The organism is Hymenobacter cavernae, from assembly GCF_014641455.1.
GTDB classification, from domain to species: domain Bacteria; phylum Bacteroidota; class Bacteroidia; order Cytophagales; family Hymenobacteraceae; genus Hymenobacter; species Hymenobacter cavernae.
Map to the genome: position 1 here is coordinate 415,712 of NZ_BMHT01000005.1, position 114,314 is coordinate 530,025.

General features: G+C 54.6%; 105 protein-coding genes (1 of these 105 cut by a window edge). 52 read left to right on the plus strand and 53 right to left on the minus strand.

Going from position 1 to position 114,314, the window contains the following annotated elements; all coding sequences use genetic code 11:
• The first annotated feature begins 253 nt into the window (after window positions 1-253).
• Window positions 254-556, plus strand: coding sequence for a DUF2695 domain-containing protein (locus IEX74_RS15315; protein WP_188814886.1), 303 nt, complete (start codon window positions 254-256; stop codon window positions 554-556).
• Between the two features lie 20 nt (window positions 557-576).
• On the opposite strand, the gene IEX74_RS15320 is transcribed toward IEX74_RS15315, so the two are convergent.
• From IEX74_RS15320 to IEX74_RS15365, 10 genes are all read right to left on the minus strand, one after another.
• On the minus strand, window positions 577-2,037 hold the full coding sequence (locus IEX74_RS15320) for a hypothetical protein (RefSeq protein WP_188814887.1): 1,461 nt from the start codon (window positions 2,035-2,037) through the stop codon (window positions 577-579).
• Between the two features lie 280 nt (window positions 2,038-2,317).
• Window positions 2,318-3,862, minus strand: coding sequence for a hypothetical protein (locus tag IEX74_RS15325; RefSeq protein WP_188814888.1), 1,545 nt, complete (start codon window positions 3,860-3,862; stop codon window positions 2,318-2,320).
• A 51-nt stretch (window positions 3,863-3,913) separates the two neighbouring features.
• Window positions 3,914-4,321, minus strand: a complete 408-nt coding sequence (locus IEX74_RS15330; protein ID WP_188814889.1) for a hypothetical protein — start codon at window positions 4,319-4,321, stop codon at window positions 3,914-3,916.
• Between the two features lie 108 nt (window positions 4,322-4,429).
• Window positions 4,430-7,897, minus strand: coding sequence for a hypothetical protein (locus tag IEX74_RS15335; protein ID WP_188814890.1), 3,468 nt, complete (start codon window positions 7,895-7,897; stop codon window positions 4,430-4,432).
• Window positions 7,898-8,071: 174 nt separating this feature from the next.
• Window positions 8,072-8,500 carry an IS200/IS605 family transposase gene (tnpA, locus tag IEX74_RS15340; protein WP_188814891.1) on the minus strand — a complete coding sequence of 143 codons (429 nt, stop codon included), beginning with the start codon at window positions 8,498-8,500 and terminating at the stop codon, window positions 8,072-8,074.
• 111 nt (window positions 8,501-8,611) lie between these two features.
• Window positions 8,612-10,060: a hypothetical protein gene (locus IEX74_RS15345; RefSeq protein ID WP_086594405.1), complete on the minus strand. Its 1,449-nt coding sequence runs from the start codon at window positions 10,058-10,060 to the stop codon at window positions 8,612-8,614.
• 24 nt (window positions 10,061-10,084) lie between these two features.
• Entirely contained in the window at window positions 10,085-10,540 is a 456-nt protein-coding gene (locus IEX74_RS15350; protein WP_188814892.1) for a hypothetical protein, read from the minus strand.
• A 12-nt stretch (window positions 10,541-10,552) separates the two neighbouring features.
• Window positions 10,553-10,945 (minus strand): hypothetical protein, encoded by a 393-nt coding sequence (locus IEX74_RS15355; RefSeq protein ID WP_188814893.1) that lies wholly within the window; start codon window positions 10,943-10,945, stop codon window positions 10,553-10,555.
• A 97-nt stretch (window positions 10,946-11,042) separates the two neighbouring features.
• Entirely contained in the window at window positions 11,043-12,425 is a 1,383-nt protein-coding gene (locus IEX74_RS15360) for a hypothetical protein (RefSeq protein ID WP_188814894.1), read from the minus strand.
• Window positions 12,426-12,669: 244 nt separating this feature from the next.
• Window positions 12,670-13,671 (minus strand): sugar phosphate nucleotidyltransferase, encoded by a 1,002-nt coding sequence (locus tag IEX74_RS15365; protein WP_188814895.1) that lies wholly within the window; start codon window positions 13,669-13,671, stop codon window positions 12,670-12,672.
• Between the two features lie 187 nt (window positions 13,672-13,858).
• Between IEX74_RS15365 and IEX74_RS15370 the strand changes: the two genes are divergently transcribed.
• From IEX74_RS15370 to IEX74_RS15380, 3 genes are all read left to right on the plus strand, one after another.
• Entirely contained in the window at window positions 13,859-14,437 is a 579-nt protein-coding gene (locus IEX74_RS15370) for a LemA family protein (protein ID WP_188814896.1), read from the plus strand.
• 89 nt (window positions 14,438-14,526) lie between these two features.
• Window positions 14,527-14,982 carry a TPM domain-containing protein gene (locus IEX74_RS15375; protein WP_188814897.1) on the plus strand — a complete coding sequence of 152 codons (456 nt, stop codon included), beginning with the start codon at window positions 14,527-14,529 and terminating at the stop codon, window positions 14,980-14,982.
• Window positions 14,979-15,827, plus strand: coding sequence for a TPM domain-containing protein (locus tag IEX74_RS15380; RefSeq protein WP_188814898.1), 849 nt, complete (start codon window positions 14,979-14,981; stop codon window positions 15,825-15,827). Before IEX74_RS15375 ends, IEX74_RS15380 begins: the two co-directional genes overlap by 4 nt.
• 241 nt (window positions 15,828-16,068) lie before the next feature.
• On the opposite strand, the gene IEX74_RS15385 is transcribed toward IEX74_RS15380, so the two are convergent.
• On the minus strand, window positions 16,069-16,797 hold the full coding sequence (locus IEX74_RS15385; protein WP_188814899.1) for a DUF72 domain-containing protein: 729 nt from the start codon (window positions 16,795-16,797) through the stop codon (window positions 16,069-16,071).
• Window positions 16,798-16,823: 26 nt separating this feature from the next.
• Window positions 16,824-18,281 carry a hypothetical protein gene (locus tag IEX74_RS15390; RefSeq protein WP_188814900.1) on the minus strand — a complete coding sequence of 486 codons (1,458 nt, stop codon included), beginning with the start codon at window positions 18,279-18,281 and terminating at the stop codon, window positions 16,824-16,826.
• Window positions 18,282-18,579: 298 nt separating this feature from the next.
• Between IEX74_RS15390 and IEX74_RS15395 the strand changes: the two genes are divergently transcribed.
• Window positions 18,580-20,715, plus strand: coding sequence for a prolyl oligopeptidase family serine peptidase (locus tag IEX74_RS15395; RefSeq protein WP_188814901.1), 2,136 nt, complete (start codon window positions 18,580-18,582; stop codon window positions 20,713-20,715).
• A 55-nt stretch (window positions 20,716-20,770) separates the two neighbouring features.
• Here IEX74_RS15395 and IEX74_RS15400 read toward each other — a convergent pair whose 3' ends face one another.
• On the minus strand, window positions 20,771-21,454 hold the full coding sequence (locus tag IEX74_RS15400) for a porin family protein (protein WP_188814902.1): 684 nt from the start codon (window positions 21,452-21,454) through the stop codon (window positions 20,771-20,773).
• Between the two features lie 227 nt (window positions 21,455-21,681).
• On the opposite strand from IEX74_RS15400, the gene IEX74_RS15405 reads away from it, so the two are divergent.
• From IEX74_RS15405 to IEX74_RS15420, 4 genes are all read left to right on the plus strand, one after another.
• Window positions 21,682-22,224 (plus strand): ImmA/IrrE family metallo-endopeptidase, encoded by a 543-nt coding sequence (locus IEX74_RS15405; RefSeq protein ID WP_188814903.1) that lies wholly within the window; start codon window positions 21,682-21,684, stop codon window positions 22,222-22,224.
• Between the two features lie 3 nt (window positions 22,225-22,227).
• Window positions 22,228-22,638, plus strand: a complete 411-nt coding sequence (locus IEX74_RS15410; protein WP_188814904.1) for a hypothetical protein — start codon at window positions 22,228-22,230, stop codon at window positions 22,636-22,638.
• Window positions 22,639-22,917: 279 nt separating this feature from the next.
• Window positions 22,918-23,364: a hypothetical protein gene (locus IEX74_RS15415; RefSeq protein WP_188814905.1), complete on the plus strand. Its 447-nt coding sequence runs from the start codon at window positions 22,918-22,920 to the stop codon at window positions 23,362-23,364.
• Window positions 23,365-23,587: 223 nt separating this feature from the next.
• Window positions 23,588-25,093 (plus strand): DUF4394 domain-containing protein, encoded by a 1,506-nt coding sequence (locus tag IEX74_RS15420; protein WP_188814906.1) that lies wholly within the window; start codon window positions 23,588-23,590, stop codon window positions 25,091-25,093.
• Between the two features lie 114 nt (window positions 25,094-25,207).
• Here IEX74_RS15420 and IEX74_RS15425 read toward each other — a convergent pair whose 3' ends face one another.
• A complete protein-coding gene (locus tag IEX74_RS15425; RefSeq protein WP_188814907.1) occupies window positions 25,208-25,471 on the minus strand; it encodes a barstar family protein in 264 nt (87 codons plus the stop codon).
• 184 nt (window positions 25,472-25,655) lie between these two features.
• Here IEX74_RS15425 and IEX74_RS15430 point away from each other — a divergent pair, with 184 nt between their 5' ends.
• From IEX74_RS15430 to clpB, 3 genes are all read left to right on the plus strand, one after another.
• Window positions 25,656-26,378: an NADPH-dependent F420 reductase gene (locus IEX74_RS15430; protein WP_188814908.1), complete on the plus strand. Its 723-nt coding sequence runs from the start codon at window positions 25,656-25,658 to the stop codon at window positions 26,376-26,378.
• Between the two features lie 508 nt (window positions 26,379-26,886).
• Window positions 26,887-27,846 (plus strand): YEATS-associated helix-containing protein, encoded by a 960-nt coding sequence (locus IEX74_RS15435; protein ID WP_188814909.1) that lies wholly within the window; start codon window positions 26,887-26,889, stop codon window positions 27,844-27,846.
• A 158-nt stretch (window positions 27,847-28,004) separates the two neighbouring features.
• Window positions 28,005-30,620 carry an ATP-dependent chaperone ClpB gene (gene clpB / locus IEX74_RS15440; protein ID WP_188814910.1) on the plus strand — a complete coding sequence of 872 codons (2,616 nt, stop codon included), beginning with the start codon at window positions 28,005-28,007 and terminating at the stop codon, window positions 30,618-30,620.
• A 66-nt stretch (window positions 30,621-30,686) separates the two neighbouring features.
• On the opposite strand, the gene IEX74_RS15445 is transcribed toward clpB, so the two are convergent.
• Together IEX74_RS15445 and IEX74_RS15450 are read right to left on the minus strand one after the other, a co-directional pair.
• The gene (locus IEX74_RS15445; protein ID WP_188814911.1) at window positions 30,687-31,088 is read right to left on the minus strand and encodes a putative toxin-antitoxin system toxin component, PIN family; all 402 of its coding nucleotides are present in this window, start codon (window positions 31,086-31,088) and stop codon (window positions 30,687-30,689) included.
• Window positions 31,088-31,501: a DUF8507 family protein gene (locus tag IEX74_RS15450; protein ID WP_188814912.1), complete on the minus strand. Its 414-nt coding sequence runs from the start codon at window positions 31,499-31,501 to the stop codon at window positions 31,088-31,090. Before IEX74_RS15450 ends, IEX74_RS15445 begins: the two co-directional genes overlap by 1 nt.
• Between IEX74_RS15450 and IEX74_RS15455 the strand changes: the two genes are divergently transcribed.
• Entirely contained in the window at window positions 31,488-31,628 is a 141-nt protein-coding gene (locus IEX74_RS15455) for a hypothetical protein (protein WP_188814913.1), read from the plus strand. The two genes, IEX74_RS15450 and IEX74_RS15455, sit on opposite strands and share 14 nt — an antisense overlap.
• A gap of 59 nt (window positions 31,629-31,687) precedes the next feature.
• On the opposite strand, the gene IEX74_RS15460 is transcribed toward IEX74_RS15455, so the two are convergent.
• Entirely contained in the window at window positions 31,688-32,092 is a 405-nt protein-coding gene (locus IEX74_RS15460; protein WP_188814914.1) for a hypothetical protein, read from the minus strand.
• 391 nt (window positions 32,093-32,483) lie between these two features.
• On the opposite strand from IEX74_RS15460, the gene IEX74_RS15465 reads away from it, so the two are divergent.
• On the plus strand, window positions 32,484-33,488 hold the full coding sequence (locus IEX74_RS15465; protein WP_188814915.1) for a hypothetical protein: 1,005 nt from the start codon (window positions 32,484-32,486) through the stop codon (window positions 33,486-33,488).
• 241 nt (window positions 33,489-33,729) lie between these two features.
• The gene (locus IEX74_RS15470) at window positions 33,730-36,339 is read left to right on the plus strand and encodes a pectinesterase family protein (RefSeq protein WP_188814916.1); all 2,610 of its coding nucleotides are present in this window, start codon (window positions 33,730-33,732) and stop codon (window positions 36,337-36,339) included.
• 69 nt (window positions 36,340-36,408) lie between these two features.
• Here IEX74_RS15470 and IEX74_RS15475 read toward each other — a convergent pair whose 3' ends face one another.
• Complete coding sequence (locus tag IEX74_RS15475; RefSeq protein WP_188814917.1) at window positions 36,409-36,996, minus strand: hypothetical protein; 588 nt, start codon at window positions 36,994-36,996, stop codon at window positions 36,409-36,411.
• A gap of 169 nt (window positions 36,997-37,165) precedes the next feature.
• On the opposite strand from IEX74_RS15475, the gene IEX74_RS15480 reads away from it, so the two are divergent.
• The 5 genes from IEX74_RS15480 (at window position 37,166) to IEX74_RS15500 (ending at window position 41,922) form a co-directional block, all read left to right on the plus strand.
• Entirely contained in the window at window positions 37,166-37,762 is a 597-nt protein-coding gene (locus IEX74_RS15480) for a HupE/UreJ family protein (RefSeq protein WP_188814918.1), read from the plus strand.
• 125 nt (window positions 37,763-37,887) lie between these two features.
• Entirely contained in the window at window positions 37,888-40,251 is a 2,364-nt protein-coding gene (locus tag IEX74_RS15485; RefSeq protein WP_188814919.1) for a M1 family metallopeptidase, read from the plus strand.
• 141 nt (window positions 40,252-40,392) lie between these two features.
• Window positions 40,393-40,827, plus strand: a complete 435-nt coding sequence (locus IEX74_RS15490; RefSeq protein WP_188814920.1) for a hypothetical protein — start codon at window positions 40,393-40,395, stop codon at window positions 40,825-40,827.
• 208 nt (window positions 40,828-41,035) lie between these two features.
• Window positions 41,036-41,521, plus strand: a complete 486-nt coding sequence (locus IEX74_RS15495; RefSeq protein ID WP_188814921.1) for a hypothetical protein — start codon at window positions 41,036-41,038, stop codon at window positions 41,519-41,521.
• A gap of 26 nt (window positions 41,522-41,547) precedes the next feature.
• Window positions 41,548-41,922: a PH domain-containing protein gene (locus IEX74_RS15500; RefSeq protein ID WP_188814922.1), complete on the plus strand. Its 375-nt coding sequence runs from the start codon at window positions 41,548-41,550 to the stop codon at window positions 41,920-41,922.
• Between the two features lie 65 nt (window positions 41,923-41,987).
• Here IEX74_RS15500 and IEX74_RS15505 read toward each other — a convergent pair whose 3' ends face one another.
• The gene (locus IEX74_RS15505; protein WP_188814923.1) at window positions 41,988-43,370 is read right to left on the minus strand and encodes an NAD(P)/FAD-dependent oxidoreductase; all 1,383 of its coding nucleotides are present in this window, start codon (window positions 43,368-43,370) and stop codon (window positions 41,988-41,990) included.
• 189 nt (window positions 43,371-43,559) lie between these two features.
• Entirely contained in the window at window positions 43,560-44,249 is a 690-nt protein-coding gene (locus IEX74_RS15510; RefSeq protein ID WP_188814924.1) for a carboxypeptidase-like regulatory domain-containing protein, read from the minus strand.
• Between the two features lie 108 nt (window positions 44,250-44,357).
• Here IEX74_RS15510 and IEX74_RS15515 point away from each other — a divergent pair, with 108 nt between their 5' ends.
• The 5 genes from IEX74_RS15515 to pruA all read left to right on the plus strand — a co-directional run bounded on the left by IEX74_RS15515 (window position 44,358) and on the right by pruA (window position 48,037).
• Complete coding sequence (locus IEX74_RS15515) at window positions 44,358-44,753, plus strand: metalloregulator ArsR/SmtB family transcription factor (protein WP_188814925.1); 396 nt, start codon at window positions 44,358-44,360, stop codon at window positions 44,751-44,753.
• A complete protein-coding gene (locus IEX74_RS15520) occupies window positions 44,750-45,064 on the plus strand; it encodes a (2Fe-2S) ferredoxin domain-containing protein (protein ID WP_188814926.1) in 315 nt (104 codons plus the stop codon). Before IEX74_RS15515 ends, IEX74_RS15520 begins: the two co-directional genes overlap by 4 nt.
• A 147-nt stretch (window positions 45,065-45,211) precedes the next feature.
• Window positions 45,212-45,907 (plus strand): YjjG family noncanonical pyrimidine nucleotidase, encoded by a 696-nt coding sequence (locus IEX74_RS15525; protein ID WP_188814927.1) that lies wholly within the window; start codon window positions 45,212-45,214, stop codon window positions 45,905-45,907.
• A 7-nt stretch (window positions 45,908-45,914) separates the two neighbouring features.
• Window positions 45,915-46,274, plus strand: a complete 360-nt coding sequence (locus tag IEX74_RS15530; RefSeq protein WP_188814928.1) for a hypothetical protein — start codon at window positions 45,915-45,917, stop codon at window positions 46,272-46,274.
• A gap of 92 nt (window positions 46,275-46,366) precedes the next feature.
• On the plus strand, window positions 46,367-48,037 hold the full coding sequence (gene pruA, locus IEX74_RS15535) for an L-glutamate gamma-semialdehyde dehydrogenase (protein ID WP_188814929.1): 1,671 nt from the start codon (window positions 46,367-46,369) through the stop codon (window positions 48,035-48,037).
• Between the two features lie 120 nt (window positions 48,038-48,157).
• On the opposite strand, the gene IEX74_RS15540 is transcribed toward pruA, so the two are convergent.
• Window positions 48,158-48,751 carry a Uma2 family endonuclease gene (locus IEX74_RS15540; protein ID WP_188814930.1) on the minus strand — a complete coding sequence of 198 codons (594 nt, stop codon included), beginning with the start codon at window positions 48,749-48,751 and terminating at the stop codon, window positions 48,158-48,160.
• Between the two features lie 129 nt (window positions 48,752-48,880).
• On the opposite strand from IEX74_RS15540, the gene IEX74_RS15545 reads away from it, so the two are divergent.
• From IEX74_RS15545 to IEX74_RS15590, 10 genes are all read left to right on the plus strand, one after another.
• The gene (locus tag IEX74_RS15545; RefSeq protein ID WP_188814931.1) at window positions 48,881-49,279 is read left to right on the plus strand and encodes an NADH-quinone oxidoreductase subunit A; all 399 of its coding nucleotides are present in this window, start codon (window positions 48,881-48,883) and stop codon (window positions 49,277-49,279) included.
• Window positions 49,280-49,354: 75 nt separating this feature from the next.
• Complete coding sequence (locus IEX74_RS15550; RefSeq protein ID WP_229755318.1) at window positions 49,355-49,912, plus strand: NADH-quinone oxidoreductase subunit B; 558 nt, start codon at window positions 49,355-49,357, stop codon at window positions 49,910-49,912.
• Between the two features lie 93 nt (window positions 49,913-50,005).
• Window positions 50,006-50,572, plus strand: coding sequence for an NADH-quinone oxidoreductase subunit C (locus IEX74_RS15555; protein WP_188814932.1), 567 nt, complete (start codon window positions 50,006-50,008; stop codon window positions 50,570-50,572).
• A 115-nt stretch (window positions 50,573-50,687) separates the two neighbouring features.
• Window positions 50,688-51,950 carry an NADH dehydrogenase (quinone) subunit D gene (gene nuoD / locus IEX74_RS15560; RefSeq protein WP_188814933.1) on the plus strand — a complete coding sequence of 421 codons (1,263 nt, stop codon included), beginning with the start codon at window positions 50,688-50,690 and terminating at the stop codon, window positions 51,948-51,950.
• A 21-nt stretch (window positions 51,951-51,971) separates the two neighbouring features.
• Window positions 51,972-52,547, plus strand: coding sequence for an NADH-quinone oxidoreductase subunit NuoE family protein (locus IEX74_RS15565; RefSeq protein WP_188814934.1), 576 nt, complete (start codon window positions 51,972-51,974; stop codon window positions 52,545-52,547).
• A 30-nt stretch (window positions 52,548-52,577) separates the two neighbouring features.
• On the plus strand, window positions 52,578-53,918 hold the full coding sequence (gene nuoF / locus IEX74_RS15570; RefSeq protein ID WP_188814935.1) for an NADH-quinone oxidoreductase subunit NuoF: 1,341 nt from the start codon (window positions 52,578-52,580) through the stop codon (window positions 53,916-53,918).
• Window positions 53,919-54,051: 133 nt separating this feature from the next.
• Window positions 54,052-55,059 (plus strand): NADH-quinone oxidoreductase subunit G, encoded by a 1,008-nt coding sequence (locus tag IEX74_RS15575; protein WP_188814936.1) that lies wholly within the window; start codon window positions 54,052-54,054, stop codon window positions 55,057-55,059.
• Between the two features lie 3 nt (window positions 55,060-55,062).
• Window positions 55,063-56,136 carry an NADH-quinone oxidoreductase subunit NuoH gene (nuoH, locus tag IEX74_RS15580; protein ID WP_188814937.1) on the plus strand — a complete coding sequence of 358 codons (1,074 nt, stop codon included), beginning with the start codon at window positions 55,063-55,065 and terminating at the stop codon, window positions 56,134-56,136.
• A gap of 67 nt (window positions 56,137-56,203) precedes the next feature.
• Complete coding sequence (locus IEX74_RS15585; RefSeq protein WP_188814938.1) at window positions 56,204-56,779, plus strand: NuoI/complex I 23 kDa subunit family protein; 576 nt, start codon at window positions 56,204-56,206, stop codon at window positions 56,777-56,779.
• A gap of 103 nt (window positions 56,780-56,882) precedes the next feature.
• Window positions 56,883-57,395, plus strand: a complete 513-nt coding sequence (locus IEX74_RS15590; protein ID WP_188814939.1) for an NADH-quinone oxidoreductase subunit J family protein — start codon at window positions 56,883-56,885, stop codon at window positions 57,393-57,395.
• Window positions 57,396-57,489: 94 nt separating this feature from the next.
• On the opposite strand, the gene IEX74_RS15595 is transcribed toward IEX74_RS15590, so the two are convergent.
• The 3 genes from IEX74_RS15595 to IEX74_RS15605 form a co-directional block, all read right to left on the minus strand.
• Window positions 57,490-57,864 (minus strand): hypothetical protein, encoded by a 375-nt coding sequence (locus IEX74_RS15595; RefSeq protein ID WP_188814940.1) that lies wholly within the window; start codon window positions 57,862-57,864, stop codon window positions 57,490-57,492.
• A 19-nt stretch (window positions 57,865-57,883) separates the two neighbouring features.
• Window positions 57,884-58,486 (minus strand): RNA polymerase sigma factor, encoded by a 603-nt coding sequence (locus IEX74_RS15600; RefSeq protein WP_229755319.1) that lies wholly within the window; start codon window positions 58,484-58,486, stop codon window positions 57,884-57,886.
• 152 nt (window positions 58,487-58,638) lie between these two features.
• The gene (locus IEX74_RS15605; protein WP_188814941.1) at window positions 58,639-59,466 is read right to left on the minus strand and encodes a hypothetical protein; all 828 of its coding nucleotides are present in this window, start codon (window positions 59,464-59,466) and stop codon (window positions 58,639-58,641) included.
• A gap of 472 nt (window positions 59,467-59,938) precedes the next feature.
• On the opposite strand from IEX74_RS15605, the gene nuoK reads away from it, so the two are divergent.
• From nuoK to IEX74_RS15630, 5 genes are all read left to right on the plus strand, one after another.
• A complete protein-coding gene (gene nuoK / locus IEX74_RS15610) occupies window positions 59,939-60,271 on the plus strand; it encodes an NADH-quinone oxidoreductase subunit NuoK (RefSeq protein ID WP_188814942.1) in 333 nt (110 codons plus the stop codon).
• A gap of 130 nt (window positions 60,272-60,401) precedes the next feature.
• Complete coding sequence (nuoL, locus tag IEX74_RS15615; RefSeq protein ID WP_188814943.1) at window positions 60,402-62,351, plus strand: NADH-quinone oxidoreductase subunit L; 1,950 nt, start codon at window positions 60,402-60,404, stop codon at window positions 62,349-62,351.
• A gap of 14 nt (window positions 62,352-62,365) precedes the next feature.
• Window positions 62,366-62,617: a superinfection immunity protein gene (locus IEX74_RS23515; protein ID WP_188814944.1), complete on the plus strand. Its 252-nt coding sequence runs from the start codon at window positions 62,366-62,368 to the stop codon at window positions 62,615-62,617.
• A complete protein-coding gene (locus IEX74_RS15625; RefSeq protein ID WP_188814945.1) occupies window positions 62,617-64,074 on the plus strand; it encodes a complex I subunit 4 family protein in 1,458 nt (485 codons plus the stop codon). Before IEX74_RS23515 ends, IEX74_RS15625 begins: the two co-directional genes overlap by 1 nt.
• A gap of 117 nt (window positions 64,075-64,191) precedes the next feature.
• Entirely contained in the window at window positions 64,192-65,589 is a 1,398-nt protein-coding gene (locus tag IEX74_RS15630) for an NADH-quinone oxidoreductase subunit N (RefSeq protein WP_188814946.1), read from the plus strand.
• 311 nt (window positions 65,590-65,900) lie between these two features.
• On the opposite strand, the gene IEX74_RS15635 is transcribed toward IEX74_RS15630, so the two are convergent.
• From IEX74_RS15635 to aspS, 7 genes are all read right to left on the minus strand, one after another.
• Window positions 65,901-67,184: an OmpA family protein gene (locus IEX74_RS15635; protein WP_188814947.1), complete on the minus strand. Its 1,284-nt coding sequence runs from the start codon at window positions 67,182-67,184 to the stop codon at window positions 65,901-65,903.
• Window positions 67,185-67,384: 200 nt separating this feature from the next.
• Window positions 67,385-68,644, minus strand: a complete 1,260-nt coding sequence (locus IEX74_RS15640) for an OmpA family protein (RefSeq protein WP_188814948.1) — start codon at window positions 68,642-68,644, stop codon at window positions 67,385-67,387.
• A 275-nt stretch (window positions 68,645-68,919) separates the two neighbouring features.
• The gene (locus IEX74_RS15645) at window positions 68,920-69,714 is read right to left on the minus strand and encodes a 3'-5' exonuclease (protein WP_188814949.1); all 795 of its coding nucleotides are present in this window, start codon (window positions 69,712-69,714) and stop codon (window positions 68,920-68,922) included.
• A gap of 415 nt (window positions 69,715-70,129) precedes the next feature.
• The gene (locus IEX74_RS15650; RefSeq protein ID WP_188814950.1) at window positions 70,130-70,786 is read right to left on the minus strand and encodes a response regulator; all 657 of its coding nucleotides are present in this window, start codon (window positions 70,784-70,786) and stop codon (window positions 70,130-70,132) included.
• Window positions 70,787-70,996: 210 nt separating this feature from the next.
• Complete coding sequence (locus IEX74_RS15655) at window positions 70,997-74,092, minus strand: sensor histidine kinase (RefSeq protein WP_188814951.1); 3,096 nt, start codon at window positions 74,090-74,092, stop codon at window positions 70,997-70,999.
• A 191-nt stretch (window positions 74,093-74,283) separates the two neighbouring features.
• A complete protein-coding gene (locus IEX74_RS15660) occupies window positions 74,284-74,628 on the minus strand; it encodes a hypothetical protein (protein ID WP_188814952.1) in 345 nt (114 codons plus the stop codon).
• A gap of 136 nt (window positions 74,629-74,764) precedes the next feature.
• Window positions 74,765-76,531, minus strand: a complete 1,767-nt coding sequence (gene aspS, locus IEX74_RS15665; protein ID WP_188814953.1) for an aspartate--tRNA ligase — start codon at window positions 76,529-76,531, stop codon at window positions 74,765-74,767.
• Between the two features lie 292 nt (window positions 76,532-76,823).
• Here aspS and IEX74_RS15670 point away from each other — a divergent pair, with 292 nt between their 5' ends.
• The 6 genes from IEX74_RS15670 to IEX74_RS15695 all read left to right on the plus strand — a co-directional run bounded on the left by IEX74_RS15670 (window position 76,824) and on the right by IEX74_RS15695 (window position 82,207).
• Window positions 76,824-77,291: a T9SS type A sorting domain-containing protein gene (locus IEX74_RS15670; protein ID WP_188814954.1), complete on the plus strand. Its 468-nt coding sequence runs from the start codon at window positions 76,824-76,826 to the stop codon at window positions 77,289-77,291.
• Window positions 77,292-77,486: 195 nt separating this feature from the next.
• Window positions 77,487-78,053: a hypothetical protein gene (locus tag IEX74_RS15675; RefSeq protein WP_188814955.1), complete on the plus strand. Its 567-nt coding sequence runs from the start codon at window positions 77,487-77,489 to the stop codon at window positions 78,051-78,053.
• Between the two features lie 77 nt (window positions 78,054-78,130).
• Window positions 78,131-78,577, plus strand: a complete 447-nt coding sequence (locus IEX74_RS15680) for a nucleoside deaminase (protein ID WP_188814956.1) — start codon at window positions 78,131-78,133, stop codon at window positions 78,575-78,577.
• A gap of 171 nt (window positions 78,578-78,748) precedes the next feature.
• Entirely contained in the window at window positions 78,749-79,351 is a 603-nt protein-coding gene (locus tag IEX74_RS15685) for a superoxide dismutase (RefSeq protein WP_188814957.1), read from the plus strand.
• Between the two features lie 397 nt (window positions 79,352-79,748).
• Window positions 79,749-81,032: a nucleoside permease gene (locus IEX74_RS15690; RefSeq protein WP_188814958.1), complete on the plus strand. Its 1,284-nt coding sequence runs from the start codon at window positions 79,749-79,751 to the stop codon at window positions 81,030-81,032.
• A 77-nt stretch (window positions 81,033-81,109) separates the two neighbouring features.
• On the plus strand, window positions 81,110-82,207 hold the full coding sequence (locus tag IEX74_RS15695; RefSeq protein ID WP_188814959.1) for an ATP-binding protein: 1,098 nt from the start codon (window positions 81,110-81,112) through the stop codon (window positions 82,205-82,207).
• Between the two features lie 114 nt (window positions 82,208-82,321).
• Here IEX74_RS15695 and IEX74_RS15700 read toward each other — a convergent pair whose 3' ends face one another.
• A complete protein-coding gene (locus IEX74_RS15700) occupies window positions 82,322-82,741 on the minus strand; it encodes a nucleoside-diphosphate kinase (protein ID WP_188814960.1) in 420 nt (139 codons plus the stop codon).
• 255 nt (window positions 82,742-82,996) lie between these two features.
• Between IEX74_RS15700 and IEX74_RS15705 the strand changes: the two genes are divergently transcribed.
• Genes IEX74_RS15705 through IEX74_RS15720 form a run of 4 tightly spaced genes read left to right on the plus strand, consistent with a single transcriptional unit; the run spans window position 82,997 to window position 86,153 of the window.
• On the plus strand, window positions 82,997-84,040 hold the full coding sequence (locus tag IEX74_RS15705; protein WP_188814961.1) for a DHH family phosphoesterase: 1,044 nt from the start codon (window positions 82,997-82,999) through the stop codon (window positions 84,038-84,040).
• A 37-nt stretch (window positions 84,041-84,077) separates the two neighbouring features.
• Window positions 84,078-85,040, plus strand: a complete 963-nt coding sequence (locus IEX74_RS15710) for an FKBP-type peptidyl-prolyl cis-trans isomerase (RefSeq protein WP_188814962.1) — start codon at window positions 84,078-84,080, stop codon at window positions 85,038-85,040.
• A 59-nt stretch (window positions 85,041-85,099) separates the two neighbouring features.
• Window positions 85,100-85,663, plus strand: coding sequence for an FKBP-type peptidyl-prolyl cis-trans isomerase (locus IEX74_RS15715; protein ID WP_188814963.1), 564 nt, complete (start codon window positions 85,100-85,102; stop codon window positions 85,661-85,663).
• A 40-nt stretch (window positions 85,664-85,703) separates the two neighbouring features.
• The gene (locus IEX74_RS15720; protein ID WP_188814964.1) at window positions 85,704-86,153 is read left to right on the plus strand and encodes an FKBP-type peptidyl-prolyl cis-trans isomerase; all 450 of its coding nucleotides are present in this window, start codon (window positions 85,704-85,706) and stop codon (window positions 86,151-86,153) included.
• 71 nt (window positions 86,154-86,224) lie between these two features.
• Here the strand turns inward: IEX74_RS15720 and recO are convergent, their stop codons facing one another.
• From recO to IEX74_RS15740, 4 genes are all read right to left on the minus strand, one after another.
• Complete coding sequence (recO, locus tag IEX74_RS15725; protein WP_188814965.1) at window positions 86,225-86,944, minus strand: DNA repair protein RecO; 720 nt, start codon at window positions 86,942-86,944, stop codon at window positions 86,225-86,227.
• Window positions 86,945-87,047: 103 nt separating this feature from the next.
• Entirely contained in the window at window positions 87,048-89,408 is a 2,361-nt protein-coding gene (porZ, locus tag IEX74_RS15730; protein ID WP_188814966.1) for a type IX secretion system anionic LPS delivery protein PorZ, read from the minus strand.
• 52 nt (window positions 89,409-89,460) lie between these two features.
• Window positions 89,461-90,084, minus strand: a complete 624-nt coding sequence (locus IEX74_RS15735; RefSeq protein WP_188814967.1) for a thymidine kinase — start codon at window positions 90,082-90,084, stop codon at window positions 89,461-89,463.
• Window positions 90,085-90,259: 175 nt separating this feature from the next.
• Window positions 90,260-90,586: a 2Fe-2S iron-sulfur cluster-binding protein gene (locus IEX74_RS15740; protein ID WP_188814968.1), complete on the minus strand. Its 327-nt coding sequence runs from the start codon at window positions 90,584-90,586 to the stop codon at window positions 90,260-90,262.
• 35 nt (window positions 90,587-90,621) lie between these two features.
• On the opposite strand from IEX74_RS15740, the gene IEX74_RS15745 reads away from it, so the two are divergent.
• Window positions 90,622-91,833 (plus strand): DUF8457 domain-containing protein, encoded by a 1,212-nt coding sequence (locus IEX74_RS15745; RefSeq protein ID WP_188814969.1) that lies wholly within the window; start codon window positions 90,622-90,624, stop codon window positions 91,831-91,833.
• Window positions 91,834-91,845: 12 nt separating this feature from the next.
• Window positions 91,846-92,907 (plus strand): hypothetical protein, encoded by a 1,062-nt coding sequence (locus IEX74_RS15750; protein WP_188814970.1) that lies wholly within the window; start codon window positions 91,846-91,848, stop codon window positions 92,905-92,907.
• Between the two features lie 57 nt (window positions 92,908-92,964).
• Here IEX74_RS15750 and rodA read toward each other — a convergent pair whose 3' ends face one another.
• From rodA to IEX74_RS15835, 17 genes are all read right to left on the minus strand, one after another.
• Window positions 92,965-94,257, minus strand: coding sequence for a rod shape-determining protein RodA (gene rodA, locus IEX74_RS15755; RefSeq protein ID WP_188814971.1), 1,293 nt, complete (start codon window positions 94,255-94,257; stop codon window positions 92,965-92,967).
• Window positions 94,258-94,324: 67 nt separating this feature from the next.
• Entirely contained in the window at window positions 94,325-96,157 is a 1,833-nt protein-coding gene (mrdA, locus tag IEX74_RS15760; protein WP_188814972.1) for a penicillin-binding protein 2, read from the minus strand.
• A 105-nt stretch (window positions 96,158-96,262) separates the two neighbouring features.
• Window positions 96,263-96,790 carry a hypothetical protein gene (locus IEX74_RS15765; RefSeq protein WP_188814973.1) on the minus strand — a complete coding sequence of 176 codons (528 nt, stop codon included), beginning with the start codon at window positions 96,788-96,790 and terminating at the stop codon, window positions 96,263-96,265.
• Window positions 96,787-97,692: a rod shape-determining protein MreC gene (gene mreC, locus IEX74_RS15770; RefSeq protein ID WP_188814974.1), complete on the minus strand. Its 906-nt coding sequence runs from the start codon at window positions 97,690-97,692 to the stop codon at window positions 96,787-96,789. The genes IEX74_RS15765 and mreC overlap by 4 nt, the downstream gene beginning before the upstream one ends.
• A 94-nt stretch (window positions 97,693-97,786) precedes the next feature.
• Window positions 97,787-98,812 (minus strand): rod shape-determining protein, encoded by a 1,026-nt coding sequence (locus IEX74_RS15775; protein WP_188814975.1) that lies wholly within the window; start codon window positions 98,810-98,812, stop codon window positions 97,787-97,789.
• A 304-nt stretch (window positions 98,813-99,116) separates the two neighbouring features.
• On the minus strand, window positions 99,117-100,361 hold the full coding sequence (locus IEX74_RS15780) for a WcaI family glycosyltransferase (RefSeq protein WP_188814976.1): 1,245 nt from the start codon (window positions 100,359-100,361) through the stop codon (window positions 99,117-99,119).
• Window positions 100,362-100,479: 118 nt separating this feature from the next.
• Complete coding sequence (locus IEX74_RS15785) at window positions 100,480-101,028, minus strand: WcaF family extracellular polysaccharide biosynthesis acetyltransferase (RefSeq protein WP_188814977.1); 549 nt, start codon at window positions 101,026-101,028, stop codon at window positions 100,480-100,482.
• 14 nt (window positions 101,029-101,042) lie between these two features.
• Entirely contained in the window at window positions 101,043-101,486 is a 444-nt protein-coding gene (locus tag IEX74_RS15790; protein WP_188814978.1) for a VanZ family protein, read from the minus strand.
• Window positions 101,487-101,580: 94 nt separating this feature from the next.
• Window positions 101,581-102,765: a glycosyltransferase gene (locus tag IEX74_RS15795; RefSeq protein WP_229755320.1), complete on the minus strand. Its 1,185-nt coding sequence runs from the start codon at window positions 102,763-102,765 to the stop codon at window positions 101,581-101,583.
• A 213-nt stretch (window positions 102,766-102,978) separates the two neighbouring features.
• The gene (locus IEX74_RS15800) at window positions 102,979-103,962 is read right to left on the minus strand and encodes a glycosyltransferase family 2 protein (RefSeq protein WP_188814980.1); all 984 of its coding nucleotides are present in this window, start codon (window positions 103,960-103,962) and stop codon (window positions 102,979-102,981) included.
• A gap of 198 nt (window positions 103,963-104,160) precedes the next feature.
• Complete coding sequence (locus IEX74_RS15805) at window positions 104,161-105,348, minus strand: glycosyltransferase (protein ID WP_188814981.1); 1,188 nt, start codon at window positions 105,346-105,348, stop codon at window positions 104,161-104,163.
• A 38-nt stretch (window positions 105,349-105,386) separates the two neighbouring features.
• Window positions 105,387-106,427 carry a CgeB family protein gene (locus tag IEX74_RS15810; RefSeq protein WP_188814982.1) on the minus strand — a complete coding sequence of 347 codons (1,041 nt, stop codon included), beginning with the start codon at window positions 106,425-106,427 and terminating at the stop codon, window positions 105,387-105,389.
• A gap of 134 nt (window positions 106,428-106,561) precedes the next feature.
• Entirely contained in the window at window positions 106,562-108,259 is a 1,698-nt protein-coding gene (locus IEX74_RS15815; RefSeq protein WP_229755321.1) for a hypothetical protein, read from the minus strand.
• Window positions 108,260-108,376: 117 nt separating this feature from the next.
• Window positions 108,377-109,870 carry an MATE family efflux transporter gene (locus tag IEX74_RS15820; protein ID WP_188814984.1) on the minus strand — a complete coding sequence of 498 codons (1,494 nt, stop codon included), beginning with the start codon at window positions 109,868-109,870 and terminating at the stop codon, window positions 108,377-108,379.
• Window positions 109,871-110,207: 337 nt separating this feature from the next.
• Complete coding sequence (locus IEX74_RS15825; RefSeq protein WP_188814985.1) at window positions 110,208-112,559, minus strand: GumC family protein; 2,352 nt, start codon at window positions 112,557-112,559, stop codon at window positions 110,208-110,210.
• A gap of 5 nt (window positions 112,560-112,564) precedes the next feature.
• Window positions 112,565-113,374, minus strand: a complete 810-nt coding sequence (locus IEX74_RS15830; RefSeq protein ID WP_188814986.1) for a polysaccharide biosynthesis/export family protein — start codon at window positions 113,372-113,374, stop codon at window positions 112,565-112,567.
• Between the two features lie 729 nt (window positions 113,375-114,103).
• Window positions 114,104-114,314, minus strand: the 3' end of a protein-coding gene (locus IEX74_RS15835) for an exopolysaccharide biosynthesis polyprenyl glycosylphosphotransferase (protein ID WP_308421127.1). The gene runs 473 nt beyond the window's last position; the window shows 211 of its 684 coding nt (coding positions 474-684); its start codon lies beyond the right edge, outside the window; the stop codon is at window positions 114,104-114,106.

Sequence of the window (114,314 nt, forward strand, 5' to 3'; positions counted from 1 at the left end):
TCAAAACCCTGAACGATCATCCTCTATCATCAATATCAGTCCCCAAGCCATCAACATAGGTACCATAACTATTATTAGAAACAGAGTAAATCGAAGCAGCAGAAGCAACCAGCTCTGCTGTTGCGGCCTAACAAGCAGAAAGAAATAGCCTAATGATACAGCTGCGCTGTAGAGCAATGCCCATCCACCAAAAAAGAGAATATTTGAGGTAAACATTTCAAAATATTTATTCGCAACATTATCGACTTTGTATATGTCCGCCAAAGACGAAAAACAGAAACGTAAAGCCCTCCTAAATTCATTCAAGCAGCAACAGCGTGACGAAAAGCTAGCCGGCTTGCCTTTACCTTTAACAGAGTTGAAAGCTTTGTTCGATTACCTGGACGAGGAACTTAGTGAAACGGACTGCGGTGACACGCTTCGACTGACAAAACAGTTTCTACAGGAGCGCAATCTGCCAGTAGCAACCGTCACAGAATGGCTCGGTAATCATGGCGGTTATTGTGACTGCGAGGTTTTAGCAAATGTTGAAGAGAAGTTTGAGGACATTCTGTAGCGCGGACTACAGAGTCCGCGCTACTGTGGCTTCACGCCGCCAAACACGCTGTCCATCGCGCGCTGCAATCGGTTCTTGGCAGTGGCTTTCACCAGTATCTTGTTCAAATCACCTAGCTCCGTCAACACCTTGGCCTGAATCTGAGAGTCGAGTTCGATCTTGCGGAGTAACTCGCGCTGGGTGGCTGTCACGTCGCGAGCAAGGGCTTGCTGGCTCGCTTCCACGTTTTTGAGCGGGTCGAGCTGGCGCATAATGCGCTCGAACACGTTGTCGTTGTTGAGTTTTTGGAAGTACTGACCCCACTTCTCGTAGGCTTGCTGGGCGTCGCGCTCATGGAATTGCAGGCGCTTCTGCATGAGGTCAGTGAGCGAGAGGCTAGCTTGGTCGAAGTACTGCTCGGTGCGGGAACGGAGCGCATCCATTTCCTTCTGGTGGCGCTGGAAGAAGTCGAGCTGGTGCTGAATGATGTTATCGTTTTTGCCGATGTACTGACCTAGGTCGTTGATGCCTTTTTCAAAGCCACGCAGTCGGTCCAAGATGCTGTTCACGCTTTGTGCCGAGTGGTAGCCCGCTTCCAGCATCTGATTCAGCTTCTGCTGATATCCCGTGAACTGCCCAAATAGATCAGCCGACTCACGCACCTTCTCAAACACCGCGATATTGGCCTTTGCCATCTGGTCGTAGCCGATCTTATCTAATGCTTCTAGAAAGCGACTTTGCACCCGAATGTTGTCGGTGAGCTTGTCCATGATGGGCTCAAACAGCGTCACTTTACCCACAAAATCCTGGTTGAACGCATCCAGTACCGACTTCAGATTGCTCAGGCTGCCGGCCATGTCGCTGTGCAGAATGGGCAGCAACCTAGCTTGCAGGAAGGTGTAGTAACTGTTTTGCAGCACATCGAGCTGTTGGCGGGCACTACGCAGCAGACCGTTACCGAGCAGCGTGAGCAGCAGCCCCACGAAGCTGCCCGTCATGGCAATGAGCACGCCGGTGAGGAAGGGCGTCAAGGCGTTATCGTCGGAGACGCCGTTGCGGGCGATTCCTACCAGACCTAGGATCACACCCAAGAACGTGCCGAGCAGACCCAGGTAGAGCGGCGTAGCTACGTCGGCCTGCGCTTCGTTGGCTACTACTTGGCTCTGGCGCTCGGCAATGTCTTTCAGGATGTTGAAGTCGGCCGCGGCGCCTTTGTTGTGGCGCAGGTAGGCATTGGTGTCTAGTAGAATGTCTTGGAAGTCTTTCGACGTGGCATCGGCCCGGATGATGTCGGCGGGGAAAGCATCGGCGGGCGCATCGGCGGCGTAGTCGGGCATGTCGAGCCCAGCCGGCGTCACGAGCCGCCGCTCCACGCGCAGTTGTTCTTTGGGCGGGTAAAGCTGCGCTAGTCGCTGCGAGCGGGCACGAGTTTGCAGAAACGTGCGAATCTGCAAGCCCACTACCACTACTACAACTAAAACTTCAAGGATGATTTCGAACATAGAACTGCTGACTGAATAGCTAAAGCTACAGCTAAAAGTTAGGCCCAAAGCTAAAAAGCTAGCTCCCCTCCTTCTTTCAAAGAGGGGCTAAGGGTGGTTCAGCTAGAGCTAGCAAGCTACATACTAAAAAAGCTCCCCTCCTTTTTTCAAGGAGGGGCTAGAGGTGGTCCTTTGTCGTTGAACAAAGACTAGCGCTAGTTTTCTAGTACTAATTGGACCACCCCCAGCCCCTCCTTGAAAAAAGGAGAGGAGCTTTTTGTTATAACTCTAATTTTCTTGGTTACTCGAAATGAATCAGTGCCTTTGACTCAATCTGCCATACGCCACCGACTTTCCGTAGCGTGCCTTCCTCGTCGGTCACGATGCGTGATACGGGGCCAGTGGGCTGCTCGTAGCGGCACGCTTCACGCAACGAGTATTGGGCACTTTGAATAGCATAAGCGTGCACTGCCGGATCGGGATTCACCTGGAAGATGCCTACTTCGGGGAACTGCGTGTCGAGGATGATTTCGTAGATGCTGTCGTGCTGTGGCTCTTCCGACAAGTCGTAGATGTTGAAACCACCATTCACGGGCACCTTCACGTAGCGCGTGTACGCCGTGGCAAGCGCATCGTCTGGCTCCTCTGTTACCTGATTTTCAGAAACAGGAAATTGCACGGGCGGTACCAAGCTGTCGAACTCTTCGATTGGCGCTGAAGCTGGCGAGCCGGCTGGTATCACCGTTGGTATGGGCGAAGTCTCCGACATGGAAGGCGGCGCCTCGTAGGTAACGGGGGCCGGAGTAGGAGCTGGAGGCGCCGCCGTAACGGGTGGTGCTGGTGGGGTCGGCGCCGGCGCGGGAGGAGTTGCTGCTACCGGAGCAGGAGCTGGTGCCACAGGAACTGGCGCAACAGGTTTCGGGCTAGGTGCCGCGGCGACTGGTGCCGGAGCGGGTACCGGCGTTACGGGCTGTGGTGCTGCAACCGGCGCCGGAGCAGATTGCTTCCGCAACTCTTCCGCTACGCGTTGCTGTACTAGTTTCTCCACTTCACGCTGTAGCTCGGGCGTTAGTTTAGTAACGCTAGCTGGGCTACCTGCTGCAAAGTCATTGGTATTGCCACGCACACCTTTTGTTTCCCTGCCGTAGCGGTCAACTTTCTCCACCAGCTTGCCGATCTGGCCGCGCAGAAGCGCATACAGCACCAAGCTCAACAACGACAGAATAAGCGCCAACGGACTGAAAAATTTACTCATGAAGCTCTCCCCCGACGAGCGGGTGGTAGAGGTGTCGCCAATGGTAGCCGGTCCCGCATCAGGCGACGCCGCCGCCGTGGCTTCGTCCGTAGATGTGGTTGTATCAGTAAGCTCAGCACTGGCTGCATCATTGGCGCCGATATCACCGGGCGGCGTGCCATTTTCGACGTAGCCCCGAAGCGACGTATTCAAGGCCTCCACCGCTTGCATCCGGGCAGGGCTGGCTTTGCGAGCCGGCGATGCTTTCAGACGGTTGATAATCTCTGTTACGAGCTTTTCGCTCCGCGCTTGGTCAGTACCTAGGCCTTTGTACATCGTGCCGCGGCCTTCCAAAGGTTGGTAGAGCAAGCTGTACACCTTCTGACTGTCGGGCTTGATGCTGGTTTCAAACTGCTTCAGCGTTCCGCCGCAATTAAGCTTGCTTTTAAGGTTTGGTCGGTGGTTGTCGTTGTACACGAATTTCACCGTGGCGCACCAAATCTGCACCTTTTGCTCGTCGAGCGTGGGCTTACCTAGGGGCGTTTGGGCGTGGGCAGCGGCAGTTAGAAGCAGACCAAGGAATAAGGAAGTTGCGCGGCGGAGAGAGGTCATGAGTTAGGGCAATAATTAAAAATTAGAGCTGAACGAGTGTCAAATCGATGGCTACAACAGGAGAACGTGTTGTTCTATACCATCCCATTCTTCACCGCAAAACTCCCATCCAGTTTCATACTCTTGTAGAGAGTACTTCTGAATAAAATGAGGTGAAAGTACCATCGGCTTATGTAGATAGCAGCCCATCATACGGTCGTAAGAATTATAGAACTCTTTCTCAGCTTTAAGGATGGTGACATGAATTATGTGAGGCAGAACATCAGAACAAACAAGCGTTCTGATTAGGTCTCTTCGGCTTGTTAGTGAAATGATTACCTCGAATTGATCAATCGTAGCCGATGAAATCATTTTCTTTATTGCCTTCAAAATTTCTTCTTCGGTAGAGTACAACACGACAGAAGCATCATCTGGCATCAAGCGAAGCACATCAATAAAGAAGTTGACGTTTCTGTTCATCCAGCATCATCGTTGACTGAGTCGTCCCAGGATTGAAACCCTGGGCTACGGAGCGGACCTTATTTCACCGCCGAATAGCACAAAGTTTCAACCCTGGGAAGGCTAGGCCTACGCCTGCAATTCCCGGCTCAGGTTATACAACGCCTGCTTCAGCGGGTAGAAGAACAGCGTTTCCGGTAGCGTCTCGTCGTTGCTGAGTTGGCGCTGAAGCTGGTGCAGACCTAGGCTCAGGCTGTCTTCGATTTCGCGGAGCAGAATGTCGCGCACCCGTTGGCGGTCTACGTCGACGCCTACTTCGCGCAGGAGCGGCGCTACTTCGTCGCCTTCCAGCACGAGAGTCAGAAAGTTGCGCACGTTGTCGAGTACCTGCTGCTTGAGGTCCGCGTCTACCTGCTGCAACTTAAGGCGGACTGCCCCGATTTCCGCCGATTGCGCCGTGCCGGTGAGCTTCACGTGCTTGATCTGGTCGTAATCAGAAGTCGATGATTTTTCCTCGAACAGCACGCCGCCGTTGGTGGTAGCTTCCTTGGGGTTATCAGCCAGAATGACGCGGAAGTTTTGTGGCGGCTCGGTGCCCGTTACGACTTTGAAGACGGCTTTCGTGATCTTCTCAATGGCTACCAAGCTGCTGCCACCGGCCAACAAACGCAAGTACAAGCTGCCTTTGCCCGAGAAGCACAGATAGCGCGGCGTCTTCAGACCTAGCTGCTGCACGAGCTGGGCCGTGTGGTAGATGATGGACGTGTAGTGCAGGTAGAACAGCACCCGCAACTGTCGGCCCTTCCCTAGGGTCAGGCTCTGGGAGAAGCGTAGCGCGTCGTCGTACTTAAAGAGCAAGCTGGTCACGTCGGCCGAGCCGAAGTCCGCGTTTTTCAGGGCGGCGCTCAGGTAGCCTTTGTACTCCTGGTTTTGCTCGCTGCTGGGTAGCGCGTCGGCGTGGTTGACCCCTAGGCGCAGGAGGCCGTTTTGCTTGGGCGCGCCTTGCACGCGAGCGTAGCCGTCGCCCCACAGGTCGTCGCCGGCGAAGCGGAAGGACGAGCTAAAGGCCGGTTTTTGCTCCGCGAAGATGAGCAAGTCGGTCGTACCACCACCGATGTCGATGTTGATAACGTTCTCGTCGCGGTTGGGTACCACTTGGTTCGTGGCCGTGAGGTAATAGTACGGCGCCACCGATTCAGTGAGGCACACCGTGTTTTGGCGCGTCTTGAACACTTGTTGGAAAGCCTCGTCCCACACCTGCTGAAACTGGTTGCGCAGGAAGCCATCGAAGCTCAACGGGGCAAACCACACCACGCGGGTGTCTTCCAGAATGCCACCATGCAACGCCGCTTTGTGCTTGAGCAACAACAGGATTTCGCGGAAGAACGCTTCAATGCGGCTCACGCCCTGCGGATCTAGCTCCGCCGACCATTTCAGGTTCGTTACGAAGCGGTTCTGGGGCAGCTCAGCCAGTGTTTCGGTGTTGATACTGAAGCCAATGTTGATGTTGCTCAGCACCTTGGCTGGCTCGTTGGCAAACGACAGTGTTTCGCAAACCGCCGTCCGAATCGGGAATTCATACACCGAGCCACCGTCGCCGACGAAGCTAGGTACGAACTCGCGGTTTTGCAGCGTTGCCACCGAATCCCACATCTGACCAGCGCCCGTGCGGTAGCGTTGCGCTGCCGACAAGCCCATATCGGCCACCGGCGCGTGCAGCCATTCCACTTGCACATCGGCCTCACCAATGGTGAGCGGACGCGGGTGGGCCGAGGGACCATCCGCGTAAGCAATGTGCGTGTTGGTGGTGCCGAAGTCGACGGCGAAGGTGAAGCGCCGCGTGCCACGGTCGAGTTCGCGCCAGCGTGGCACTAAGAGGCCGCGCGCCGGCTCGCCACCAATGCTAGCGGGCGGACACGTCAGCTCGGCCACGTCGAAGTGCGTGCCGGTGATTTCGTAGTAGGTACTGCCCGCGGTAGCCATGCTCTTCTGCGTGCGCTCGTGGCGAACGGCACGGCGGGCTGCGCCTTGCTCGGTGAGTCGTTCGCCGCCCACGAAGAACGTGAGGTCGTAGCGGCGGCTGAGCATGGTGGGTGAGTTATCGGCGTCCACCAGCATCACTTTGTACAAGTCGTTGTACTGGGGCTGGTGGCGCACTTTGTAGAACGGGAACACACCTAGGTCCACGTTCGCGCGCACGATGCGACCTTTCTCCAAAATTTCGCGGCCTTGCGCGTCCTTCGGGTTCTGCGGATTGTGGTAGTAGCTACGTTCAAACGAGATAAAGCGACCCGCTTGCACCGGCACCCGCAACGTCACGCGCACGTGGTTCAGGTCGATGGTGAAGTGCAGCAGCTCGGCTAGCTCGTTCTCGGTGAAGTAGTCGAAGAACGCCTGGCGCAGCGGCAGCAGGTACGGGAACCTAGCTCGCCCCTGCCCATCGGCGCCGTACTGAAACGACACTTTGCCAGTGTGGAAGCGCTGGGTGTTCAGGTCGTACGGCAGTTCCACCAGCGAATCTTCCAGGAAGTCGCCGACGGTAAGGTACGGGTACTTGAAGCCTTTGCCGGGCAGCACGCGGTTTTCTAGGGCTAGCTCATCGTGGTACGGCACGGGCGTGCGGTCGTCCCAGGGTTGGCCGTTGAGGTAGTTGGCGCCTTGCATAGTCAGGTTCGGGCGCAACACCAATGGGCGCGGCCGGCCACTTTCGTTGGCGCGGGTCGGCTGAATGAACAGGTCGGAGCTAGTCACGGCCGACTGGTCGGCGCGGCCGGGCAGCGGCACACTTTTCACGCTAGCTAGGTTGCCCTGAATGTCGGGCAGCGCGGGGTAACGGGCGGCGAACTGCTGAGCCGTCCGGTCGCCCTGCATCTGGAGCTGATTGATCTTGCTCCGATCTAAGCCGGCGAAAACACTGCCGGCGAAGTCGCGGCGCTGCAAGGCTGGGTAAGCCAGGAACAATTCGTACACAAACTCGCGGAACTGCGGGTCGCGGTCTTCGAGCAGCACGGTTTGATTGTCGAAGTAATGGCCGCGCGCTTGAGGACGCTCTAGGTCCAGCGGCTTCACTTCTGGGCCGGTGAAGAGCAGCGTGAGCGGCGAGGTGCCGCCGAGCAACCTAGGTCCGCCCGGCAGCTCCGGCGACTCGTAGTACACGAGGTACATATCGGAGAAATCGCGGAACCGCTCGTCTTGCAAGAACAACTGCAAGGTTTCGCCGAGCAGACGCGTGCCTTCCTGCTGCCGCATCTTGCGAATTTCCGTTTCCGCATTCCAGCGCCGCAGCGTGATTTTGCGCCCCGCCTGCGAATACAGGTGGTAGTTATACAGCAACTCAAACAAATCCCAGAAGTGCGTCACCAGCTCGTGGTACACCGACCCCGGATTGCGCTGCCCTTCCCGCGCCAGGAAATCGAAGGCGGTTTCGAAAAGGTGCATCCGCGCAAACGGCGTTGGGATGGACACGGCTACGTTCTTGGCCTTGCCCCCCGCCGGGTCGGTCACGGTGTTGATTTCGGTGCTGGTAACGGGCGCGGTTTTCTGCCAGCCTTGCACCTGCTGGGAACCGTTGTTATGTAAGCGAAGGACTTTGGGCATAGGCTTCCCAGGGTTGAAACCCTGGGCTAGTTAGCGGTTATGTTCTGGGATTATTCTCACATCCATTCCCAGGGTTGCAACCCTGGGCTACGTAGCGAGATGCTTTTTACGCTGAATAGCCCAGGGTTTCAACTCTGGGACAACTCGGGCATTTAGGATGCTTGAATCGGCCGATCATAGCACTCGGGCCATTTTCTCCAGCATCTCCATTTCTTGCCAATAATCTTGTTCTTGATGATGCTTTTCTTGGTTGCGGATGTAGTTACGTACGCGTTGCACATGTGATGGACTCACCGAAAAAGCCCCGTAGCCATTCTGCCAGGCAAAAACATAGTCGGTTAGCTGCTGCTCATTCACCCAATGAGCACTTTTTCCTTTTAGCTGCTGCATAACTAGATCAAGTCGATCTGTAGTGCGCAACGACAAAAGGCAATGCACATGATCGTAAACGCCATTTAGAAAATCCAATCGAATGTTTCCCGCTTCCGCAATATCCCGAATCTGACTAAACAGCGCAGGTTTCAATTCTGCCGTAAGCCACGGTTGTCGGTTCTTAGTGGCCCATGTAACATGTACCCATAAGGCCTGAAAAACGTGACTCATGTCTGTTCTTGAGTATTATTCGAGCACCCAGGGTTGAAACCCTGGGCTAGTTAGCGTCAAGCAGGACCCGCTACATAGCCCAGGGTTTCAACCCTGGGACGCATGGAGGTGCTACACCACTTTTACCTTCTCCTCAAACGCCTTATCCGTCACGTCATAGAACAGCTCGATGAGCTTCTTGAAGTTGTCGGGTTCGGCAATAGTCTTCTCGGTTTTGTTGAGCGAGTCGAGGAAGTAGTTGTGGTTGATGCCTTTGTTGAAGAAGTCGGTCCACTTCTTTTCCACGGGTTTGCCGGCAATCATGGCGTTGAAGTCATCGGTGGCTAGGTCGAAGGGACGGAAGGCCCGGCGGTTTTGACCTAGCTCTTTCAGCCACTCATCCACGCCAAACTCGGGGCTGTGCAGGATATTTTGCAGCTCCCGGAAAATGGGCTCGTTGCGCAGGGCGTAGTCGAGCTTCAGGTTGTCGTGGTACGGCGCCTTGTCGGTGGCGAGGAACTGGCGGTGGTAGCGCGTGAAGTAGAGCAGCTGCGTGAGGTGCTTGGCCATCAACTCGCGCGACTCGTCGGGCAGGTGGTTGAACTGCACTTCGGGCGCGTCGGTGGCGAGTCCGTACTCGTGGAAGTGCGGTCCGCCGGTACGCAGCTCAGCCGCCGAGTACTTCATGAAGTCTACGATGCTGAGCGCGGCTAGCAGCTCGATAAGGTGAGCTTTGTTGCGCTGCTGGGTGCCGCCAGGCTGGTTTTCGTAGGGCGTATCCGGCGTGTCGGCTAGGTAGTACAAGGCATTCAGACCTTGCAAGTTGTGCTCGTAATAGCTGAGCGCCGCCTTGGTTTTAGTGAGGAAGCTGTTGGAATCAATAACCGAGTTGTCCTCCGATTGCAGCGCGAAGTACGGCATCACCGTCACGGCGCCGGTGGGTGCGTCGCGCAGGTAGCGGGCGTTGCTCAGGCGCGTGTTGGTGTCCTTCAGGTTCTTGAGCATGAGCGGGAAGCCCGCCGCACCCGTCCCGCCGAAGATGCTCGACACGAAAAACACCCGGTCACCTTCCTGGAAGTTATCGGCGAAAAAGCGGATTTCGGGAGACTCCACGAGCTTGTTCAGCACGATACTGCCCACGTTGGGCGAGCCCCGGAAACCAATCGTAAGGGGGCTTTCGAGGTTGTCTTGCGTGAACAGCAAATCCACTAGCCCCTTAGAGTCAACCGACAGACCATCGTAGCTGAGGTATTGGCGGAAGCTTTGGTTGATGCCGCCAAAGTCGAAGATGAACGTGTCTTTCACCGAGCCATTCACGTCCTGGCTGATGCCGCTGAGCGTGCTGATGTCGGTTTTGAAGAAGCCTTCTTCGCGCGGACCTAGCTTTTTGTAAATCTGCTGGTAGCTCTGCAACAGCGCTACCGTGCGGTTCATGTCGCCGTTGTGAGCGTCGGGGTCAATGATGATGGGCACCACCCGGTCGCAGTTAGGAAGCTCGACGCCGGCCGCCAACAACATCGTGAGCGAGCGAATAACGCGGGAACCTGTGCCGCCGATACCGAATAAAAAGAGTTTAGCCATTGTTTAGGGCTTTTTGATTTACACTCACTCTATGAGTGAGTCATCGTCTTCAAAATTGTATATGGCGTTTTGTAAAACCATATAAATGTCTTCAAAATGGCGTGCCTGTTTAAGTAACCTAATCAGATGATTTTTCTCAATAAATTGAGTCAGCACATCATCGTCGGCTTTAATACAGCGCAGGACCCATTCTTTGAGTTCAGCAAGCTCATATTCTCCTACTTGATACCATGTACTCTCTACCGGAACTTTACCCCAATAGAAATAGGATAGTAGCTTTTGCCACTTGCCGAAGCTACGCTTCAACTTGAGCTTCCGTCTGACCTTTTTACCAGAGGCATCGAAATACAACGCTGGATTTCGTTGTGACTCATAGTAGCCATACAAATTGCAGTAGTTCAATTCCTGATTACCCTCTACTAAATAGCAGTAAGGTTCTTCCTCCTCATGTAAGCAAAGCAGAGGAAAAGCAGGATCCATATCTTCTTCGACTTAAAAAGGCGTGGTGCTCGCGTTAGTCGAGCCTTTGCGCAGAATGACGGAAAACAGGAAATAGAACAAGAGGCCATACACCGCGTTCAGCGTAGCCAGCCAATAGATGTAGCTGTGGTCGGTTACTTGCTGAGCTTTGGCCTGCCACACCACCACGATGAACGCAATCAGGGCGTTCAGCACCAAGAACAGGGTCCAATGGCGCAGCTTATTGAAAGTAGCCACGCCCATCGCACGGTTGATGAGGTAGTAGAAAATGATGACCAGCGCCAGCGAGATACCTAGGTTGAGCAGACCGATGTTGGGGAATACAATCTGGCGGTACACGGGCGTATCAGCGGGCGGCTGGGGTGTGCCAATGAGTTCGTAGAGGAAGCGGAAGAAGCTTTGCATAGAAGGAAGGGAAACGCCAACGTTTAGTTGGTGGAGCAATACACGAGTTGCGTTGGAATAGGGATACTGCGAAGAAGGTGCCAGCTAAAAGCTAGCTTTAGTCAGCGGGTTGCAACGTGAGCGGGATCTGAAAGATAGGCGCTTGGTCTTGCTCATCCGTCGTGACGGCCGCTACGCCGTCGATTAGGCTGCTTAGGGCAAAGGTTTTGGCGCCGACTTGGTTGATGTTGCTGTCATTCTTAGTTGTCCACTGAGTTATCCACATCGGGCGCTTGTCTTGGAGGATAACTTGCAGGGGTCGGGCCGCTTTGCCCATCTTGGTAACGCGAATTTTGACAAAATGCGTGTATTGCGCCTCGGGTCCGCTGCTGGCGCGGGTCTGATCGGTAGCGCCAAACACGCTCACGATCTTCGCATCGGTGTCTTGCCCAGTTAGTTGCAAGTTCGCTTTCAGGTGACCTAGGTCTTGGTACAAAGCGGGCAGCGCTTGCAGATTCATCCCGAGCACGAACTCTACGGGCTGTTGCGCGGATACTTCGCTCACGGCTACGGTATGATAAGTAGCACCGGCGGCGCGCTTGCTGGCGTCTTTCTCGCCGTAGTACCACGCGCCTTGGTTCTGGAACTTGTTCAGCAGGGAAGAAGGCGCCGCCGAGTACTTCACGCCGAAGTGCGCCTGTTCGCCCGGCGCCTTTTTTAACAACGCAGCATCAAAGCGCCGCACGGCATCGGCCGGGCCGATTACCCACACATAATAAGGTATGTCGGTGTCGCAGCAGCGGTTGATGCGCTTGGCGGCCGTTTTCATGGCCGGGTAAAAAGCCCCTTTGAAATCCGACGTGTGCCCGTAAACTGACACCGCTAGGTCGGAGCGACCGGCAGCGTTCAGGGCGTCGGTGATGTCAGTTTTGATGTAGGGCACGGCACCCGCGTTGCGCGGGGCGTAGATGAAGTCCGAAATCAGCACGTTTACGGCATTCGGCTGATAATAATGACTCACCAGCGTATCTAGGATGGCCGGGATGCTGGTGCTGCTGGCCGGTTCCCGAATGCCCTCGCGCACAGTAGTTTCTAGCTGTTGGTACGAGTCACGGTACGGCTTCTCCTTGATGCGGTAGAACGTTTTGCGCTGAACGCTGGCGCTCCGGTTCACATCGGAAAGAAACTGCGCCACGTGCTGCTGAAAGCGGGTGTTCTGGGCATCAGCGCCGGTTTTAGGCATGAAGCCTTCCATTGAGCCCGATACTTCCAGGAAGACGTTCACTTGCTTTAGCGAGCCCGTTGCGGCCGTAGTAGAGCTAGGGTCGGCCTCCGGTGAGGGAGCAGCGGCGGGCGCTTTATCTGGGGAAGCCTCAGTAGTTTCGGCGGCTTTGTTGTTGCCCGCGTCGGATTTGAGGTCGTCACGGGAATAGCAGCCGGGAAGTAACAAAACTGCCGCCAATAGCCCTGGCAGCAGTCGAGAGAAGGGAGTGCGTTGCATCGAACCAATGTAAAGGATGGCAGCCGAAGCCGCAACCTTACCTACTGCCAGGATGCCCAGCAGGTTGTGTAGGAACGATATAGTGTAAAGAATATTTTATAGTGAGCTAGGTTTAAACACATAATCAATACGCAGAACGTCATGCTGAGCTTGTCAAAGCATCTCGCGCGCAATGGTATATGATTACTACTGCACGCGAGATGCTTCGACAAGCTCAGCATGACGTTCCGTATGTTTTTACAACCTAGCTATAATCAATCTCGGTATTGTCGCCGATGTTCAGGCTGTGGTTCAGGCCCCGGAACGACGCATCAGAGCCCACAATACAGTCGTGGAGCACAGCTTGGCGCAGCTCGCTGTAGGAACCGATGATGGAGTTGGTCAGAATCGTATTCTCCACAATGGTCCGGTCGCCAATGGCTACGTTGGGACCGATGATGGAGCAGGAAATCTGGCAGTTCTTGCCAATACTGACGGGCGGAATAATAATAGTGTTCGGAAACTCGGGTAGCGCCTCCGTACTCATGAACTCCGGCCGACTCAGCAGGCGGGCGTTGGCTTCGAGCAGCGTGTCTTTGCGGCCGCAGTCAAACCAGTTGTCCACCGTGATGGTGGTCATCTCCTCCCCTTCCTGAATCAGCGTCATCAGGGCATCAGTCAGCTGAAACTCGCCGTGCGTGCGGTGCTCCTCGGCAATCAAGCGACCCAGAGCGTCGGCCAGCTGCGCGGGGTGCGCGATTTTGTACAGCCCCACCATCGCATAGTTCGACTTCGGAATTTTCGGTTTCTCCATCACTTTCGTGACGCGCCCGCCGGGTGCCGTTTCCACCAGGCCAAAGAGCGTAGGGGTTTTCACTTCCTTCACGCCCAGCACCGTGCCCGGCATTTGCAGCACGGCATCTAGGTCAACATCCACGATGGTGTCGCCGAGCAGAATCAGGATGCCTTCCGACTCGTGCTGGAACTCCTCGCGGGCAATCCAGAGGGCGTGGCCGATGCCTTCGCGCGGCTCCTGCACCACGAAGGTGGACTGGATTTGCGGATAATTTCGCCGCACGTAGCGCTCGATCTTTTCGCCCAGATAGCCGATAATGAAGACAAATTCTTGAATACCAGCGCCGATAAGGCGGTCGATGATGTGACCCAGGATGGTATTCCCAGCTACAGGTACCAGCGACTTAGGCTGAGTATGCGTATGCGGACGTAGGCGGGAGCCGATGCCGGCAACGGGGATGACAGCTTTCATGAACAAAAGGCGTGGCGTAAGCACGCAAAATAGTGAATCGGCAGCGGAGCACCGGACCTCAGCACAACCGCCAACGCCTTAATTCGTACTTTTCAGCGCACCGGTGCCTGTCGACGCTAACCAAGTCGGCCGGCCCTAGGTTTCGATTGTCTTTCTCTCTCTTCCACTTTTTATTTTTTTTCTCTCTATGAAACGTTTTGCTCTGTACTTCTTTGGCTTAGTAATCTTGCTCACGCAATCATCGTGCGGCTACAATGGTATGGTTGAGCGCGACCAGGCCGTGAAATCGCAGTGGGCGAAGGTGCAAAGCAGCTACCAGCGTCGCAACGACCTCATTCCGAACTTGGTAAATACCGTGAAGGGCGCTGCGAACTTTGAAAAAAGCACCCTGACCGACGTTATTAATGCCCGCGCCAAAGCCACAAGCGTGCAGCTTTCGGGTGACGACCTGACGCCCGAAAACATCAAACGCTTCCAGGAGGCTCAAAGCCAGGTTAGCTCGGGCCTAGGTCGCTTGTTGGCTGTCTCAGAAAATTATCCTGATCTGAAAGCTAACGCCAACTTTCAGGAGCTGCAAGCACAGATTGAGGGCACCGAAAATCGTATTAACGTGGAGCGCAACAAGTTCAACGATGTGACGAACGACTACAACGGCTACGTGAAGTCGTTCCCCAACAACATCTTCGCGGGCATGTTCGGCTTCAAGGAGAAACCTTACTTCGAGGCCGATGCCAGCGCTCAGAAAGCTCCTACCGTTCAGTTCTAATTTGGTTTTTGGTTTTTGGTCATCAAACGAACTTATCAAAAAACTAAAAACTAAAAACAAACAACCAAAAACCAATCAGGCTCCCACCCATGAAAAGCCCTCTGACGCCGGAACAAGAGGCTGCACTTGTGGCCGCTATCCGGCAGGCCGAAATCACGACCTCCGGCGAAATCCGGGTTCACCTGGAAGACACCTGCCCCACACCCGAGCCGCTCGACCGCGCCGCCCAGGTATTTGCCGAGCTAGGTATGCACCGCACCGCCCAGCGCAACGGCGTTCTTTTTTACTTAGCCTGGAAAACGCGTCAGTTTGCCGTCATCGGCGACTCTGCCATCAATTCCGCCGTACCCGATGATTTTTGGGAAGTCACGAAGGAAACCGTGCTCGACCACTTCCGGCTCCACGACTATGTCACGGGGTTGGAAAAAGGCATCCGGATGGTAGGTGAGCAGCTTCGGCGCTACTTCCCCTACGATGCGGCCACTGACCGCAACGAACTCGACGACTCCATCTCGTTTGGCGACTCCACGCCGCCGCACGCATGAGCATTCTCTCCCCTTTTCCTCTTCTGCTAAAAAGTCGTTGGCCCGGCGCCTTGCTCGGGCTGTTGCTGCTCCTCACGAGCTTGCTTCAGCCCGCCGTGGCGCAGGATGTGCCGCCACGCCCATCGCCACCGCGCCTCGTCAATGATCTGGCGGGCATGCTCCGGCCCGATGAAGCGGACGCGCTGGAGCGCAAGCTTGTTGCCTACAACGACTCCACGTCCTCGCAGATTTCTGTTGTGACGGTGCCTACGCTCGGCGACTACGAAATTGCCGACTATGCTCAGAAGCTCTACGAAAGCTGGGGCATTGGCCAGAAAGGCGAAAACAACGGCATTCTCATCCTAGTCGCCAAGCAGGAGCACTCGGCCCGCATCCAGACTGGCTACGGCCTGGAAGGCGCCGTGCCTGATGCGTTGGCGAAGCGGATTATTTCCAACACCATTGTGCCCGCCTTCCGCGAGCAGCGCTACTACGACGGCCTCAACACGGCCACCGACGAGCTGATTGCCCTGGCGAAAGGCGAGGGCTACAAAGCCGACCCAAGAACGGCGCAGTCCAACAACGGCGATTCCAGCGGCTCCGGCTGGACGTTCTGGTTGATTATCGGCGCGCTGGTGCTCTTTCTGCTGCTGCGCTCACGCGGCGGCGGGGGCGGCGGCGGGGGCTTTGGTCGACGCAGCCGCGGCTTCGGTGGTGGCTTTATCCCGCCCATTATCTTCGGCGACTTCAGCGGCGGCCGCGGCGTATTTGGCGGCGGTGGCGGCTTCGGTGGGGGTGGCGGCGGTGGCTTTGGCGGCTTCGGCGGCGGCAGCTCCGGCGGCGGCGGCGCCAGCGGCAACTGGTAAGCTAGGTTTCGCAAACGCTGTTTTAAATGAAGAAGGGCACTAGTGATGGTGCCCTTCTTCATTTAAAACAGCGTTTGCGAAACCTAGGTCGCAGACCACTGAAAGCCGGTGAAGTCCGTAATAGTCGTATGCTCCAAAACTCCGATAAGCCTGAACTTCCGGCCTGGGTATTCCTGGCCCTTCGATTCGCTGGTGTTGCGCTGGTAGCCGCCGTTTTCTGGTTTGTAACCAAGTGCGGCCGTTAGCGCAGCAGCGCCTGCATTTCACGCGCATTCTCGACGCCAGCGCCGCCAATACCATTGTTGAAGTACAGGTAAACCTCTTTCACCTGCGGCGCGGCCTTAATTTCGGCGGCCACGCGCTGTAAAAACTCGGGGCTGTAGGGCGTGGTGTACAGCTCCGGTACGCCGTGGAAGCGGTAATAAAGCACGTCGGTGTTGACCACTACCTCATCCGGAAGCGGTTGCGGATGGCTCTGCCCAACGAAGGCGATGTGGTGACGGGCTAGCTCGCGAAACACCTCGCCATCCCACCAGCTTGGGTGGCGAAATTCTATCACATTATTAAAGGCCGGATCGAGGCTGTCGAGGATACGTTGGAGCAGCTCATCGGTGTAGGCGGCTTTGGGCGGCAGCTGAAACAGCACCGGACCTAGCTTTTCGCCTAAGCCTTCCTGTACGGTGGCGTAGAAGTCGGCTAGGATTGGCTGGGCTTCGGCGTTGAACTTCTTGTAGTGCGTGACCTGGCGCGGCGCTTTCACGGCAAAGCGGTAATCGGCCGGACTCTTGGCGTACCAGTCCTCAAACACCTTCAGCTCCGGCATACGGTAGAAGGTCACGTTTATCTCCAAGGTATTGAAGTGCTGCGTGTAGTACTCAAACCACTTGCGCGGCGGCAAGCCTTCCGGATACAGCACGCCTTTCCAGTCGCGGTAAGAAAAGCCAGAGCAACCGATGTAGTAGGTGGGCATAAGTAAGCTAGGCAGTGGCGCTGCTATCAATTAGCGGCCTGTTGGTAGTATGTTTTTTTCTCGCTGGTCACGTTCCAGTAGTGCAGCAGCTCCGCGTTTGTGTCCGAATCGGCAGGGTTCGTCGTTTTCGTCCACGACATAACGGTACAATCGTCTGCTAGCCGCACCGTTTTCTCCGGCGATTCGGCCAGCTGCGCCAGCATCTGTCGTTCGCAGGCGTTGTTATCGCTCACGATCGGCTTATCCGACAACATAAAAATGACCAGGAATAACCCAAGGCCTATCAAGTAGCGCGTGCGCAGCTGCCCCGCCAGATGCCTCGCCAGGTGAAAACTGGAAATACCGTAGAAGTAGATCAGAGCCAGCACAACAGGCATGATAACATCGCGGCGCAGAATGTACGGCCGGTAATCACGGTAGCCCCCGAGCGGCAGCAGCAGAATATAAACCAGGGCAAACCAACCAATCCATTTCAGAATAGTCAGGAGCTTCCCGCCTTCCTCTGTCGCAGGCTGCCGCTTGATGATGTACGCGTTCAGCAGCACTATCGCCAGCAGCAAGGGCAACCCTAGCTTTTGCTTGAGCTGCTGATAGATGCCCATCGGTATCCGGCTGTAGCGCTCCAGCAACGACACACTGTTGCCCTCCATATTTTCGGCGTTGTTCCGCCCGATATACAGTGAATACAGGCATAGCAGCGTAAGCAGCCCGAAACACAGCAGCATAGGCCAAGGCACGCTGCTTACTGCACCTAGCAAGCGTTGCTTGAGCGCCGTGCCGGCAGTCGCCTTGAAGTAGCGCCGACCAGTCAGCCAGAGCGCAGCCGGGCAAACCAGTACCACTACGCCCGGCACCACGGGCCCACCGAGCGCCAGCCCCACGGCCAGCAACAGCAGCAGGACTACACCCACGACGGAAAGTCTCACGCGCGTTTCGGAGAAAGCGGCTTGATAAAATGGCAGCAAAAACACCAGCAACAGTCCGATTGGCAAGGCATAAAATACTGTGTACGTGATTGATTTGTCGATAATACCCATCTGATTGTTGAAGCCCGCCGTCTGGAAGAGCGGCACCACCAACGCCACCGCCAGCACGAAGCGCTTATTCAGGATTCGGCTGCTACCGCTGATATATGCTCCTAGCAAATAGATAAGGAGTACCTGCACGGCTAGCTTCAGCCATGCGCAAGCTTGGTAAATGCTGTCAATGGGGCTATGCCAGCGTTGCAGCAGCAAGGGCACCGTCTTGAAATACTCAGAGAGCAGCTTGTGCGCAAAAAATCGGTTTGGTGCGGCATACACTTCGTTTTTGAGTAGGACATGCAACCCCAAAGGGTCGGTCAGCACCTGTTGGTACCAAGGTGCCGGCAGAATAATCGCCGCCATGTCGCCATCGAGGGCTACGTGCGAATGCTGCCAAAAAGAGTAGCTACTATCCAGTAGTACCAAGAGCAGCAGCACTATAGACCAATTATGCTTGAACATATCCTGAATAAAGCTAGGCGTGGGCGTAAGGCAACGTGGAACGCTCAACTGCTAAGCGCTGCTGCGGTCATCCGGCACTGTTGCCGGGTTTTCCGCCGTCAAGTTATCCAGCGCTTACCAGCCAGCCTAGCTTTTTACCCGCCCAGACACCAATTACAAGCACTGCCGGGGCTTCCTGCGTCTGTTCTCTACCAGTTATTTACTTAGCTTAGCTGCCTATGCTTTCGAAGCCTGCTTTGTGCAACTTCCCTCCCGCATTCTCAGACTTTACCCATAGCCACCACTTCCTACAAAAAGCATGAAAAGACGCTTTATCGCGCTTGCTGCGCTGGCGCTCAGCAGCCAGGCGTACGCTCAGTACACCCAAACGGCCATCAAAACGCTGCCTTATCCGCAAGCCAAGAAGGTTGACACCGTCAACACGTACTTCGGCACGAAGGTACCCGACCCCTACCGCTGGCTCGAAAACGACCAATCGGCCGACACGAAAGCCTGGGTGCAGGCCGAGAACAAGGTGACGCAGAGCTACCTAGGTCAGATTCCGTACCGCGAGAACATCCGCAAGCGCTTGGAAACGCTGTGGAACTACGAGAAGTATGGGGCACCTTTTAAGGAAGGCAAGTACACGTATTTCACTAAGAACACGGGCTTGCAGAGCCAGTCGGCGGTGTACCGGCAGGTTGGCAACGGTGCGCCCGAGCTGTTCCTCGACCCGAACACTTTCTCGAAAGACGGCACCACGTCGCTGGCAGGCATGGATTTCACTAAGGATGGCAGCCTGGCCGCATACCTGATTTCGGAAGGCGGCTCGGACTGGCGCAAGGTTATCGTGCTGAAAGCCGCCGACAAAGCCATGGTAGGCGACACGCTGAAAGACGTGAAGTTCTCGGGCATCGCCTGGAAGGGCAACGACGGCTTCTACTACAGCAGCTACGACAAGCCCAAAGTGGGCAGCCAACTGGCCGGCATGACCCAGCACCACAAGCTGTATTACCACAAGCTAGGTACGCCGCAAAGCACTGACCAGCTGGTTTTTGGCGGCGAGAAAACGCCGCGCCGCTACGTGCGCGCTTACCTCACCGAAGATCAGCGTTTTCTGGTTATCACGGCCGCCAACACGACGACCGGCAACGAGCTGTACGTGCAGGACCTGAGCAAGCCCGGCAGCGCCATCACGCAGGTGGTCGACAACTTCGACAGCGAAGCCAGCGTGATTGATAACGTCGGCAGCAAGCTCTACCTCTTCACCAATCTGAACGCGCCGAACTTCCGCGTGGTGACGGTGGACGCGGCGAACCCCAAAGCAGCCAACTGGAAAGACCTGATTCCGGAGACGAAAAACGTACTGGATGTATCAACGGTCGGCGGGAAGATTTTCGCTAAGTACCTGAAAGACGCCACCTCAATGGTGGAGCAGTACGACATGACCGGCAAGAAGGAGCGCACCATCGAGCTGCCTTCCGTTGGCTCGGCGAGCGGCTTCGGTGGCAAGAAGGACGAGAAGGAGACGTACTACACATTCACGTCGTACATCTACCCGCCCACTATTTTCAAGTACGACCTGGCTACCGGCAAATCGACGGTGTTCAAGAAGCCGAACGTGCAGTTCGACCCAACCAAGTTTGAGTCGAAGCAGGTGTTCTACAATTCTAAGGACGGCACCAAGATTCCGATGATCATCACCTACAAGAAAGGCCTGGTGATGAACGGCAAAAACCCGACGCTGCTCTACGCCTACGGCGGCTTCGGCGTGAGCGTGACACCTAGCTTTAGCACGTCCAACATCGTGCTGCTGGAAAACGGCGGCATTTACGCGGTGCCGAACCTGCGCGGCGGCGGCGAATACGGCGAAACCTGGCACCTGGCCGGCACCAAGCTCAAGAAGCAGAACGTGTTCGACGACTACATTGCGGCGGCCGAGTACCTGGTGAAGAACAACTACACCTCGAAAGACTACCTGGCTATTTCGGGCGGCTCGAACGGCGGTCTGCTCGTGGGCGCCACCATGACGCAGCACCCCGAAATGTTCAAAGTAGCCTTCCCCGCAGTGGGCGTAATGGATATGCTGCGCTACAACAAGTTCACGGCCGGCGCTGGCTGGGCCTACGACTACGGCACGGCCGAAGACTCGAAGGAGATGTTTGAGTATCTCTACAAATACTCGCCTTACCACGCCATCAAGCCCGCCTCCTACCCCGCCACGCTCGTGACAACCGCCGACCACGACGACCGGGTTGTGCCCGCGCACTCGTTCAAGTTCGGCACGCGCTTGCAGGAAAGCCAGAAAGGCACCGCGCCCGTGCTCATCCGCATCGAGACGAAAGCGGGTCATGGCGCGGGTCGCTCCACGGCCCAGGTTATCGGCGAGCAGACGGATAAGTGGGCATTCATGTTCTACAACATGGGCGTTCCGTATCAGGCCAAGACGAACTAAAACCTAGGTTTATCAAGCAAAAAAGCCGGCTCCCTCGCGAGCCGGCTTTTTTGTTTTAAAACGTAACCGTAGCGCTCAGTTGCGCCATTTCATATTTAAACTCCGTCGGATTGCCGGAGCGCTGGCTGAGGCCGACATGATTCAGACCGTACAGGTAGCGCAGATTCAGGCTTAGATTATCCAGCACATAAAACTCCGCGCCGGCGGTTGCGCTAATGCTGCGTTCTTCCGTGTCGTGCGTTATGGTGGTGCTGGCGCCATTTATCTTTTGTTTGGCTTGCAGCAATAAGTCGAACTGCGGGCCCAGGGCTATGCCAAACCTAGGTGTGAGGCTGTACTTCAGCAGCACCGGCAATGACAGATAATTAAAGCGATACTCCGTGCCGGTGCTTTTGACTTTGCCACCCATTTGCGAGAATAAATATTCCTGCTGCAAAGAGAGCTTCTGCGAGAAAGGCACCTGCACGAACAGCCCAACTACGGCACCCGGCTTCCAGGTAGTTTCGATAGAAGTAGCTGGTTTGGGGAAGCCTCTGTTGAAATTCGTATTCGATACGTTCAACCCTAGCTTAGCCCCAAACCTGACGGCGGGTTTCGTACCGGCTTGCTGCTTGGCAGTTGGTGCAGCGGCGGTGCTTGTTGCTATTGCGTCCGTGTTGGTTGAAAAGCTAGGTGTGTTTTGCGCCTCGGCAGAAGATGTTATTACAGGAAATAAAAAGGCAAGCAGGCAGTGCTTCATAAAAAGTAGGCAGCGGTAGTTTATAAGTTTGCTCAATATAGCGGCAGAATAATTTAGCATTGTCGTAACTTGCTAAAAGCCTTTCTTTTCGCGGCAAAGCCCTGATGCGGCGCGCAGAAGACCTCAATCTAGGTTTGCGCTTACTGCCAGATAGAACTGGCGCGCGCGCATTCGCGTTAGCTCCTACATTGCCCCAACCTGACCTCGCCTACTTGCACACCTCTCCAATGGCTTCTCTTAGCACTCCCGAAATCGAAATGCTCACCCGCAAGGAAATAGAAAACCGTGCCCAGGAAGTGTTGCAGCAAGCCGGCGCTACTGCCACGCTCCCCATCGACCCGCTTACGCTGGCTGATGCCGCCGGCATAAAGGTGCACAACGCGGAGTTTTCGCAAGGGAATTTGTCGGGCATGATTACCCGGCAAGGCCAGGACACGATTATTCTGGTGAAAGAATCGGAGCCGGGCAACCGCAAGCGCTTTACCATTGCCCACGAGCTAGGTCACCACTTTCTGCATCTGGCCAGCGCCGACGGCTCTTTCGTGGATAACACCATCAACCTGTTTCGCGAGCAGTTCCACGACCACGCGCCCGACGCCGACCGCGCCCGCGAAACGGAAGCCAACCGCTTTGCCGCCGCCCTGCTCATGCCCGAGTCGTTAATGCGCCGCGAATTTGCCCAGAACCCCGACATCGACTACCTGGCCTGGCGCTTTGGCGTGTCGGAGCAGGCCATGGGCTACCGCATTGCCGAACTAGGCCTACGCTAACGTATGCAAGAGCTGCTCAACTCGCTGCCCCCCGAACTGCGCGACAAAGTGGAATCCGTCGGTCCGCCGGTAAATCCGGGCGAGTTGGAGTCGTTTGAGCGAGTCACGCGAGCCCGCGACCAGAGCTTCAAGCTCCAAACCCTGGTCAACGCGTGGCGGCTTCAGAACGAGGCCGAGCGCACCCTACGGCAGAAAGTAGCCTGGTACATCCTAGGTATGCTCGCCTTCCAGACGCTGCTGGTCAACGTCTGCTTCTTCCTGATCGGCTTCAACGTTCTGCACGTCGATGCGGGCTTGTCGAAGATCTTCGTGCTGGCCGTATTTGCCGAAATCGTGTCGATGGTGCTCATTGTGCTGCGCTACCTGTTCCCGCAGCTCGGCAACGAGTTCTTGCAGCTAATCAAGGATTTGTAGTTTGGGTGCAGTAGGAACGTCATTCCGATGCCAGGAGGAATCTCGCGTGCAGTCGTTGAGGTGGTAAACCCTGACGATTGGAGTTAGCATGGCACGCGAGATGCTTCGCTCTGCATGACGTTCTGGCGAAGCACGCGAGATTCCTCGCTAGGCTCGGAATGACGTTCTGGCAAGTAGCTGAACCTGTATTCTCAGACCTAGGTTTTAGCTTTGTGCAACCGGATAAGATCCGCCGTGTCCGGTTGCTACAGGTTCTCTTCGGAACCCGCTTCGTCTGCCATGTTTCGCTCTTCTCCCGCCCGAAAAGCCCGTCGTCAATTCATTCATCGTCGGCTCCGGATGCGCTTGCGCATGTTCGCGCTGGTGTTCACCGTGATGCTGTCCATCGTGACGTACGACTTGGTAGAATTCGATACGCAGGTGCCGCCTGCCATCGGCGCGGCGCTGGGCGGCTTTGTCGTCGGGATGCTGCTGGCGCGCATCGCCAACATCCGGTGGCACGAAGAGGCCAGCCAGGTAGTAGCCAAGATGGACAAGCTAGGAGTGGCGGTGCTGGTGTGCTACGTGGCGTTTGCTTTCTCCCGGCGCTGGATCTTCGGCCATTGGTTTGCGGGCGCTGAATTGTCGGTGGTCGCCATGAGCTTCACGGCGGGCGTGATGCTCGCCCGGTTGTTCTTCATGCGCCGCGAAATCATTCGCATTCTCAAGAGCCAGGAGAAGTATTAAGGCAACCTAGGCTCACACGTAGCTAGGTTTACTGATGCGCTGATTTTCTGCTGTTGAGCAGCTATTTGCCGGTTCTCACCTGCTGGTTTTCCTGAAAAGCAATAACTGTATGATTAACAGAATTTTGGCTTCATGATAAATTCGTAAATCCGGTAGATCCAATCCATACTCCGGCTTCGTAGCTCCTGAGCAACTAAGTTTTTTCACATTAAAATCAAATTAAATGAAAAATCTTTTCAGCCTACGGAAGCTAGCTTTTGTGGGAGCACTATTCTTCGCTCTCAGCAGCTGCGACGATGATGGCGACTTTCCGGGTTACGAAGTGGGGCTTGACATTCCTTTCTACGCGCTGGAAGATGGGGTACGCCTGGTGGCTTTTTCCGCGGGTAACGCGCAAACCCCAGCCAGCGCCGCTTCCATTGCGGGCCTGCAAACAGGCGAAACCATCCTCGCCATCGACTTTCGGCCTGCTACTGGCCAGCTGTATGGCCTAGGTAGCACGAGTCGCCTCTATGTTATTGATCCGGCCACGGGTACGGCTCGCCAGATTGGCGCCGGGCCCTTCACGCCGGTCTTAAGCGGCACCATCGCCGGCTTCGATTTTAATCCTACCGTCGACCGCATACGCCTGGTGACGAGCACCGGCCAAAACCTGCGCCTGAACCCCGAGACGGGTACCGTGGCCAACACTGATGGCACCATCAACGGCGCCACCGGGGCTAGCATTGCCGCCGTGGCTTACACCGGCAACGTATCGGGGGCAACGACTACTACCCTCTATGATATTGATGTGACAACGCAAAAGCTCTATAAGCAGATGCCGCCCAACGACGGCACGCTGGTAGAAGTAGGCTCGTTGAACCTAGCCATCTCCGGCGACGGTGGCTTTGACATCGCGCCCGAAACCGACAAGGCATTAGGTCTTTTCAAAGTTGGCGGCAAGGCTACGCTCTTCTCCGTTGACCTAGCTACGGGTAAGGCCAGCATTATTTCCGCGTATAGCAAATCGTATACGGGCATCGCCATCCCAACTCAGCCGGTAGCGTACGCCGTTAATGCGACCAACAACCTACTGATCTTCAACCCGGAAAAGCCCGCCACTAGTATTGCCAAACCGATTACCGGCTTAGCTGGTGGCGAAAGCATCATTGGTATCGACTTCCGCCCCGTAAACGGCCAGCTATACGCTGTGAGCAGCAACAGCCGCGTGCTTACGCTTAATACTTCATCGGGTGCGGCCGCCGTAGTGGCAGCGCTAAGTACCCCACTCGTGGGCACTTCCTTCGGCGTCGATTTCAACCCGACCGTTGACCGCATCCGCATTGTGAGCAACACCGGCCAGAACCTGCGCGTGAACCCCGCGGACGGCGTAGCCATTGTGGATGGCGCCCTGAACCCCGGCACACCCGCCGTAACGGGCGCGGCCTACACCAACAACTTCGCGGGCGCTACCAGCACGATGCTGTACGACATTGACGTGAACACCGATAAACTCTACCTTCAAAACCCGCCGAACAACGGCACGCTGGTGGAAGTAGGCAACCTAGGGGTGAACGTAGAAGCCACCACCGGCTTCGACATCGGCGGCACCAGCAACACGCCTTACGCTCTGCTCACCTCGGGCGGTAGCACCAAGCTCTACCGCATCAACCCTAACACCGGCGCTGCCACTACCACCGGCGACTTCAACGGCTCCGCTACTGGCTTCGCGCTGGGCCTGGGTTTCTAGGAAACACTCATTGATGAAGTAAGAAAGCGCCCCGGCTAGTTAGCCGGGGCGCTTTTTGATGTTGGCAGGAAGACGGCAATCTGACAGTTGATGCCAGCTAAGCATAACAAGCTATTAAGCTAAGGTCATATGATACGTCGGCCGGTAGGCTTCGTAGTCCTGCATCACTTGCCGCAAGATGCCCATATCCTTCGGGCACGTCTGGTCGAACTCTTGCCAGTTGATGAATGTCAGCTGCGGCGGCATTTGCACCACCGCCACAATGCAGTCCCAGAAGGCATCCCAACTAACGCCATACCACTCCGGAAAACCTAGCTCGCGCTTAACTAGCTCGTGAAAGGCGGGTTTGCTGGTAATACCACTTAGGTCGATTGTCATGAGTTGATTGGTGAGGCAGATGAGGGAGCTACAAGCTCGCGCTAATTGAGTAGCTAGGGCGTACGCAGCTCGCCCAATGCAGATACGGTTCATAAGCAAAAACAATCCTGATGGGTGAGTGGTCTTAGAGCAAGCTACTTTACCAAAAAGCGGCTCACAGACTACTCGCTCATCTTACTTGCTTATGAACATTGGAATCATTGGGGCTGGCCACATCGGCAGCGCCCTGGCCGTGCGGCTCACCAGCCTTGGTCACTCGGTCTATATTGCCAACTCACGCGGCCCTGAAACCCTAACGGACTTGGCCCAAAAAACCGGTGCTACCCCCGTCACGGCCCAGGAAGCCGCCCGCCACGGAGACATCATTGTGGTCACCATTCCGCTGAAAAAAATCCCCGACCTGCCCAAAGACCTGTTCGAGGGCGTGTCCGCCGATGTGCCGGTCATTGACACGAGCAACTACTACCCCTTGCTGCGCGATGGCCAAATTCCGGAGCTGGAAAGCGGCGACCTGACCGAGAGCGAATGGGTGCAGCAGCACCTAGGCCGCCCGGTGTTGAAGGTGTTCAACAACATCTTCGCCGCGAGCCTTGAAAACAACGGCCAGCCTGCCGGCACGCCCGGCCGCATCGCGCTATTGGTGGCCGGCGACGATGCCGCCGCTAAGCAGAAGGCAATGGCCTTGGTAGAGGAGCTAGGCTTCGACGCCCTGGACGGCGGCAGCCTGCACGAGTCGTGGCGGCAGCAGCCTGGCTCGCCCCTGTACTGCACCGATTTATCTGCGGCCGACGTGCAACAGCATTTGGCTAGCCTAGGTACTGTGTACACGCCTGAGCAGCATACCCAATTCGCGGCCAACCAAGCTGCGTCAGAAAAACAATTAGAGGCACAAGGCGTCAAGCTGTAAGGGCCACAGCCCCACCCCACGTTGGCTACGCAACTGCTAGCTGGTTGTCTTAAGCCCCAACAAAAGAGCCCTGGCAGTTGCCAGGGCTCTTTTGTTGGGGCTATTCGATGAAAGGGAGTTAGTGCTTCTTGCAACAGTCTTGCTCTTGCGTAGTTTGCCGCTGCGCGGCAGTGGAGGTTGTACCTCCACCTCAAAGCTTATCACGAGCTACAAGCTCGCGCTAGTTAGGGGAGACTATCTATTATATTCTCGGTCTTTGCCCGGCCGGATTTGCAATCCAACAATTGTCTTAGCAACTCAGGCAAAACAGTGCTATCTTGCTTCTACTGGCAGCAGGGATTATGAATCCTCTATTTAAAATAGCTGGATTATAAATTCGGCCAAGTCTAGAGGCATTATCACGAGTCAGAAGTCCGTGCTAGTTGGAAGTAGCCCTCATCTCTATAAGGGTTAATAAACTAGATTAATTACAATGACATAAATAACGCGATAATAACATTACTCATATATGGCTCCTAACTCTTTTACATTCAATTGGCATCCTTTTTTAGTATTTTCGATTATAGTATCTACAGGTTTTTTTGGAGGTATTATCAATTATTATTATTCGTTTGAAGGCGATAACACAGTAAAAAATAAGGAGCGTTTTATTAGATGCGTTTTATTGTCTATTGGATCATCTTTACTAGTACCTAATTTTTTACAAATGATATCAAGCCCGATAATAGAAAAGTCATTAGAAAACTCTAACCTTTATTTAATTCTGATTGGATTTTGTTTAGTGTTCGGAATCTTTTCAAGAAGATTTATAACTGGAATAGGAGATAAGATCTTAGCCTCAGTCAAAAAAGCCGAAGAAAAGGCTGAAATCGCTGAAGAAAAGGCTAAGAAAGGCGTAGAACTAGCCGAAGAAGCAAAAACAGAGAATGACTCAACAAAACAGCAAGTAAAAGACTTAAATGTCGCATTAAGTGTTAGTGAATCAAATACAGAGTTATTACAAGAGCCCCAAGAAGATGCATACGAAGAGTTAATTAACAAGGCAAATGATTTTGTAAGAGAAACTACTATAGGAAATTATGCAATAAGACTAGAACTAAAAGCATCTCTAGGCAGAGAGATGGGGTTAATAATAATAAATAATAATTTAGATAGAGAATTTATCCTCAGTCAATCAAGTAGCGAAGGCATATATTTGGCCATATGCTACTCAGTCAAGCTTAGACCTAGGATAGGAGATTTCACCATATTAGATAAAATAAGCAATAAGATATCACAAAAATTTACAAAATATCAGTTTTGTGATTCAATTGATAAGCTAATCTTTCGCAAAGCCATGAGTTCATCTGAATATGTGAAAGCCAGGAAAATCATAGAGGGCTTCAAAATCTCGGCTGATCAAGCACTATTACAGAAGATTGAAGAGACAACTCAACTACTAAATAGGCGTGTTCATGGAGTTGAATAATATAGGAATGCGTCATCCATTTAAGACAAATTGACTCAAACATCATTGTTTAACCCTATTCATCCAGCCAAAAAGTCACAAATAGCTCTTCTGCACCCCGTTTGCTATGTCCCTCGTAGAACTTCTTAACCCGAGGTATCTACCAACGACGAAGCAAAATGAACTTTAATAACTATACCATCAAGGCGCAGGAGGCTGTGCAGAAGGCCACCGAAATTGCCGGCGCCAACCAGCAGCAAGCCATCGAGACGGGCCACCTGCTGAAGGGAATTCTGCAATCGGATGAGAACGTAGTTAGCTTCCTCACCAAGAAGCTAGGTGCCAATCAGAACCTGCTGAATACCCGCCTGGATACTATCATAAACGGTTATCCGAAGGTGAGCGGCGGGTCGCCGTACCTGTCGAACGAGGCCAACTCGGCTTTGCAGCGGGCTACAAACTACCTGAAAGAATTTGACGATGAATATGTGTCGGTGGAACACCTGCTGCTAGGTCTGCTCAGTGGCAAGGATAGCACCGCCACGCTGTTGAAAGATGTAGGCTTCACGGAGAAAGACCTGAAAGCCGCCATTAAAGAGCTACGCGGAGGCCGTAAGGTGACCAGCCAGACAGCCGAGGATCAGTACCAGAGCCTGAACCGCTACGCTCGCAACCTCAACGACCAGGTGAAAACCGGCAAAATGGACCCGGTTATTGGCCGCGACGAAGAAATTCGGCGGGTGCTACAAATCTTGTCGCGCCGTACCAAGAACAACCCTGTTCTGCTCGGTGAGCCAGGCGTTGGTAAGACTGCCATTGTGGAAGGCTTAGCCCAGCGCATCGTGGCCGGCGACGTGCCCGAAAACCTGAAAGACAAGATCATCATGTCTTTGGACATGGGCTTGCTGATTGCCGGTGCCAAATACAAAGGCGAGTTTGAGGAACGTCTCAAATCCGTCATTAAAGAAGTAACGGACTCTGAAGGTCAGATCATTCTGTTCATCGATGAGATGCACACCTTAATTGGTGCCGGTGCGGGCGGCGAAGGTGCCATGGACGCTGCCAACCTGCTCAAGCCTGCCCTGGCTCGCGGCGAGCTGCATTCCATTGGCGCCACCACGCTGAAGGAGTACCAGAAGTACATCGAGAAGGACAAGGCTTTGGAGCGTCGATTCCAGGCCGTGATGGTCGATGAGCCGTCCATCGAGGACGCCATCAGCATCATGCGCGGTATTAAGGAGAAGTACGAGCTGCACCACGGCGTGCGCATTACGGATGATGCCGTAATTGCCGCCGTTGAGCTCAGCTCGCGCTACATTACCGACCGTTTCCTTCCCGACAAAGCCATTGACTTGATGGACGAGGCCGCCGCCAAGCTCCGCATCGAGCTGAACTCCATGCCCGTGGAGCTCGACGAAGTGCAGCGCCGCATCATGCAGCTGGAGATTGAGCGCGAGGCTATTCGCCGCGAAGACAACCGCGACCGGGAAGCTGTGCTCAGCAAGGAAATTGCGGAGCTAGCTACCAAGCGCGACGACCTGAAAGCTAGGTGGCAAGGCGAGAAGGACGTGCTGACCAACATCCAGACGGTGAAGGAAAGCATCGACCGCTTCAAGGTGGAAGCCGAGCAAGCCGAACGCCAAGGCGACTACGGTCGCGTAGCCGAGCTGCGTTATGGTAAGATCCAGGAAGCCGAAGCTAAGCTGAAAGAACTGCAAACCCAGGCCAGCGAGAACAAAGACGGTGGCTCGATGCTGCAAGAAGTGGTGACCCAAGAGGACATTGCCGAAGTAGTAGCCAAGTGGACCGGCATCCCCGTGAGCAAGATGCTCGCCAGCGACCGGGAGAAACTTTTGAACCTGGAAGGCGAGCTAGGTAAGCGCGTAGCCGGCCAGTCGGAAGCCATTGCGGCTATTTCGGATGCCGTGCGCCGCTCGCGGGCTGGTTTGCAAGACCCACGCCGCCCCATTGGTTCGTTCATCTTCCTGGGCACCACCGGTGTCGGCAAGACGGAGCTAGCTAAGGCCCTGGCCGAGTACTTGTTCAACGACGAAAACGCCATGGTGCGCATCGACATGAGTGAGTACCAGGAGCGTCATGCCGTATCGCGCCTCATTGGGGCACCTCCCGGCTACGTGGGCTACGACGAAGGTGGGCAGCTGACGGAAGCCGTACGCCGCAAGCCGTACTCGGTGATCTTGCTCGACGAGATTGAGAAGGCCCATCCCGATGTGTTCAACATCCTGCTGCAAGTGCTGGATGATGGTCGCCTCACCGACAACAAAGGCCGGGTGGCGAACTTCAAGAACACCATCATCATCATGACCTCCAACACCGGGGCCGACATCATTCAGAAGAATTTCAAAGAGCTGAATGAGTACAACCATGATGAGGTAGTGGACCGTACCCGTGAGGAGGTAATTGACCGCCTCAAGCAGCACATGCGCCCTGAGTTCCTGAACCGGATTGATGAAATCATCATGTTCCAGCCGCTCAAGCGCCGCGAAATCCGCCGCATCGTGGATATCCAGTTCCGCCAGATTCAGCAGCGCCTGGAAGAAGCCGGCATCCGCTTGGAAGCTACCGACGAGGTGCTCGACTTCTTAGGTGAGCAAGGCTTCGATCCGCAGTTCGGCGCTCGCCCCTTGAAGCGCGTGTTGCAGCGCGTGATCTTGAACGAGTTATCGAAGGATATTCTCTCGGGTCGTGTGAGCAAAGACGCGGTGGTAGAAGCCGTGCTGCAAGACGGCCAAGTTCGCTTCGAGAACGTGGACGTGCAGATTCCCGGGTTGTAGACCTAGCTTTTTGTGATTGGTCAATAGAACAGCCCCGCTGACCTAGGTCGGCGGGGCTGTTCACATTTATAGCTTCAAAAACTCTTGTAGAGTAATTGTATTGACCTTCGGAAACTCAATTTGCTTGAGAACATCAAAATGCCGGTCGTTGGTGACGAGATAATCGGCGCCGGCTGCAATGGCAACGTCTACGAATTTATTATCATCAGGGTCGTCGGCAATGAGTTGCCATTTGTAGTAAGCCTCCTGAAAAGAGATATTGGGTGCCGATAGTAAGATTTCTATCACCCGGTAAGCGGTGCCGGCCGAATAATGGCGGGTTAAAACTTCGTCGTACTCGGTAAGTATCTCGTTGCTAAGCACCCAACGAAATGATTCGGCAATAAACAGCTCATACAGACGGTGAAAAGGACTCTGCCGGTTGAGCGATGCCAGCAAGCAATTAGTATCAATAACGGCCTGCCGCATCAGGAAGGCTCATTCAGCATCTGCTCGTAGTCTTCGGCGGTGTAGCCGCGCTCGGTATCGATGCGCTCTACTTCAGCTAGCATCTTCTGTGACAAGTGCGCTACAATGACGCGCTGCAAGTCAAGAATATCCTCGTCACTCATACCACGCTCAAACAGACGCAGGAGGCTCACTTGAACAGGGTTGAGTCGGGTAGGCTGAATAGGAGTAGGAGCCATGATAACTAGGTGCTTGATAGTACAGCTAGGTGGTTGATAGTACAGCAAGATAACGCCGTTTACCAAAAGAATGGTGCCCACCGTCGCATTGTAGGCATCCAGTTCCGCCAGATTCAGCAGCGCCTGGAAGAAGCCAGTATCTGCTCGGAAGCGCGTGTTGTAGCGCGTGATCCTGAATGAATTGTCGAAAGACATTCTCTCGGGTCGCGTGAGCAAAGACGCGGTGGTGGAAGCCGTGCTGCAAGACGGTCAAGTTCGCTTCGAGAACGTGGACGTGCAGATTTCCGGGGTAGTAAAACCTAGGTTTCTTGTAGTTGAATAATAAGCAGAACAGCCCCGCTGACCTAGGTCGGCGGGGCTGTTCTGCTTATTGGTTGGTTGTTACTGCTGGTGAAAGTGCTTCGTCTTCAGTCGCTTTCTCACGTATGGAGGCAAAATTCCAGATTGATTATACAACGCAACCACTTGCTCTTCTTTGCTCTTACTGAAACGTGTCAGCTTACTTATGCCTATTCCGGCGGGCACACCACCAAATACACCAACGCCTACTATTGTTCCACCAGTAGTGCTGGCAAAACCATCCGTGGCGCTACTAGCAGCAGCAACGGAAGCTATACGGACGGCAAAAGCAGCACCGATGGTGGTCCAGACCCAACCGCCGGTACGGTGCTTCTGAAATAACCGCTGCACTGCATTCACCGTGTCAGCAGGTGTGATAGTCTGTTGAGCATAGATATTGGCAGTTGTAAGGAATAAGGCACCAGTAAGTAGTACAGTTTTAATCATCACGGTATCTGAACAAGTAAAAGAAGCGAATCAAAACTATTGAAATAAAGTGACCTTCTTCTATCTGCGCTTACTTGCATAGACAAGAGGTTTTTTGTGCTGTAATCCTCGCCTGATGAACACGCTCCACGCTCCCGTCCGGATCAAGAGCCGATTTACTCATGCGTTTTCAGGATAGCCACCATTATCACGTTGAAATACGTATTGCAGCAGCCCATCCTGAGCAAGCTGTCGAAAGGAAGCTCTGACTGGCAAGCTATCGAAAGATGCCTTGCACGAGCCTAGGATTGCTTATTAACCGTATCCGTATATAATTGTGGCTCAGAACAATCCTAGCTCGTCGGGGTTCGTATAGCTAGGTACTAATCCTTTACACCTTACTCCTACCCACATGCACCACCTTTTCTTTCTTGAGCAAACCAAACGGTTTGCGCGGCAGCGCTTCTTTGCGTTGGCTTTCCTGGCCGTAGGCGCTTCTTCTTTTTTATCCTCCTGCTCGGACGACGGAACGCTGCCGAACCCATTTCTTCCGGCTAAAATCACCGTTGCTGAGCCAGCTTTATCGCCCGAGGGCGTGCAGTACGACGAGCTGAATCAGCATTTTCTGGTAAGCTCGCGCACGAAAGGGCGTATCGGAGCGGTAGAGGACAACGGCACGTACACCGTGTTCGGCGACGACTCGCGGCTGATTTCCACCATCGGCCTGAACGTAGATCAGATTCGGCACCGGGTGCTGGTGGCTGTGTCGGATAATGGCGCGAATACCACACGCACTACGCCCGCCACGTTGAACCGGCTAGCCGGCTTGGCTATCTTCAACTCCAACAACGGCAACCTCACCAAATATGTCGACCTCAGCACGTTGCGCCCCAACCAGCGCCACTTTGCCAACGATATAGCCGTCGACCTCGAAGGCAATGCCTACGTAACTGACAGCTTCTCCCCCATCATCTACAAGGTTGATACGGACGGTAACGCTTCTATCTTTCTGGAAGATGCGCAGCTAGGTGCGGCCACTGGCTTTGGCCTGAATGGCATTGTGTATCACCCGGATGGCTACCTGATTGTGGCTAAGAGCGGTGAAGGCGTGCTGTTTAAGGTTCCGATCAACAACCCCACGGCTTTCTCGCGGGTGAGCACCACCCAGAACGTTACCGGAGCCGACGGGCTGTTGCTACTCAATGCCAAGACGCTGCTGCTCGTTTCGGGCTCGCAAAGCACGGTGTACCGTCTGAGCAGCAACGACTCCTGGGCCAGCGCCAGCACCACCGGCAGCTTCGCCACGGGCCCGACCAGCCCGACTACCATCACGCGGCGCAGCATTTCAGATGCGTATGTGCTGTATCCTTACCAAGCCACGGCCGCGCAGTTTGAGATTACCAAAGTGAATTTCTAAGCTTAGCCTCACAGCCTCAGCCTGTTTACTTTCCACAAAAGAAACCCCGCCGGCACCTAGCCTGTGGGGTTTCTTATTACTAGCGGTTCTTACTGAAGCTAGGTAGGCTAGCTTTTGTAATCGTTCCCGGCAACGATTGCAGAGATTATGTCTGGGAGCTTTGCCGTAAGCAGGCTGAAGTACCCTAATATGTAAGTGCAATTCCATCAAGCTTCCTTTCTACTTAACCTCCAATTCCCCTATGTTTCCACACTCTACTCACAACCCGGCACGCTCAACCAGCAAGCGCTGGCTGCTGCTTTGCCTGCTTCTGATCTGCTCTGCCTTCTACTCGCAACTGTATGCCTACGACCTGGTGGTGGCGAAAGATGGCAGCGGCAACTACACCACCGTGCAAGCCGCCATTAATGCCGTACCGACCGGCCCCACGTCGGTTTATAGCATCTTCATCAAGAATGGCATCTACCAGGAGAAAGTCACGGTGCCGGCCAACAAGCCGTTCGTGCAGCTCGTGGGGGAAAGTGTGGCCAATACCATCCTCACCTGGAACGACAACGCCAACACGCCCAATGGCTCGGGCGGCACCCTAGGTACCGGCGGCTCGGGCAGCATCACCGTGAATGCCACCGACTTTTCGGCGCTGAATATCACCTTCGTAAACTCCTTCGGCGACGGCTCGCAGGCTGTAGCGGTCAGCCTGTATGCCGACCGGGCCGCGTTCAAGAACTGCCGCTTTCAGGGCAACCAAGACACGCTGCTGAACTACGGCAACGGCCGCCAGTACTTCAAGGACTGCTACATCGACGGCAACGTGGACTTTATTTTCGGCAATGCTATTGCGCTGTTCGACAACTGCGTGATCTATGCAAAAACCCGGACCACGGCCGGTAGCTCGTTTATCACGGCCGCTAACACGCCGCCCGGCCAGGCGTATGGCTACGTGTTTCGCAACGCCAAGATTCCGTCGAACACCGGCGGCACGCAGTACTACCTAGGTCGGCCGTGGCAGAACTCTGCCGGCTTCAATCCGCTGGCCGAAAACAAGGTTGTTTTCCTGAAAACCACGATTGGCGCCAATCAGATCTTACCGGCCGGTTGGGTGACCTGGGACGCGGGCACCGACGTAACGAAGATTACCTACGCTGAGTACAAAACGCAGTATTTCGGCGGCAAGCTGGTGCCCGTGAGCCAACGCGTAACGTGGTCGAAGCAATTGACCGATGCCGACACGGCTAGGTATGTGAAGGACAATCTGTTTGGTACCTGGGACCCTTGCACTGTGGCGGCTGGTTTCTGCACCACGATGAACACGCCGGATATTGCCGTATCAAACTTCCGGGTGGCGAAAGGGGCAGCGCAGGCAACGTTCGACTGGAACATCAGCTGGGCCATGAGCCAGCTCAAGTATGAGCTGTTTCGCTCCGCCGATAACGTGACGTTCAGCAAGATCTACGAAGTAACCGCTCAGAACGACTCGACTTACAACTTCCAGACAACTGATGCGCTACCCGCCGCGGGCAACCTCTACTACTATTATGTGCGCGCTTCCAAGGCGGGACTGGCTACGCATACTACGCCTACTATTCAGGTGTCGAGCGTGCCAACCATCAACATCACGAGTGGTACCAATACATTCGTGCAGTACAGCAATGGCCCTTCGGCCCCACAAACCTACGTGCTGGGTGGCGTGAACCTGCTGGGCCCGGTGACCGTTACGCCGCCCGCCAACTACGAAGTTTCGGCCAACGGCGGCCCTACCTGGTATAATGCTACAAACCCGCTGGTACTTACGCCCACGAATAATACGCTGGCGAATATGACCATTAGCGTACGGCTGAACGCGGCTGCTGCGGGCGCCTACAGCGGCAACATTGTGCACATCACTACCGGAGCCACCGCCGTAAACGTGGCCGTGAATGGCACCAAGGTGAATACGCCGCAGCCCATATCGGCGCCGTTGCAGTGGTGGCCGCTGAAGGCAAATAATCAAGATAGCCTAGGTGTTCGGGGGGCAGACGTGCTTCCTAGTACGTCCACGCTGCGAAACTTCTACGTTTCGAATGGCACAACGGTACCAGCGGTTAAAGCTTACTCCAGAACGTTCGGTCAAGCGTTAGGTGCGTCTTCCAATGGGGACGGCACCTGGATACCTAGCCCCAGCAGTAACCCCAACCGCCGCTATTATGAGGAGTTTACCATCACCGCCAGCGACATTACCATACGGATCGACTCATTGGTGTTCACTGCTGGCTTTTATGGCACCGCTAACGGGCGCTTAGCCGTTCTAACGTCCCGTAGTGGTTTCGTTTCTGACTCAACGGAGCTGGCAGGCGGTCGGGGCCCGACAGGTAGTCTGAACAGTACTACTGGCCTAGGCACCTTCGCAAGTCCTTTGGTGCTAGCTAATCAAACGAATGGGGTTAATACTACTTTTCGTTTTCCCCTGAACGGCACCACTGGCATAAGACTTACAACCGGACAAAAGCTGACGATTCGACTTTATTTTTCTGCTGGTACTACCAGCGCTGGTCGGTATTCGTTGCTCAGGGATGTGCTCGTTAAAGGCGAGCAACTTATTATCACGGCGGCCTCTAAGCCGCTGGCTGGCACCTTGTTCCAGGTTTACCCCAACCCGACTCATGACGGCAACCTGATGGTAAACCTAGGTGGCTACTCGCAGGAGGTGCACCTAACGCTGTGCAACGCCCTCGGCCAGCAGCTCTACTCAACCAAAGTGAAAGCAGGCCAGACGGAGCTGTCGTTGCCCCTAGGTAAGCTAGCGTCGGGCGTATACATCCTGCGGGCCCAAAGCCAGGGCAGCACTGAGGTGCGCCGGATTGTGCGGGAGTAACCTTCTTCGCTTTACCAGAACGGCCCCGCCAAGTATGTTGGCGGGGCCGTTCTGGTATGTAGCAATCAACTATTTGTGGGCTTGTCGTTCTTTTTGCGCTTGTAAGTCTCGCCGGACCGCTTCGCGCATATAGGCCGCATTTGCAAAGTGCTTGCTCTTGAGCTTGCGGCGCAACTTAGCAGGAATGGGTACACCTTGCTCGTAATTCTGCTGAATCGTATTGAGCTTGATCTTGCTATAAGTGGTCAGGCGCATAATGTAGCCCAGTGCAGAGGCACCTATAACAGGTACACCGATAGCCACTTGCCAACCCGGTGGTGGATCTTTGTCGACCACTCTGCCATTGACACTAGTTACGGTAGGCTGTAGCATAGACAACCCAACAGGCACCCCCAAGAGGTAGAGCCAAGCATTCGTCCGTTTCTGTACAAACAGCGAGATCAATGCTCCGGCTGTATCAGCTGCCATGCTATGCTTATCGTAATACGGCAGGTACCACTTTCCAACCATTACGGGCTTTAGAGAATCGGCTCGTTCAGGATCAAATGACAACCAAGCATCTGGCAGCCTGATTGGCTTAGCAGTAGTATCCGTTTGAGCTAGGACCTTAGTACTGAGCAGCAATCCTAGCGATAACACGAGTAAAATTTTAGGCATCAACTTAACCAACGTAGTGTAGTACTAGAATTGTGCACCTAGGTTTCTATTGTAGCTCCGGAGTACTTACAGAGATTTATCGTACGTTTCAAGTACCCGGCATTGTGCAGATTGCAGGCCAAATATCAGGTTTACCCCACTGAACTGTGACGATCTTATAGATTTGCGCATGTCTGTTTTTCAAACCTACCTCAAACTAGGCTTTTTCCACATTTTCAACTTGCAGGCCTACGATCACCTCGTGTTCCTGCTAGCCCTGTGTGCCCCCTACGTGCTGGCCGATTGGCGCCGCGTGGTAGCCTTAGTCACGAGCTTCACGGTGGGGCATAGTCTCACCCTAGCGCTGGCTACCCTAGGTTTTGTGCAGTATGATGTAAAGGTGATCGAGACGCTGATTCCCATCACGATTCTACTGACGTGCCTCCTGAATATGCGCCAAACCGGGCGGGGGCAGGAGCGCCGCCTGGACCGCCAGAGGTCAGTGCTGCTGGCGCTGCCGAACCTGCTTGCCGCTATTTTTGGTCTTATTCACGGGCTGGGTTTTTCGAGCTACCTGCGCGAGCTGCTTGGGCGCCAGAGTCGGCCGGTGCTGGAGCTGCTGGCCTTCAACCTAGGGGTGGAGCTAGGTCAGCTACTGATCGTATCCATCATTCTGCTCATCGGGTTTGTAGTGCTGCACTTACTACATGCTGCCCGCCGCGACTGGATCCTGGTGGTGAGCGGCGCAGCAGCGGGTGTGGCGGTAGTGCTTCTGCTCGGGGCCTAGCACGGCAATATTTCTGACCTAGCTTCTTTATGCAACGTAGCGCTCCTACGGCTTGTCTGTAGGCACGTTATGGAGGCAAGCTTTGTATATTTGTTTTCTTTCTGCCTCGAAATACCTTCTTTATTATGCTGAAATACTTACTGTTAGCAGTCGGTGCCGCCGGGCTGGCCGCTACGCCGTTGCGGGCCCAGACCACCAACTCGGGCACCGACAAGTTCGCGCAGCTCGAAACCCTGCTGCCGACGCCCAACGAGTACCGCACCGCCAGCGGTGCCCCCGGTCACGCCTACTGGCAGCAGCGTGCCGATTACAACATCCGCGTGAAGCTCGACGACGACAAGCAGGCCATCACCGGCTCGGAGGACATCACCTACACCAACCTCTCGCCCGACGTACTGACTTACCTGTGGGTGCAGCTCGACCAGAACATTCTGGATAAGAACTCGATAACTACCGCTACGCAGGTAGCCAAGGTGCAGGAGAAGATGACGTTCCAGGCCATGGACTACCTGATGAAGTCGGACTTCGACGGTGGTTTCAAAATTGAATCGGTGAAGATGAAAGGCGGCAAAGATCTGCCCTACACCATCAACCACACCATGATGCGCATCGACCTGCCCACGCCGTTGCGGCCGAAGCAGTCCGTGACGTTCAGCATGGCGTGGCACTACAACATCAACGACCAGCTCAAGATCAGCGAGCGGTCGGGCTACGAGTATTTCCCGGAGGACAAGAACTACCTCTACGAAATCGCGCAGTTCTACCCGCGCATGGCCGTGTACTCCGACAATCAGGGCTGGCAGCAAAAGCAATTCCTAGGTCAGGGCGAGTTTACGCTGCCATTCGGCGACTACCGCGTGAGCATCACCGCTCCCGCCGACCACGTCGTGGGCGCGACCGGCACCTTGCAGAACCCCGACCAGGTGCTGACCGCCACCCAGCGCAAGCGCCTGGCCGGCGCTGTTGGGGCCAAGAAGCCGGTCGTTATCGTGACGCAAGACGAAGCCGTGAAGGCCGAAGGCAGCCGCGCCAAAGGCACCAAAACCTGGACGTATGCCGCCAAGAACGTGCGCGACTTCGCTTGGTGCAGCTCCCGCAAGTTTATCTGGGATGCCCTAGGTATCAAGCAGGGCGGCAAGAACGTGCTGTGCATGAGCTACTACCCGAAGGAAGGCAACCCATTGTGGGGCCAGTACTCGACGCAGGTGGTAGCCCACACGATCAAGACCTATTCGAAGTTCACCATTCCGTATGAGTACCCCGTAGCTATTTCGGTGCACGGTCCGGTGGGCGGCATGGAGTACCCGATGATCTGCTTCAACGGCGGCCGCCCAGAGAAAGACGGCACCTACTCGGCGGAGCGGAAGTACGGGATGATTTCGGTGATTATTCACGAAGTCGGCCACAACTTCTTCCCCATGATCATCAACTCCGATGAGCGCCAGTGGACCTGGATGGACGAAGGCTTGAACAGCTTTGTGCAGTTCCTGACGGAGCAAGAATGGCAGCGCGACTATCCTTCGCGCCGCGGCGAACCGAAGAACATCGTGCCTTACATGAGCATGGACAAGAACCTGCAAAACTCGATCATGACCAACTCGGAGTCGGTGTTGCAGCTAGGTAATAACGCCTACGGCAAGCCCGCTACTGCGCTCAACGTGCTGCGCGAAACTGTGATGGGCCGGCAACTGTTCGACTACGCTTTCAAGGAATACGCCACGCGTTGGGCCTACAAGCACCCGCAGCCGGCCGATTTCTTCCGCACGATGGAAGACGCTTCGGGCGTCGACCTCGACTGGTTCTGGCGCGGCTGGTTCTACGGCACCGACCACACCGACCTCAGCATTGAAGGCGTGAAGTGGTACACGGTGGATTCGAAGAACCCCGAAATCGAGAATGCCCGCAAGCGCGATATGCTCAACGCGGCGCCCAAAACCATTACGCAGCAGCGCAACCTCACCGACCTGCAAAAGACGCTGGTAGATGAGAAGCCCGAGTTGAAGGACTTCTACAACAACTACGACCCCACCGCTACCACCGACGCCGACCGTGCCCGTTATCAGCAGTATGTCAAGACGTTGAACGCCGATCAGCAGAAACGCCTCAATAATGGCTTGCAGTTCTACGAGGTGAACCTGCGCAACCTAGGTGGCTTGGTGATGCCCGTTATCGTACAGATGACCTACGAAGATGGCAAGCAGGAACTAGTGAACATTCCGGCTGAGATCTGGCGTAAGAACAACGAAGAAGTGACGAAAGTCTTCGTGACGGAGAAGCCCGTAGTTGCCTTCACCCTCGACCCCTACCTGCAAACCGCCGACACCGACCTGAGCAACAACAGCTTCCCGCGTAAGCTAGCTCCGTCGCGCTTCGAGCTGTTTCAGCAGCAGCAGCAAGCCGTTCCGAACCCCATGCAGCAGCAGTCAAGTGCTGCTAACCCGGAGAAAAAAGCAAACGGCACCGGCAGCACCAGTGGCGGCACGAATTAATTCCGCAGCAAGTATTATTTAATGTTAATATTAAGAACCCGATAGCTAAGTGCTGTCGGGTTCTTCTTTTTTATTCATGCAACCAATCTGCCCCAGCTAGAATCTAGTAGTTGCCCTACACGCTATTCTCCTTCCACTTTTATGAAAAAACTAGCTCTGTACTGCCTCAGTGCTTTATTTCTAACTAATCTTACCAGCTGCGAAGAAGAAGTTATTGCGCCGCAGTGCGTCAACGGCATCGTGCTCGGCACCACCTGCGACGGGGCTTATCTTATTCAGTTAGATACCAATGTACCCCTAGGTACCAGCGTGGTATTCAGGGGCGACGGCGGTGCGGTGCTGGCGGGCGCGGGCGACACGACGGGCACTGCTTACGCCAATGTAGTTGAAACCTTCGTGGCCTTGCCGAGCGGCATTACCCGCGGTCAGCAACTGTTCTTCGATGTGCGCAAAGCGAAGGATAAGGAGCTGGTTCATAATTACTGCATGGCCAACGTGCACTGGTACGACGCGCCGCAGGTGATTCTGACGAATATCTCGGAAACCGCCTGTGCTACTACGCGCACGGAGGATTAAGCTCTTTACCGAGCTGCTTTGCTTATTACAGATGCGCATTTACTCTATACTCGCAGCCTTTATTCTAACTTATGGGCTGTGTAACTGTCAAAGTCACGTTGGGAAAAAGGTACATACTACCACAAAGCAGTCACCTAGGCCCGCAATTGACTCAACACAAATTAAATTGCATCAACTGATTGCTTTATACCCTGTAAGGGCTTTACCCTTGAAACTCTCTACCGAGCGCGTTGAAGCTGACCCAGAGATAAAAGATTCTGTTGCTAATGGGATACCAATTCCTAGCCATCTTCTTGATCTATTTCCCGAGCGGCTTTATTCAGAAAACGGCAGTGATGTATTTGCGGTAGCAAAACTCAATTTGCCAGAAGAACGAATCGGCCTCTTGACTCGTGTTCCAAGTGTATATGTATCCAGTAAAATCAAGCTATTTGTGTTAAATAGCCGCACTGGTCAATTAGAATCAGAATGTGAAGTAGCCGAGACATTTGGCGACGCGGGTGACACTTACGTGCGAACAGCAGAAATACGTCCGTCAGAAAATCAGAGCTTTCTTATCAAAGTTAAGCAAAACACTTGCTGGCCACTTGATGAAGAATTGAGCAAGTTCAAATGTGCCGATTCGTTGTTTATTTACAGTTTACACAACAATAAGCTTGACTTACTAAGTAAGAAAGGCACCCGTCACGAATAGCTCTGGTTCTTAAATAACTCCACCACATGGGAATTCTCGACAGCCTCCTCGGCAATGCGTCCGAAAGCGACGCGCAATCGTTGCAACAAGAGCTTACCCGCGTGCTGGGTGCGGGCGAACAGATCCAAAAAGCCTACGCCATTTTCCGCGACCAGCTCATCTTCACCAACAAGCGGCTGATTCTGGTGAATAAGCAAGGCGTAACCGGCAAGAAAGTCGAATACCTGAGTGTTCCGTACCGCAGCATCGAGCGGTTTTCGATGGAAACCACCGGCCACTTCGACCTGGAAGCGGAGCTAAAAATCTGGGTACGCGGCCAGGTTGAGCCGCTTGGCTTTACCTTCCGCAACGATACTAGCATCTACGACGTGTACCGCACCCTAGGTGAGCACGCGCTGTGAAGGTGAGATGGTGGAGTAGTGAGATGGTGAGTTTTTACTGCTAGTGAAGCAGACTCACTCCTTCACTATTTCACCTCTATCGGCGTCTGGATAGCAGGCGGTGTGGGGTTGTACTCGGGAGTGGCTACTTGCCGTTCTGCGGTTTTTTTGCCTTTGTCGTCCTTCATGTCTTTGCGACTGAAGGGGCGAATAATCAGGCGTAGCGCCTGATCGGAGCTGAAGTAGCCAATGGCCCAGTCGGCGAAGGCCACGACTTTGTTGCGGAAGCCAACCAACGTCATCAGGTGCACGAACAGCCACGTAAACCAGCCAAAGATGCCGTTGAAATGCACGTCTTTGGGCAAATCGACGACGGCTTTGTTGCGGCTCACAATGGCCATCACGCCTTTGTTGAAATACTTGAAATCGAGCGGTGGCTGCCCTTTGAGGATGCGCTTGAAGTTCTTACCTAGGTGCACGCCCTGCTGCTGAGCCACGGGCGCGAGCATTGGCAAGCCTTCCGGCATCTCGTCGGTCAACATGTTAGCTACATCGCCGATGGCATAAATATTCTCGAAGCCTACTACCCGATTCCAGCTATTCACGTTGATACGCTTGTTACGCGTCACGACTTCGGGCGGCAGGCCGGGCACTTCAGCCCCGTTCACCCCAGCCGCCCAAATTAGGTTTTCGGTCGGGATGTATTCGGTGTCGGTGTAGTAAACGCGGCAATCTTCGAAGCGCTTCACGCGGGTGTTCAGCCTAATCTTCACACCTAGCTCTTCCAGGTAGCGTTGCGCGTCTTGCTGCGACTTCTTCGACATGGGCTTCAGCACCGCTGGTCCTGCTTCCAGCAGAAAGATCTGCATGTGCTCCAGATTCAGCTCCGGGTAGTCTTTCGGCAGTACGTGCTTGCGCATCTCGGCCAGTGAGCCGCTGATTTCAACGCCCGTTGCGCCGCCGCCTACCACCACGATATTCATTAGTGCCTGATACTGCTCCCCGCTTTGCGCAAGTAAGGCCTTCTCGAAGTTCTGGAAGATAAAGCTCCTCAGGTTCAAGGCATTCGGAATGCTCTTGATCTGCATACTATTCTTCTCGATGCTGTCATTTCCGAAGAAATTGGTCAGAGAGCCGGTAGCCAGCACCAGATGATCGTATTGGATTTCGCCCACGCTGGTTACTACTATGTTGCGCGCCGAGTCGATGTGCTGCACGTCGGCCATGCGATAGAAGAAATTCTTTTGCCCGGCGAAAATCTTGCGAATTGGATAGGCAATACTGTCGGCCTCCAGCGCGCCGGTAGCTACCTGGTAGAGCAGCGGCTGAAACTTATGGTAGTTGTTGCGGTCGATAACAACTACTTGCACGGGAGCGTCGCGCAGTTCTTTAGCTAAGCGCAAACCACCAAACCCGCACCCGATAATGACGATGCGCGGATGAGAAGAAACCGGAATATTGGCATCCATACTAGTTCGAGAGAAAATGCGGCGCTAGTGTTCCAATACCCTTACCTACAAATCATTGGACTGGTTGCTCAAATCTGCGACGCTTGACCTTTTTCCAATAAAGCCCACACCCTGACTAAGGACGATACTGTGAACCTAGCTTTCTAAAACAACAACGCCCAGTGGAAGCTGGGCGTTGTGTTGGTGTGCTTAGTCGTCGCTATTATCTTTCTTTTTGAAGTCGCCGTTTTTGACCTGGTTGATCAACTGTAGCCAACTAAAGGGATTGAGCAGCGGGTTGGAAGTGTACTGCGACGGCGCCGTGCCCATGCGGCGGTTGTAGTCGTTTTGCTGCAACTGCATGGTCTGGCGGTAGTTGCCCATGCTCGTGACCGGCGCGTTGTTGAAGATGCGCTGCATAATCTCGGGGTTGAGATTGTCGGCGGCGCGGGAGCCGCGCTCTTTCGGCAATCGGAGCGCTAGGAATGCTTCTTTAAACTCCTTTTCGGTGGCGTACGGGAAGATGCGCACTTCGGGCAGAATCGTCGCGTCTTCCTTGAGCTGCACAATCACGGAATAGCTCTGACGGGTGTAGTTGGCCGGAATAACAACCGTCTGATTGCGGTAGCCCAATGAGCGAATGATGATACTATCACCGGCCAACACGGGCAGCGAAAAGTAGCCGTATTCGTTGGTAGCCGTGCCACGACCCGCCTTCGGAACGAAGATGGAAGCGCCCGGCACTCCTAACAGACTGTCGCCGGTGGCCACGATGCCGGTGAACTGCACCACGGCCCGCTGGCCCTGAGCTTTTGCGGGCGCACCTAGGCCTAGCAGCACTATGGTTAGCGCGAGTACGAACCCCGCTGTAAACAAACGAAATCGAACAAAACCAAGCATACTGGGTAGGATAGATTACAATAATACGGCTCTTTCGGGGGGTGCCGGCCGCTTTACCGTAAATTTGTTGACGCTAGAGCGGCCTTTCCGCCTGCGTTTCGCTAAAAGATGCGCCTGAAACACTTTACCGTTGCATTCGGCCAGCAAGTATTTAAAGCGTTCGGCGACGAGTCGCGGGTGCGCATCCTGCATCTGCTGTGGCGCAATCAGGAAATGTGCATTTCTGACCTGGAACAGGTGCTGGACTTCACCCAAACGAAAACCTCGCGCCAACTCTTGTACCTCAAAAACGCTGGTCTCGTGAGCTTTCGCCGGCTCGACAACTGGATATTCTATTTCCTGAAGGAAGAAACCGCTGATCTGGTTCAACAGCTCCTGGCCTTTATGGAGCGCGATCCGCAGCTCATGCACGATCAGCAGATCTACAAAACGCTGTGGTCGAATCGGGAGCTGGCCGCGTACAAGCTCCAAAACCGCCGCTGGACCGGCACCGCGCCTCTATGAAACTTGACCATCATCTTTTCGTCTGCACCAACCAGAAAAGCGGTGTTGGCGAAGACCTGGCCAAAGCGCTGAAAAAGGAGCTGAAGAAGCAGCACCTGAAATCCGTCTTTGCGGATGGCGAGAAGCACAAGAACCGCGTGCAAACCTGCAACTGCCTGGATGTGTGCAAACATTGTAAAAAAGGCTCTGGGGCGGCCGTAGTGGTTTACCCGGAAGGCGTTTTCTACGGTGACGTAAAACCCGGCGACGCGGCCGACATCGTGCACGACCACCTAGGTGCCGGGCAAGTAGTTACGCGCCTGCTGCTGTAGGAACGCGCCACGGCGCGTTCGGCGTTGAACGTTGTCGTGTGGTGTATTACTTCCATCATCCGCAAGTCGTTCAACGGGGATGTTCACGCGCCGAACGCGCCACGGCGCGTTCCTACAGATTGTTCATTGTTAATTGATTACTGATCATTGAAAGCCTACCGCCACCTCTTCTTCGACCTCGACCACACGCTTTGGGATTTTGAGAAAAACGCCGATGAAACGCTGCGCACCTTGTTCGAGCTGCACGACCTAGGTCGCTATGATTTCTCCGTTGACACATTTATTGCGCGCTACAGCGAAGTAAATCATGCCTTGTGGCGGCTTTACCAAGCCAACAAGATCGACCAGAAGGCGCTGCGCAACATTCGTTTCACGCGCACGCTCACGAAGCTAGGTGTGCCCGAGGAAGAGCAGCCCACGAATATCTCGGCGCAGTTCACGGATATTCTGCCGTACAAGTCGGCTGTCTTTCCCTACACCCACGAGGTGCTCGACTACCTGCGCGACAAAGGCTACGTGCTGCACTTGATTACCAATGGCTTCCAGGATATCCAGCACACTAAGCTAGCTTCCTCGCGCCTCACCGACTACTTCGTGGAGGTCGTGACCTCCGAGCACATCGGCTGCCTGAAGCCCGACCGCCGCATCTTCGACCATGCGCTGGAGCGCGCTAATGCTACCGCCGCCGAAAGCCTGATGATTGGCGACAACCTGGAATGCGACGTGCTAGGTGCCTTCAACGCAGGCATCGACCAGGTGTATTTCAATCCCGAAAAGCGCCGCCACTTCGCCCAAATCACGTATGAAATTAGCTGCCTGAGCGAGCTGAAGGCGATTTTGTAGTGACTATATGGAGAAGATTCCCTTGAAGGTCTGGAATCGGATTGTGATGCTTCAGGCTCCGATTGCTGCAGAAATCCCAATTGCTGATGCACGTTATCGACGGTGGATAGAAATTTCTCCTAACTACCAATATAAAGCAGTTGGGCCTCCTGTCCCTAATCATGAATACTCCATCTGTGATACAGTTTTTGACATTGAATTACTAAGAATTCACGAACCCCACGGTGATGAAGATCTAGCTCTGGTGAGCCAAAGTCACTATTACGTTAGTAATGAAGATGAACTCTATCAGCAGCTCGCAGAATTGAACGTAGATCCTACTTTGTTTAACTCTCCCTGGCGAGTAGAACATCCTTATTATAGTTAAGAAGGCTTAGCAGCAAATCTTTATCTGGGCGCCTAGCCGACCATTATTTTACCTTTGCTCCACCCTCTCACCGTCAACCAACCCCGAAAACAATGGCCAACGGCTTTTTCAACGTTCCCACCCCGATCAACGAACCAGTTAAGAGCTACGCCCCCGGCTCTAAGGAACGCGCTGAGCTACAGCAAGCTCTAAAAGAGCTGAAGCAGCAGCACCTCGATATTCCGATGTACATCGGCGGACAAGAGGTGCGCACCGATAACACGCTCACCATCTCGCCCCCCCACGACCACCAGTACAAGCTAGGTCAGTTTCACGAAGGCGACGCCAGCCACGTAACCCAGGCCATTGATGCTGCTTTGGCTGCTCGTGAGCAGTGGGCGGCGATGCTGTGGGAGCACCGCGCAGGTATCTTCCTGAAAGCCGCCGAACTGCTGGCTGGCCCCTACCGTGCCCGTCTGAACGCGGCGACAATGCTAGGTCAGAGTAAGAATGCGTACCAGGCGGAAATCGACGCGGCGTGCGAGCTGATCGACTTTTTCCGCTACAACGTGTACTTCATGCAGGAAATCTACAAGCAGCAGCCGGAGTCGGCGCCGGGCATGTGGAACCGCCTGGAGCACCGTCCGCTGGAAGGCTTCGTATTTGCCCTCACGCCGTTCAACTTCACCTCTATTGCCGGCAATCTGCCTACTTCAGTAGCTATGATGGGCAATGTCGTGGTGTGGAAACCCGCTTACCCACAGATCTACTCGGCCTACGTGCTGATGGAGCTGTTCCGCGAAGCCGGCCTGCCCGACGGCGTCATCAACCTGATTTATGTGGACGGTCCAGTAGCCGGCGACGTAATATTCAACCACCGCGACTTCGCTGGCATTCACTTTACCGGCTCGACTGGTGTGTTCCAGAACATCTGGAGCCTCATCGGCCAGAATATTCACAAGTACAAGACGTACCCGCGCATCGTGGGCGAAACCGGCGGCAAGGACTTCATTATCGCGCACTCATCAGCCCAGCCTCGCCAAGTTGCCACCGCTATTTCGCGCGGCGCGTTTGAGTTTCAGGGCCAGAAGTGCTCGGCGGCTTCGCGGGTGTATATTCCGGCCAGCATGTACGAGGAGGTGAAAGGCTACGTACAGGCAGACCTAGCTTCGTTCCGGATGGGCGACGTGGAGGACTTCGGCAACTTCATCAATGCCGTCATCACCGAAGGCTCTTTCGACAAGCTAGCCCGTTACATTGATGCAGCCAAAGCTGACTCCAGCGTAGAAATTATTGCCGGCGGTGGCCACGACAAGTCGAAAGGCTACTTCATTGAGCCAACGGTTATCGTGGCGAAAGATCCGAAGTACGTGACCATGTGCGAGGAGCTATTCGGCCCTGTGCTGACCATGTACGTGTACGAGGATGCCAAATTCGAGGAAACCCTCACCCTCATCGACACAACTTCGCCGTACGCCCTCACCGGCGCCATCTTCTCCCAGGACCGCTACGCCATCGACCTAGCTTCGAAGCGCCTCGTGAATGCGGCCGGCAACTTCTACATCAACGACAAGCCCACCGGCGCTGTCGTAGGTCAGCAGCCCTTCGGTGGCGCCCGCGCCAGCGGCACCAACGACAAAGCCGGCTCCATGCTGAACCTGCTCCGCTGGACTTCGGCCCGCGCCATCAAGGAAACTTTCGTGCCGCCGGTTGATTACCGCTACCCCTTCATGGGCGTAGAAACCGGCGAGGATCTGAACGTGACTGGCCAAGGCGGATTCTAAAACCTAGGTTGAGTTAACCAAAAAGCCGCTTCAGGATGCTGAAGCGGCTTTTTAGTTTTAGGAAAGTACAGTAAAAGACTGCGAACCTCTGCGGGAACCTACTACCTAGGTAGGATACATTCAAGCGGCATCATCCGTCACCAACGGAATGCGCAGGCTAGCATAAATATCGGCCAGCAAAAGCTGAGTACCTAGTTCCGGAATCTTCACGGCCTCTTCTGGCTTCGTCAGCAATTCTTGCTGCCAGTCGCTACCCTCATCGGTCCGGTGAAACCATTCTACAGCTTGGTACTGCTGAGAAACAAGCAAGTAATGACGTAGGGAAGCCAGGCGCTGGTACCGAAACAACTTCCACACCCGGTCCCGGTCGGCAGTAGAAGGCGACAGCACTTCGATGAGTAGCACTGGGTGGCGCCTGGTCCGCTCGGCCATCACATCTTCGTCGTGGTAGGTTACCATCACATCGGGGTAGGTGTATTGCACTCCTTCGGCTACTTCCAGCTGCACGGTTTCGGTAAATACCCGGCAGCCTCTCTCTTCTGTACTCAACAAACGAGAAGCACAACGCAACACAAGAGAGTTATGATTGGCAGTGCCGCCCGACATCGCCATAATTTCACCACGGTAGAACTCATGTCGCTCCGGCGAAGTCGCTTCTAACGCCTGGTATTCCTCAACCGTGTAAAGCCGGGATAACGCCTGTTTTTGTTCCATAAAGTCAGGTCCTCCTTTCTCTCAAATATAGCCTTTCCGCTACCGCCAGCGCAAACCTTTGTTCCCAAGGACTGAACCGCTACATTTGCCTTTCTCCGATTTTGTTTCTTGTCTTTATTCGCAGTTCGTATGCTACTTGTCGTTCCTGCTCCCCAATATCAACCTTCCGATTACCTCCCCATCCTGGCGCAGCTAGGTTTTGCGCTGGCGTTCGTGGCGTTTGCCATGGTCGTATCGCACTTAGTAGGCCCAAAGCGCAAGAGCGTGGTCAAAGACAGCTCCTTCGAGTGCGGCATCGAGTCGGTGGGCAACGCCCGCACGCCGATTTCGGTGAAGTACTTCCTCACGGCTATTCTGTTCGTCCTCTTCGACGTGGAGGTTATCTTTATGTACCCATGGGCAGTCAACTTCCGCCAGCTAGGTACCGAAGGCTTCGTGCAGATGATCGTGTTTTTGACGCTGCTAATGGCCGGTTTTGCTTATGTCATCAAGAAGGGCATCCTGAAGTGGACCGGCACCAACGCCTAAGTCTAACATTAGCAAACTTTTACTTTTTGGCGAGTGTTGGCTTTATAGGTCTTTACTTCCTACCCGACTTCTCTCATGAACGATATCCGAGTTCCCGAAATTAAAACAGTTGCTGCGCCCGAAGGCATCGAAGGTGCTGGCTTCTTCGCCACTTCGCTGGAGAAGGTAGTTGGTATTGCCCGTGCTAACTCGCTGTGGCCGTTGCCTTTTGCCACTTCGTGCTGCGGCATCGAGTTCATGGCGACCATGGGTGCCCACTACGACATCTCGCGCTTCGGCTCCGAGCGCCCGTCGTTTTCGCCGCGCCAAGCCGACTTGCTGATGGTGATGGGCACCATTGCCAAAAAAATGGCGCCTATCGTGAAGCAAGTGTACGAGCAAATGGCCGAGCCCCGCTGGGTGCTCGCTATGGGCGCCTGCGCCTGTTCGGGTGGTATCTTCGATAGCTACTCCGTGTTGCAAGGCATCGACCGCATCATCCCGGTCGACGTGTACGTTCCCGGCTGCCCACCGCGCCCTGAGCAAGTGCTCGACGGCCTGATGCGTGTGCAGGACCTAGCTCGTAACGAATCGATGCGCCGCCGCAACTCGCCCGAGTACCAAGCGCTGCTGGAATCTTATAACATAAAATAAGCTGTTAGCTATTGGCTGTTAGCTGTTAGCCTTTGTTATAAGGCTCAGTTTAGAAAGCTAATAGCTAACAGCCAATAGCTAACAGCTCATAAAATGGCTGACCCGAACGAAGAAGCTGCGGCCCAATCTGCTGCTGTTACCGAAGAAGACCCGAACAAACTCACCAACGCCCGCGTGCTGGCTAACCTGCACCGGATGTTTGGCGAAGATGCCTTTACCGATGTAGAGGAGCCGTACGGCTTGCTCACGGCGACAACTACGCGGGAGCGGATTCACGATATCATCGAGACGTTGCAGGCTGATGAGGAAATGCAGCTCAACTTCCTGACCACCATGTGCGGGATTCATTATCCTGATCATGAAGGCAAGGAGCTAGGTATGATCTATCACTTGCACAGCCTTGTACACAATGTGCGGCTGCGCCTGAAGATCTTCTTCCCGATTGCTGACCCTGTGGTACCGACGCTAACGGACATCTACGCTACGGCGAATTGGATGGAGCGCGAGGCTTACGACTTTTTCGGCATTATCTTCCCTGGTCACCCAAATCTCATCCGCATCCTGAATGTGGAAGACATGGACTACCATCCCATGCGCAAAGAATACCCGCTGGAAGATGGTACCCGTGAAGACAAGACAGACTTATTCTTCGGCCGATAGCAGTCAGTATTAAGTAGGTAGTATTGAGTAGTTAGTATTTCAGAATCAATACTATTTCACTTTCTTCAACTACCCACCAATACTCACTACTAGCTACTTACTACTCAGTACTCATATGGCAGTAAATGACACGCTAGCGGGCACCCATAAAATTATTGAGGAAGCGCGCGAGCAGCAGCATAATCAGCTCATCCCGACGGTTAACGATTTCAACCAGGAGCTGACCACGCTAAACCTAGGTCCTACTCACCCGGCCACGCACGGTATCTTCCAGAACATTCTGCAAATGGATGGCGAGCGGATCGTGTCGGGCGTACCGACCATTGGCTACATCCACCGGGCGTTCGAGAAAATTGCCGAGCGCCGCCCTCTATACCAGATTACGCCGCTCACCGACCGCATGAACTACTGTTCGTCGCCCATTAATAACATGGGCTGGCACATGACGGTAGAGAAGCTGCTCGGTATTACAGTTCCGAAGCGCGCGCAGTACATGCGCGTGATTATGATGGAGTTGGCCCGCATCGTCGACCACCTGATCTGTAACTCCATCCTAGGTGTTGATACGGGCGCTTTCACCGGCTTCCTCTACGTATTTCAGGAGCGCGAGAAGGTCTACGAGATTTACGAAGAAGTTTGCGGGGCTCGCCTGACGACCAACATGGGCCGTATCGGCGGCATGGAGCGCGACTTTACGCCCGTAGCACTAGAGAAGCTGCGCAAATGGGTGAAGGAGTTTCCGGCCGTAATGCGGGAGTTCCAGAGCATGTTTGACCGCAACCGCATCTTCATGGACCGCACCCAGTACGTGGGCGGCATCACGGCGGAAAAAGCGCTGAACTACGGCTTCACCGGCCCCAACCTGCGCGCCGCTGGTGTCGACTACGATGTGCGAGTGATGAACCCTTACTCTTCTTACCAAGACTTTGAGTTTGACATTCCGGTAGGTACCAACGGCGATACGTACGACCGCTACCTGGTGCGCAACGAGGAAATCTGGCAGAGCCTGCGCATTATTGAGCAGGCGCTAGAGAACCTGCCCGAAGGTCCCTATCACGCCGACGCCCCGCACTACTACCTGCCTCCCAAGCAGGCCGTGTACCAGAACATGGAGGCGCTGATTTACCACTTCAAAATCATCATGGGTGAGATTGAAGCCCCTGTAGGTGAAGTGTATCACTCCGTGGAAGGTGGCAACGGTGAACTAGGCTTCTATCTGATTTCGGATGGTGGCCGCACGCCTTATCGCCTGCACTTCCGTCGTCCGTGCTTCATCTACTACCAAGCGTATTCCGAGATGGTAGTAGGCCAGTCGCTCTCCGACGCCATCGTGACGCTAAGCTCCATGAACGTAATTGCCGGCGAGCTGGACGCGTAGTTTTTGCTGAACTTGACCCCTATGGAATCTACAACCGCGCCCACCAAGCCCCAGTTTTCGCCTGCTGCTAAAGCTGAAATCAAGCGCCTCCTCACGCACTACCCCAACGACCGCAATAAGTCGGCCTTGCTGCCGGTGCTGCACATCGCGCAGGCCGAGTTCGGCGGCTGGGTGAGCCCCGAAGTGCAAGACTTAGTGGCCGAGACCCTAGGTCTTCAACCGATTGAAGTGTATGAGGTAGCTACTTTCTACACCATGTTCAACCTCAAGCCAGTAGGTAAACATGTGTTGGAGATCTGCCGGACAGGCCCTTGCATGTTGCGCGGCTCCGACGAGCTAACGGCACATTTAGAGCGCATCACGGGCGCTAAAGTGGGCGGACCGGCTTCCGAAGATGGGTTTTTTACGCTGAAAGAGGTAGAATGCCTGGCTGCTTGCGGCTTTGCTCCTATCGTGCAGGTTCGGGAGAAGTATTACGAAAAGCTCGATACACCCGAAGCAGTTGATGCTATGCTCACCGAGCTTCGCAACCAGGTACACCGCCCTATTCTGCCTTGGGAAGAAGTGGGGTTACCGAACTCTCTGAAGAACAACTAACAGCTGGCCATCAGCACAACGCTTATTACTATGGGCCGCAAGCTATTAACTGAACATATCAACGTTGAAGGCATTGACACCTTTGAGGTGTACCGCAAACACGGCGGCTACCGCTCAGTGGAGAAAGCCCTGAAAACGATGACACCCGACGAGGTGGTGGAAGAAGTGAAGAAGTCGGGGCTACGTGGCCGCGGCGGCGCTGGCTTTCCAACGGGCATGAAGTGGAGCTTCCTGGCCAAGCCCGAAGGTGTGCCGCGCTACCTTGTCTGCAACGCCGATGAGTCAGAGCCGGGTACCTTCAAGGACCGGCAGCTGATGTCGAAGCTGCCGCACTTGCTCATCGAAGGCATGATTACGAGTTCGTACGCCCTGGGCGCTAACACCTCGTACATCTATATTCGAGGCGAGCTATTGTACGTGCTTCGCATTCTGGAAAAGGCTATTGCTGAGGCGTATGCCAATGGCTTCTTAGGCAAGAACATCCTAGGTTCGGGCTACGACTTAGACCTGCATGTGCATCCTGGTGGCGGCGCTTACATCTGCGGCGAGGAAACAGCGCTGTTGGAATCACTGGAAGGCAAGCGTGGCAACCCACGTAACAAGCCGCCTTTCCCGGCCGTGCAAGGCCTTTACGCCCGCCCAACGGTGGTAAACAATGTGGAGTCGATTGCTGCTATTCCAGTCATTGTGAACATGACGGGTGACGAGTACGCTAAAATCGGCGTGGGTCGTAGCACGGGCACCAAGCTGATTTCGGCTTGCGGCCACCTGAACAAACCGGGCATCTACGAAATTGAGCTAGGTTTACCGGTCGAAGAGTTCATCTACTCCGATGAGTACTGCGGTGGCATCTGGAAAGGCCGGGAGTTGAAGGCGGTGGTAGCGGGTGGTTCGTCGGTTCCGATTCTTCCTAAAGAGTTGATTCTGAAGACTACTGCCGGTGAAAACCGCTTGATGACGTACGAATCGCTGTCAGATGGCGGCTTCATCACGGGTACAATGCTAGGTTCCGGTGGCTTCATTGCCATGGACGAAACCACCTGCATCGTGCGCAACACCTGGAACTTCTCCCGTTTCTACCACCATGAATCATGCGGGCAATGCTCGCCGTGCCGTGAGGGAACGGGCTGGCTGGAGAAAGTACTGCATCGCCTGGAGTATGGCCACGGCCACATGGAAGACATTGACTTGCTGGTGAGTGTAGCCAAGCAGATTGAAGGGAACACCATTTGCCCCCTTGGCGAAGCTGCCGCTTGGCCAGTAGCTGCTGCCGTGCGTCACTTCCGTGACGAATTTGAGTGGCACGTGAAACACCCACAAGAAGCTACGCGCACCGGTGCTGTGTATCCGGGAAAGGCCGTGTTAGCTTAAGTAGTAAAACGTCATGCTGAGCTTGTCGAAGCATCTTGCCTGGCGTCTTGGAAGTAGTAACTCTAAATGTCAGCACGCGAGATGCTTCGACAAGCTCAGCATGACGACTGATTCTAAACTGTCTTAATCCAAAATGGCTAAAATAACATTCGATGGCATTGAGGTGGAAGTACCAGACGGTACCTCTATTCTCAACGCGGCACGCAAGATTGGCGGCAGCATCGTGCCACCGGCCATGTGCTACTACACGCCGCTCCAAGGCTCGGGCGGTAAGTGCCGCGCTTGCCTGGTACGCGTAGCAGCGGGCTCAGCCAAAGACCCGCGCCCCATGCCGAAGCTGGTAGCCTCGTGCGTGACGCCGGTGCAAGACGGCATGGTGGTCGAAAACACCTCCTCCGAGCAGGTCCTGAACGTGCGCAAGGGCATCGTGGAAATGCTGCTCATCAACCACCCGCTCGATTGCCCCGTGTGCGACCAGGCGGGCGAGTGCGATTTGCAGAACTTCGCCTTTGAGCATGGCGTGAGCACTACGCGCTACCAGGAAGAGCGCCGCACGTTCGAGAAAATCGACATTGGTCCTTTGATTCAGCTGCACATGACGCGTTGCATTCTGTGCTACCGCTGCGTGTACACGGCCAATCAGATTACCGACAATCGCGTGCACGGCGTGCTGGGTCGCGGCGATGCGGCGGAAATCGGTACTTACATCGAGAATGTGATTGACAACGACTTCTCGGGCAACGTTATCGACGTGTGCCCGGTGGGTGCTCTGACCGACAAAACCTTCCGCTTCAAGCAGCGCGTGTGGTTCACGAAGCCTGTAAACGCCCACCGCGACTGCTCGCACGAGAAGTGCCCCGGCCGCGTGGTACTGTGGTACAAAGGGAAAGACGTGCTTCGTGTAACGGCTCGCAAGGACCAGTACGGCGAGGTAAAAGAGTTTATCTGCAACGAGTGCCGCTTCGAGAAGAAGGAAACTGCTGACTGGGTTATTGAAGGTCCGGCGCATATCGACCGTTCTTCGGTCATCTCGGCCAACCACTACGAGCTACCTGTGCTTAATCAGCAGATTATTGCTGACTTGCCAGAAAGCTCCGTGCGCGACCTGGAGCAGAACCCACCCATGAAATTAGGTAACTAGACGATGGAACTTCCTGTACTGGGCTGGCAAGCCCTCGTGATACTGGTGGTATTCGGCATTTCGCTGCTTATTGCTACTTATTCTACTTACGCTGAACGTGTTATTGCTGCCTTTCTGCAAGACCGGGTAGGCCCCGACCGGGCCGGTCCTTTCGGCATCCTGCAACCCTTGGCCGATGCCGTGAAGCTCTTCACCAAAGAAGAGTTCTTTCCGGCTGGTGCCAACAGGGCATTGTTCGTATTCGGCCCGTGCCTGGCCATGGTAACGGCGCTGATGGCTTCGGCCGTTATTCCATTCGGCAACTACTTGCAGTTCGGAACCACTATCGTTCACCTACAAGGCATTGAGGTAAACATCGGTATGCTGTACGTGTTCGGCGTGGTGTCGCTGGGAGTGTACGGTATCATGATCGGCGGCTGGGCTTCTAACAACAAGTTCTCGTTGCTAGGTGCTATCAGGGCGGCTTCCCAGAATATCAGCTACGAGCTAGCTATGGGCATGGCCCTGATTGCGGTGTTGATGATGTCAGGCACGCTGTCGTTGCGCGAAATTACGTTGCAGCAGTCGGTACCGGGCGAGTGGCACTTCTGGAACATCGTGAAGCAGCCGATTGGCTTTATCATCTTCATTGTGTGCGCTTTCGCTGAGACGAACCGCACGCCGTTTGACCTGCCTGAGTGTGAAACTGAGCTAGTTGGTGGCTACCACACCGAGTACAGCTCCATGAAAATGGGCTTGTACCTGTTCGCGGAGTACATTAACGTATTCGTGGCATCGGCCGTGATGAGCGTGCTGTACTTCGGTGGCTTCAACTTCCCGTTTCAATACGAGCTACGCGACTTCCTTGCGCAGTCACAAGGAGCCGTAACGGCGCAGAACATCATCACCATCCTAGGTGTGGTGGCGGTCTTTATCAAGATCTTCTCGTTCATCTTCTTTTTCATGTGGGTGCGCTGGACCTTGCCGCGTTTTCGCTACGACCAGCTCATGCGCCTAGGTTGGACGATTCTGATTCCGCTGGCTATCTTCAACATCCTGCTTACGGGTGGTCTGATTCTGTTAGGCGTTATTCAGTAAATGCTCATTCAGCGCCGACCTAGGTTCGGCAGGGTACTAACCTAGGTTCTTGAACAACATCTCGACTATGCAACCTCTAAGTAATAGAGCTAAGAAGCTGGAAAAGAAGCCAATGACTTTGGCGGAGCGGGCCTACTTGCCGGCTATTTTCCAAGGCTTGAGCATTACCTTACGACACTTTTTCTCCAAAAAGGCAACGATTCGTTACCCAGAGGAGACGCGTCCCTTTTCGCCGGTGTTCCGTGGCCTGCACGTGCTGAAGCGCGATGAGCAGGGCCGGGAGCGTTGCACGGCCTGCGGCCTCTGCGCTGTAGCCTGCCCCGCCGAAGCCATCACGATGGTAGCCGGCGAGCGGAAGAAAGGCGAAGAAGGCTTGTACCGCGAGGAAAAGTACGCCGTCAGCTACGAAATCAACATGCTGCGCTGCATCTTCTGCGGCCTCTGCGAAGAAGCCTGTCCGAAAGCCGCCGTGTATTTGCAGGCTGATAAGATGGCACCACCCCGCTTTGAGCGCGACGAATTCATCTACGGCAAAGACCGCCTCGTGGAGCCCGTGGCGCCGGATGCCCGTTCACAGCGCGGTATTCAGCTCACGCCGGAGCAGGCTCAGGCCTTAAATGCAAAGCTAGCTCAACCAGCCTAGGTGTAGCGCGAAGCTCCAGCTTCGCGCCTTGTCCAGTTTGATTGCTCGGACTTACATCGTTCAACGATGCGCGAAGCTGGAGCTTCGCGCTACATTTTGCGAAATGCCACCTCTCTTCTTCTTTCTGTCGTTTGTGGCGCTGTTCAGTGCGCTGGGTGTGGTACTCGCCAAAAACCCGGTGCACAGCGTGCTGTTTCTTATCCTGACGTTCTTCACGTTATCAGGGCATTACTTGCTCTTGAATGCGCAGTTTCTGGCGGCCGTGAACATCATCGTGTATGCCGGGGCTATCATGGTCTTGTTCCTGTTCGTAATTATGTTCCTGAACCTGAACGCTGACACGGAACCTCATAAATCGGCGCTTGCTAAGATTGCGGCGGCTGTAGCAGGGGGCTTGCTACTGGTAGTGATGGTAGCCGCACTGCGTGATGTGCAGCCTGGCACTACGTATAATGCCACTACTTTCGATTCGCAGATCGGGATGGTAGGCCAACTAGGGTTGGTGCTGTACCAGAAGTACTTGCTGCCGTTTGAGCTAGCTTCAGTGCTGTTTCTGGTGGCTATGGTGGGCGCTATCATGCTGGGCAAACGCGAAACAGGAGAGCGGCATTTCTAAGGAAACAACAACTTACTTTATAAAAGCAGAAGCGGCACCTGAGACTCAGTTGCCGCTTCTGCTTTTACCTGGAACTTGATTAAGCTCCTTCTAACTACTCAGCTTGCGCCGCTTCCGGGGCTTGGCGACGCATCCACTGCGGCCCACAAGCAGTTTGCATTTTCTGGCGAAATTTTTCCTGTTGTTCCGGAGTCATGCCCGATAAGCGGGACTCCATTTTCTCACGCCAAATCTTCTTTTTGCGTGCCCAGCTAGCTTGGCCATGTCCGCCACGGCCCCAGCCGCCGAACAGAATGCGCGAGAGTAGCAGTAACCCTAAGGTCTGCCAGAAGTTGATAACCGGACCGTGAAACAACAAGGGCACCAGCTCATTCCACAGGTACATGGTGAGAGAACCTACAGCAGCTACGAACAGCAGGGCGAATAGTACGAATTTGAAGCCGCGAAGCAGCCAGAATTTACGGTCCATGTCAATTAAAGGAATGAAGTCAGTCCGTGAACAAGTTGGTGTAGAGCGCTTGCAGGCGCTGTCGTAGGTGCTGAACGGCGTAGTGCTTGCGCGAGATCAAGGTTTTGAGGGGCACGCCGGTTTCTTCCACTAGCTCTTTGAAGCTTTTGCCTTCCAGCTCATGCCACACAAACACGTCGCGCTGATTTTTGGGCAGTTCTTCCAACGCTTCGGCCAGAGCTTCCATGATGGTTTCGCGGAGCAGCCGGTTTTCTGGCGCGTCGTCGGGGGCGGGCAGTACGTCGGCTAGTAGCAGGCCGCCTTCCTCACTGTCGTTATAGCGGGCAGTTTCAGCTTCCAGCGACGTTGGGCGCTTGCGGCGGTAGAGGTCGGTGATGCGGTTGCGGGCCACGCGAAAGAGCCAGGCGGCCACTTTCTCCACGGGCTTGAGCAGCCGGTAACTTTCCACCAACTCCCCAAAGACATCCTGCAGAATGTCTTCAGCATCGGCTTCGTCGGGTACGCGGCGGCGGATAAAGGCAAGGAGGCGCGTACGCTGCTCTTGTACAGCCTCTTGTATCTGCCGGTCCTGTCCTGTCGTGGTGGCCGTCATTGCGCCGGTGGTGAGAGCTAAGGATTCCATCGTACTAAAGCAGACGGGTGCTGCCGGGAAATATTTTAAATGATAAGACTTTTTTAGAAAAGACACTGACAGCAGCAGGCCCAACCCACTGATCTTGTAAGAATCAGCAGATTGGGCCTGCGCAGAACCTAGCTTCGCGGGAAGCTCTATAGCTAGAACTTAGCCGTTAGTCCGACCTTCAGGTACGACATGTCGTAGCCGACTTCGCCGAAGGCACCTAGCTTATCGGAGAAGAAGTAGCGGCCACCCACAAAAATGCCCGAGGTGATGTAGGTGCTGCTCGATTTGGAGTAGTAGATGTCCGTGCCGGCATTGTCGGAATACCGCTCGTGCCGCACGCCCAACGAGAGGCCGGCGTAGGTATCTACCTTTGGGTCTTCGAACAGATCGTAGTGGTACGTGCCACGGGCCGCCACGATGATGTTGCTCCAGGTACCCTTATAGCCGCTTGATTTCCAGCCGTATGACTTATAGCCCACCATGCCGCCGACGCCAATCGTGCCAGGCCCAAGGTTATCGGCAATGCCGTACTCGAAGGAGGCGCTCATGGCCGGTGTCGAGTGCAGCCCGCTAAGGCCGTAGCCGTAGCCCAGCCCAAGTCCAACACCTAGGTTTGCTGCCATACTCCCTTTGCCAAAGATCTGGTTGGTGGCGGTCTTCGGCTTAACTGCCGTAGGCTCTGGCGCAGGCGCTACAGTCTTGGGGGTAGTCTCAACGGCAACGGCAGGAGTTGCAGCCGCTGGCTTGCTGGCAGTTGTGGCAGGCTTGGCGGCCGGTTTCACAGCGGGCTTAGTCGCTGGCTTAACAGCTGTTTTAGCGGCAATGGGTTTGGCCGTGGTAGTTTTGGCGGTGGTGGCCGGCTTGGCAGGCGTGGTGGTTTTGGTGGTTGAGGCGGGCCGTACTGCGGTTTTGCTTTGCGCCAAAGCGGGCGCGCTGGTCAGAGCGCAGAAGAGCAGAGCGGAAGTAACGTACTTTTTCATGTGGCTGAAAGGAAATGTGGAAGAAGTAGATGACGAGAACCAAGCCCCAACAGAAGTGCAATTCTGACTGGGAACGATGCAAAATTACCTCGCGCTTCTACTCCCGTCAATCGCCTAATCATGTGACATCTATCACCTAATGATGTGATAGACTAACGTTTACGTTTTTGTAGTACGGCGCTGCTATAGCGTTTTATTTCCTTAACCTAGGTAAGCCGTACGGCTCACCTAGGTTTGTTCAGCGCCAGCTCTTTCCAAGCTATTTTGCTTGCCCTTATCGCCTAATTACTTGGTAGTAAACGGAGTATTAATTCGAATACTGGTATTTTCTTCCGTTTCGCGCGTGTGAATTAAGTTGGGCTTAGCGCAGCCGCATTTTGCGGGTTTTTCCGAATTTCGGATACCTTTGCCAGCTACTCTCTCTCAGCCGAGCTTCGGCTGCTTTGCTTGCTTCGTAGGATCACCCAACTACATGGACCAGAACATTCCAGAAGTTATCCGCACTGTACCGCTTCAGTACTATATTTATTTCGCGACGGCGCTGTTTGCTATTGGCGTAACGGGCGTACTCACCCGGCGCAATGCAATCATCATCTTCATGTGCATCGAGCTGATGCTCAATGCCGTGAACATATTACTCACTGCCTTTTCGGCCTACCGATCTGACCCCAACGGTCAGATTTTTGTGTTTTTTATCATGGCCGTAGCTGCCGCCGAAGTATCGGTAGGCCTAGGTATTATCGTGATGATCTACCGGAATTTTCAAAATACGGACGTCAATCTTCTCAACCGTCTTAAATGGTAATTATACAGTAGAACGTCATGCTGCGCCGGTCGAAGCCTCTTTACCGCAGTGCTAACCAGTTGCCATTGCACGCGAGATGCTTCGGCCAGCGCAGCACGACGTTCTACTGTATTTTTCAGCATAAATCATTATGCAAGAAACTGTTCTCCCCGCAGCCGGCGCCCCCAATAGCACCCTGCTCTACATCCTGATTCCGCTGTTGCCGTTTTTAGGCTTTCTGATTAATGGCCTGCTCAACAAACGTTTGTCGGGAACGATAGCGGGTGTAATTGGCAGCGCTACCGTGCTAGGTTCGTTTCTAATTTCGGCGTACCTGTTCAGCACCTTTCAGTACCAGTACACCGTCACGCTGTTCGACTGGATTTCGGTGGGCTCGATGCAGATTCCGTTCTCCTACCAGATCGACCAGCTCAGCCTGATTATGCTGCTGCTCGTGACGGGCGTAGGCTTCCTGATTCATGTTTACAGCATCGGCTACATGCACCACGACGAGAACGTGGGTAAGTACTTCAGCTTTCTGAATCTGTTCGTATTCAGCATGTTGGTGCTGGTGCTCGGGGCTAACTTCGTAATTCTGTTTATCGGCTGGGAAGGCGTGGGGCTCTGCTCTTACCTGCTCATCGGCTTCTGGAACAAGCACGAGAACTTCAACAATGCCGCCAAGAAAGCCTTCATCATCAACCGTGTTGGCGACCTAGGTTTTCTGCTCGGTATTTTCCTGATCTACCTCACCTTCAACTCGGTACAATACGGTGAGGTCTTCCAGAAAGCTTCTTTAGCACAGTTCGGACCTTATACGGCCAGTATCTGCACGGCCATTACGCTGCTGCTATTTGTGGGCGCGATGGGTAAATCGGCGCAGTTGCCGCTCTACACCTGGCTACCCGATGCCATGGCCGGCCCGACGCCTGTTTCCGCCCTCATCCACGCCGCAACGATGGTAACGGCTGGTATTTACATGGTGCTGCGCTCCAATGTGTTATTCACCCTCTCTCCTACTACGCTGGAAGTAGTTGGTATTGTAGGCCTGGCTACTGCCTTCTTTGCCGCCACTATCGGTCTGGCACAGAACGACATCAAGAAGGTACTGGCTTATTCTACGGTGTCGCAGCTGGGGTATATGTTCCTGGCGCTGGGCGTAATGGGCTACACGTCGTCTATGTTCCACGTCCTGACGCACGCCTTCTTCAAGGCGCTGATGTTCCTAGGTGCGGGCTCCGTGATTCACGCCATGAGCAACGAGCAGGACATGCGCCGCATGGGCGGTTTGCGCAAAGCCCTGCCTATTACGTTTATCACCTTCCTCATTGGCTGCCTGGCTATTTCGGGCATCCCGCCGTTCTCGGGTTTCTTCTCTAAAGATGAAATCCTGAGCCATGTGTACGAGCACAACAAGCTCATGTGGGCCATTGGCTTGTTCACATCGTTCCTGACGGCTTTCTACATGTTCCGGCTGCTGTTCCTCACCTTCTTCGGTCAATTCCGCGGCACGGAGGAGCAGAAGCATCACCTACATGAGTCGCCCGCTTCGATGACGCTGCCGCTCATCATTCTGGCCGTGCTAGCAGCCGTGGGCGGTTTCATGGGCGCTCCGATGATCCTAGGTAAGCATTACCTGGCCGACTACCTGGCGCCGCTCTTTACCTACTCACAGCGCATCAACCCGGCCGCGTTTGCTGCCGAGGTAGACCACAATACCGAGCTGATGCTCATTGGTGCTTCGGTAGCGGCGGGCGTGCTAGGTATCGTGCTGGCCTACGTACAGTATGTGAGCCGCGGCGTGCTGCCGGCCGAAGACGAAGGTCAGCGCTCAGCGCCGGAGAGCCTCGTGTACCACAAATACTACGTGGATGAACTGTACAACGCGCTATTCGTGCGCCCCATCATGGGCTTGTCGCGGGGCTTGTACCGCTTCGTGGAGCAAGGCATCATCGATCCGATTGTAAATGGCTTCGGTCGCATCACCCTAGGTGGAGGGCAGCTTCTGCGCTACGTGCAAACGGGTACGACTGGAATGTATCTGATTCTGATGGTGGTAGGTATTGTGCTGATCTTAGCCCTGAACCTGTTTCGGTTTTAGACCTAGCTAGGAGTATGCTCTTACTAGCAGATGTTAACCCTGGAATTGGGCCATTAGGAATAACTCTTCTTTTAGGCGGCTACCTTTTACCTACCATCTACGGCCACCATCAGCAGAATCATCGGCTTATTCTTCTAATCAATGTATTTCTAGGCTGGACGATTATCGGTTGGTTGTATGCTCTTCACCTAGCTTTGAGAGCTTCCTACACTGACCGAAAAGCTCTTCTTGCATTTAAACGTCGCCTGAACAACCCGCTTACCTAATGCTTACAGCTCTTCTCCTTTTCTTTCCCCTGGCGGCTGCCTTGCTGCTGCACTTTTTCAAAGGTGGCACTGCCCGCGTGGTGGCGTTTGGGGCGGCGCTGCTCGAATTTGTGCTGGCGGTCGTGGTAGCCATTGCCTCTAAGTCGTCGTCGGCTACGCAATTCGCTATCGATCAGCCTTGGATTGCTTCTTCCGGCATTCGCTTCCACATCGGACTAGATGGACTGAGCTTACTGCTGGTGCTGCTCACCACGTTTCTGGTGCCGCTGATTATGCTGGCATCCTTCCGCCACGAGTATAAGAATGCCTCGGCTTTCTACGCGCTTATCCTGTTCATGCAGACGGGCCTGATTGGTGTGTTCGTATCGCTGGATGCGTTCTTGTTCTACTTCTTCTGGGAAGTGGCGCTTATTCCGATCTACTTTATTGCCGGCGTGTGGGGCGGCGAACGGCGCATTCAGGTTACGTTCAAGTTTTTTCTCTACACCATTATCGGCTCGCTGTTCATGCTGGCGGCCTTCGTGTACCTCTACTTCCAGACGGGTGTAAACGGCGCCCCGCGCAGCTCTGACCTGCTGGCTTTCTACAACCTGAGTCTGAGCGCAGCGGAGCAATCGTGGCTGTTCTGGCTGATTTTCATTGCTTTCGCGGTGAAGATGCCAGTCTTCCCTTTCCACACCTGGCAACCCGATACGTATACGGAGTCGCCCGCGCCGGCTACCATGCTGCTTTCGGGCATCATGCTCAAAATGGGTATCTACGGCACGTTGCGTTGGCTGCTGCCTGTTGTGCCCTTAGGTGTCAGCCAGTGGAGCAAACCCGTGATGGTACTGGCCGTAATTGGCATTATCTACGGCGCTATTATCGCCATTCGTCAGCGCGACATGAAGCGGCTGATTGCGTATTCGTCGCTCTCTCACGTTGGGCTAATGGCGGCGGGCGTATTCTCGCTCACGCAGCTAGGTTTGCAAGGTGCCGTTATTCAAATGCTAGCTCACGGTGTGAATGCCGTTGGTATGTTCTTCGTCATCGACTGCATCGAGCGCCGCACCGGCACTCGCGAAATTGCCGACCTAGGTGGCCTCACGCGCCACACGCCGGTGCTGTCGGTTACGTTCCTGGTCATGCTGCTCAGCACGGTAGCGCTGCCGCTCACGGCGGGTTTCGTCGGCGAATTTTTACTGCTGGCGGGCGTGTATGAATATAGCGCATGGCTTGGTGCCATTGCCGGCCTGACCATCATCTTCGCGGCGGTGTACTTGCTGCGTATGTTCCAGCGCGTGATGCTAGGTCCGGATACGTCGTTCACGGCTACCATCCGCGACCTGACCGGCGCCGAGCTGGCCGTGCTGGTACCGCTGATTTTGCTGGTATTCTGGATTGGCTTGTTTCCCAATACCTTCCTGCACATTTCTGAACCTAGCATTATCCAGCTCCTGGATATTGTGAAACGGTAGCACGCTGTAGCGCGAAGCTTGCGCTTCGCGCATCGTTGAACGACCTAACCTGTGCCGCTTCAACGATAGTCGTTTAACGATACGCGAAGCACAAGCTTCGCGCTACATTCAGCCGATATGATTTCTATTGTTCTTCTCTCTGTTCTCGGCATTGCCAACTTATTCCTGGGCTTCCTGCGTTCCAACCGGATGCTGCTGCCGGTGGCAATGCTCATTCTGGTTGTCGTATTCGGGGCGAACGTGCTGGACTGGAATGCCGCCTCGCAGTCGTACTTCAATAACATGCTCACCATCGACCGCTACTCGGTGGCGTTCACGGGCATTGTGGTCCTGACGACGCTGCTGCTCCTGCCTTTCTCCGAAAAGTACGTGCGCGATGGCGAAGCCAACCTGGCCGAATATTACTCGCTGCTGCTGTTCTCGCTGGTGGGCGCCATCATGATGGTGAGCTACGACAATTTACTGATGCTGTTCGTCGGAATTGAAATCCTGAGCATCTCGATGTACGTGCTGGCTGGCTCCGACAAGCGCAACGTGCGCTCCAACGAAGCGGCCCTGAAGTACTTCCTGATGGGCTCCTTCGCCACGGGTATTCTGCTGTTCGGCATTGCGCTGGTGTACGGCGCGACCGGTACATTCCAGCTTACCCAAATCGGTGCTGGGGTTGCCAACCCGGCCAATGCTAGCTTCACGCCCATGCTCTACATCGGTATGTTGCTGATGTTCATTGGTATCAGTTTCAAAGTATCGGCTGCTCCCTTCCACTACTGGACGCCGGATGTGTACGAAGGCACCCCCACGTTCTTTACCGCATTCATGAGCACGGTGGTAAAAACGGCTGGCTTCGCGGCGTTCCTGAAGCTGCTGATGATTGCCTTCAGCTCCGCACAAAGCTTCTGGATTCCGACAATCATGGCCATGACGGTGCTTACGCTGCTTATCGGCAATGTGGGCGCCGTAGCGCAAAACAGCGCAAAACGGATGCTGGCGTACTCCAGCATTTCGCACGCGGGCTATCTGTTTATCGGTCTGGTCGCGCTGAATGGCAAGCTCTCGGCTAACGGTATCTTCTTCTATTCGCTGGCGTACTCGATTGCAACCGTGGCTGCCTTTGCCGTGCTGAAGCTGGTTATCGATCAGCGCCAGCGGGAAGATTACGATGGCCTGAATGGGCTAGCAAAAACCAACCCGCTGCTAGCTTTCGTGATGACGGTAGCCATGCTTTCGCTGGCGGGTATTCCGCTGACTGGCGGCTTTTTCGGCAAGTTCTTCCTGTTCGGCGCCGCTGTCGACAAAGGGCATATCGGCCTGGTAGTATTTGCGGTAGTCATGTCGATGGTTGGCATCTACTACTACCTGCGACCGGTTATTGCCATGTACATGCGCCCGGCTATCGATGAAGAGGACGCTACGCCGGTTGCTGTTACCGGCTTTCAGTCCGCAGTACTGGTGCTACTTGCGTTGCTGACTATCGTGTTGGGGGTATTGCCGAGCCTGGTCAGCAATCTTTTATAAGGCGGCAAGAAGCGGTTTGAATTTTTAAGAAGGTTTTAGAACGTCATTCCGAGGCAACGAGGACTCTCGCGTGCAATGGTAACCCTAACGATTGGAGTTACCATTGCACGCGAGATTCCTCGTTGCCTCGGAATGACGTTCTTATAATATCTCGACAGACAGCTTTAAAAATCAAAAAGGTCGGCCATAATGGCCGACCTTTTTGTACTCACGTAAAGTAGTAGAGTTTCTATATAGGCTTAGTAAACAATATGGTAAGTAGTTGTATCAGTCAGTTTACAACTACTATGCCAAAAACCTAGCCTCTTTCGTTACTTGCTTGTTACCCGCAGGCTGATGCGGCGATTTAGGGCGCGGCCATCTTCGGTATCGTTGCTGGCAATGCCGTGCTTATCGCCGTAGCCTTTCGCCTCGATACGCGCGGTTGCAATACCTAGGTTGATGAGCGTGGCCATTGCCATCTTTGCCCGGTCTTCACTCAGCTTCAGGTTCTTAACGGCATCGCCGCGGGTATCGGTGTAGCCGCCGATTTTGATCTTCGCTTTCGGAAATACCTTCAGAATCTCGGCCACGTTCTGGAGCTGCACCAATGATTCGCCCGTGAGCGTCGTCTTATAAGGGTCGAAATACACCCGATCGAAGCCGATCCAGCCTTTGGTGCGGTTCACCGAATCCACCTGCATGTTGGGGTCCGAGAGGAACTGGTAGAGCTTGTTTTCCGTCGAGTTGGCCCCCACAATCTGCTTAGTGCCGTTGCTGAGCTTCAGCACCAGCGGCAAGCCCGTATCGTAGATGTAGTTGCCGCTGGCTTGGTCGTAGTGGCCCCGCACGGTAGCCGAGGCGTTGACTCTATTATCATCTTCTCTTCTGCCCGCGTTAGCTGGCGTCGCCAAACCCTCAACTCCTGCCAGGGCAGCGGAGCCCGGCGCTTCCACAGCTCCTGGCTTATACCCTATCAGATAGCCAATTACAGCCGCCGCTACTACCAGCGCGGCCCACAGCCAGCGGCTTGAGTTATCTGCCGTCTGCACCAAACCCGCGGCCGGTGACCTAGGCATCTCAAGGCTCGGTATGGCGGCCACCATCGGGGCGGCAGCTACGGGTTGGGCCGGGTGCTGCTCCCGCTGGCTTTGCAGCCATTGGCTAAGGCCGTCGGCATCCCAGTTGTGCTCGGCAACCTGCTCGCCCAGCATCCCCAGCGCCACCGGCACCACCACGTTAATCAGATCCGCCACGGCAGTCGTCTGAATGCCGGATGCAACCGCAATGCTGCGCACGGCGCCCTGGTAACGATCATCCAGTAAAGACCTTATCAGGTTGACGCCGCGATTGGCATCGACGGCGGCATCGTGCTCCAAGGCATGGCGCGGATTGCTGAGCACGTTGGCTTTCGAAGCTTCCCGGGCCATGCCCCATACCACTTCGCGCCCACCAACACGTTCGGCCAACTCCACGAGGCTGCTCACCGTGAGGGGCACAACACGCCGCAGCGCACTCCGCACACCTAGCTCCTGCTCGTTTGCCAGGTCGCCGATGTGCGTCAGCTCGTTGCGTAGTATAAAGCCCTTGATTTCTTCCAGTAAACTCTGTGTCATAATCATAAACGTGACGATTAGCTCTTTGAGAGGATAATAATACAAAAATTTAGCAGATAAGCACCAAATTCTATACTATAAATCCTTGGTTATCAGTAATCACGGTTGAGCTGACTTATACGTTTCCCCACGAAAAAGAGCGGCTTTGCGGGCCGCTCTTTTTCGTTTGCTTCTTCTGGTTCAATAAAGTAAGTACGCTACTATTTTCGGGTAACATGAATGCTAACCCGCCGATTCAGGGCGCGCCCATCTTCGGAGGTATTGCTGGCAATGTTGTGCCGGGAGCCGTAGCCCTTTGCCGCTACGGTTGTGCTATCAACGCCGAATTTCACGAGCGTAGCCTTTGCGGCTTGCGCCCGCGCCTGGCTCAGGCGCTCATTCAGCGTGGCACTGCCGGTGCTATCGGTGTAGCCGCCTAGCTGCACTTGCGCCTTGGGAAAGGTCTTGAGAATACTGGCCACGTTCGACAGCTGCCACATCGACTCAGCCGTCAGAATGGCTTTATTCGATTCGAAATAGATGCGGTCAAACGTAATCCAGTTTTTACTAAGGTTCACGTTATCAACGTTTTTGGCAGGATCGGCGAGAAACTGATACAACTTGTTTTCCGTGGAGTTAGCACCGATGATCTGCCGAACGCCGCCTCCTAGCTTCAGCACAACCGGCACCCCGGCCCGGTCATAGATGTAGCTGCCGTTGTCTTTGCTGTAGTTGCCGTTAGCCTGAATGGCTGCGGGGTTGCCGGCATCCCAGGGCCCGTCGGGCACGGCGGCATTCGGCAGGTTGTACACCGGCTGGTACCTGGCTTCTGCTTCCGGGCGCGGCTGATAGCCCAGCAGGTAGCCGATGAGGCAAGCCGCAACAACCAAAGCAATCCACAACCAGCGGCTCGTGGCATCGGCTGAGCGGGTTGCGCGCGATGCTCCGGCCCCGGTTGTTGGCACCACAAACGCCGGCAAGGCGAGTTCCCCGGCCTGCTGACTTTGCTGACTACGCATCCAACGGCTCAAGGCCTCAGCGCTCCAGTGGTGCTCTGCCACCTGCTCGCCCAGCATACCTAGGGCCACGGGCACTATGATGTTGAGTAAGTCAACTACAGAACCCGGCTGAATACCGGCTGCCGCAGCAATACTCTGGATGCTAGGTTCATACCGTTCGCCCAGCAGAGAGCTAATGAGTTGAGCACCTCGCTCTGAGATGGATTTCGTGGCGTATAGCGCTTTATGCGGATTACTGAGCACCTCCGATTTGGCAGCTTCGCGCGCCATGCTCCACACCACGTCGCGCCCACTCACTTGCTCAGCCAACTCAACCAAGCTATTGACTACAAGTGGCACCACCCGACTCAGCGCGTTTTTCGTTTCGAACTCTGGTTCGTCGGCAATGCGTCCTACTTGCGTCAGTTCGTTGCGAAGAACAAAGCTCTTTACTTCTTCTAATAAACTTTGAGTTAAAATCATATCCGAAGAGGCTTAAGGCCAGCAACACAGTCCAAATTTTTTCTTGATCATTACCATTCAAGAAAAATAGCCATACGACAGCGCGGCACCACCCGGATTTAAGAGCACCCGTAAATTCTACATAATCAGCTGAATGCGGGCTCGTCCGTGTCGCAGTTGGCCCGGCACCTAGGTCCGCAAACACAAACCCCACCGGACAGCTTTTTAGCAGCTTATCGGGCGGGGCCTTCCTATGTTTATCAACTATTTACTTCGCAACTAGCAGGCGCGAGCAGCTACACGCGCCGCATCACCACGCCCACTTCATCGGCATACACGACGGCCTCATCACCGAACGGTTCTTCGCCGCGGAAGCGCTGAAGCAGCCGGGCCGTGGTGATAATATCCTTCTGGCAATAGTGCACGATGCGCGGCAAGTCGTTGTCGCTGTAGTACACGCGGGCCACGTCGGCGCCCGAAATGTCGTCTTTGGGCGTCGGAATGCCGAACATGGCTGCCAGCAGCGCCAGCGACGTGAACGACTTCCGGTCACCAAACTTCCACAGCTCCATCGTGTCGAGGTGCGACACTTCCCAAGGCTTCTTGCCGGCAATATCGAGCTGCGGCGGCAGCTGTAAGCCATTGATGAGCAGTCGCCGACCTAGGTAGGGGAAGTCGAATTCCTTGCCGTTGTGCGCGCACAGCAAGTAGCTAGGTTTGCGGGCCAGCAGCGTCGCAAACTCCTGTAGCATCTTCTTTTCGTCGTGGTCGGCAAAGCTTTTTACTTTGAAGCGCCACTTCTCCTCCTGCTTATCAAAGTAGAAACAGCCCACCGAAATGCACACCACGCGCCCAAACTCGGCGTAGATGCCGGCCTGCTCGAAGAGGCTGGCGGCTTCCAGGTGCGAAGGCATTTCTTCCACATCGGCGCGGCTGGAACTCCAGCCTTTCTCGCGGCGCAGGGCGTGGCATTTGTGCTCCCAGAGCAGCCGCAGCATATCGTTCAGCTCATCGTGGCAGCCCACGCAGGGCACGGTTTCGATGTCGAGAACGAAAAGCTGATCGAGCGAGATTTTTTGCAGAACCTGCATATGGAAGGCCACTAACGAAGTTTACTACTCCGAAGATAGCCTTTTCAGCCTGATGCCCGCAACGAAACTTAGCGCAAACGGCGGCAGAACCTAGCCAACTGCTTGCCCAAGAGCCAGTAATCAGCTAGTGAAACGAAGCACCAAAATCTATCAACTTGCTCTGCTCCAACAAGCTCAGGCGAGAGCCGGCCGCCCGGTAAGGCAAAGACCAACCAGAATTAAGACGAGATTACGACGTGGCTTTGCCATAAGACAGAGGAGTTGAAGGCTACGGCTGGCGGTGCCAGCAAAGAACTTCCTGAGGTTAGCTAGCCCGGCGGCTAGTGCTAGGAGGCTCAAGATACCTAGGTCGCAGCCACCCATCAATCACATGATCATGTGATGGCACACTCCTCCTTCGGCGCAAAGCTAGGTTCTAGGCCAAGCCCTGGCGCAGGGCTTTGCTCACGGCTTCGGTCATCGAGCGCACGTGCAGCTTTTCGTAGATCTTCTTGATGTGGGAGCGCACGGTGTCAATGCTGATGTCGCGGTCGGCGGCAATCATCTTGTAGCTGTAGCCTTCCACCAAGAGCCGCAGGATTTCCCGCTCGCGGGGGCTCAGATTAGCGGCCGAATCGTCGGCGGTGGCGGCGGAAGACGTTGGTGCTTTCGGGAAAAGCTGCAACACCTGGCGGGCAATGGCGGGCGTCATGGGGGCGCCCCCGGCGCGCACTTCTCCGATGGCTTCGAGCAAACGAGCGGGCGGCGTTTTCTTGAGCAGATAGCCGTCGGCCCCGGCGCACACGGCGCCAAATACCCGCTCATTTTCCTCGAACACAGTAAGCATCACTACGTTGATATTCGGCGAGCCGGCCTTGATGCGGCGTAAGCCTTCAATGCCGTTGATGCCAGGCATGTCGATATCCATCAGGACGACGTGCGGTTGGAGGCGGGCTACGTCGGTCGTAACCTGGGTGCAGTTGCCAAAAGCACCGACTAAGGACAATCCTGGGGCGCCGGCAATCAGCTGGCTCAAGCTAGCTTGCAGATCGGGATTATCTTCATAAATGAGTACGCGAGTTGAAGTTTCCATAGTGTGTTTAATTGTGACTCTAAGGTACGACGACCGCCGACGCCGCGCGACTGCATAATCATGTGATACCTAGGCTAGTTGCCATCCCGAGTATTCTGCACATCAAGCAGCGACGAGGAAGCTGAATTACTTAGTTAGCTAGTACACTCAGATACCTCGTCGCTGCTTGATGCGCAGAATACTCGGAATGACACGTTAGCGCAACCTAGCCTAGCTTTCAAGCGGTACGCTCAGCTCCAGCTTGGTTCCTTGGCCCGGCGCGGTATCAATCGTGAGTTTTCCCTTCATAGCAGCGGCGCGGGCGCGCATGTTTACCATACCGTTGCCACCGCCCCTTGCCGGAGCCTGCGGATCGAAGCCGATGCCGTTATCTTCCACATTCAGAACGAGATGGTGCTTCTGATAGGAAAGCGCAATAGCCGCTTCGGTAGCCTGCGAGTACTTAGCTAGGTTATTCACCGATTCTTTAAAGAGCAAGAAAAACTCGCGTCGGGCCTGCATATCCAGCCGCAGCCCCTGCACCGATGGCGCTACCCGAAACGTAAAATCGACACCACGGCTTTCGAGCACCTCGGAAGCAAAGCGGCGCATGCGGGCCGTCACGTCGTCGAGCGAATCGTGGGCCGGGTTGATGGCCCACACGATATCGTCCATGGCATCGAGCATTCGGCGCGAGCTGTCCCCGATTTGCTCCAGCAAGCGGCTAGCCTGCTCGGGGCGCTGGTGCTGCTGGTGGTCGCGGGCCAGCTGGCTCAGAATGGAAATGCTGCTCAGCGTAGAGCCCATGTCGTCGTGTAGGTCGCGGGCAATGCCGTGCCGGACCCGCTCCATGGCCAGCAACTGGCGCACCCGCACCCGATACGCGAAAAACAGCACCCCAAACACGCCCCAGCTGCCCAGCACCCGGAACCACCACGTCTGATACCAGGGCGGCTCTACCACAATGGTGAGGGCCGTCCCGCGTTGGTTCCACACGCCATCGTTGTTGCTGGCTCGCACCCGGAAGGTGTAGGTGCCCGGACCTAGGTTTGTGTAGGTGGCTTCGCGCCGCGTGCCGGCCGCTACCCAACCGGGGTCGAAGCTTTCGAGCCGATATTCGTAGCGGTTTTTGTCGGGCCGGCGAAAGTTGAGGGCGGCGAATTCGAGGGAAAAGAAATAGTCGCGGGGGCTCAGCCGCACCACCTGTTGCTCCGTGATGGACGAATCCAAGGCCACCGTTTCGTCGAACTTGCGAAAATCGGTGAGCACGACGGGCGGCGGAGCATCATTGATCCGCACTTCGCCAGGCCGGAAAACAACCAGCCCAATCACGCCTCCAAAATAAAAGCGGCCGCTACGCCCGCGGCAGTAAGCGCCGGCATTGTACTCATCCTGCACCAGTCCGTCGCGCATATCGAAGTTCAGGAACTGCCGCGTACGCGGCATAAAGCGCGCAATGCCCTTGTTGGTGGAAAGCCAGAGGTTGCCTTGCTCGTCTTCCAGCATGCCATACACCACATCATTAGGCAAGCCCTGCGGTTCGCGGAAGGTCGTGAAGCGCCCCACTTTGGCATCATCCAAGCGGCAGAAGCCCCCGCCTTCCGTGCCCACCCACAGCACCCCGGCATGGTCTTCCAGAATCGACCGCACAAAGTTGCTGCTCAGGCTTTTTGCCTGTCGTGCATTAGCGCGGAACGCTCGAAACGTACCGCTTTGCGGGTCAAACTGGCACAAGCCGCCTCCACCAGTACCCACCCAGAGCTGCCCGTGCCGGTCCTGGCGAATCACCCGCACGAAGTTGTTGCTCAAGCTAGCTAGGTTTTGCTCATCATGCTGATAAACGGTAAACCGCTCCGTAGCAGCATCATACCGGTTCAGGCCGTGTTCTGTGCCAATCCATAAGCGCCCCTGCGCATCCTCGTACAAAGCCCGGATAAAGTCGTCGCTGATGCTGCCCGGTTGATCGGGTTCGTGGCGGAAGTGACGGAAGCTGGTGCTGCCCGGCTCCAGACAGTCAAGCCCCTGGCTTTGCGTGCCGACCCACAAGCGCCCGCGCCGGTCGATCCACAAAGCGCGCACGTAGTCTTCGCTCAGGCTGTTGGGGTCTTGCGGGTTGTGGCGAAACTCCCGGCGCTGCCCCGTGCCAGGGTCGTAGCAGACGAGGCCTTCACTTTCAGTACCCACCCAGGCGCGCCCCGCCGCATCTTCACACACGGCCCATAAAGGCCCGTTTCCCCGACGGCTGATCGGATAAGTCCCGAAAGCAACCGGGTGACTATCGAAGCTGCTCAGGCCATTTTCGGTACCCACCCACAGCAGCCCCGTGCGGTCCTCAAATAACGACTGCACCACATTGCCGGGCAGCGAATACGGACTGTGCTGGACGTGCAGGAAGGTGTCAAACGTGTTCGTCTGGCGCTGGTAGCGACCTAGCCCCATGGCCGTGCCGACCCACAGCGTGCCCTGCTTATCCAGCAGCAACGACCGGATGTTATTGTTAGGTAAGCTGCCCGGCCTCGCGGCATCGGCCCGGAGTACCTGCGGCAGCTCGTTATGCAAACCTAGGTAGGCAATGCCATCCGTTTCGGTGCCGGCCCACAAGCCGCCGCGCGGATCAGGAAACAAGGATGTAATGGCGCTGGCAGCCTGCCACCGCGGATGCGGCACCAGTTGGTTGGTGTGCGGGTCCAATTGGCTTATTTGCCCTTCGCCGGTGCCTACCCACAAGCTGCCATCCACGGCCTGCGCAATGACCCGGATGGAATTTTGCCGCACCTCGGCCTGGTTGGTGGGCCGGTGCTGAAAGCGCTGAATAGAACGGCCATTCTTTGCCACGCGATGCAAGCCATCTTCCGTGCCCACCCAAATCCGTCCTTCTTTGTCGCAAAACACCGCCCGCACGAAGTTGTCGGCAATGCCGCCTGGCTCGTTCGGGTTGTTCTGAAAAATGCGGAACTTTCCCGTTACGGGGTCATACTGACACAGCCCGCCGCCCCCGGTACCCACCCAGATTTTGCCTTGCTGATCCTGCGTCAGAGAAAGGATGAAGTTGCTGCTTAAGCTGCCCGGCCGCTGCGGGTCGTTGCGAAAGACGTGAAAGCCCGCGCCATCAAACCGGTTGAGCCCATCCTGGGTACCTAGCCACAGAAACCCCCGCCGATCCTGCAACATGCTCGACACACTGTTCTGCGACAGACCGTCGGCGGTGGTTAGGGTATGAAACAGTAAGGCCGGCGACTGAGCAGCAGCTGGCAGAGCCCACGCGGCAGAAGCAGCCCACACCCACCGGCATAGCACCCAAAGTAACAGAACACTAGTTCGCTTCATGAGCAAGGCGGCAGCTAGTCGAGCCACCGAAATTCAGCTAGTCAAAACTAGGAAAAATCCTTGCTTGTGCTGCATTATTTACTAAAGAGCTACTGCTACTCGACTTATGGCAAAAGGCCAGACTAGAAAGCGGCGTCTGATATCTCAGGCGCCGCTGTCGTTTCTTCCAAACCTGGTTAGTTAAGCACTACCTACATGTATGAATTTGAGGTTCTCGCAAACTGCTGCACCCATCTTTTCAGTTCTTCACCTTCTATATCTAAGTAAGGGACATACTCAAAAAACCGTGGCGTTAAATCATTAACCGGACGAATCTCTAGTGAGTAGTAACCTAGGCGTATTCGCTCTAAACTAACTGCCAAATTTTCCCATGACTGCCACCCCAACTCCTTCGTCCATACCTTTTCCGGCGTGAGCCGCAACAATACGTCTCTTTCCTTAAGACGTAGATTTGCCATGTGTATTATCAATGCTCCAACTAAGGCCTCAATTATGCCAGGGAGTAGTTGATCCATTCCACGAATGACAGTTAGCATGGCAACAAGAATGATGATAGCGCCAAACGATACCATCACCTTTGCTTTCCAACGCGTGTACCGAACCTCTACCATTAGTATAAAGGAGAAGCCTAGCTATTAATAGCTAGGCTTCGTCGTTTTGTTGCTCTAAGGGTTACTTTGCTGGCACTACCGCCGTCTTGATGCTTAGTTCCTTCAGCTGCGCTTCCGAAATCTGCGAGGGCGAGTCAATCATCACGTCGCGGCCGGAGTTATTCTTCGGGAAGGCGATGAAGTCGCGGATGCTGTCAGCGCCGCCGAAGAGCGAGCATAGGCGGTCGAAGCCGAAGGCAATACCGCCGTGAGGCGGCGCGCCGTATTCGAAGGCGTCGAGCAGGAAGCCAAACTGGGCTTTAGCTTCCTCATCGGAGAAACCTAGCAACGAGAACATGCGCGCCTGCACGCCACGGTCGTGGATACGGATGGAGCCGCCGCCGACTTCTACGCCGTTGATAACCATGTCGTAAGCGTTGGCCCGCACTTCGCCGATGGTGTCGGGATTGTCGAGCAAAGCTAGGTCTTCGGGCTTGGGCGAGGTGAACGGGTGGTGCATGGCGAAATAACGACCTTCCTCTTCGATGTATTCGAGCAACGGGAAGTCCACGACCCACAACGGCGAGAACGTGTCTTTGTCGCGCAGACCTAGGCGCTGGCCCATTTCTAAGCGCAACTCACTTAAAGCTTTGCGGGTCTTGTTCGCATCGCCCGCCAGAATAAGCAGCAGGTCGCCTTCGCTAGCGTTAAAGGCTTCTTTCCACTTTTGCAGCTCTTCCTGCGAGTAGAATTTATCCACCGACGATTTCACCAAGCCGCCGGCTTCTACGCGGGCGTACACGAGGCCAGTCGCACCTAGCTGCGGGCGCTTCACAAACTCCGTCAGCTCGTCGAGCTGCTTGCGGGTGTAGGTGGCAAGGGTAGAAGCGTTGATACCGACTACCAACTCGGCCTTGTCGAACACCGGAAAGTTCTGGCCTTTCACGATGTCGTTCAGTTCTACGAACCTCATTTCGAAGCGCGTATCGGGCTTGTCGTTGCCGTACTGACGCATGGCGTCCGCGTAGGTCATGCGCGGCAGTTCATTGATTTCAAGGCCTTTCACTTCCTTGAACAGATATTTCACCAAGCCTTCGAAGGTGTTCAGGATGTCTTCCTGCTCCACAAACGCCATTTCGCAGTCGATCTGAGTGAACTCGGGCTGGCGGTCGGCGCGCAGGTCTTCATCGCGGAAACACTTCACAATCTGGAAGTAGCGGTCGAAGCCCGACACCATCAGCAGCTGCTTGAATGTCTGGGGCGACTGCGGCAGGGCGTAGAACTCGCCGGGATTCATGCGCGAGGGCACCACAAAGTCGCGGGCGCCTTCGGGCGTGCTCTTAATCAGCACGGGCGTTTCCACTTCAATGAACTGCTCGCCGTCGAGGTAGCGGCGCACCGCCTGGGCCATGCGGTGGCGCAGCATCAGATTCTGGCGCACGGGCGTGCGGCGCAAGTCGAGGTAGCGGTACTTCATCCGCAGGTCGTCGCCGCCGTCGGTTTCGTCTTCGATGAGGAAGGGCGGCAGCTTGGCAGGGTTAAGCACCTCCAACTGCTGCACCCGAATCTCGATGGCACCGGTTGGAATTTTCTCGTTTTTGGAGTAGCGCTCGGCCACTTTGCCAGTTACCTGCACCACAAACTCCCGACCTAGGGTGCGGGCCAGCTCGCGCAGCTCGTCGGCTTCCACGCCTTCTTCCAGCGTGAGCTGGGTGATGCCGTACCGGTCGCGCAGGTCAACCCAGAAAATGCCGCCTTTGTCGCGGGTGCGCTGCACCCAGCCGGTGAGCGTAACAGTTTGACCAGCGTTATCGAGGCGGAGTTCGCCGCAGGTATGCGTTCGGAGCATAATTCAGTAGTAAGTATTAGGTAGTGAGTAGTTAGATGAGCCAAGTAGCAGCATGGGAAACTAACTACTCACTACTTACTACTCACTACTAGCCAGCAACAAAGTTAGGCAGGAAAGATAAGTCAACTGGTTGTTAAAGTCGGATTTTAGCCAGATACCATTAGAACTTTCATCGATTAAAACGTGCTTTGTAGCGTCATAAGCTAGCTTCACCCGTATCCAAAACCCATTCTGGTACGGAGTATGCAACTTCCAGGCACTACTCCGTTTTAACTTCCTCCTTCGTTTTTACATGAAACGCATTGTTCTTTTCAGCTGCGCCGCTGCGTTGCTCACCCTTTCGGGGGCTCACGCGCAGACGTCCACCAAGGTTAAAACCAAATCGAAATCAGCGGCCACCGGCGCCGTTATCAAGTCTAAATCCAGTGGTGCTGAGCCGGTAACGCTTGATGGCCCGATCAAGCGCGTGGAGACGCTGTCGGGCATCGACGTATATCCTGACCCCAGCTCCCAAACCATTATGCTGAGCTTCACGCAGCAGTTCACCAAACCCGGCACGCTGGTGATGACCAATTACAAGAATGTGCCGGTGTACACCACTGCCCTCGACCCGCAGGACAACACCGGTCAGCCCGTCAACCTAGGTCGGATTCCGGCCGGCACGTATCTGGTAGAAGCCAAAACCGGCAACTACGTGTACTGGAAGCAGGTGCGTATTAAGTATCCTTCAAAGCCGGCCACGGGCAAGAAGCGCCGCTAAGCCGTTTGTCTGGCTAAGTCCTGAAAACCTCCGTGGTTCACTCCGCGGAGGTTTTGTTTTATCGGAACGCACCGCAACGCGTCTGGTGTTTACAACACTTAGGTTGACAACAACCTTTTCAAGACCTAGGTCGTGCACGCGAGAACACGCCGCGGCGCGTTCCTACAGTTCCGACTGCTTGCCTTACTTTGTCGTATGAAAATCTCTTCCATTTTGCGTTTGGCGCCGCTGCTGGTGCTGTTTACGTTGGTTGCCTTTGTAGCGCCCGCGCCTAAGCTTAAGAAAACGCCCGTCGGCAAAAACATCACCCTAGGTGTGCCGGAAGGCTTTGCGGCCCTGCCCGACGATGGCATTGCAGCCAAGTACCCAGCCCCGCGCAAGCCGCTGGCGGTCTTCTCCAACCCCAGCGGCCGCGTCGATGTGAGCGTGGCTCAGAAGCCGAGCACCTTCACCGACCGCGACTACGCGCTGCTGCTCAAGATCTACAAGGCGAGCATCCAGAATACGTATTCCAAGGTTGATTTTCTGACGGAAGACATTCGCACCATCAACAAGCGCGACTTCGTGACGCTGGAGTTCGTATCATCGTTGGCCGACAACCGGCGCAACGGCAACCTAGCTCCTATTCGTCGGTATCAGCTCATCCAGTACACCATTCAGGGCGACCAGCTCTACGTATTCACCTTCAACGCCCCCGCCGACGAGCAGGCGCAGTGGCAGCCCACGGCCCAGGCCGTGATGCAAAGCATCTCGATGAAATAAATTTGATGCGCTGATTGATGTATTAGCACCTAAAAACATCAGATAATCAGCATATTACTTCACCAGCACATTACAAAATGACTCTTTCCTTATACAGCGACGAGCACTACATGCGGGAGGCGCTTAAGCAGGCGCGCTATGCGTTGGCGGAGGAAGAAATTCCGATTGGCGCGGTGGTCGTGCTGGAGCGGCAGATCATTGCCCGCGCCTACAACCAAACCGAAAAGCTGCGCGACGTAACGGCCCACGCCGAAATGCTGGCTCTTACCGCAGCCGCTAACTATGTGGGCAATAAGTATCTATCCGACTGCACGTTGTACGTAACCATAGAGCCGTGCGTGATGTGCGCCGGGGCCAGCGCCTGGGCCCAGGTGCGGCGCGTGGTGTACGGCGCACACGAGGAAAAACGCGGCTTTCGGCGGTATGGCAACCTGTTGCATCCGAAGACAGAACTGGCAACCGGCATCCTGGCCACCGAGAGTGCCGAATTGATGCAGCAGTTTTTCGCCCAAAAACGGAAATAACTCTACTTTTAGCGGTGAAATGGCGGGATGGTGAATTGGTGAGTAGTGAACCAGTGCGTGTGGAACGATGGCCGTAACCCATTCGCCTTAAAATCTGTTATTCCCTAACTCATCATCTCCCTGTTTCACCGCTCACCATTTTACCATCTCACAATTTCACCATTCAAACCTATGGCCTTCGAACTGCCTGCTCTGCCCTACTCCTACGACGCTATCGAACCCTACATCGATGCGCAAACGATGGAAATCCACCACACGAAGCACCACCAGGCTTACGTGACCAACCTGAATAACGCCATTCAGGGAACGGAGATGGAGAATCAGTCGCTGGAAGAAATCCTGCACAACATCGCCAAGGCGCCGGCTGCCGTGCGCAACAACGGCGGTGGTCACTGGAATCACTCGCTGTTCTGGACGATCCTAGGTCCAAATGGCGGCGGCGAGCCTACGGGCCCGATTGCTGAGGCTATCAGCAAGGCTTTCGGTAGCTATGAGAAGTTCAAGGAAGAGTTCACGAAGGCTGCTACTACGCGCTTCGGCTCGGGCTGGGCTTGGCTCTGCAAGCAGCCCGACGGCTCGCTGCAAATCTGCTCAACCCCTAACCAGGACAACCCACTGATGCCTGACACCGGCTGCAACGGCACGCCGGTTCTCGGCCTCGACGTGTGGGAGCACGCTTACTACCTGAAGTACCAGAACAAGCGTCCCGACTACATCGCGGCCTTCTACAACGCCATCAACTGGGACGAAGTGAATAAGCGCTTCTCAGCCTAGGTTCTGAATTTTTGCTTGCTTAAAAAGGCTTCTTCGCAAGGTGCGAAGAAGCCTTTTTGTTGTCCTTGCAGTTCGGCTTTGCACCTGTGTGCCACTTACCTAGGTTTTACGAAAATGCAGTTTAAGCGGAGTCGTCATGCTGAGCTGGCCGAAGCATCCCGCGTGCAGTAGTAGCTCCAATCGTCAGGTTCTACTACTGCACGCGGGATGCTTCGGCCAGCTCAGCATGACCGTTCCGGGCTTTTCAGATAAGACCTAGGTTAGCCGGCTAATGAGTAACAGGCCAGTGTGCTTCTGTTTCCGGGCTCGTTTTCTCGGCTCCGTGCCCGCTCTTTTCCGTCGATAATCCTTAGTACCTTTAACGGCTGAATCTTACTTCATCTTCAAAATACCCTGCATGAACATCAAGCTTCGCCTTACCATCCTGAGCTTCCTACAGTTTTTTATCTGGGGTTCGTGGCTGATAACCATTGGGGCATATTGGTTTCAAACGAAGCAATGGCCCGGCGGAACATTCGGGGCGGTGTTCGCTACCATGGGCACGGCCTCCATCTTTATGCCTTCGCTCATGGGCATTTTGGCCGATAAATGGGTGAACGCCGAGAAGCTCTACGGCCTACTGCACATCCTGGGCGGGGCCGTGCTTTGCGCCGTGCCCATGATCAACGATCCTGACCAGCTGGTGTGGGTCATGCAGCTGGCCATGATCTTCTACATGCCGACCCTGGCTTTGTCCATTGCCGTGTCGTACTCGGTGCTTAAGCGCGAAGGCTTCGATGTCGTGAAGGACTACCCGCCCATTCGCGTGTGGGGCACTATTGGCTTCATCGTGGCGATGTGGACGGTGAGCCTGCTCGGCCTGGAGAAGTCGGCCAATCAGTTTTACGTAGCGGCGGGCGCGGCCTTTTTATTGGGCCTGTACTCCTTTACGCTGCCGGCCTGCCCTCCGCCTTCGAAGAACACGCCGAGCCGCTCGCTGGTCGATGCCCTAGGTTTGAAGTCGTTCGCGCTGCTCCGCGACCCCAAAATGCTGACGTTCTTCTTGTTTGCCATGCTGCTCGGCGCCGCGCTCCAGCTTACCAACGCTTACGGCGATACCTTCCTGCACGACTTCGACAAAGTAGCCGCCTACCAGGACACGCTGACGGTGAAGTACCCGGCCATCATCATGTCCATCTCCCAGATTTCGGAGACGTTATTTATCCTGGCTATTCCCTTCTTCCTGCGCCGCTTCGGCATCAAGCAGGTCATGTTCTTTAGCATGGTGGCCTGGGTGCTGCGCTTTGGCCTGTTCGCCTACGGCAATCCGGGCTCCGGACTCTGGATGATCATTCTCTCGTGCATCGTCTACGGCATGGCCTTCGACTTCTTCAATATCTCCGGCTCGCTGTTCGTTGAAACCCAGACGGCTCCCTCCATCCGGGCCAGCGCGCAGGGTTTGTTTATGATGATGACCAACGGCTTCGGCGCCGTGCTGGGCAGCCGGGTAAGTGGCATTGTTATCGAGAAGTATTTCACCGCCGCCAATGGCGCCAAAGACTGGCAGAGCATCTGGCTGGCGTTTGCGGCCTACTCGCTGGTTATTGCCGTCTTGTTCGTTATTCTTTTCAAGCACAAGCACGATCCGCAAGCCATTCAGGAACCACACACGGAGCCAGTTCTTTCAACCGAACCAGCCTAGGGCCAAGCTAGGTTTGCGTGCGCTGCTTTACAAAAATCGTCCTTAGGCTATTTAATTAACACAGCTTTTCTTATTGAATGGCGTCACTTCCGAGTTCGGCGGCTACCCCTGACCTTTCGGCTACCTTTACCCAGCAAGGCTTTCAGCCAATAAACTGGTTTTACGCAATGTTCGGGGTGCTACCCCGCCGCGAAATCTATCAACTAGCTTCTTCTGAAGCGCGACAAGCGGTGCTCGACGCCCTGGCCGAAACGTACAACTTAGACCATGCTACTGTTGTGCATTCGGTTTACCTGGAGGAAGCTGGCAAGGACCCGGAGTGGCACTACTATGCCTTGTCACCTGAACCTCATTTACTTCTGTGGTTCTACGACCGAGGCCTATACGGCGACCAAGGAGCCCAGCTGTTTTACTCCCCCCGCACTAACGCAACTTTACTAACGCAGGTACGTGCCCTGCTCATGGTTCAACTTGATAAGGGGAAGCTAGAACGCCAACGCATTCAGGTGTTGCGGCTTAATGGCAACGACCTAGAGTTTTCGCCGTTGCCGCTCAAGATTCCGGCGCTCGACCTAGGTACGCACTACAACGACGACCTGCTGCCGGTGCACGAGACCATTATGCGGCGCTTGCAAAAGCCCGACGATAAAGGGCTCGTCATCTTACACGGGCCGCCCGGCACCGGCAAAACCAGCTACATCCGCCACTTGTGCGGCCTCACGGATAAGCCGAAGCTATTCATTCCACCCAACCTAGCGGTACGCATCGCCGATCCGGAGTTTATCAACCTGCTGCACGATAACACCAATTCGATTCTACTGATTGAGGATGCAGAAGAGTTGCTGATGAAACGTGATAGCCAAGGCAGCAACGCCGTCAGCAACTTGCTCAACCTCTCCGATGGCCTGCTCTCAGATGGTTTTCACATTCAGATTATCTGCACCTTCAACGCCGACCTAGCCCGCATCGACAAAGCTTTATTGCGCAAAGGACGCCTGATTGCTTCCTACAACTTTGAGCCGCTCACGCCAGCCAAAGCACAAGCGCTGGCTACTACCCTGGGGCAAACAAGCCCGGTTACAGAGCCGATTACGCTAGCCGATATTTATAATCGAGAAGAAAATACTTTTATTAGTGCGCCTAAAAGCACAAGCCGCATTGGCTTCGGACGTTAGAACCTAGGTTTTAGTATAAACTTAGCATAAAACCAGTATAAATACAGTATAACAAAAAAACCGCTTTGCAGACTGCAAAGCGGTTTTTTTGTTGATTTTCAGCGATAAGTCAGCTTAGAACTGCTCGTCGGCGCTGAAGTAGAAGTCACCTTCGATTTGCGCATTCTCGTCGGAGTCGGAGCCGTGCACCGCATTAGCCTCGATGCTCTTGGCGTACTTCTTCCGGATGGTGCCTTCGGCAGCCTGCGCCGGGTTGGTAGCCCCGATCAGCGTGCGGAAATCCGCTACGGCGTTTTCTTTCTCCAGAATAGCGGCCACAATCGGACCCGACGACATGTAATTCACCAGGTCGTTGTAGAAGGGGCGCTCCTTGTGAACTTCGTAAAACTTGCCGGCGCGCTCGGGCGTCAGGCGTACTTTCTTCAGCGACACGATGCGGAAGCCGCCTTCTTCGATCATGTGCAGAATGCCACCAATGTGGTTTTCCTGCACCGCGTCGGGCTTAATCATCGTGAATGTGCGATTCGTTGCCATTAGTAATGGAGTAAGTGAGTGACTGGGTAGGTAAAAAAAAGGGCTTATCCCTTCTAGGGCGCAAAAGTAGTCTTATTGCGCAATTGGCTAGGTAGTCGCCGAAAAAGAGGTGCCGGCGTTACGTAGTTCTCCCCTACTCAGTTGCATCTTACCGCACCAAATTTCACTGGCTTTTGTTGAACCCAGGAATATTTCCGATTTTTGCCGCCTTGCTCCGGCGTAAACCTCCGACTTTCAGCCACCTATTAGTAGGCAATGTCCACTATCACCGCCTTGAAGGAGCTGCTCGCGCAGCCCCGGCAAATCTTCATCACAACGCACCACAAGCCCGATGCTGACGCGCTGGGCTCGTCGCTGGCCATGGCGGGGTATCTCCGCAAAAAAGGCCACCACGTGACCGTAGTGACACCTTCTGACTATCCGGGCTTCCTTGAGTGGATGCCGGGCAACAGCGAGGTTGTCATCTATGATCGGAAGCAAAACGACGCGCAGGTGCGCGAGCTTATCGGCACGGCGGAGGTCATCTTCTGCCTCGATTTCAGCTGCCTAGGTCGCATCAATGAGATGGGCGACTACATCCGCGTGGCACCGGGCACGAAGGTGCTCATCGACCACCACCTGGAGCCTGAGCAGTTCGCCGATCTGGACTACTCTAACCCAAAAGCCGCCGCAACGGCCGAGCTGGTGTTTGAGGTAATCCGCGACCTAGGTGACCAAAGCCTCATCGACGTGGGTATCGGCGAGTGCCTGTACGCGGGCATCATGACCGACACGGGCTCGTTCCGCCACCCCAGCACCTCACGCAACGTGCACCTGATTATTGCCGAGCTGCTGGATGCGGGCATCGACCTAAGCTCGGTGCATCGTCGCATCTACGACTCGCATTCGGAGCTGCGCCTGCGCTTCCTGGGTTTCGTGCTGAAGGACAAGCTCACGGTATTGCCCGAATACAACACCGCCTACATTGCCATCACGCAGGACGAGCTGCGCCAGTATCAGTCCAAGACGGGTGACACGGAAGGTCTCGTGAACTTCGCGCTCAGCATCGAAGGCGTCGTGTTTGCCGCTATTCTGATTGACCGGGGTTCGGCGGTTAAGATTTCCTTCCGCTCGGTCGGCGACTTCTCCGTGAACGAGTTTGCCCGCAAGCACTTCAACGGGGGCGGCCACCACAATGCCGCCGGCGGCATCAGCTACGACTCCTTAGATAAGACCGTCGAGCGTTTTCTGGACCTCTTGCCCGAATACCAGACGCGCCTTGTAACCGCACCATTGGCGGTTGCGCCGCCTGCGGCGTAACTTGCCCTCAATTCCCTTTTCAACCTTTTCCCTTTTCATGCTCTTCTCACGCACTTTTCTTAGCCTGGCCCTCGCAGCCGGCGTTTTAGGCCTAGCTTCCTGCAACAAGGGCGGCGGCGAATTCAAGAAGGCCAAATCGGGCTTCGAATACAAAATCTTCAAGAGCACGGGCAGCGGCAAGTACGACGCGCGCGAAGTAGCCCCCGAAGGCGACGCCACCTACAAAGAGCGTCTGGGCAAGGTAATGGCCCTGAACGTGGAGTACCGCACGGGCAAAGACTCGATCCTGTTCAACTCGCGCAAGCAGCAGCAGGGCATCCCGATGCGCATTGAGCTACAGGAAGTGAAAACCAAAGGCGGACTGGAAGAAGCTATTTCCTTGCTTCAGCCCGGCGACAGCGGCGTGTTCCGCTTCAACGTTGACACTATTTTCGCCAAGTCGTTCAAGGCGCCGGTGCCGCCCTTCATGAAGAAGGCCGGCCCGACCATGACCATGTTCGTGAAGGTGGATAAGGTGCAGACCCGCGAAGAAGCTATGGCCGACCAGCAGAAGGCCATGGTGGAGATGCAGCAGAAGATGATGGCCCACGCCAAAGATCAGCTGAAGAAAGACGACGCTGTTCTGCAAGACTACATCAAGAAAAACAACCTGACCGCGCAGCGCGACACCTCCGGCATCTACTACATCATCACGCAGCCCGGCACCGGCGCCAAGCCGAAGCAAGGCCAGACCGTGTCGGTGCAGTACAAAGGCACGCTGCTCGACGGCAAAGAGTTCGACTCGTCGGCGAAGGGCAACGGCGGAAAGCCGATTGCTTTCCCTCTGGGTGTTGGCCAGGTGATTCCGGGTTGGGACAAGGGCATTGCCCTGCTCAATAAAGGCACGAAAGCCACGCTTCTCATCCCCTCTTCGCTGGCGTACGGCCAGCGTGGTGCCGGCGCCGACATTCCGGCCGACGCTCCGCTCCGTTTTGATGTGGAACTAGTTGATGTGAAATAGAATTAAAGCCTCGTCGGAAACTCAACTGACGAGGCTTTTTTCTTAACTTCAAGGTTACTATGACACACCTTTTTTCTTCTTCTCCCGTGCTTCGTTTGGCTGCTATAGCCCTAGCTGCCGTACCTTTGCTTGCTTCCTGCAAAAAGGACGAAATTGACTATGCGGCTCTTGAGCGCGAACAGCAGGCGCAATTACGCGCCGCTTTTGTTGCCGACTCACTTACTATTACAAAGTACATTGCCGATAGCAGCTTTAAGAATGTAGAGCGTCGCCCTACGGGTGTGTACATAGTGCACAAACCACAATTTCCTGGCTCAGGATCAGTGGCACAGCCTGGCCAAGCGCTGACAGCTTACTACAAAGGTTATACAGTACCTGATAACAAGCTTTTCGATGCGTCACAGATAGACAACACCGGAACTATAAAGCCAATTTATTTCACCTTAGGCGTGACCAACCTAATTTATGGCTGGCATGAAGGGTTTGCGTCGCTGAAGAAAGGAGAGAAAGCTATTTTGTTGATCCCTTCCGGTCTAGCCTACGGTTCTACCGGTAGTAGCAATGGCTCGATTCCGCCGAATACGCCGTTACGCTTCGATGTGGAACTAGCTGACATCAAGTAAGCTAATCCAACCTGTTTACATCCAGACCGCGCTCTTACGCATGAAGCATTCTGCCACCATTGCCCGAACTCTACTATCTCTAGTGCTAGGGCTTATTGTGGTCATGCCTGCTTCAGCCCAATTATCGGACACCTTGCGTACATCAAGCGGAGTGCGCTACCTGATTCGGCAGCCGGGCACTGGCAGCCCAGCCCAACCCGGCGACCGGCTCACGATGCGCTACACCGGCTTTTTGCCGAACGGGCGCATCTTCGAAACGTCGGCTACCGACGGCGCGCCGCTTCGCTTTCGGGCGGGGCGCGGCGAGGTAATTCGGGGCTGGGATGAGCTGGCTTTGCTGCTGCCCGCCGGCACCCGCGCCCACGTTTGGATACCGGCCGCCCTGGCCTATGGCCACAAAGGCGCCCGCGATCCGGACGATGAAAACCGCTTCCTCATTCCGCCCGACACGGATCTGGAGTTCGATCTGGAGGTAATAAAAATCAAGTAGCTCCCAACGCAAAAGACCTTGTCTGATTAGACAAGGTCTTTGTATTTTCTATACCGACAGAAGCGCCCGCGCTATTCCGCCAACACTTCGGAAAGCACGGATAGCGAGCGAATGTCACCTAGCTTTTCGACGTGCAGCTGGTAGTAGCGAATGAGCACGTCCAGCAGCTCGCGACGAATGCGGCCGTTGGGCACCGTAGCACTCGCCGGGTCGCGCAGCAGCTCGTCGAAGTACTGATCAAACTCCTGAAAGCGCAGGGCAGCCGGCCCGGTACCGCGCGCCGAGTTGGCCGATTCTGTAGCAAAAGCAACCTGCGTGGTTATCTCACTCCCGGCTTGAACCCCAAAACCTAGGTAGGCGGTCAGCTGAAGCAGAAAGACCAGCGCGAAGTTCTCGAAGCCACTTTCCTGCGCATCAAAAGCTAGGATAGACTCGTGGAGGAAGTTGAACATGGGTTCATTCTCCTCTTCTTCCAGCACCGTGCGGCTCACCATTTCCGACAGGAAAAGCACGATGCTGCTCTTGCGCACATCGTACGGCAGCGTACGAAACTGCTGCTCGCAGCGATACTCCGACAAGCGCGTAATGCCGCCCTGCCGCGAGGTATACGCCACCAGCTCAAGCAGCGTGAACGGCTGAAAAAGCGCAATCCGGCCCGGCGGCTTGGCCTTGCGCACCCCATTCACGATGTAGGTCTGCAAACCTAGCCGCTCGGTGTAAACCCGCGCAATAATGGACGTTTCGCGGTAGCGAATGTAGTTCAGAACGATACCGCGGGTTTTGATTAACATAAGTTGATGTGCTGATTTCTTGGTGTGCTGATGTGCTGCTTATAGATAACATTCATCATCCTAAAATCAGCCCACCAGCACATCATCTAATTACGACATCAACTTACTGTTGCACCACGGCAATCTTGCTGATGCAGCCCTGGTTGCCGTCGGCGTCGGAGGAAAGCACGAGGTATACGCCCGACTGCACCTTGCGGCCTTTGTAGTCGGCCAGGTTCCAGGTGATCGTGCCGCCGTTGGCGCGCGTCTGGTACACGAGGGCGCCGGTAATATCCGTGATTTTAACTAAAGCATTGTTTGCCAGGCCCGAAATACCCACCTCACCCGTGAAGTTGGTGCGCACGGGGTTCGGGAATACATTGGCGCAGCTAGGTTTGCCTTCGGTGATGGTGGCGCTGCCGCGGTAAGAAGCTAAGCCCGCATCCGTCAGCACGAATACGTCGCCGGTTTTGTCGTTCACGGCTACATCAATGATGCGGTTGGAGGGCAAGGGGCTGTTGTCGGTGGTGAAGTGCAGCAACGCTTCGTCGGCGTCTTCGGTGAACAGCCACAGGCCGCGCTCGGTACCAAACCACTTCCGGTTACCGCCATCGACGGCAATGCAGAGCACGGTTTCACCTCTAAGCGCTGGAAACCCAACTGTTTCACCCCGGCGCACAATAGGCACCTGAAAACCAGTAGTGCTGCCCGGCACAAAAGCCTGGCTAGGATCAGTGAATACAGCCACGCCGCCGTTCAGGTTCGACTCCAGGCCCGCCCAGATAGCGCCCTTACGGTCCTTCACAATGGCATACACGTTGTTACTAGGTAGACCGCCATTCGAGGCGTTGTAGGCCTGGGTGATCTGCGTAGCCTCATCGTAGGCGACAACGCCTGTGCCGCCTTTCCGCGCCGCTGAAGCCCATACACCTTTGTAATCATCTAATACAATACGATCAAGGTTATCTGAGCCAAGAAAATAAGGCAAGCTGCGCCAAGTACTAGCCGAAGGCGTGAAAACGTGTACGCCAGAACGACCCAGTATCTCATGCCGATTCACAACCCATACATTCCCATCAGCATCGGTAGTTAAGTCCGTAACACGGGTATAATTTATATCTCCTTTGACGTCCTTCTCTGGAGCCCTCAAAGGACTATTTGTTGGATTATACACCTTAAACTCACCGGGACCTTTCCACTCCAGCAAGCCGTCTCCGTAGCTTGCCACGTAGAGCGTTCCGTCGGGCGTGCGCACCCCATGGGTCATGTCTTTCGGGTTAGGAAACTGGCCTAGGTCCGGGAAGTTCTCCTTTGTGTAGTTGGTCCATTTTCCGTCGCGGTACTCGTAAAAGCCTTGCTTGTTGCCACTTTGTTCGTAGCTGCTCTTGAAGCCACCCGTGAAAATATCAACGGTGTTTGTGGCCCGGTCAGCCAGCAAGCCGAAGGCCGTGACATTGGCCGGCGCATTCGTAGCAAAGCTTTCAAAGTTTTGCCCGCCATCAGTGGTTAGTAACAAGCCATTCTTATAATCTGCCACAAACAACATCCCCCCTTTTGCTCGCAACACATCCCGCGGATCTGGAGTCTGGCTTTTAGGTAAAAGCGTATAACGCCCAGCATTACTCAACAAACCTACCCCAGCATCTGAAGCAATCAATAACCCTGTACGTGTTGGACGCAGACGCCGAAAATCGTTGGTATAGGTATCAGGAACCTCCTGCCAGCCAGCACTGCTCCCTTTGTACACGAACAAAACAGACTGATTCACCCCCGCATAAACCTGATTATTTTGGGTAGCCAGCGTTTTGTAGAAGTCACCACTGCCTTTGCCACCTAGCTGGTTGATCGTCCAGCGGGTATAGTCCAGCAAGTTATCAGTGAGCAGACCATGCATGATGCCGATAGAAGTAGCAGCAAACAAACGGCCGTTTGCCACGGTGGTAGCATACACACGTACGCTCGAACCACTGGGTCCGATGTTGCCGTAGCTTTCGCGCACCTCCAGCTTGGTCATATCGAACAAAAGCAGCCCAAAATCACACGAGAGGTAAGCCGATTTACCACTGAAGTAAATACTGTTGATCGTTTTGTTGCCGGAAATCTGCTTGCGCAGTACATCCGTCACGTTTCGGATCGAGCCATCAGCACCCAGTACATCAATGTTCCCGCTTTTGTAGGCAATCAGCGTCTGCTGGCTCACTGAATCGTAAGCGACGGTGCTCACGCCTACGTCGCTCAACCCGTCGCGGCGCGTCAACATCCGCGTGGTATTCAGGCTTTTATCGTAGTAAAAGAAAGCATCTTCGGCCGCTACGTATACCCGGTCGCCGGCATCGGTCACGACGCGGGCGCGGTTGTTAGGCACGTACAGCTGCCAGTCGCCGTACGCCGCCATGGTTTGGGCGCTGGCGGTATAGGCACCTAGGATCAGCAGTAAAATAGTAAACCAACCGGACCGGCGGCAAACGGGTAGCGAACGATTCATCGGCAGAAGATAGGGCGAAAGAACGGTGGAAGATAACGCGCCGGTCTCAGATTTAGTGCTTGGCCGCCACCCGGATCGGCTCGGGGCTTTTTTCCTTCATTCCTTCCAGAAAGCACGGCCGGCAGCGCGCCTCGTAGGAGTCGGTTTCGCCCAGCAGGATCTTATCTTCGGAGGCGGCAATGCGGAAGGAATAGGAGGCAATTTCGCCGCAGCACACGCACACGGCATGGACCTTGGTCACGAATTCGGCCACGGCCATCAGCGCCGGCATGGGCCCGAACGGCTTGCCGGTGTAGTCCATATCAAGCCCCGCCACGATGACGCGGGTGCCCCGATCGGCCAGCTGATTGCAGACGTCTACCAGCGACTCATCGAAAAACTGAGCTTCATCGATGCCCACTACGTCGCAGCCGCTGGCCAGCAGCAGAATCTCCTGGGCCAGCGCCACCGGCGTCGAGCGGATGCTATTGGCATTATGCGACACGACATCCAGCTCGTGGTAGCGCTTGTCGAGGCTAGGTTTAAAAATTTCGACTTGCTGACGCGCAATTTTAGCGCGGTTTAAGCGACGAATCAGCTCCTCCGTCTTCCCCGAAAACATAGAGCCGCATACCACTTCAATCCAGCCCCGGCGGGGTATGTCGCGGCTCGTGCCAACGCGTGGTTCTATAAACACAATAGAAAGTGACTGAGTGAGTGAATGACTGAGTAACAAACCAATGGCGTAGCCAGCTGGCCTGCTTTCGCTCAATTCTAGCAGCCGAAATTACAACTTTATGCCCGGAAGCCGGCGCGTTTTTAACCTAGGTTATGCTTTCCCAAACGTACCACTCAGTGACTCAGTCACTCCCCTACGCTTCCGAATAGCGTACGTGGGGCAGCTTGGTAGCCTCAGGCACCCGACCGACTACGGTGCCTTCCGCCAGCCGCGCCTGGCAAGTGAGCCGTTCGTGCGCTAAAAGACGGCCGGCAGCACGGTAGCGCAATTCGGTATCCGTAAGCGGCGTTAGATTAGCCAGCCCCTCCACTACTTCCACCCGACACGTGGTACACCGCCCTTTGCCGCCGCAGGCGTGCAGCCAGTCGTAGCCGGCGCCTTGCACCGTGGCGAGCAGCGTGGCTCCCGCGGGCACGGGCAGCACGGCCCCAGGCAGGTTTTGTACAATCAGAGTGGGCATCTTTCCTTAAATTGCCAGTTGAATCAGGCCCTCAAATGAACGATAAATATAGCCAGGCAAAGCGCGAACACTACGGTCGCCTTCTTGCCGCTCACCTCTGCCAGCAGTACTTTGCCGCGCCCGCCATGCCGCCCACGGCGACGCTCGATGGGCCGGCCATTCTGCGCTTCACGCCTATCCGGCAGGTCAATCTGTTCGTCGTCCAGCAGCTGCTCGCGCAATGGACCGCCGAAATGGCCCGTCTGCGCAGCCCTTATTTCGACTTTGAAGCCCCCGACGTTCGCGTAGCCCTCACGCAGTTCATGAATGTGCTCTCGCGCCGCATCAAGCTCACGCGCACTGCTTTTGAGCCACTGCTGGCGCAAGCCGTAACGGATACGTTCAACGTGGTCATGGACCCGACGGCCACCTTCGACCAGAAGTTGCTCAACGCGCAGCCAACCGCAACGGTGGAGCAGCTCCGCGATGCCCTGCGCTACCTGGATGTGGAGAAGGCACTGTACCTAGGTTTTCTGGATACGCTTACGCCCGGTACGCCGCTGGAGCGCCGCTTCCTGCTCACCGGCTTTCAGCAATATCAGGAGGAAAATCCCTTGAATGAGGAAGCGCTGGCCAATCTGATCGGCGAGTTCAACGCCTTGCTCCCACTTACCGAAGCCGACCTGCGCGAAGATGCTCCGGTGGCACAAACACTTGATTCTAAGAACCTAGGTACTCCTAAGCTAGCTGACGCGCTGAAGCCTGAACCGCAACCCGTGGTGGCACCCACACCACCTGCCACTCCGACGTTCAAGCCAGTGGCCGCACCGGTTGCTACGGCGGTTGCAGAACCTAGGTCGCCCTCTGTTTCTCAGCCGGAAGCGCCACGCCGCCCCTTGGTGGAAGCCGCCCCGGCAACTGCGGTTCCACTGTACGAAAAGCTCAAAGCAGAACGGCCCACGGGTGCGTCGCTGAGCGAAACGCTGCGCCCGGAACGCCCCAGCGGCGCTACGTTGGCCGAAAAAGCCCCGAAGGTAGAATCACTCCGGGAAGCTATTTCGATTAATCAGCGCTTTAGCTTTATCAATGAGCTGTTTAACGGGGAGAACATGGAGTATCACGCCGCCATTCAGCACCTCGACGGCCTGCCTAACGCCGATGTGGCGCGGCGCTATGTAACCGAGGACCTAGCTCAGAAATACGGCTGGGTGCGCAAGGAAGAGCACGTCAATAAGCTGCTGAAGCTTATTGAACGAAAGTTTGCTTAACTCCTGCTGCGCGTGTCTTCGTTGCTGCTACCTAGCCTGAAATTACGTTGGCGCCAGCTGCTGCTAGTGTACCTGTTCGCCGTGGGTATGGTGGCGGGCAGCGCCTACACCATGTACGTGCACTACGACTTCTCGCACTCCATCGACACGCGCAGCTACCTGCGGGTGGCCCGGGGCGAGTTTCGGGGCAACAGTCTCACGCGGCGCTACCGTGTGCTGGTGCCGGCTGTAGCAGCAGCCGTAGCGTGGCCGTTGGAGCAGGTTTATACCCGCATCTGGCCCCAGCGTGCCACCTCCGAATGGCCATTACGCCTAGGTTTTTACCTGGTAAATACGCTGCTATTAGCTGCCGCCGGCCTGGTAATCTTTCAGACGTGCCTGCTCTATGGCGCCACACCCGCCGCCGCGCTGCTGGCCCTGGTGGCCGTTCTCACGAGCCGGTGGGCCGTTTACCTGGCCGGTCTGCCGCTCGTTGACAGCCTGTATGTGCTGGTGTTTGCGCTGGGTTTCTACGTAGCGCGCAGCGGCTCACGGGCGGCGCTGATAACCTGTATTTTGCTAGGTCCGCTTGCCAAGGAATCCTTCGTATTTCTGGCGCCTTGGCTGCTGGTGTTTGGTCAACGTGCTTTGCGCTGGCCCTGGCAGCTGCTATGGCTGGCACTAGCGGGCACGCTCACGTACGCCGTGCGTCATTGGATTGACCTACAAGCCGGTACAGAGCCGCAGGCGAGCGTTCAGAACGCGTTGAATCACGTTGAGAACATCTCGTATTCCCTGCACCGGCTGTTTTCGGTGAAAGGTGCCGGGGAGATTTTCAGCATCTTTGGCTTCTTCACGCTGGTGCTGCTACTCGGTTTGCGTGGTGGTCAACCTAGCCGGCGGTCCTGGCTGCACCCATTGGGCTGGGCTAGCTTGTGGCTGGGCCTTGTGGTGATGGTGCACATGCTGTTGTCCAGCGAGTTAGCCCGCATGGGTTACTTGTTTTCACCGGTATTTGCAGTAGCCTTCAGCTTAATTCTGACGCGGCATCCCTCGTTCCAATGGCTGCGAGTTAGTGTGGAAACGGAACGCTAAAACGCACTTGGTCGCGCGCTGAGCAACGCTACCTAGGTCTACGGTAGTCTAGCTTTTCTAGCGCACCAGATCCTGCTTACGATACGCGTCGATAGCCAGCAGAATAAACAGCAGCGTCGTGAATGACCACAGCGACGAGCCGCCGTAGCTGAAAAATGGCAGCGGAATGCCCACTACCGGCGCTAGGCCGATCGTCATGCCGATGTTGACGGCAAAGTGGAAGAAGATAATACTTGCCACGCAGTAGCCATACGTGCGGCCAAAAACGGATTTTTGACGCTCCGCCACGTACAGAACGCGAGCTAATAGCGTCATAAACAGAATGATAACGACAAGGCTGCCAACCCAGCCCCATTCTTCGCCCACGGTGCAGAAGATGAAGTCGGTGCTTTGCTCCGGCACGAAGTCGAACTTGGTTTGGGTGCCTTCCAGGAAGCCTTTGCCGACCAAACCGCCCGAGCCAATGGCAATCTTGGATTGGGTCACGTTCCAGCCCACGCCCAGCGGGTCGGCCGACGGGTTGATAAGCACCTCGATGCGCTTGCGCTGGTGCGGCTGGAGCACGTTGTTGAAGAAGAAGTCAACGCCAAATACCATCCCGATAACGACGCCCCACACGCTCAGGGCCAGTGGCAAGTGGTGGCGCAGCACCCGCGAGTTGAACAGGAAAACCAGACCTAGCATCACCGTAAACGCCCCGACCAGCCATAGCTTCGGCACCAGCAGCGCGAGAATAAGAATAGCACCCGCCGCGGCTAACACAATGAGAATCAGCGGCGACATACCTTCGCGGAAGTAGGCGAGCAGGAATGCGCCAAACACCAGCGCCTGTCCGGTTTCGTTGGAGGCGATGATGAGCAGCGGCGGCAGCAGCGTGAGGCCCGCCAGCACGAGATGGTCGCGCCAGTGTTGGTGGCGCAGGTTGGTACTTGCCATGAAGCGTGACACGGCCAGTGCCGTCGTAAACTTCGCAAATTCAGCGGGTTGCAGACGCACCGGACCTAGCTCCAGCCACGAGCGGGACCCCGCAATAGGTCGCGCTATCACCATCGTGACCAGCAGCAGCACAATCATGCCGCCGTAGAGCCCGAAGGCGAAAGTGTCGTAGGCCTTGTAATCGATAACCACTAGCACCACAATCAGTACGACGGCCGTACCGATCCAGAGGATCTGCTTGAACCAGTTGAACTGCATTAGTTCACTGAAGCTCAAGCTAAAAGCATTGGATGGTGCGTCGGGCGAATAACTAGCCGCGTATACATTCAACCAGCCGACGAATACCATCAGCAGGTAAATCCCGACGGTAATCCAATCAATGCTACGACTATAGCGGGCGGGTAAGGAAGGCATTGAGGAAGTAATTACGAAATAAGAGCGGCTTCACAAGCGCTCATCCTGCTCGATTTATCGAAGGCAGTTAATGATGCCGAGACACGAAGCGGTCAGCGCTGCCGGGCAGCCACTCCTCCCACTTTTTGCGCACTACTTTGCCACGCAGGTATTTCTCAATCATAAGCGAGGCCAGGGGAGCGGCGGAGTTGCCACCAAAGCCTGCGTTTTCGATGAAAACCGCAATGGCAATCTTCGGATCTTCGACCGGGGCGAAAGCAGCAAAGGTCGCGTGGTCGGCGCCGTGGGGATTTTGCACGGTGCCGGTTTTGCCCGCCATCGAGATGCCGAACTGAGCTAGGCTGGCAAAGTTGCCGGTGCCACCGCGGCCATCCACCACTTCCTGCATTCCCGGAATGATTTCCTCAAAGTGCTGAGGTGCGACGCTGGTATAATGCCGCTGCTGGTACTCCGGCAACGGACCACTGTTGCCGATACCGCGTACAAAATGCGGCGTGTAGTAGTAGCCTCGATTGGCAATAGTAGCCAGCACATTCGCCATCTGCATCGTCGTGACACCCATCTCGCCCTGTCCAATAGACAGCGAATAAATAGTCCGAAAGGTCCAGCGCCGATGGTACAACTTATCGTAAAAATCGGAAGTAGGAATCCGGCCTTTCGTTTCCGAGCCCATGTCGACACCTAGCTTATCACCTAGCCCAAAGGACATTACATGTCGTCGCCATTCTGTCAGACCTAGGCGCGTATCTTCAAAGCGGTTGCGCGAGCGGCCCCGCATCACTGCGGCCCGCATCACTTGGTAGAAATAAGGATTGCAGCTATTCTTGATGGCAATGCTCACGTTGCTCGGGTACTCGTGGCGGTGTGTGCACTTCACCAGGCTCCAGTTGCAGGGGAAGCCCGTGGCAGGCGAAACAACCCCCATCTGCAAGGCGACCAGCTCATTCACAAGCTTAAAGACCGAACCCGGTGGCTGCGGCGCACCTAGCGGGCGGTTGTAAAGCGGCCGTTCCTTGTTGTTGAGCAGATCCATGTAGCGGTTGCCCATACCCTTCCCCGTCAAAGCGGCTGGCTCGTAGGCCGGAGCCGAAACGCAGGCCAGAATCTCGCCTGTCTTCGGGTCGAGGGCTACCACCGAGCCACGCTTGCCGGCCATCAGCATCTCGCCGTACTGTTGCAAGTCAATATCAATGCTGGTGTGCAGATCCTGCCCGGCCACGGAAAGCGTATCGAACTCGCCACCCCGGAAGGCGCCTTTCTCGATGCCGCGCACGTTCACCATGCGATACTTCACACCGCGGCGGCCCATCAGTTGCTTCTCATAAAACGACTCCAGGCCGCTGCGCCCCAAAAATTCGTTGGGTTGGTACTTAGCGTATTTGGGGTTCTCCATCAGTTTTGGCGTGATGGTGCCCACGTAACCTAGGGTGTGCGCTAGGTTTTGCGTTTCATACGCCCGCGCCATCCGCGCCTGAATGCTGAAGCCGGGAAAGTCAATCAGGTTATCCTGAATGGCGGCCAGCTCCGGCGTGCTCAGGTTCTGCACCAAGGGCGAAGCCTTCACGCGCGAGAACTCTTTGGCTGCCTTCAGCCCTTCACGCACCTCCTCCACCGACATCTGCACCACCTGGCAAAAGCGCGCCGTATCGAGGCGCTTCACTTCGCGCGGCACCACCATCAGGTCGTACACGGGCGTGTTCTGCACCAGCAGCTTATTGTTGCGGTCGTAAATCAGGCCCCGGTATGGGGTCTGCACGATGCGCTGTAGGGTGTTGCGGTCGGCAGCTAGCTTGTAGCTGCCATCGAGCACCTGAATGTAGAAAAGACGTGCCCCAAACACCATCGCCACCACCAGGAAGATGGCCTGCACTACGTATTTGCGTCCTTCGAGGTATTGCAAAGCGAATGAAACGGAAGGTAAGAAATTCCCGACCCACCGGCCGGATTTGCAAAGATAACGGGTTGTTAGTTAGAAGTAAATCAACCGCTAACCAGCAATAACCATTTATCGACCGCTCCGCCTGGTTGGGAAGAGCAGGAGCTGGATGATCAGCATCGTAATTCCCGTGAACAGCGTGCTCACGACGATTTTGCCGAGCGTCAGACCTAGCACGCGGAAGCTACCTAGCTCCAGTAAAAAGAACGCCGCGTGGTGCAAAACCACCAGAAGACTCAGGTACACCACGAACCACTGCCAACCCATCTGGTGGATGTTCACCGAATCGGCCGCTTCGTAGCCCTCGCGCGGCGTGAGCAGCCGTAGCACCCACGGCCGCAGATAGCCCAGCAATACCGCCGCAGCTGCGTGTACGCCGCCCGTATCGTAGAAGATGTCCATCGTCCAGCCCACCACGAAGCTCAGCACCAATTGCAGCACGATGGGCGTGCTGATGGGCAGAAACAACAGGAAACCCAGGTAGAAAAAGCACCAACCTAGGTCGAAGAGCACCAGCTTGCTGGCTAGCAGCACGTGCACGCCCACGTAGAGGGCAAAGCGCAGCAGTTGCAGAATGATGACGCCTACTCCCCTCATGGCCGCTCCTCCTCCGTCAGCTTCTTGCCAGCTCGGACTTCCACCGTATCGCGCTCGGCTTTGTGCCGGTTGCTGACCACGTACACGTACGTCAGGTTAGAGAAATTCACAGCTAGCTTCACCCGCACCGTCCAGAAGTTCTTGTCCGGCTCCTTCACAAAGGAGTCGATGGTGCCAATCAGGATGCCTTCCGGGAAGACCGCATTGTAGCCCGAAGTCACGATTGTGTCACCGCGTACCAACAAGTTTTGCCGCGGAATCTGGTCAAGCAGCGCATGTGTCGGGTCATCGCCCAGCCATTTGATGCTGCCAAAAGTGTCATCCCGCTGAATACGGGCCGAAATAGCCGTTTTGGAATGCAGCACCGAAGTAGCCGTGGCGTAATGCTCGCTCACTGCTTTCACCCTCCCCACTACCCCAGCAGCAGCCAGCACGCCCATGCCCGGCTTCACGCCTTCGTTGGCGCCGGCATTAAGCGTGATGTAGTTGTCCACACGGTGCAGCTCGTTATTAAGCACGCGGGCCGGAATAAGCAGGTATTCAGGATCAGCTAAAGGAAGTTGCCGCAAACCTAGCAGTACCGAGTCGCGGCGACCGGGGCGCAGCGGTGGCGGCGCGGCCAGGCTGTCGGGCTGCCGACTAGCTAGGTCGGAGCGGTAAAGCTGCTGCCGCAAGGCCGCGTTTTCGGCGACCAAACCGCGGTTCACATCCACTAAGCGGAAGTAGTCGTAGATGCGCGTCCGCGTTTCCAGCACCCGCCCCGCGTACGCATTGGCCGAGTTGAAAAACGCGGCCCGCTGATACGAGCTGTTCTTAATCAGCAAGTACAAACTCAACACCTCCAACAGCCCGAACACCAGAATACCCCGGTAGCGGAAAAGGAAGGCGAAAAGATTGCGCAAGGCGGTAAGTTGAATTACTAAATGGCCGAATGGTTAAATGGCTGCGGCCCCAAAAAGCCACCCATTTAACCATTCAGCCATCTAACGACACAAATTAAGTTAAAAGTACACCTCGGAAACCATCCAGGTTCTTGATGGTGGCACCGGTGCCACGCACTACCGCCCGCAACGGGTCCTCGGCAATGTGAATTGTGAGCTTAGTTTTTGCGGCCAAGCGTTTATCAAGGCCACGCAGCAGTGCCCCACCGCCAGTCAGGTGAATACCGTTGTCGTAGATGTCAGCAGAAAGCTCGGGCGGACTGATTTCCAGCGCTTTGAGCACTGCTTCCTCGATCTTAGCCACCGACTTATCCAACGCAATGGCAATTTCCGAAGAGGTTACTTTAATCACCTTCGGGATGCCGGTCATCAGGTCGCGGCCGCGAATTTCGTAGTCGGCGGGCGGGTTATCTAGCTCCGTAAGAGCGGCACCCACTTCGATTTTAATCTTTTCCGCCGAACGCTCGCCGATGAGAAGGTTGTGCTGACGGCGCATGTAATCCAGAATATCCTGGTTGAACACGTCGCCGGCCGTCTTAATCGACTGGTCGCACACGATACCCGACAGCGCGATAACCGCAATTTCGGTGGTGCCGCCGCCGATGTCGATGATCATGGAGCCAACCGGCTGCTCTACGTCGATGCCGATACCGATAGCGGCCGCCATCGGCTCCTGAATCATCCAGACCTCCTTAGCTCCGGCGTGCTCGGCGGAGTCACGGACGGCGCGCTTTTCTACTTCTGTGATGCCCGACGGAATGCAGATGACCATGCGGTGGGAAGGCTGAAACAGCCGCCGCCGCGCATCAATCATTTTGATCATCCCCTTGATCATCTCCTCAGCCGCGTGGAAATCAGCGATAACACCGTCCTTTAGCGGCCGAATAGTTTTGATATTATCGTGGGTCTTCTCGTGCATTTGCTGCGCTTGCCGGCCCACGGCGATTACTTTATTCGTAGTTCGGTCTTTGGCGATAATGCTGGGCTCATCCACCACGATCTTGTCGTTGTGGATGATGAGCGTATTAGCCGTGCCCAGGTCAATGGCAATGTCGCTCGTGAGAAAGTTGAAGAAGCCCATTGAGTAGCGGCAATTAAAAGAGAATGGGCGATTTGCGCCCTGGCAAAGTGGGCGCAAAAGTAAGCAAGTTTAGTCGAAGCACCGCGGCCCTTTCCGCAAGCCCTTTCTCTCTTCGCTAAACAGTATATTATAAAAGTTAAGAGAAAAGTACCGCCCGCTTCTGGCTTCTTTGCGTGGCAGACAGCAAGCACCACTAAATTATAAGTCTGATAGACTGTCCCTTATATTACCAGCGCAGCGTTTTTTAACCGAAGCTAACCTAGTTCTCCACTTGTAAAGTACAAAGCTAGGTTACGGTTAAGCTCTACGCGTGCTGCACGAGTTCTTCAAACGACTCCATAATCTTGTCGATGGCCAGGTAACGCTCGGCGTAAGCGCGGGCGTTTTTGCGCTGCTCGGTGGTGTCGGCTGCCAAGGCTCGGCGCAGACCTTCGTTCAAGGCCTGCTGGTTTTCGGCTTCCACGAGCAGGCCCATGTTGTACTTCTGAACCAGTGTATGCAAGCCCGAACCAGGATTTGCCGTGATGAGCGCCAAACCACCAACAGAAAGAATGGTCGTGAGCTTGGAAGGCATCACCAAGTCGCTGGCCGTGGCTTTCTGAATCACCAGGTGAATGTCGGCTAGGTTCAGGAACTGATTGAATTTCTCATGCGGCTGCAACGGGAAGAAGATGACGTTCTGAAGCCCTAGCTCAGAGGCTAGGTTTTGCAGCTTTTCCTTGTAAGGCCCCGAACCGCAGATGATAAACTTAACTTCCTGCTGATTCTGGAATTCTTTTGCCGCGTACAGAATTGCTTCTAGGCCTTGCTTTTCCCCAATGGCACCCGAATAAAGCACTATTTTATCGGTAGGCGCAAAACCAAAATCACACTTTACGCTTGCTTTATCCGTAATAGGATAAAATAAATTAACATCAGCCCAGTTTGGAAGCAGGAAAATATCCTTCTTTGCCTTTTCCTGAATTCTGGCAACCATTCCTTCCGATATGCTGCTGACGTAATCCGCTTTATCAAAAATATATTTTTCAAAGCTCAACAAAGCATTAATTACTTTCTCCGATTTTATCATCTGCAAATCACGGGCAGCCTCAATCTGCATATCCTGTATATGATAGAAAAGCTTCGCATTTTTAAATTTTTTATACAGAATACCTAGGATACCAAATTGAAAAGAAGGCACCACAGTCACAACAAAATCGAACTTCTTTGCCGGTAGCAGCTGTAATAGCTTAAAAAAAGCCGATAGCAGAAACGACAAATCCAGTAAGATCCTTTTAACGCCTGATGGCTTAGCGGGCACGTACATCGGGCACCGATACAACGTTATGCTACCGCCTGATGAAAAACCTTTACGCTCCGTTGTATAGCCAAACCTATTTTTGTGATACGGCTCCTGCACCTTCCAGTAAGGATAATAAGGATACGTCGTGATAACGGTACAATCGTAGCCTTTTTCCGCCAGCCACTGAATCATTTCGCCGCTGTACTTACCAATCCCGGTAGGTTCGGGATAAAAATTATAGCCGATGAGCAGAATCCGTTTTTTCATTTTATGATAGGATGTTTTTGCTTCTGCATCCTAGGTGTGCATTAATAGTGCAGAAGCAGATGAAGCAAAAAGCACAAGCGGCTTATTCCTACGGCTTTTAGAATATAGCAACGTCGTGCTACGCGCTCATTGTACGCTTGCGCACGAATGTCGCCGGGTTGCCTGCGTAGATTTCCCAGGCACCTAGGTTCTTGGTAGCTACCGAGTTGACCGTCAGGATAGCATGCGACCCACAGACAACACCCGGACAAACAACGGCGTGCGCCCCAACCCAAACCCCATCTTCCAGCTTGATTTTTCCGAGTCGGTAAGGGAAGCTGCTGATTGTATAGTCGTGGTTGCCGGTGAGCAGCATCGCACCTTGCGAAATACTCACGTTGCTTCCTATTTCAACGTCCTCAAGGTTATCAATCCAAACTGATTCTCCAATCCAGCAATTGTCTCCAATAACTAACCGCCACGGGTTTTTAATCCGCACGTTCGGCTTAATCACTAATCCTTTCCCAACTTTAGCACCAAACATTCGGAGTAGCACTTGCTTCACCTTATAAGGCCACGGCAGCGCACTATCCAGAATATAGTAATTCAGAAAATACCAGATTAGCACCTTCAGTTTAGGGCCGGCTTTGTAGTCACCAGTTTCAAATTTTGAAAGATCAGTTTGCATTTAGGCGGAAGCGTTTAGGACAGTTTATTTAATAAGCTATGCGCGTATCTATTACTTAAAATAGTATTCCACAGTAACAACCCGATAAATGCACCGAGCACATTTAGCAATACATCATCAACATCAGGAACTCCAACTCTCCAGGCATACTGCGCGCCTTCTATCAACGCGCTAATAAATAAGCTTATTACCAGGATGTATTTCTCATTAGCTACTTTAAATAAGCTAGCCAGGAAAAATGGAAGCGGAATGAATAGTGCTACATTTCCAAAAAGATTAGAAAAGAAATTCCACCGCCCTGTCGCTTCCGATTGAAAAGACTCAATCGTTCTTACTACAGGAATTAAATTCACCAATCCGTCGTGCCAGACAATAATATGCCTTCTTCTGGCAAAGAAAACAATATAGCCTACGACAAGTATGTAAAACAGAAATAAGAACCACTTCAGCAATTTCATCTGATCAAGTTAAAAGTAGTTCAGCAAGCAGGTTTCGTGAAGGGCTGCTACGCGGAGGAATGACCTCACAAGCTAGCTTTGTGGACACTAGAATTTACTTGGCTATAGCCTCCAGCAAGCGGTTCGCGGCCGGACCCGTTGCGAAGTTTCTGACGAAGCAAGCGCGGGCGTGCTCCCCCATTGCCAGCTTCTCCTCCGGTGACAGCTGCATCCATTGCGCTAACATCGCTTGCGCACCGTCAGCGGTATCATCGGCAACAATCCCGCCACCGGCTTCCTCAATTTCCCGCCAGATATTCACCTGATTAGAGATAAGGACCGGCTTACGACAAGCCAACGCTTCTACCACGGCAATACCAAAGTTTTCCTGGTGACTGGGCAACACGAAGGCTTCGCAGTGGTAAAACGCGCCCCATTTCGCCAGCCCCGTGAGCATGCCGGGAAAAGAAATAACTGCCTGCGGATTTTTATTGCCGGAAGCCAGCTGCTGCATCTGCTGCCCATAGGCAGTTTCCAGCCCCGGTCCCGCTACTACCAGCTGCGCGGGATCATTCTTCTGCGGTAGCGCCGTAGCAGCAACCGGCACAGGCTCAGCAGCTATTTTCAAGTACGCATTCAACAGGAGATCAACGCCTTTCTTCTCGTGAATCCGGCTCAGGAATAGCAGATAAGGCTGATGCTCAAGCTCTGGACAGTGCTTCAGGAAAGCGTCGCGCATGGCGGGCGTATACGCCGGCGGCTCCTCCACTCCTAGCCCCACTACCACATCGCGCTTCGGGTGATATGGGCGGAATGGCTCGCGGGCCAACAAGCGCTCGGCCTCGCAAGTGAAAAGTATCGCATCGGCGTTGTTAATAACGCGCCCTTCAATCAGCTTCCAATAGGCCCAGTTTCGCAACGCCTTTATTTTCCGGCCAGTAGCTCGCTGAAAATACGGATCGAGCATTCCGTGCGGCATGATGTAGAGCCTAGGTACTGGTCCTTGGCTTTTAGCCTGACGAATTGCCTTTTCTACGGCGTAAGTCGGATAAAGCCAGAGCCCATGCGCAATCACACAGTCGAAGTGTGCAAAGTTATCTAAGAGCCACGGAATCAGCTTAGCGCTGTAGCCCCATGGCCCTTTGGCGGGCCCAAGTGCGTGCGTGCGGAAGGAATCATCAGCCAGAAAGGAAGCATCCGGCGCATCCAGGCTCACCACTTCGTTATCTACACCTAGGTCGGCCAACCCCGCAACAATTGTTCGAACTGCTTGGCATACTCCCCCCATCTTGGGATCCATTCCGGCAATAACATGGAGTACCTTCATGCGTTCTATTCGTCTTTGTGAGAGTGTCGCTAGTAATTAGAGGCTCCTGCTTACTACTCACAAATTAGCATCTCAATATAATAGCGCATAAAAGTACAAAATAATTAGTAAATTCTGCTTTTACAATTCATTTATTACTTAACTCTTGGCTTTATTATTCCATCCGCATAAAAGATATTTACGGCATCAATTCTCATCTACTGACTTGCTATCTAGCAAATACGCACTTACGTAAAACAGAATAGTTTGGGTGAGCGTTTGCCGGCGCACTCCGTTCTTTATATTATTCAATAAAAATGAGAATCTTTTGTACTTAAACAAATTAATAAAGTCTTTAACAACCTTTAGCTGCTTAGTACCTAGCTCTACTCGGTAAGCATTAACTAGCGCTTCCGCCATTAATAGTTTATTCTTAACATCTTTGAGATTACTTTTTTTTATAGCTATTCGTTCGAACCTTCCCCAAAAAGAATCATCATCAAAGCTTCCGGATAGATTATTCCCGTGCTGCCGGTAAAAAATTGTTTTTCTATCTAGGTAAGCAATCCTCCCTAGCGCACTTGCAACCAGCGCAATCCAGTAATCATGATTTTCCGCGATAGTTGGTATCGTTCCTACCACATCTGCAAGCCGCCTGTTGAGCATCATTGTGCACCCATATATCGGGTTCTGAGCCAGTAGATGGCAAAGACGCAACTCGTTGATCTTTGCAGCTTTGAAATCCCGCCTCGACTCTATAATACGCAGACTAGCATCTACGTAATTGAAGTTAGTGTACACTAGCAGTGGTAGGTTTCGACCGTATTGCTGCTCCTGCTGAAGCATTTTCGTTAGCGTGCACGCTATCTTATCAGGCAGCCAGAAGTCATCTTGGTCGCACAGCATAATGTAGCGTGCGTGTTTTGCCTTCTGTAGCAGCTCATTAAAATTCAAGGCTGCGCCAATATTATTAAGCTTGTCTTCTACAACAGATATCTTTTCCGGATAACGTCTTTGATAACCAGCTATAATATCAGGAGTAGAATCGGAAGAATTATCATCTCGTATTATTAAATACCAATTGGAATACGTTTGATTAATAACACTCTCTAACTGTTCTTCAATATAATGAGCGCCGTTGTAGGTTGCCAGCAAAACAGTAACACTAACAGCATCTTCATTTTTCATCATGGCACTTTATCACCCTTGTACTTAAGAAAATACCCTTTCCTTATAAGTCCACGCAAAGGATGACCCATTTACTGCTGCTTCTTTGCTAAAGTTACTATAGTACATCTATAAAAATCATAGCTTACAAGCAGGGTAAAGGACCAAAACTTAGGTGTTGCCAATACCCGCTACTTGCAAATAGAACAAGTAGTGCAGGCATTACCACTGCTTCTCTGCTATGCTTTTATAAATTTCTTCAATCTTATTCAGGGCAGCTTCCGAATTGAACCTGGTCACGTTAGTCAGGCCAGCCGTAATGGCGGCGGCCCGCTCGGTTGGGGTGAGATTTACGGCTTGCTCGATTGTGACGGCGGCACCCTTCGCCCAGGCCGCAGTTTCCGACTCGTCATATGGCCGGCGAGGGATGAGGAATCCGGCGTTGCCGGCTACTTCGGTCATGGGTGCTTCCCCGGTGGTAACTACCAGGGTACCAGCCGCCATTGCCTCGGCAATGGGCCAACCAAAGCCCTCAGCAATAGAAGGAAACAAAAACACAGTAGCGCCCGCGTAGGCTAGCCGCACCAGCTCGTCGCCAACGCCGCTGAGTGAGTGAATATCATCCTTGAACGGCGATTCTACCCGTGCTTTTTCCAAAGCCGGTGACAGCCGCTCGCCGATGAGCAGGAGCGGTAACTTGGCTTGGCTAGTCATACGCCACGCATTGTAGAGCTCAATCACGCCCAGGCGGTTTTTATACCATTGGTTGCCACCTACGTGCATGAGGTAGCCGGCCGCCAGGTTCAAGCCCGTCCTTTCACTTAAGGTAGCACGCGCCTTCACGGAGTCGAAAGGAGTTAGTGCTTGGTCGAGGCCATTGTAAACAACCTCTGAGGTGAGGGGTAGCACAGGCAGAAAGTCCTTGAGCTCGTCCTTTGTTTTTTGCGAAACGGAAATGAAGTGCTTGCCTTGCGAATAGCCTTGACGAATAAGGCGTTGGTACTGCTGGCCCGACCAGCCGGTTGGATTCTCCGGAAAATAACCTAGGGCCGAGCGTTGCGCCATAAAATCGTGGCAGTGGATAGCGTGGCGCCGCTCGGCAACCAGCGGCACCCAAGGCCCCAGCGCGTGATCTGTGAACACGAAGAGTGTATCGGGCGAATATTTCTTCAAACGCTGCCGGACTTCGGCCGGGAAGATGAGGTACTGGTCGATATAACCTAGCCACTTCTTGAGGCCGCCTTTCACCGGTAAATCAAAAAAGCGCGACTTAGGTGCCCACATTTCTACCTGATGTCCCCGCTCGCGCATGCCATCAGCCAGCATCCGCGCGAAGCGAGGCATACTGGCAAACGGCGGCATGCGCTGGTCGCCCATGAAATCTGGATGCGTGAAGAAGACGATGTGCATAGGTATGATACAATTCAACCAGATGGCTGGTCCTCTGTCTAGTGTATGTTTATTGCCGCCAGAACCTTCCGGCAGATATCCTCATTGCCGACGCCAATTGCGCGCACCTTGCGCATACCGGCCTGCCGGATATTTTCGCGGAGTACGTCATCCTGGAGCAGCTTCTTACAAACACTCGCGCACTCGGCAGCATCAGCCCAGAATACGGCCTCTTTGCCTTCCTCGTAGATTTCCTGATGTTCGGTGGTGCGCTCGGCACAGAACAAGCCGCCCGCGTAGGGCACCTCCAGGGAGCGTTGCGTGTGCAAATCACGGTTGCCTTTCGACAACAGACCTAGGCAAATCTTGGAGCCCTGGATGGCAGCTACGTAGTCGCGGCCGCTCAAGTTACCGCCACGGTATGCCGATTTCAGGGTTTCCCAGTGCGGCGATTTGGTCCAGCGGTCGCCCCAGATGCTGAGCGGAATGCCTTGGTTCAGCAGCTCCAGCATAAACTCATCGCGCTTTTCGTAGCGCATCCAGGTACCGATGAATACAACTTCGCTGCGGAAGGAAGCCGGAATATCGTCGATGCTGGCAAAGGGTTTATGCTGCACTTCATCGTAGCTCCGCAGCACGCGCATCACGTTGGCCCCTAACTGCCGGCTCTCTTCTTCTGTTTCTTTCCGCACAACGGCCACCAGATCGTACAAGGGTAATGCCTTGACGACCAGATCAAAGCGCCGTCCGTCGCGCTTGCCCGTTGGGTCATCCACGTTGTAGAGCACTACGGGGCGACCTAGCTTTTTCAGTGCTTTCAGGCTAGCCGGGCCTATCAGCTCGCCACTATCAACCCACACGACATCGTAGGCCGGCTTAGTACTTACCAGCTGAGTCAGCCACTTGGTGATGCTGGATTGCAGCAGCCGAAAGCCGGTTCGGTAATGAATCAGATGCAGCCAGCGAGATTCGAGCTGCCCGGCCACTACTTTATTCGGGTCCTTCACATCAACGATGTGTCCTAGCCGTTCGAGGGCTTTGGCGCGGTGCGAAGAAGTTGAAGCCGGGTGACTATCACCTAAGTAGAGGACATGAGCCATTGAGCAATTAATTAAGTTCTGATTCAGAGCAGCGTGTTGTGCGTAGTTTCGTTGGGTTGCGCTGGCGGTTTATCTATGTCTAGATTCGCAAATGCGCACTTAGCGGCAGCAATATAGGCACACCAATATTTAGTTTAACGCTGGGCTACTCTCACGTGGCGCGCTACTCCTCTCTTCTTCGGTCCTTCAAACACATTGCTTATGAAGCGGGTAGCTTGGAAGATCACGACGTAGAGGAAAATCATCTGTAGCCAGCCGCGCATCAGGAAGGTGGCCGTTGCTGCTACCGACTCGGCCGGCAAGAACTGGAATATTGCGGTGATGGCCAGCAGCCCGCACAAGCTGAAGCGCAGTGAAGTACCGGTTGACTGCTCACCGTTCTCCGTGCGGGCGGGGGTTACCAGCTTGTCGCATAACCAGAAGACGGGCATCATGCCCACACCTAGAAAGAACAAGTACCACCAGCTGAAAGCCGCCATACCTGTTCCGGCGAAGTGCCCGGTGCGGAAGCCCCCTAAGGCTTCGGGTGGCCCACCGGCTTCCGCGTACAGGTAGTCACCAAAGGACACGGCGTAAACAGCCTCCTTATCAGCGTTTATATCCAGTGCTTTCAGAAAAGGATCGGGCAAGGCACCTAGGATGTAGTTGATGGTGTACGTCAGCATATCCTTGTCCTGATCCCCAATCTTGGACGCCTGTACGAGGCTGGCATCGTTGAACTTCAGGTTAGAAAAGCGCGCCGTGAAGATGTTATCCAGGTAGCGCTCGTCCCATTCGTCGGAGGTCGTGTTGTCGTACTGCCGACGGGCGTGAATCGCTTCTTTATCCTGGTAAGCTTGCAGGGTCAGCTCGATTAGCTCGGCGTTGGAAATTTTGCTGCGCTGATTCCGGACGATAACCATAGCCGTACCGATGTCGGCAATTGGCCCCGTTATGAGTAGAAAACCTAAGCCGGCCAACAACGCATTGCGCAGGGTAAACAAGCGCGTTTTGAAGATGCCTAGCAGCAAGCCAAACCCAAAGGCAAACCCAACGGAGGTGAAGCCGAGCATGAAAGCACCCCGGCTGTTGCGCCCGATACTAACCACAAAAAGCAACACCGTAAAGATTACCAGCATGGGCACCAGACGCTTGCTGGGATCCTTAGTTTGCCCGTACATGCGGCCAAATGGGATAAAGAAGGGCGCGTACGAAAACGGAATCAGCCCTTGGATAGCCTTATCGGAAGCCGCGCCAGTCACTTCCCAGCCAACAGAAGGCGAGATAAAAAAGGCGTACACAGTGGCCCCAAGTCCGATAAGACCCATGAGCCAAAGCTGCAAATCGGCGGGCGGCGTGAAAATACCTATGTGGTTTAGCCAGGAAGTCGGGCTGCTCAGTGGCTTACGTATCAGGCCCCGGTAAATAGCATGAGCCAGCAGCAGCACGAGTAGTGAGAGGCTGGAATGCACGAATACTTGGTAAGGCAACTCTAGGTTGAAGACTACTGGCTTGCCTTCCAGCGTCGTGAACACCAAAGGAAAGTAGAACTGAGTTGCCGTGAAGCCGAGCAGCAGGAAACTGGAGAGCGGATAGGTATGGAGCATGTCTGAACGCAAGAACTGCGTACTCAGCAAACCCCAGGCGATAATGATGCAACCCAGCGCAAACAAATTCGCCGTACTCAAGAAGAATACAGCCTGAAACAAACAAGCCACGAGCAACGCCACCCAAGAGCCGCGCACAAAGTTGAACAGGAAACTTCCTGTCTCGGCCGGAGCTAGGTACGCCAGTGCCTTAGATGAAAAAGCTGCCGATGGCGTGAGTGCGCTTCGCGATTTAGAGGACCACACGTTAGGCATTGATACGTTCTGGAATACAGCCGGGAAATAGGCAACAACGACTAGAAGCTAGCCTTCATCACACGGTTATCTGGTTGTTAAAAGCGGCAGTCGTTAGTCTTGTTAAGCTTAGTACTTGTTGGGGGCATACAACCTTTTCATGCCGGGCAAGTTGCTCACGATTCGGCGGGCGTGCTGGGTAGCTAGGTCCGGTAAAACCTGCCAGTAGCGCCACAGATTGCCGAGCAGCAGCACCAACGAGCCGAGCATCACCAGCCACTTCAACTGGGGTAGCACAATCATGGCACCCATGCCAGCAGTGGCAATCCAGACGGAAGCCAAGGCAATAGCGAAGTGGTGCTTCGGCCACAGCAAGCCATTACCCTGTAGCCAGCGCTGGGCGACTACACGGTAGCCAATCATAGCGGCTACTTCGGCCGCCAGCAAGGCAATACCTGCGCCTAAGATACCCAGAAAGGGCACTAGGGCCGCAATACCACCTACTACCACCACGGCTGCAACCGCCGAAAGGGCCAGTTGTGCTTTCAGCAGGTTGTTGCCTTTCACAACAGCAATGGCCGGCTGCGCCACGGCATATACCAGCACGCTCAAAGAGAGAGTGGCAAACAGCAACGGATTGAACGTAACCCGACCACGCGTCCAGAGTGTGTAGAGCGGCTCTATAACGGCTTGCAGCACCACCATAGCCGGCGCCATGAGCGCTACCAGCACAAACCACAGTGTGCCAAATGCGGCTTCGCTCCGCTCTTGGTCGCGCTGGTGCAAAAAGCGCATCAGCTCCGGCATCAACGGGTTGATTACCGTATTCAAACCTTGTAGAGCCACGTTTGCGCCGGTCCGCATGGTAGAGAAGGCCGCCAAGCCTGCGGCACCCGAGAGCGGTGCCAGCACCAGACGAGCACCCTGCTGCCGCGCATTTTCCAGTAGTCCTTTCCCCGATATGGCTACTGAGCGCAGAAAGTTCTTGTAACCTAGCTTGAAAGAAGGTTTACTGAACGGAATTCCTTCTTTACGCAGCAACCGTAGCAAGTCCCAGTACATGGGCACGCTGGTGATGAGCGCGGCCAGAGTCATTACAACGCCGGCCGTAAGCAGCCCATAGCCCATCAGCACCGCCACGACAGGCGCAATCGAGCTTACCACTGTATTGAACAGATTCCACCACGCCATGCGCGGGAAGTAGCCAAATGGAGCCAGTACCCGAAAAAACAACCCGGAGATGCTGTTGCAGATCAGCCAGGAAATGCTTTGCAGCACCAGAATGATGCCCGCTGCGCGGATCAATTCAGGATCCAGCATACCAGCATGTTCTGACTGGCCCAGCAGGTAAGGCAACACGCCGACCGTTAGCACAACCACTACCAGTAGAATCTGACCTAGGCTAATAAGCAAACCGACAGTGGCACCGGACCAAAGAAAGCGGCTCAGTTCGGGGCGATTGTCCCGACCAATACGGAGAAACTCGTACGCCAAGAACTCCTGGTGACCAAAGTCCAGCGTAATCAGCAGATTAGTGAGCGACAGAATGGCCAGCCAGATACCGTAGGTTACGACGTTCCAGTGCGACAGGTACAAGGGCACCAGCGCCATTTGGGATATCATCGTAACTCCGATTTGTGCCCATGATGCTGCGCTCCCAGAAATTACGCGTGCTGCCGTTGACATATTTTATTTACGTTAACTCCAAAACTCAATTTCATATGCTTTTGGAGCTGCACTTTCAAGCGAATGATTAACCTAGATAATTGATAGTAGTAGCTGGTACTTTATATCAAATAATTTAAAACCAATAACCTAGCTTTTAATCACTCACCAAGCAATTTTATACTTTTAAAAGTATTGTATTAAATAATCGAGAGAACACCAGAAAAGCAGAAAACGCTATTTAGTAGCAGCCGGTTACTAGATAAGCCAGCGTTACTAAATAGCGCCTTGAAGATTAAACCAGTTTTTTGCTTTTCGTTGACTTATTGGCTTCCGGGTAGCCGTAGCCTTGCCCGTAGCCATAAGCCGATAAGTTATTCGGCCGGGCATCGTTGAGCACAACCATCAGTTGGTTGAAGGTGTGCTCCGAGCGAAGCTTATTGATGACTTGCAGCTGGGCTTTTTGCGTTACGTTGTAGCGCACCACGTACAGGGTTGCATCCACGTAAGGAGCTACGCTGTAGGCGTCTGCTACCTGCCCGATGGGCGCTGAATCGAGGATGATGTGGTCGAAACTCTCTTTCAACACCTTAAGCATCTGGTTTACGCGGGGGCTCAGCAGCAGCTCGGCCGGGTTTTCGGGTAGTGCGCCGGCTCCTATTACGTAGAGGCCTTCTACCACTGGACTAGGCTGCACTAGCGCGTCCACGCGCACAGTTTCGTCGGTCAGGTATTCACTCACTCCTAGGCCGTTTGTCACCCCTGCTTCCGAGAGCGAATCAGGCTTGCGCAGATCTAGGTTCACGAGCACCACCTTTTTACCGGCCAGCAGTAAACTGGCTGCCAGGTTGAGGCTAACAAAAGTTTTGCCGTCGCCGCTACGGCTCGACGTAACCAGCAGTACTTGGTTGGCAGAACCAGCGGTTGCCAACTGTAAGTTCGTGCGCAACAGCCGCACCATCTCGGCCAGCGGACTGCGGGTGCTGGGCGAAATTACCAGTGCTTCGCGGGTGCGGTTGTGCGCCAGTTCGCCTAATACCGGCACACCAGTAGCCCAGGCAACTTCCTGCAAGGTCTGTACTTTGTCGTTGAACATGTTCTTGACGTACACAAAGGCAAACGGCAAACCTAGGCCCAGCATCAGCGCAATGGCCAGCACAGCCGGCTTTTGTGGACTAACGGGGTTTTCGCCAGCGTCCGCAGCGTCAATCACGCGGGCCGCCGACACAGTAGCCGCCAGCGACAAAGCAGCTTCCTCACGCTTTTGCAACAGATACAGGTACAAGTCGCGCTTCAGATCCTGCTGTCGGCTGATTTCCTGCAAACCACGCTCGATGGTAGGCATCTGCTGCATCCGAGAGCCAAACTGGCCCGACTTCGCCTGCAAATTGCGGCGGGTGATGGTCAGATTGCTCTTGAGGCTACGCAGGTTTTCCAGAATACTGGCGCGCAGGTTGGTCAGCTGGTCAGTCATGGTCAGCACAACCGGGTTGTCGGCTTGTGCCGTGCGCAGCATCCGCTCACGCTCCAACTGTAACTCGTTAAACTTGGTAATCAGCCCCGACAACGTTGGGTCCTGAACACTCAATGTACCCGGAATCAACTGGTTAGGATCGGTAGGCTGGTTAATGTACTGCTCAATCGAGTTCATCACCTCTAGCTGAATTTCGTAGTCGGCGAGCTGCTTGTTGTAGCCACTTGCCTCCTGCAACGACTGCTGCACCTGAGAAGTAACATCGACTACCTTATTCTTACGCTGAAAGTCTTCTACGTTCTTCTCTACCGAAGTAAGATCCGACTCCAGGTACTTCAAACGGTCATCAATAAAGCGGATTGTATTACTGGCCAGCTGATTTTTATCTTCAACTGTCTCCTGATTGTAAACCTCAACGAGTTTGTTCAGCACTGCTTCGCCGCGCTCCGGCACTGCATCAGTTACATTCAGCGACAAGAGGCTAGCCTGCTTGTTGATGGTTGACACGTTAAGCTTTTTGGCATACGAAGAAGCTAACTCCCGACGATCCTGAAAACGAATCAGCAGCGGATGCTTGCGGAACGGAGCTAGGTTGGCGGGAGTGCTTACCACCGTAAACTCGCCATATGGCGTATGCAGCAGCTGACCGAAGGCGTACGTCTGAGGCGTTTTTTCGCCTTCGCTTAAGGTAAAGTGTGTGCCATCAACCACTTGCAGCAAAACCTGCTTGTTGAAAGCCGAAGAATCCAACCGACTGATGAGCAAGCGGCAGGGCAGGTTTTCGCCATATAACTCCTGCTTGCCCACGCGTCCTTTCACGTAGTAAGCCGCCTGCATGTCCAGATTTGTAAAGACGCGCTGCATGAGGCTGGTCGACTTGAGCAGCAGAATCTCGTTATCGATATTCTTGCTGGTCACTGCCTCGCTCGGGTCATTAAAGCGTTCCTCCCGACGCTGCTGTGGCTCGTCCTTTTTATCCTTAATCAGGATGGTCATGTTAATGCTGTACTGCGGCACGGTGTAGCGCAAGTACAGCCATGCGCCGGCCAGTGCCACGAGTAGACCTAGGGCAAACAGGTACCAGTATCGACGATACGTGGCCCAGGTGAGCGGCTGGGAGGGTAGCACCGCCTCAGTCGGCAGTAGCTCGCTCGTCGTATCGGGAAATGCCATGACGGTTAGTTATTTGTACCAAATATATTCTGGAAGTTAAACAGCACGGCTGCCACTATCGTGATAGCCATACCGGCAAGCGTAAGCGTGAGCGCATTGGTGCTGGCCTGCACTTGTTTGATCTTGTCAGGCGCCACATAAATTACGTCATTTTGCTGTAGATAAAAATAAGGCGAGGTTAGTAACGCCTTATCATTCAGATTCAAACGCGTTGTGCTACGTACTTGGTTCTGTTCGCGTACCAACAATACATTTTCCCGGCGACCATAAGCGGTCATGTCGCCGGCCAGACCTAGGGCCTCCAGCACGGTAATACGCTGTGTGGGCACCAGGAACGTTGAAGGTCGGTTCACTTCCCCGATTACCGTCACCTTGAAATTGAGCAGGCGAATCGTGATAATCGGCGACTTCACGTACTGCTGGAGCAGGCCGGTCATCTTGGTAGTGGCTTCCGTATTGGTCAGGCCGCTGAGCTTCACTTTTCCGAGCACCGGAAAATCTACGTTGCCTTCCTGATCCAGCAGATAGCCCTCAGTGGGTGTCGACTCGGAGCTGAGGGTGGTTGCGGCGGCACCCGGCGCAGCCAGCACGCCCCGGTTGAATAAGGCATTCGACTCGGGGTTGAGGCTGCTTACTTTGATGCTAACCAAGTCGTTGGGTTGCAGGCGCAACTCGACAGGCGCTTCGGCCGGTGTCTGGTAACGGTCGTTGTCCTTCAGGTTGCTGAAGTAAACCAGATTGCGGGTAGGATTACAGGCAGCCAGCAGCCATAATAAAAGAAGCGGCAGAATTTTGCGGAAGGATACGCTACTCATGCGGGAGAAAGATTACAATAAGCGTTGAATTCGGACTCTGGTTTATCGAAGGAAACAACAAGAATCTAGTTACCTGATTTGCTTCAGACGAGTTCCGGCAACCAAGGCAATACTCGTCCATTTGCCTACACATAGCCTAGCTTGCATCGAGTGAGATGCTTCATTTTCAGCAGGTTTAATACTCAGCATATCCCGTCTACTTCTAGCTATATAACAGGCACGAAGGTAGGTAATATAATTATCTTTATAGCGTTCTTATTATTAAATATATAAATTTATCTATACTATCTTTCCCTCCCTTAGCGTGCCAAGCTGGTAGCTAACTAGGCGCCAGCTCCTAAACACTTAAGTCCGACTTATTTACTGTTATGCTTCGGCTTGCAGAAGCCAGTAGGCCACACTTTTCGTTTCGTTGCCGTACATAGCCAGTAAGTACTTTACCAGAACGTAGAAACCTACACTAGTGGCTCAGCCCCATTCAGCGTACGACAAACTCACTCCTTCTTCTGCTTCTGGCAGCACTTGCCCCACGCTTGCTCTCCCCCAAAGCCCAGACTCCACTTGCGGTAGCCAGAGAAACTCTGCAACCCGAATACGCGGTCATCATTAGCCAACCTAGGCTTGAGTGATAACCGCACGCCCTTATGCATCTGCGGTCATCACTCAGGCAATTCTATTTAGGGCAACTACCTTATTCCGGCGTACCCTATAAAACTAATGTCCAGCCGCTTAGAAAGCGTTTTCGCTTCCTTTTACGGCTTGCTTCACTGTTAGCAGCACGATCTTCAGATCGAGGAAGAACGACCAGTTTTTGATGTAGAAGATGTCGGCGTTCACGCGCTTGGCCATAGCGGCAATTTCCTTGGTCTCACCGCGGTGGCCTGCCACCTGCGCTAGACCTGTGATGCCGGGCATCACGGCGTGGCGCACCATGAAGTTG

What these genes read in the sequence shown, in the direction of transcription:
- IEX74_RS15315 (WP_188814886.1), top strand. Translation starts at nt 254, where the DNA reads ATGTCCGCCAAAGACGAAAAACAGAAACGTAAAGCCCTCCTAAATTCA.
- IEX74_RS15320 (WP_188814887.1), bottom strand. Translation starts at nt 2,037, where the DNA reads ATGTTCGAAATCATCCTTGAAGTTTTAGTTGTAGTAGTGGTAGTGGGC.
- IEX74_RS15325 (WP_188814888.1), bottom strand. Translation starts at nt 3,862, where the DNA reads ATGACCTCTCTCCGCCGCGCAACTTCCTTATTCCTTGGTCTGCTTCTA.
- IEX74_RS15330 (WP_188814889.1), bottom strand. Translation starts at nt 4,321, where the DNA reads ATGAACAGAAACGTCAACTTCTTTATTGATGTGCTTCGCTTGATGCCA.
- IEX74_RS15335 (WP_188814890.1), bottom strand. Translation starts at nt 7,897, where the DNA reads ATGCCCAAAGTCCTTCGCTTACATAACAACGGTTCCCAGCAGGTGCAA.
- tnpA (WP_188814891.1), bottom strand. Translation starts at nt 8,500, where the DNA reads ATGAGTCACGTTTTTCAGGCCTTATGGGTACATGTTACATGGGCCACT.
- IEX74_RS15345 (WP_086594405.1), bottom strand. Translation starts at nt 10,060, where the DNA reads ATGGCTAAACTCTTTTTATTCGGTATCGGCGGCACAGGTTCCCGCGTT.
- IEX74_RS15350 (WP_188814892.1), bottom strand. Translation starts at nt 10,540, where the DNA reads ATGGATCCTGCTTTTCCTCTGCTTTGCTTACATGAGGAGGAAGAACCT.
- IEX74_RS15355 (WP_188814893.1), bottom strand. Translation starts at nt 10,945, where the DNA reads ATGCAAAGCTTCTTCCGCTTCCTCTACGAACTCATTGGCACACCCCAG.
- IEX74_RS15360 (WP_188814894.1), bottom strand. Translation starts at nt 12,425, where the DNA reads ATGCAACGCACTCCCTTCTCTCGACTGCTGCCAGGGCTATTGGCGGCA.
- IEX74_RS15365 (WP_188814895.1), bottom strand. Translation starts at nt 13,671, where the DNA reads ATGAAAGCTGTCATCCCCGTTGCCGGCATCGGCTCCCGCCTACGTCCG.
- IEX74_RS15370 (WP_188814896.1), top strand. Translation starts at nt 13,859, where the DNA reads ATGAAACGTTTTGCTCTGTACTTCTTTGGCTTAGTAATCTTGCTCACG.
- IEX74_RS15375 (WP_188814897.1), top strand. Translation starts at nt 14,527, where the DNA reads ATGAAAAGCCCTCTGACGCCGGAACAAGAGGCTGCACTTGTGGCCGCT.
- IEX74_RS15380 (WP_188814898.1), top strand. Translation starts at nt 14,979, where the DNA reads ATGAGCATTCTCTCCCCTTTTCCTCTTCTGCTAAAAAGTCGTTGGCCC.
- IEX74_RS15385 (WP_188814899.1), bottom strand. Translation starts at nt 16,797, where the DNA reads ATGCCCACCTACTACATCGGTTGCTCTGGCTTTTCTTACCGCGACTGG.
- IEX74_RS15390 (WP_188814900.1), bottom strand. Translation starts at nt 18,281, where the DNA reads ATGTTCAAGCATAATTGGTCTATAGTGCTGCTGCTCTTGGTACTACTG.
- IEX74_RS15395 (WP_188814901.1), top strand. Translation starts at nt 18,580, where the DNA reads ATGAAAAGACGCTTTATCGCGCTTGCTGCGCTGGCGCTCAGCAGCCAG.
- IEX74_RS15400 (WP_188814902.1), bottom strand. Translation starts at nt 21,454, where the DNA reads ATGAAGCACTGCCTGCTTGCCTTTTTATTTCCTGTAATAACATCTTCT.
- IEX74_RS15405 (WP_188814903.1), top strand. Translation starts at nt 21,682, where the DNA reads ATGGCTTCTCTTAGCACTCCCGAAATCGAAATGCTCACCCGCAAGGAA.
- IEX74_RS15410 (WP_188814904.1), top strand. Translation starts at nt 22,228, where the DNA reads ATGCAAGAGCTGCTCAACTCGCTGCCCCCCGAACTGCGCGACAAAGTG.
- IEX74_RS15415 (WP_188814905.1), top strand. Translation starts at nt 22,918, where the DNA reads ATGTTTCGCTCTTCTCCCGCCCGAAAAGCCCGTCGTCAATTCATTCAT.
- IEX74_RS15420 (WP_188814906.1), top strand. Translation starts at nt 23,588, where the DNA reads ATGAAAAATCTTTTCAGCCTACGGAAGCTAGCTTTTGTGGGAGCACTA.
- IEX74_RS15425 (WP_188814907.1), bottom strand. Translation starts at nt 25,471, where the DNA reads ATGACAATCGACCTAAGTGGTATTACCAGCAAACCCGCCTTTCACGAG.
- IEX74_RS15430 (WP_188814908.1), top strand. Translation starts at nt 25,656, where the DNA reads ATGAACATTGGAATCATTGGGGCTGGCCACATCGGCAGCGCCCTGGCC.
- IEX74_RS15435 (WP_188814909.1), top strand. Translation starts at nt 26,887, where the DNA reads ATGGCTCCTAACTCTTTTACATTCAATTGGCATCCTTTTTTAGTATTT.
- clpB (WP_188814910.1), top strand. Translation starts at nt 28,005, where the DNA reads ATGAACTTTAATAACTATACCATCAAGGCGCAGGAGGCTGTGCAGAAG.
- IEX74_RS15445 (WP_188814911.1), bottom strand. Translation starts at nt 31,088, where the DNA reads ATGCGGCAGGCCGTTATTGATACTAATTGCTTGCTGGCATCGCTCAAC.
- IEX74_RS15450 (WP_188814912.1), bottom strand. Translation starts at nt 31,501, where the DNA reads ATGTCTTTCGACAATTCATTCAGGATCACGCGCTACAACACGCGCTTC.
- IEX74_RS15460 (WP_188814914.1), bottom strand. Translation starts at nt 32,092, where the DNA reads ATGATTAAAACTGTACTACTTACTGGTGCCTTATTCCTTACAACTGCC.
- IEX74_RS15465 (WP_188814915.1), top strand. Translation starts at nt 32,484, where the DNA reads ATGCACCACCTTTTCTTTCTTGAGCAAACCAAACGGTTTGCGCGGCAG.
- IEX74_RS15470 (WP_188814916.1), top strand. Translation starts at nt 33,730, where the DNA reads ATGTTTCCACACTCTACTCACAACCCGGCACGCTCAACCAGCAAGCGC.
- IEX74_RS15475 (WP_188814917.1), bottom strand. Translation starts at nt 36,996, where the DNA reads ATGCCTAAAATTTTACTCGTGTTATCGCTAGGATTGCTGCTCAGTACT.
- IEX74_RS15480 (WP_188814918.1), top strand. Translation starts at nt 37,166, where the DNA reads ATGTCTGTTTTTCAAACCTACCTCAAACTAGGCTTTTTCCACATTTTC.
- IEX74_RS15485 (WP_188814919.1), top strand. Translation starts at nt 37,888, where the DNA reads ATGCTGAAATACTTACTGTTAGCAGTCGGTGCCGCCGGGCTGGCCGCT.
- IEX74_RS15490 (WP_188814920.1), top strand. Translation starts at nt 40,393, where the DNA reads ATGAAAAAACTAGCTCTGTACTGCCTCAGTGCTTTATTTCTAACTAAT.
- IEX74_RS15500 (WP_188814922.1), top strand. Translation starts at nt 41,548, where the DNA reads ATGGGAATTCTCGACAGCCTCCTCGGCAATGCGTCCGAAAGCGACGCG.
- IEX74_RS15505 (WP_188814923.1), bottom strand. Translation starts at nt 43,370, where the DNA reads ATGGATGCCAATATTCCGGTTTCTTCTCATCCGCGCATCGTCATTATC.
- IEX74_RS15510 (WP_188814924.1), bottom strand. Translation starts at nt 44,249, where the DNA reads ATGCTTGGTTTTGTTCGATTTCGTTTGTTTACAGCGGGGTTCGTACTC.
- IEX74_RS15515 (WP_188814925.1), top strand. Translation starts at nt 44,358, where the DNA reads ATGCGCCTGAAACACTTTACCGTTGCATTCGGCCAGCAAGTATTTAAA.
- IEX74_RS15520 (WP_188814926.1), top strand. Translation starts at nt 44,750, where the DNA reads ATGAAACTTGACCATCATCTTTTCGTCTGCACCAACCAGAAAAGCGGT.
- IEX74_RS15530 (WP_188814928.1), top strand. Translation starts at nt 45,915, where the DNA reads ATGGAGAAGATTCCCTTGAAGGTCTGGAATCGGATTGTGATGCTTCAG.
- pruA (WP_188814929.1), top strand. Translation starts at nt 46,367, where the DNA reads ATGGCCAACGGCTTTTTCAACGTTCCCACCCCGATCAACGAACCAGTT.
- IEX74_RS15540 (WP_188814930.1), bottom strand. Translation starts at nt 48,751, where the DNA reads ATGGAACAAAAACAGGCGTTATCCCGGCTTTACACGGTTGAGGAATAC.
- IEX74_RS15545 (WP_188814931.1), top strand. Translation starts at nt 48,881, where the DNA reads ATGCTACTTGTCGTTCCTGCTCCCCAATATCAACCTTCCGATTACCTC.
- IEX74_RS15550 (WP_229755318.1), top strand. Translation starts at nt 49,355, where the DNA reads ATGAACGATATCCGAGTTCCCGAAATTAAAACAGTTGCTGCGCCCGAA.
- IEX74_RS15555 (WP_188814932.1), top strand. Translation starts at nt 50,006, where the DNA reads ATGGCTGACCCGAACGAAGAAGCTGCGGCCCAATCTGCTGCTGTTACC.
- nuoD (WP_188814933.1), top strand. Translation starts at nt 50,688, where the DNA reads ATGGCAGTAAATGACACGCTAGCGGGCACCCATAAAATTATTGAGGAA.
- IEX74_RS15565 (WP_188814934.1), top strand. Translation starts at nt 51,972, where the DNA reads ATGGAATCTACAACCGCGCCCACCAAGCCCCAGTTTTCGCCTGCTGCT.
- nuoF (WP_188814935.1), top strand. Translation starts at nt 52,578, where the DNA reads ATGGGCCGCAAGCTATTAACTGAACATATCAACGTTGAAGGCATTGAC.
- IEX74_RS15575 (WP_188814936.1), top strand. Translation starts at nt 54,052, where the DNA reads ATGGCTAAAATAACATTCGATGGCATTGAGGTGGAAGTACCAGACGGT.
- nuoH (WP_188814937.1), top strand. Translation starts at nt 55,063, where the DNA reads ATGGAACTTCCTGTACTGGGCTGGCAAGCCCTCGTGATACTGGTGGTA.
- IEX74_RS15585 (WP_188814938.1), top strand. Translation starts at nt 56,204, where the DNA reads ATGCAACCTCTAAGTAATAGAGCTAAGAAGCTGGAAAAGAAGCCAATG.
- IEX74_RS15590 (WP_188814939.1), top strand. Translation starts at nt 56,883, where the DNA reads ATGCCACCTCTCTTCTTCTTTCTGTCGTTTGTGGCGCTGTTCAGTGCG.
- IEX74_RS15595 (WP_188814940.1), bottom strand. Translation starts at nt 57,864, where the DNA reads ATGGACCGTAAATTCTGGCTGCTTCGCGGCTTCAAATTCGTACTATTC.
- IEX74_RS15600 (WP_229755319.1), bottom strand. Translation starts at nt 58,486, where the DNA reads ATGGAATCCTTAGCTCTCACCACCGGCGCAATGACGGCCACCACGACA.
- IEX74_RS15605 (WP_188814941.1), bottom strand. Translation starts at nt 59,466, where the DNA reads ATGAAAAAGTACGTTACTTCCGCTCTGCTCTTCTGCGCTCTGACCAGC.
- nuoK (WP_188814942.1), top strand. Translation starts at nt 59,939, where the DNA reads ATGGACCAGAACATTCCAGAAGTTATCCGCACTGTACCGCTTCAGTAC.
- nuoL (WP_188814943.1), top strand. Translation starts at nt 60,402, where the DNA reads ATGCAAGAAACTGTTCTCCCCGCAGCCGGCGCCCCCAATAGCACCCTG.
- IEX74_RS23515 (WP_188814944.1), top strand. Translation starts at nt 62,366, where the DNA reads ATGCTCTTACTAGCAGATGTTAACCCTGGAATTGGGCCATTAGGAATA.
- IEX74_RS15625 (WP_188814945.1), top strand. Translation starts at nt 62,617, where the DNA reads ATGCTTACAGCTCTTCTCCTTTTCTTTCCCCTGGCGGCTGCCTTGCTG.
- IEX74_RS15630 (WP_188814946.1), top strand. Translation starts at nt 64,192, where the DNA reads ATGATTTCTATTGTTCTTCTCTCTGTTCTCGGCATTGCCAACTTATTC.
- IEX74_RS15635 (WP_188814947.1), bottom strand. Translation starts at nt 67,184, where the DNA reads ATGACACAGAGTTTACTGGAAGAAATCAAGGGCTTTATACTACGCAAC.
- IEX74_RS15640 (WP_188814948.1), bottom strand. Translation starts at nt 68,644, where the DNA reads ATGATTTTAACTCAAAGTTTATTAGAAGAAGTAAAGAGCTTTGTTCTT.
- IEX74_RS15645 (WP_188814949.1), bottom strand. Translation starts at nt 69,714, where the DNA reads ATGCAGGTTCTGCAAAAAATCTCGCTCGATCAGCTTTTCGTTCTCGAC.
- IEX74_RS15650 (WP_188814950.1), bottom strand. Translation starts at nt 70,786, where the DNA reads ATGGAAACTTCAACTCGCGTACTCATTTATGAAGATAATCCCGATCTG.
- IEX74_RS15655 (WP_188814951.1), bottom strand. Translation starts at nt 74,092, where the DNA reads ATGAAGCGAACTAGTGTTCTGTTACTTTGGGTGCTATGCCGGTGGGTG.
- IEX74_RS15660 (WP_188814952.1), bottom strand. Translation starts at nt 74,628, where the DNA reads ATGCTAACTGTCATTCGTGGAATGGATCAACTACTCCCTGGCATAATT.
- aspS (WP_188814953.1), bottom strand. Translation starts at nt 76,531, where the DNA reads ATGCTCCGAACGCATACCTGCGGCGAACTCCGCCTCGATAACGCTGGT.
- IEX74_RS15670 (WP_188814954.1), top strand. Translation starts at nt 76,824, where the DNA reads ATGAAACGCATTGTTCTTTTCAGCTGCGCCGCTGCGTTGCTCACCCTT.
- IEX74_RS15675 (WP_188814955.1), top strand. Translation starts at nt 77,487, where the DNA reads ATGAAAATCTCTTCCATTTTGCGTTTGGCGCCGCTGCTGGTGCTGTTT.
- IEX74_RS15680 (WP_188814956.1), top strand. Translation starts at nt 78,131, where the DNA reads ATGACTCTTTCCTTATACAGCGACGAGCACTACATGCGGGAGGCGCTT.
- IEX74_RS15685 (WP_188814957.1), top strand. Translation starts at nt 78,749, where the DNA reads ATGGCCTTCGAACTGCCTGCTCTGCCCTACTCCTACGACGCTATCGAA.
- IEX74_RS15690 (WP_188814958.1), top strand. Translation starts at nt 79,749, where the DNA reads ATGAACATCAAGCTTCGCCTTACCATCCTGAGCTTCCTACAGTTTTTT.
- IEX74_RS15695 (WP_188814959.1), top strand. Translation starts at nt 81,110, where the DNA reads ATGGCGTCACTTCCGAGTTCGGCGGCTACCCCTGACCTTTCGGCTACC.
- IEX74_RS15700 (WP_188814960.1), bottom strand. Translation starts at nt 82,741, where the DNA reads ATGGCAACGAATCGCACATTCACGATGATTAAGCCCGACGCGGTGCAG.
- IEX74_RS15705 (WP_188814961.1), top strand. Translation starts at nt 82,997, where the DNA reads ATGTCCACTATCACCGCCTTGAAGGAGCTGCTCGCGCAGCCCCGGCAA.
- IEX74_RS15710 (WP_188814962.1), top strand. Translation starts at nt 84,078, where the DNA reads ATGCTCTTCTCACGCACTTTTCTTAGCCTGGCCCTCGCAGCCGGCGTT.
- IEX74_RS15715 (WP_188814963.1), top strand. Translation starts at nt 85,100, where the DNA reads ATGACACACCTTTTTTCTTCTTCTCCCGTGCTTCGTTTGGCTGCTATA.
- IEX74_RS15720 (WP_188814964.1), top strand. Translation starts at nt 85,704, where the DNA reads ATGAAGCATTCTGCCACCATTGCCCGAACTCTACTATCTCTAGTGCTA.
- recO (WP_188814965.1), bottom strand. Translation starts at nt 86,944, where the DNA reads ATGTTAATCAAAACCCGCGGTATCGTTCTGAACTACATTCGCTACCGC.
- porZ (WP_188814966.1), bottom strand. Translation starts at nt 89,408, where the DNA reads ATGAATCGTTCGCTACCCGTTTGCCGCCGGTCCGGTTGGTTTACTATT.
- IEX74_RS15740 (WP_188814968.1), bottom strand. Translation starts at nt 90,586, where the DNA reads ATGCCCACTCTGATTGTACAAAACCTGCCTGGGGCCGTGCTGCCCGTG.
- IEX74_RS15745 (WP_188814969.1), top strand. Translation starts at nt 90,622, where the DNA reads ATGAACGATAAATATAGCCAGGCAAAGCGCGAACACTACGGTCGCCTT.
- rodA (WP_188814971.1), bottom strand. Translation starts at nt 94,257, where the DNA reads ATGCCTTCCTTACCCGCCCGCTATAGTCGTAGCATTGATTGGATTACC.
- IEX74_RS15765 (WP_188814973.1), bottom strand. Translation starts at nt 96,790, where the DNA reads ATGAGGGGAGTAGGCGTCATCATTCTGCAACTGCTGCGCTTTGCCCTC.
- IEX74_RS15775 (WP_188814975.1), bottom strand. Translation starts at nt 98,812, where the DNA reads ATGGGCTTCTTCAACTTTCTCACGAGCGACATTGCCATTGACCTGGGC.
- IEX74_RS15780 (WP_188814976.1), bottom strand. Translation starts at nt 100,361, where the DNA reads ATGAAAAAACGGATTCTGCTCATCGGCTATAATTTTTATCCCGAACCT.
- IEX74_RS15785 (WP_188814977.1), bottom strand. Translation starts at nt 101,028, where the DNA reads ATGCAAACTGATCTTTCAAAATTTGAAACTGGTGACTACAAAGCCGGC.
- IEX74_RS15790 (WP_188814978.1), bottom strand. Translation starts at nt 101,486, where the DNA reads ATGAAATTGCTGAAGTGGTTCTTATTTCTGTTTTACATACTTGTCGTA.
- IEX74_RS15795 (WP_229755320.1), bottom strand. Translation starts at nt 102,765, where the DNA reads ATGGATCCCAAGATGGGGGGAGTATGCCAAGCAGTTCGAACAATTGTT.
- IEX74_RS15800 (WP_188814980.1), bottom strand. Translation starts at nt 103,962, where the DNA reads ATGATGAAAAATGAAGATGCTGTTAGTGTTACTGTTTTGCTGGCAACC.
- IEX74_RS15805 (WP_188814981.1), bottom strand. Translation starts at nt 105,348, where the DNA reads ATGCACATCGTCTTCTTCACGCATCCAGATTTCATGGGCGACCAGCGC.
- IEX74_RS15810 (WP_188814982.1), bottom strand. Translation starts at nt 106,427, where the DNA reads ATGGCTCATGTCCTCTACTTAGGTGATAGTCACCCGGCTTCAACTTCT.
- IEX74_RS15820 (WP_188814984.1), bottom strand. Translation starts at nt 109,870, where the DNA reads ATGATATCCCAAATGGCGCTGGTGCCCTTGTACCTGTCGCACTGGAAC.
- IEX74_RS15825 (WP_188814985.1), bottom strand. Translation starts at nt 112,559, where the DNA reads ATGGCATTTCCCGATACGACGAGCGAGCTACTGCCGACTGAGGCGGTG.
- IEX74_RS15830 (WP_188814986.1), bottom strand. Translation starts at nt 113,374, where the DNA reads ATGAGTAGCGTATCCTTCCGCAAAATTCTGCCGCTTCTTTTATTATGG.